The organism is Pseudomonas sp. DSP3-2-3 (assembly GCF_049898225.1).
In the GTDB taxonomy this organism is placed as follows: Bacteria; Pseudomonadota; Gammaproteobacteria; order Pseudomonadales; family Pseudomonadaceae; genus Aquipseudomonas.
The window spans coordinates 113607-228949 of record NZ_JAFCXH010000005.1 but is presented as its reverse complement, the minus strand read 5'-3'; the positions used below and the strand labels follow the sequence as shown (position 1 = coordinate 228949).

Genomic DNA, 115343 nt, shown 5'->3' with positions numbered 1-115343 from the left:
CCTGGTATGCGTTGATCCTGGAAAACCAGGAAGACCTGGCGCTGATCATGACTGCTGAACAAGGCAAGCCGTTGAGCGAATCCCGTGGCGAAATCGGCTACGGCGCCAGCTTCGTCAAATGGTTCGCCGAAGAAGCCCGACGCATTTACGGTGACACCATTCCTGCGCCCACCGTCGACCGCCGCATCGTGGTCCTCAAGCAACCGATTGGCGTGGTGGCGGCCATCACGCCGTGGAATTTCCCCAATGCCATGATCACCCGCAAATGCGCCCCGGCGTTGGCAGCGGGCTGTACCGTGTTGGTCAAACCCTCGGAAATGACCCCGTTGTCAGCCCTTGCCCTTGCCGTGCTGGCTGAACGGGCGGGCATCCCGGCCGGTGTGTTCAGCGTATTGACCGGCATGCCGGCCGGTGTCGGTGGCGAGATGACCAGCAACCCGGCGGTGCGCAAACTGTCGTTCACCGGTTCGACCAAGGTCGGCAAGCTGCTCATGAGCCAATGCGCCAGCACTATGAAGCGCCTGAGCCTGGAACTGGGCGGCAACGCGCCGTTTATCGTGTTCGACGACGCCGATCTGGATCTGGCGATTGCCGGGGTCATGGTCAGCAAGTTCCGCAACGCCGGACAAACCTGCGTTTGCGCCAACCGCATTCTGGTGCAGGACGGCATTTACGACCGTTTTGCCGAGCGCTTGAGTCAGGCGGTCGCGCAACTGAAAGTCGGCGACGGACTGGCCGAAGGCGTGACCATCGGCCCGTTGATCAATGCTGCGGCGGTAGACAAAGTCGGCCATCACATTGGTGACGCGCTGGAGAAAGGCGCGAGCATCGCCATCGGCGGCCTGCCACAAGGCAATGGCTTGTACGTGCAGCCAACCGTATTGCTCGACGCCACGCCAGACATGTTGCTCGCCAGCGAAGAAACCTTCGGCCCGGTGGCCCCGCTGTTCCGTTTCAAGGACGAAGCCCAAGCGCTGGCCATGGCCAACGCCACGCCATACGGGCTGGGCGCGTATTACTTCACCCAGGACATCCGCCGCGCCTTCCGGGTCGGCGAGCGTCTGGAGTTCGGCATGGTCGGGCTCAACACCGGCATCATCTCCATGGAAGTCGCGCCCTTCGGCGGCATGAAGCAATCCGGCACTGGCCGTGAAGGTTCCAAGTACGGCCTGGATGAGTTCCTTGAGGTCAAGGCCTGGCACATCGGCGGCCTGGGCTGAATACATCTGCTTGAACGTTGCCGGGCAGCAGGTCCTGCTTGCCCGGCGCATCAGAACGGCACGAACACACGCTGCGACTGTGTTCACATGGCAAGCAGATACGCCGACAGCTTCGGTGCCCTGCAAAGGAGAATGCTTCATGAATTTCACTGAAGGTTTTGAATCGGTCAGCGTCAATCAGGTCTGCAAGGACTACGGCAGCCTCAAGGCCTTGAACAATGTCAGTCTCAAGGTCGAGGCTGGCGAGTTCATGTCGCTGCTCGGTCCATCGGGCTCGGGCAAGACCACGTTGCTGAGCATTCTCGGCGGCTTCATTCGCGTCACTTCCGGAAGCATTTTTTTCGGCGAGCGCGACGTCACCCTGATGCCGCCACACAAGCGCGAAATCGGCGTGGTGTTCCAGAACTACGCGCTGTTCCCGCACATGACCGTCGGCGAAAACGTCGCCTTCCCGTTGCGCGCTCGTGGCGAAAGCGCCAGCAAGAGCCGTGACCGGGTCAAACAGGCATTGGCGACGGTTGAATTGTCCGGCTACGAAGAGCGCTCGATTGCCGCGCTCTCCGGTGGCCAGCGCCAGCGCGTCGCCCTGGCGCGGGCGATTGTCTTCGAACCCAAACTGATCCTCATGGATGAACCCCTTTCGGCGCTGGACAAACAGCTGCGCGAGACCATGCAGATCGAACTGCGCGCCCTGCACAAACGCCTCGGCGCGACCATGATCTACGTGACCCACGATCAGCGCGAAGCCCTGACCATGAGCGACCGCATCGCAATCATGCGCGGCGGCCAGCTGGTGCAGGTCGATACGCCGCGCCGCCTGCACGATCATCCCAGCGATGACTTCGTCGCCAGTTTCATCGGCGAAAGCACCCTCGTGCCGCTGCAACGCAGCGCCGGCAATGGCCTGACCCTGGGCAGCACGCCACTGCGCACCACGCGCCCGGTTCCGGCCTCCGGCGACCTGTTCCTGGCGTTGCAATCGGAGAAACTCATGCTCGACAGCGATGCTGCCGGACCCGAGTGGAACCGCCTGCGCGGGCGGATTTCCGACATCGTGTTCCAGGGCGAAAGCCTCAAGGTGTTCGTCGATCTGGAAGGCGGCCCGACCGTCAGCCTGCGCCAACCCAGCCACCATGAAGGCAACCTCAGCCTGCCGCCGATTGGCGCGCTGATGTCCATGCGTCTGCACCCGGAAGACACCATCGTGGTGCCGAGGGCGGTGGTTTAGCGGCAAAACCTGTTGGAGCGACCGGGGTGGCGATCCACCTTGCCCGCGAATCGGTATCCCAGTCGAAATAATTGTCGACTGAGCTGACGCCTTCGCGGGCAAGCCTCGCTCCAACGGTGTAATCCGCCAACAGCGAAATATTTCGTAACCCCCCTGCAAAACAGTCGATCACAGCACTGCCAACGCCAAGTTCAGCGCTTGTCACCCGCGACCAATCCTTATCCTGAGCACATCACTTGCCGAGCCCGGCGCACACGGAGATCGAGATGAATTCTGCACTGACTGAAAACCAACGCCTGCTTGCCCTGCGCGAACAGCACATTCCGCGCGGTATCGTCACCGCCCATCCGGTGGTCGCCGCCCGTGCCCAAGGCGCGGAACTGTGGGACGTGGACGGCAAGCGTTACCTGGATTTCGTCGGCGGCATCGGCGTGCTCAACGTCGGTCATAGCCATCCGCGCGTAGTAGAAGCGGTGCGCAGCCAGGTCGGGGAAATTTCCCACGCAAGCTTTCAGGTCGTTGCCTACGAAACCTATATCGAAGTGGCTGCGCGCCTCAACGCCATGATCGGCGGCGACGAGCATTACAAAAGCGTGCTGTTCACCTCTGGCGCAGAGGCAGTCGAGAATGCGATCAAGATCGCCCGGGGCTACACCAATCGCACCGGGGTGATTTCCTTTCGCGGCGGCTTCCACGGCCGCACTTTGCTGGGCGTGACACTGACCGGCATGAGCCAGCCGTACAAACAGAATTTCGGGCCCTTCCCCGCCGAGATCTATCACGCAACGTACCCAAACGCCTATCGCGGCATCAGCAGCGACGACGCCCTGGCGGAACTCGATGAACTGTTCGCCACTGACGTTGCGCCCGACCGTGTTGCAGCGATCCTCATCGAGCCGGTGCAAGGCGACGGCGGGTTTCTTGCCGCGCCAAAGGAGTTTCTGCAAGCCCTGCGTGAGCGCTGCACGAAGCACGGCATCGTATTGATCCTCGATGAAATCCAGACCGGATTTGGCCGTACCGGCACGATGTTTGGCTTCCAGCATGCCGACATCAAACCCGATCTGGTGACTGTCGCGAAAAGCCTGGCGGGCGGCATGCCGTTGTCGGGGGTGGTCGGGCGCGCAGAGATCATGGACGCGCCCACTCCGGGCGGTCTGGGCGGCACTTATGGGGGTAACGCCGTAGCCTGCGCGGCGGCACTCGCCGTCATGAAAATCTTTGAAGAAGAAGACCTGCTGGCCAAGGGTGAAGCCCTCGGCGCCCAGCTGCACGACGGCTTGCTGGCCTTGCAGAAACGCTATCCACGAATCGGCAACGTACGCGGCCTGGGTTTCATGCAGGCCATCGAAATGGTTGCCGACGACGCCCGCCAAAGCCCTGACGCGGCCCTGGCACAAACCGTCATCGACCACGCCCGCGATGCCGGCCTGCTGGTGATCAAGTGCGGCGTGCATCGCAACGTGGTGCGCTTCCTCGCGCCATTGGTAACCAGCCCGGCACAAGTGGCAGAAGCCTTGCAGATGCTCGACAGCGCAATGGCCGCCGCCAGCGCCTGACCAGCAGTTCGCCCGACCTGAACGTCGGGCGTTTTGAACGTGAAGGACCGCCACGAATCACTCAGGAGCGAACCATGAAAGTCACCCAATACCAGGCGTTGGGCTTTTCCTTCGGCACCCTGGTTGATCGGGAACGGGGCATCCTCGAAGGCCTGCGACCCTTGGCAGTGCAAAGCTTGACCACCACCAGCGACGACCAGCTGCTGGTGGCTTATCGACACATGGCCGACGAACTGGCGGCCAGTGGTTCGGATATCAGCCCGAGTGCTTTTCAGGGGCAGTTGTACCAGCGTCTGGCGCATCAATTGCATGTCATTCCCGGCTGGGACGAGAGTGTTGCGTTTAGTAGCTCCTCCGCCCAATGGCCGATTTTTGAAGACGCGCCGGGAGCCTTGCAGTACCTGAGCAAGTTCTACCGGTTGATACTCATCGCCCCACCCCACGGCATTGATGTGGGCTCGCTGCTACGCCGTTTGCCGGTGGCTTTCGATGCGATCATCGAGCCCCAGAGCGATGACTGGCACGCCAGCCTGGACACCGCGCTGCAAAGGCTGGGACTTGAACGCACGCAAATGTTACCGGTGCGCAGTACTGAAACAGATGACCCGTGGAACGAACGTGTGGATTTTCCGATATGCACCTTGCGCCGCGATCATGGCCAGCCCTGGAACAACTCACCGCAGGCGCTGGACGGCAAACGCTGTGAATACGCCAGCCTTGCCGACCTGATCCATGCGCATCAGAAGGCTTTGCACGCCTGAAGCCACGGCCCCAGATTCGACATTGCGAGAACTGAACTATGGACGCTGCAACCAAGCTGGATCGTATCGACATCAACATCCTGGTCCAACTGCAAAAAGACGGGCGCATGACCAATGTCAGCCTCGCCGAAGCCGTGGGCCTGTCCCCCAGTCCTTGCCTGCAACGTGTCAAACGTCTTGAGTCGGCCGGTTACATCAGCGGTTACGAAGCCCACGTCAATCTGGCCAAATTCGCCAACTCGGTGACCGTCTTCACCGAAGTTACCCTCTCCGATCACAAGCGCTCCGACTTCGTGAAATTCGAGTCGAGCATCCGCAATATCGACGAAGTGCTGGAATGCCACCTGATCAGCGGCGGCTACGATTATCTGGTGCGCTTCCTGTGCAGCAGCATTCAGCATTATCAGGAACTGATGGAGTCGATCCTCGACAAGAACATCGGCATCGAGAAGTACTTCAGCTACATCGTGATCAAGTCGCCGGTGATCAAAAGTACCGTGCCGTTGCGGAGTCTGGTCAGAGCGGTTTAAGTATCTGACCAATGAAAACTCGTGGGACCGGATTTATCCGGGAAGAGGCCCGTTCATTCACTGCATTTCGTCGTCAGAAATGCCGCCTTCCCGGATAAATCCGGTCCCACATGGTCCCTCCTACAGTTTCACCCCAAAATGCAATACACCTTGCGCACGGTCTCTTCGCTGCTCCACGCATTGGTCGCTCCCGCAGGTACCACCACGATCTCCCCCGCTTTGACACGATTGGCATGCCCGCGCTCCGACGTCAGGGTGACGCTGCCTTCCAGGATGTACATCAATTCGCTGTAACCCGGTTCGACCTGTTTACGGGCATACGGCTCGCACTGCCAAACGCCGATGCGCAAGTTGGAGGCGCTGAACGCCTCAGCGCTCCAGGCTTGCGGCGCCGGGGTCAGCAGCACGTTGGCCGCTGGAGGATTGCAACTCTGCAAGGTCGATAACAGATCGATTTTCACCGGGCGCGTCGGCATGTCGTTGCCCGCTGCCAAGCCTGGAAACGCCATGAACACCCGACGCAACAAACCCCGATGCTGCCAGCGAACCTTGACCCCGCGCGGCACCACAAAGCAATCGCCAGGCTTGAGTTCAAGGTCAAAACCGTCACCGCGCAGGGTCAGCTCTCCCGCTTCGACGATACCCAGTTCGGCCCAGGGGAAATCCTCGATCAGCAGATTGGCGCCAACACTGACGCTTTCGCCCACGGCATAGCCTTGCGCCGAATCGTGATAATGCACGGTCCGGCCAGCGGCCAGGGGATCGTTGTGCAGAGCAAAAGCAGCGCGGGGCAACTGACGGCGGGTATGGGGAATCGGGTAATGCAAAATCTCGGGCATGGGATTGGGCTCGCCGCGGCTCATCGGCCGATGATGTCCAGAAATTGCTGCCAGCCGGCCGCCAGACGAACGCCCGGCGCGCGGAAAGCATGCAATGGAATAGGGTTGAAATGATCGCCGGCCAATAAGCCCAACTCGACTTTTTCGCCAGCCGTCATGGCTGCCAGTTGCTTGCCCATCCAGGTCGACATGGCCACGCCGCCGCCGTTGTAACCGATGGCGTAGAAGCTGCGCTCGTCGAGCTGACCGGCATGGGGCAGATAATCCAGGGTCATGGCCACCAGACCCGACCAGCGATAAGCAATCTTCTGCTCGCGCAGTGTGGGAAAAACCACGCCCATGCTGCGCTGCAAATCGTTGAAGGCGCTGTCCGAATCACCTTTGCCAAAGGCACCGCGGCCGCCGAAAATCAGCCGATCACCGATGACCCGAAACCAGCGCAGCATGCGTTTGGTGTCGCCGCACACCTGACCGCCCGGCATGATGCCCGTGAGGATATGCGCCGGCAGCGGTTCGGTGGCGATGATCGCGCTGCGAAACGGAATCAACCGACGATGCAGGGTGTCGGTGGCCTTGGTCTGATCCGAGTAACCGTTGGTGGCGTAGATCACCTGTTTGGCGATGACCCGGCCTTGAGGCGTCTGCACGACAACGTGCTCGCCTTCCCTGCGTACCTGTTGCGCCGGGCTGTTAATGTAGAGCTTGACCCCGCGATCATGCAGGCTCTGGGCGATGCCTCGGGCGTAGTTCAGCGGATGGATGCCGCCCGCCTTGGGCGTCAGCAGTCCACCGCTAAAGATCGTCGAGCCAGTCATTTCCCGGACTTGTTCGGCGCTGATCATCACCGACGAACTGCCGCCGGTTTCGCGCTTGATCCAGTTCGCAGTGGACTCAAGACCGACCAACGCGTGGGCATTGTGCGCCGCAGCAATGTGCCCGCCCATGTGCAACTGCGCATGGGCAAGCCCGAGGCTGTCGACCATTTCCACCAGACTGTCCACAGCGGCATAACCGGTGTGATACATCTGCAGTGCCGTGTCACGACCAAAGCGCTGCATCAGGGTCGAGAAGCCGACGCGAAATTTCGGCGAAACCACCCCGCCGTTGCGCCCGCTGGCGCCCCAGGCCAGGGTATTGGCCTCGACGATCAGCGGCTCGCGCCCGCTGAGCGCGATGTGGTGCGCCGCGCTCAAGCCGGTGTAACCCGCGCCGATGATCACCACGTCACAACGCCGCTCACCCTCCAGGGATTGCAGCGCGGGTGCGGGTTGGGCGGTAGCCGCCCACAAACTGTCAGGAGTCATCGCCGGCCTCATGTCATGGAATGCAATTCGTTGAAGCGAAGCTTGCCCGCGAAGAACGATAACGCGGTGGATCTAGCCCCTCGCAGTGCCCGGTTCGCGGGCAAGGTGGATCGCCACCCCGGTCGCTCCAACAGATCCGGTGCTTTGCCGTTAACCCAACTCTTTCTCGACCGCATCGGCCAGTTGCGCCAGGGACGTGAAGTGGTAGTGCGGTTTGGTGTGCTCGGACTCCAGCGTGCCGCCGGAACCTTTCTGGGCGAAGCGCCGTTCGATCCAGCAGGTCTGATAACCCAGACGCATGGCCACGCCGATATCGTGGTACTGGCTCTGGGCAACGTGAAGAATGTTTTCGAACAGAATGCCTTGCGTCGCGAGCACGCCACGGGTGTAGGCGAAGAATTGCGGATCAGGCTTTTCGAAACGTACGTCATCGACCGTGACACGCACATCGAAGGGTTCTTCCAGGGTCTTGGCCATGTAGTCCAGTGCCCAGATCCGCGAGTTGGTAGTAGCGACCAGCTTGAAGTGCTTGTGCAGACGCTTAAGGGCTTCGACCGAATCCGGGAACGCCGGGAAGTTTTTCACTGCCAGGCTCAGGCCCTTGGCGTATTCGTCGTTATCCGGCAGACCGAGTTTGGCCGCCATCAAGTGGTAGCAACGCTCCAGATCGTCCGGCCACCAGCCCGAATCCGGGTTGGCGCGGGCTTCGCGATAGGCCTTGAGGAGATCGTCATCGCTGCACGCCTTACCCGCATCGCCTGCGACTTCACGCACATGGTTCAGGATTCCGGCTTCGAAATCGATCAGGGTACCGACGACGTCGAACGTCAGGGCTTTGAACTGCTTGAATGACATAAGGCGCTCCGCAAGATAGGTCATGAGGGTGAAGCTGTCTGGGGTCAATTATCGACCCCGCTCTCTCATGAAATATTCTGTTTTGACCTGACCTCAGGGCATAACCTACTGTTTTTTTACTCCTCGCGGCACACCTGCCCTCAATCGGCAAAATCGACCTTCGCTGCCAGCCCGAGATGCGGGTACAGCGCATCGATTTTAACGAGGTCTTCGCGCATTTCTTCGGCAATCCAGTCGCGGACATTTTCCACCACCGGGCGCACTGGACGGTTGCTGGGCGACACCAGACAACAGCGTCGCGAGGCAACCCGCACCTGATCGGCAGCCGGCAATAATTCGCCCTTCACCAGGCAGTGGGAAACCACGTTCAACCAGCCCAGGGCAACGCCTTGCCCGAGCAAGGCCGCCTGCACCACCACTGCGTAATCGGAAAACACCAGGGCGTTGTCGCTGCGCCCGGGTGCCGCGAAATCCTCGGCCCAACTGCGGTCCTGGTTGTCCATATTGATCAGGGTCGGCGGACATTTCTTGTTGCTGCTGTTCACCACATTATTGAGGTACGAAGCGTTGCATACCGGCAGGGTAATTTCCGGGACAAGCAGTAAATCCGTGGCTTTTACACTGCCGGCGTCCAGGTAGCGCATGCCCAGATCGACATCCACCAACGGCCCGCCGATGCGCCCCGACATCAACTGGTAACGCATGTCCACGGTGGGAAAGCGTTCGTTGAAGCGGCTCATGCGCGGCATCAGCCAGTGGGTGGTGAACGCCGTGGAAACCGACAGCGTAACCGTTTCAATACCCGTGGCCCGGGACTCGATTTCACTGATCGCCGACTCGATGGTGCTGAAGCCTTCCTGCACCCGGCGGTACAAAATGCTGCCGCTTTCGGTCAGCCTGGCACCGCCGCGCACCCGCTCGAACAACTGCACGCCAAGGTGTTCCTCCAGCCGCGACAACATGCGGCTGACCGCAGGCTGGCTGACGCATAATTCATCCGCCGCCCGAGTGAAGCTGCCACAGCGCGCGGCGGCCTCGAAGACGAATAATGAGCTGGAACTGGGGAGCTTTCGGCGTAGATTAGACATGACCTGAGTTTATGCCTGGCACAACTATTAGTAAATTGCCGAAATGAAAAATACGGGCTTATTCTTGCGAGGAAACGGCCATGCTTCCGGCCTGAATAAACTCGCGTGCCACCCCTTTTCAATTCGTCTGCAGAAGAGCACTTCCCCATGCACAACGCGCTCAAGTTCTATATCGATGGTTGCTGGGTCGAACCGTACTCCAGCAGTCGTATGCCAGTGATCAACCCGGCCACCGAGCAACCGTTCAGCGAGATTGCCCTGGGCAACCAGGCTGACGTGGACGCCGCCGTGTCCGCTGCGAAACGCGCATTCCCGGCGTTCGCGCGCACCACGGTGGCAGAACGCAAAGAACTGCTTGAACAGATACTGGCTTCGTTCATGCAGCGCTATGACGACATTGCTGAAGCAATCATGCTTGAGGTCGGCGCACCCAAAAGTCTCGCCCACGACTGGCAAGCCGGTATCGGCAAGCGCCATCTGCAGGAGTTGCTGCGCAGTCTGGACGCCTTCACCTTTCAGAAAATGCGCGGCTCGACCCTGATCAATTTCGAGCCGGTGGGCGTGGTGGCGTTGATCACGCCGTGGAACTGGCCGATCAACCAGATCGTCTGCAAGGTCGCGCCAGCCTTGGCCGCGGGCTGCACCATGGTGCTCAAGCCCAGTGAAATCGCGCCACTGAACGCGCTGTTGTTTGCCGAAGTAATGCATGACGCAGGCGTGCCTGCCGGGGTGTTCAACTTGCTCAACGGTGACGGGCCTGCCGTGGGCGCGGCGCTGGCCGGTCACCCGGATGTCGACATGGTGTCCTTCACCGGCTCGACCCGCGCCGGGGTCGAAGTCGCCCGTCTCGCGGCGCCGACGGTCAAGCGCGTGCATCAGGAACTGGGCGGCAAGTCGGCCAACATCCTCCTTGATGATGCCGACCTGGAAACCGCCGTGACCGCCGGGGTCAATTCCTGCTTCGGCAACAGCGGTCAATCCTGCAATGCGCCGACCCGTATGTTGGTGCCAGCGGCTTTGCACGATCAGGCGGTAGAAATCGCGCGTCGCGCGGCCAGCGCTTGTCGTCTCGGCGCGCCGGAAGATCCGCAGACCACCATGGGCCCGGTGATCAGCGAACGGCAATACCAGGCCATTCAACGCATGATCGCCATTGGCATTGAAGAAGGCGCGCAGCTGGTCTGCGGCGGATTGGGACGCCCTGAACATCTCGATCAAGGTTACTACGTGCAACCGACGATCTTCGCCGGGGTTGCGCCGCACATGACTATTTCCCGAGACGAGATCTTCGGCCCGGTGCTGTGTATCCAGCCCTATGCCGACGAACAACAGGCAGTTGCCATGGCCAATGACAGCGTGTTCGGCCTCGCCGCCTATGTGCAATCGGCCAGCCTTGAGCGGGCACGAGCCATTGCCATGCAACTGCGGGCGGGCAGCGTTTCTATCAACCATCCGGCCTGGGACGCAGGCGCGCCGTTCGGTGGCTACAAACAGTCCGGCAACGGTCGCGAATATGCGGAATGGGGGCTGGAAGCGTTTCTTGAGGTCAAGGGCATCATCGGCTATCAGCCTTGAACTGACCGCCTTACAACACAAAAGACCGCCCTGATCAGGCGGTCTTTTGGTGTGCGCCGCTTGCCTCGGCCTTGATCAGATCGGCAATGCGTTCGGCGATCATGATGGTTGGCAGGTTGGTGTTGGCACAAGGAATGGCCGGCATCAATGACGCATCGCACACTCGCAGATTGCCGACGCCGATCACCCGGCCGTCACTCAGGGTTACCGCTGCCGGATCATCGCTACGGCCCATGCGACAGGTACCGGAGGGATGCCAGGTGCCGCCGACGTTCTTGCGCACGAATTCAGTCAGAACCACATCATCGGCCAAGAGCTTATCCAGCGTCACGCCCTGCGTAACCAGACCATGAATCAATGCCTTGCGCAGTGGACCGGCGATGTCCAGCAGCAGGCTCAAAATCCCGCGCTGCAGGGCATTGAACAGTCCCGGCATGGCGATTTTCGCCACCCGAGGCGAATAACTGGAGGGGAACACAACGCTGCGCACGCTGCCCATCGAAGGCGCTCGCAAGGTGTTGGCACCCAAGCGCAACGCCTGCTTGAGACGCTCCAGATCGCGCGGATCCGAGAGCATGTCGAAATTCACTTCAGGTTCGTCGTGAGGGTTGTTGGAGACCAGGCGCAGGCGCCCTCGGGAATAGGATTTATTGACCCAGAAGAACATCGTACCCAGCCGATAGCCCACTGAATGCCAGCCCGAGCGTGACAGGATCGCGCCATGCATGTCGCATTCAACGGTGTTATTCAGCCCGGACGAAAAGCGCACGATGGCCTGTTCGTGATGCTCATCCTTGAAGGGCGTGCGCCCGGCTTTTTCCAGCAATGCGCAGACGGCAATCGACGGATGCTCCATCAGATTGCCGCCAACACCCGGACGATCCACCACCAGGCGAATGCCCAGATTGAGCAGCTCATTAACCGGACCGATGCCGCTGCGCATCAGCACCGCCGGGCTGTGGATCGCCCCGGCGCAGACAATCACTTCGCGCGCTCGGACCTGCTCGGCAGCGCCGCCCTGCCGGAGCAGTCGCGCGCCCGTGGCTCGGCCGCCTTCGATCAGTACCCGGTCGACAATGGTATCGGTCAGCAAGGTCAGATTGCCGCGCTTACGCACTTCATCCGTCAGATAGCAGACCGATGTCGGAATGCGTTCGCCCTGTTCGCTGACACCAATGGCACCGGCATACACACCCTCCTCCCAATCGCCATTCTGATCCGCTTTGCGCGCCAGGCCGCGTTCGGCCAAGGCTTTGATCACCGCGTTGACGAAAGGTGACAACGCGGTTTCAGGCGTGCGCCGAATTCTGATGGGGCCTTGTGAACCGTGCAGCGGGCCGCCGAAATCGCAGTCTGTTTCCAGCTTGCGAAAATACGGCAGCACGCTCGGCCAGTTCCAGCCATCGGCGCCCAGTTGCTGCCATTCGTCATAGTCGGCCGGAGCACCACGATTGGTCATCAACGCATTGATTGCCGAACCGCCGCCGAGAATCCGCGCCTGCTCATAACGGCGCCCCGCCTGCGACTTGCCGCCCATTCTGGCGGCCAGCCGTTTCCAGATATTGCTGACATCCAGATAGGCCCGCCCCGGATAGCGACTGCGAATCGCCGCTGGCATGTCCCCGGCAGAAATGTCACGCCCGGCTTCCACCAGGCAGACCTTGTGGTCGGGGTTTTCCGAGAGCCGCGCGGCCAGCACACAACCCGCGCTGCCGCCGCCGAGAATCAGGTAATCGATCATGGGTTGCCCAGTCCCTTACTGAACGAACTGCAACCAGCGATCCTTGGCGGCAATGCCGGCCGCTGACGACCACCATTCTTCGGAAAGCAGCGCCTGCTTCGCCGCGTTCTCTGGCGAACTTGGCAGTTCCCTGGCGCGTTCAGCGGTGATCTTGCCGGTGCCAAACGCCGCCGGGTTACCCGGACCGTAGTCGATGTACAGCGGCAAATTGGCTTGCAGATCCGGGGAAACCGCTTCGTTGAGGAACGTCACCGCCGTCGCATAGTTGGGTGCGTTCTTAAGGATGCATAACTGAGTGTTCTGCAACAGACCGTCGTTGTAAGTGAAATCCACGTCGGTGTTGTCCTTGCGCACAGCGCTGGCGCGACCGTTCCAGATCATCAGCATGTCGACTTCGCCGTCATTGAGCAGCTGCGCCGACTGACCGCCGGAACTCCACCAAACGGCAATATCCGGCTTGATCTGTTGCAGGCGTTTATAGGCGCGGTCCACATCCAGCGGATAAAGCTTGTCGCGGGGCACGCCATCGGACAGCAAGGCGGCTTCGAGTGTGCCCATCGGGTCGTTGCGCAAGGCGCGGGTGCCGGGGAATTCCTTGACGTTCCAGAAATCGGCCCAGCTTTGCGGCACTTTTTTCAGGGTTTTCTTGTTGTAGCCGAGCACCGACGAATAGAACTCGTAGGCAACCGACCAGGGCGTGCGATAAGCCGCCGGCATGCCTTGGGCATTGGGCATCTTGCTCAGGTCCAGCGGCTCGATCAAACCTTCCTTGCCGCCGCGAATGCAGTTCGAGGTTGGTGTATCAATCACGTCCCACAGGGGCTTTTTCGCCTCGCCCTGGGCTTTGACCATTGGCCATGCGTCTGGAACGCTGTCCTGCTTGACGGTGATGTTCAGGCGCTTCGCAGCCGGATCAAGGATCGCCTTGGTCTGCGCCTCCTGATAGGAGCCGCCCTGGGAAACAAAGATAATCTCGGCCGCCATGGCGGGAATCGAGCAGGCTACCGACAGACACAACAGGGATAAGACTGAACCACGGGACAAGGTTTTCATGGCAAATCATCCTGAACGTAGATTAATTCGGCAGCTTCAAAAAACCTCGACTGAATCCTGGCAATGGCTTGCGTGCTCAGGTCTGATTTTTTTGTTTTACCGAGCGGGACGGCAGGACGTTACAAGACCGTGACGTACGCCGACAATGAACGATTAGTCAGACAGAGCATAACTTCAGGTTATAAACCAAAAACTGGACACGACATCATCTCGCTCCAACTGGGCAGGAATACGCGGCGCTTGCAGTGACTCAATCATGCACCCACCCCTCAAGTACAAACGCTCATATTTCGCTCGCCGCAAAGCAGGTTCTACCGTATCGGCGCGGCGAACGGCAAGCGCTTGGCCAATGCCTGGCCCAGGTATTGGGTAAACACCGAAATCCGCTGTGGCAAATGGCGACGTTGCTGGTAAACCGCGTAGATATCGCCATTGGGCGCCTGATGATCTTCCAGCACCGCTTGCAAGCGACCGCTTTCCAGATGCTCCTGAACGTCCCAGCGTGAACGCAGAATCAGTCCGTGACCCTCCAGCGCCAGGCCGACCGTGACCTCACCGTCGTTGCTCGACAAGGTTCCGCTGACCTTGTGCGCATGCTCGATGCCGTCTTTGCGAAAGCGCCAGATCGCATAGTCGCTGCCAAACTGACGCAGAACGATGCAGTTGTGCCGAGCCAGATCCGCCACCTGTTGCGGTGCGGGCATGCTGTCCAGATAGCGCGGCGCGGCGCAGAGAATGCGCGGATTTTCCAGCAGACGAATACCGATCAATCGCGAGTCAGGCGGCTCGCCCATGCCGACACCGATGTCGAACTGATCGTCCAGCAGGCTCACGGGCTGGCTGGTCAACTCCAGGGAAATCTCCAGCTCCGGATGCAGTCGGGCAAAACTCGACACCACGGGTGCCAGATGCCGACGGCCAAATCCCAGGGTGCCGTTGATACGCAAGCGTCCATGCAGCGTCGGCTGGCGGCTGCTCAGCGCGCTCTCCAGTTCTTCGAGCTGGCGCAGGATCGGTCGGCCGCCATCCAGATACAGCGTGCCCTCGGGCGTCAGCGACAAACGGCGGGTGGTGCGCTGCAGCAATTGCACGCCCAGGCGCTGCTCAAGCAGGCTCAGGCGCTTGCTTACCGCTGGCAACGACAAGCCCATGTGGCGCGCGACCTCCGTCAGGCTACCGCGAGTCGCCACCTGCTGAAAGAACGCCAGGTCGTCGATCATGCTCAAGGGATTGTTTCCTTAAATCTAAGAATGGCTTTCGTTCAAGGCCAATTATTAATCCACTAACACTGCATACACTGAGTCGCATCCACTGATCAATCCCCTGGAGACGAACACATGAGCAAGTCCCACTACAAAATTGCAGTGATCCCCGGCGACGGTATTGGCAAGGAAGTGATGCCTGAAGGCGTCCGCGTGCTGGATGTGGTCGCCAAGAACCACAATCTGCAGCTGCAATGGGATTGGTTCGATTTCGCCAGCGCCGATTACTACCTGGCCCACGGCAAGATGATGCCCGACGACTGGTTCGAGATTCTCAAGGGCTATGACGCAATTTATTTCGGTGCCGTGGGCTGGCCGGATGTAGTGCCGGATCATATTTCCCTGTGGGATTCGCTGTTGCAGTTCCGCCGCGAGTTCGATCAGTACGTCAACCTGCGCCCGTGCCGCCTGATGCCCGGCGTGAAGGCGCCGCTGGCCAATCGCAAGCCCGGCGACATCGATTTCTGGGTGGTGCGCGAGAACACCGAAGGCGAGTATTCCAGCGTTGGCGGCAAGATGTTCCCCGGTACCGAGCGGGAAATCGTCCTTCAGGAAACCGTAATGACCCGGATCGGCGTCGACCGTATCCTGAAGTTCGCCTACGAGCTGGCGCAGAGCCGGCCGAAAAAGCACCTGACCTCGGCCACCAAGTCCAACGGCATCGCCATCACCATGCCGTACTGGGATGAACGCGTCGTGGAAATGGGCAAGAAATACCCTGAGGTCAAGGTGGACAAGTACCACATTGATATCCTCACCGCGAACTTCGTCCTGCACCCGGACTGGTTCGATGTGGTGGTGGCCAGCAACCTGTTCGGCGACATCCTGTCCGACCTCGGTCCGGCCTGCACCGGTACGATTGGCATCGCGCCATCGGCCAATATCAACCCGGAACGCCATTTTCCGAGCCTGTTCGAACCGGTACACGGTTCCGCGCCCGACATCGCTGGCAAAGGCATCGCCAATCCCATCGGACAGATCTGGTGCGGCGCGATGATGCTGGAACATTTGGGCCACCCGCAAGCCGGTGCCGCTGTGTTGACCGCCATCGAGACCGTGCTGGCGATGGGGCCGGAAAACGCGCCACTGACTGCCGACATTGGCGGCACCGGCAATACCGAATCGCTGGGCAAGGCGATCGCGGCGGCCTGCGAACGCTGAAATAAAGCGCAATCTCCCGTTTGCCAAACGAGAAACGGGGGATTGTTGCGTTCGAATCAGGCATCTTCATGGCTCACTTCAGAGCTGTGAGAATCACCATGACCCTGCTGTTCAAGATCGATGATGCACGCGGCCAAGTCTGGAAATCCCTGTTCCAGCGCCATGCGCCAGACATCGACGTGCGCCTGGATTCCGACAGCGGCGATCCGGCGGATGTGCGCTACTTCGCCTCGTGGATCGCACCCAAGGCGCTGCACAGTACTTATCCCAACCTGGAAGTGGTGTTTGCCACCTCGGCGGGCGTCGATCAGTTCGACCTGAGCGAACTGCCGCCGCACATCGACGTGGTGCGCATGCTTGATCCCGGCATTGCCCAGGGCATCATCGAATACGCCTGTTTTGCAGTGTTGAGCCTGCACCGTGACATCCCGCTGTACCTCGACCAGCAACGCCAGCAGCAATGGCAAAACCGGCCGCTGGTGCCGGCCAGTCAACGGCGCGTTGGTGTGATGGGTCTGGGCAATCTGGGCGTGGCGGTGCTGCAAAGCCTGCAAGCGTTCGGCTTTACGCTGAGTGGCTGGGCGCGTTCCGCCAAAGCCATCGAAGGCGTGCAGTGCTTCGCCGGGCAGGAGCAACTCAAGCCGTTTCTCAATCAATGCGATGTACTGATCTGCCTGCTGCCGTTGACCGATGACACGCGGGGCATCATCAATGCCGAACTGCTGGCTGCCCTGCCCCAAGGCGCGAAGCTGATCAATCTGGGGCGCGGCGGGCATCTGGTGGAAGCCGATCTGCTCGACGCGCTGGCGTCAGGCCAGATCGACCGGGCGATTCTCGACGTGCTCAATGACGAGCCCCCGGCTGACGATCATCCTTACTGGCAACACGCGCGCATCTGGCTGACCCCGCATATTGGCGCCATGACGTCGCCAGAAACTGCCTTCGAAGTCCTGTTGGCAAATCTCCGCCGCCATCAGCGCGGGGAATTCATGCCGGGGACCATTGACCGTAGCGAGGGGTATTGAGCAACGCAGTCAGCGTCATACTTAAAACATCTCGAATCACAACTTTCTATATATTTTTAATTCCCGATTGCAAGCATTAGCCTTTAGAAACCGCGCGCTGTGATGAGCGGACGCGCGGCAATAATTCTAAAAATAAAGGCGACACGCCGGGAATAACAATGCACAAATCCCCTTCTGCTCTAGGTTTCACTACTGCTGTACTGGGTCTGTCTCTCGCCCTGCCGTCCATGGCCGAAGCAGACTTCCTGGAAGACAGCAAAGCCGAACTCGAACTGCGCAACTTCTATTTCAACAGTGATTACCGTCAGGACGGCGCGGCGCAGTCCAAGCGTGACGAGTGGGCCCAAGGCCTGATCCTCAAATACGAATCGGGTTTCACCGAAGGTCCGGTGGGTTTTGGCGTCGATGCCATGGGCTTGTTCGGCCTCAAGCTGGACTCCGGCCCGGATCGCCAGAACTCGGGCCTGCTGCCGGTAGGCGACGAGAAAGCCCCGGACAATTACGGCCGCAGCGGCGTGACCGGTAAAGCGCGGATTTCCAAGACCGTGCTGCGCGTCGGCACCTTGATCCCCAAACTGCCCACTGTGTTGCCCAACGACGGTCGCCTGCTGCCACAGACTTTTCGCGGCGCCCAAGTGACGTCCACCGACATCGACCGCATGACCCTCAACGCCGGACAGCTGACCAGCAATACCTTGCGCAACGTCAGCGGCCATGACGATATCGAGGTCGCGGCCAAAGGCGTCAAAGGTGCGGTGCCCAGCGATCAATTCAACTTCGCCAGCGCCAGCTACGCCTGGGACAAAACCCTCACCACCAGTTATCACTACGGCGGTCTTGAGAAAAACTACAAGCAACACATCTTCAATATCGTCCACACCTTGCCCATCGGCGAGTCGCAGTCGTTCAAGACTGACCTGCGCTACGCGGACTCCAGCAAGGACGGCAATACCAACATTGATAACCAGGCCCTCGGCGCGCGCTTCACCTATCGCATCAGCGGGCATTCCTTCGGCGCGGCCTGGCAGAGCATGAAAGGTGAAACCGGATTCCCACACCTGGATGGCACCGATTCGTACCTCGTCAACTACGTGATGATCTCCCCGGACTTCGCCAACCCCGACGAAAAATCCTGGCAGGCACGTTATGACTTCGACTTCGCCAGCGTCGGCATCCCCGGTCTGACCTTCATGACCCGCTACCTCAAGGGCGACAACTTTGCCCGCACCAAAACCCTGGAAGGCACCGAGTGGGAGCGCAATACCGATATCAGCTACGCCTTCCAGAGCTCGCCGTTGAAGAACCTTGAAGTGACGTGGCGTAACGGCAGCTATCGCAGCAACGGCACCGGCAGCGACATCGACCAGAACCGCTTCATTGTCAGTTACACGCTGCCGCTGCTGTGACCCCAATCAATCGCTAACACGCCTTGGAATTCCCGGCATTCGTCGGGAACGGAGACCTGAATGAACACCAAGAAAACCCTGATCCACCTGGCTGTCGCCTATGTATTGAGCACCAGCTACGGTGCCTATGCTGCGAACACCGCCGATGTCCCTTGCAGCACCACCGAACAATGCGCCGCCCAGGCAAAAAAAATCGGTGCCTCGGTGGAAAAATCCCAAGTCAAGGGCGACAAATCCGAAAGCCAGTTTTCCTGGCTGAACCGGATCAACAAAGCTTCAATCGTGATGCTCACCGAAGAAGGTATCGTCAAGCCGGAGATGGGTCGCAAGATTGCCGGTGGCGTGCGCTTCGCTATCGATCAGGCCGACAAACCCGGCGGCAAGCAACCCAGCGATGTGTTACAGCTTGAACAGATCATGACCGACAAGATCGGCCCTGAAGCGTCACTGATTCACTCCGGCCGCAGCCGCCAGGACATGCTCGCCACTTACCGCCTGGCGAAGTTGCGCTTTCAGGTGCTGGCGTATGCCGATGCGTTGAACTCGACCCGTCAGCGCGTGCTGGACCTGGCGGCAAAAAACGTCGACACCCTGGTCCCGGCGTACACCAACGGTGTGCAGGCCATGCCCATCAGTTACGCGCACTATCTGCTGGCGTTTGAAGCCGCTTTCGACCGCGACGGCCAACGCATCCGCGAGCTGTACACCCGTCTGAATCAGAGCCCGATGGGCACGGCGGTGCTGGCGAACTCCGCTTACCCGCTGAACCGTGAACGCCTGGCGCAGCTGCTCGGCTTTGATAGCGTGCGGGAAAACTCCCTGGATTCCAGCCAGGTCTCGACCTACGACATTCCTCTGGAAGCGGCGAACATTGCGTCGTCCTCGGCGATTCGTGTCGGCGCGATTATCGGTGACATCCACACCCAATATCACCAGATCCGCCCTTGGCTGCTGCTTGATGAAGGTTCGACCTACACCAGCAGCGCCATGCCGCAGAAGCGCAATCCCGGCCTGTTGATGCGTGCCCGGGAATCCGCTTCGGATGTGGTCGGCCTCGCGCAAACCGTGACCTTGCGCGCGCACAACGTCACCACCGGCATGACCGACTACAAATTCGCCTTCGATTCCCTGGGGCTGTTCGCTTCGACCAAGGACATGTTCGACGGCATGAACAGCGTGCTGGACGCCTTGCAGGTCAATCCGCAACGGGCGCTGGAAGAGCTTGAATCGGAATGGACCACTTCCATGGAACTGGCCGACACCCTGGAACGCCAGCACAAGGTGCCCTTCCGCATCGGCCACAGTTTTGCGTCGCTGATCGTCACCGAGGCGCGGGACAACGGCACGACGCCCAAGACCTTCCCGTTTGCCGATGCACAGAAGCTCTACACAAAAGCCGCTGACAAATACAGCTGGATGCCTAACACGCTGCCTCTGGACGAAGCCGCGTTCCGCGCTGCACTATCGCCGGAAAACATGGTCAAGACCCGCAAAGGCACGGGCGGTCCGCAACCGCAGGAAGTGCAACGCATGCTCACCGAAGCGCGTAAAACGTTGTCTGCGGATCAAGGCTGGTTGCAGGAACGCCGCCAGAAAATCACCCAGGCCGACGGCGATCTGGACCGCGCGTTCGAGAAGCTGCTGGATTCGAAGGGCTGACATAGCGCTGTCGCCCAGCAGACACCGAACACGTGGGACCGGATTTATCCGGGAAGGCGGCATTGCTGACGACGAAATGCAGTGAATGAACCGGCCTCTTCCCGGATAAATCCGGTCCCACAGGGATTGCATCGACTGAACTGATGCCTTCGCGGGCAAGCCTCGCTCAAACGGGGATGTATCAGAAACTTCCCAACGCTTGCCGCAACGCCACCCGATCAATCGACCGTTGCCAGCGGCAGATGACCAGGCACGCAACGCAGTTGCCCAGCACATTGGTCAGGGATCGACATTTCATCAAGCGCTCAACCCCGAGCAACAGACCCACGCTTTCCAGAGGAATGACATGCAGCATATTCAAGGTGGCAATCAGGGTAAAAAACGCCGAGCCCGCGACGCTGGTCGAACCCAATGACGTCAGCATGCACATCAGCAGCACACCGATCAATTGCATGCTGCTCAGCTCCACGCCTGCCAGATGGGCGAGAAACATCACCGAGGTAGTGAGGTAAATATTTGACCCGCTCAAGTTAAAGGTATACCCGGTGGTCAACACCAAACGCACAACTTGACGATCACACCCCAACTTCTCCAGTTTGCTGATCAAACCTGGAATTGCCGCCACTGATGCGCCCGTAAACGTCACCAGCAACAACTCTTCCTTGATATAAGCGGTCAGCCGCCACAAACTTATCCCGACCATACGGGCAATACTGGCCAGAATAAAAACCACCAACAGCGCACACGCCAGATACATGACCACGACAAACTTTAACAGCGGAAGAATTGACTCAACCCCGTATTTGCCCACGGTAAATGCCATGGCACCGAATGCAGCGGCCGGGGCAAACTTCAGGATCAGGCGCAATACTCGAAATAACAGGTTGATCGCGACTTCCAGACGAGCCTGCAAAACTTCCCCCAGCCGTCCGACTCGGGGTAACAGCAATCCCGAAATCACCGCCAACAGCATGACCTGAAACACCAGATTCTGCGACAACGCCCAGTAAATACTGGACCAAACCTCGCCCACGGAGAACTCATCGAAAAGCTCTATCGTCGATGTGGCGGGACTGCCAAGTGCGACCGCCGCTTCGACAAGACCCTTGGGAAAGATCTGCACTGTCGACGCATCCATCTCGAATAACAGCGCTGTGGTCATCCCCAATAACAGGGAAACAATCGACATCACCTGAAAATAAACAAATACCTTGCGTACCAGCCGCACATGTTTGCCTTGCTGATGCAGACTCGCCACCCCGGAACACACCAGCAGGAACATAATGAAAGGCATCAGCAGACCGATCAATTTCACGAAACCGTCGCTCAGCGGTTTCATGTAGACGGCCAGATCCGGACGCAGCAATCCCAACAGGACGCCACAACTAATGGCGAGCAGGATTTGCAGGGTTGCATTCTTTAGAAGCTTGACAGGCATCGAGGCTCCGCCACAAATAATATTATTGTTATTGTCGCAATGACTCGGCTTCAGCCATAGTAGCCACGCGTGTAGTCAACCTCGCCATAATCTGTTTTTGGCCGGCCCGCAATAATAAGTCTTGGAACAGGATATACCAACATGGAACTTCGACATCTGCGTTATTTCGTCATGGTGGCCGAAGAACGACATTTCACCCGTGCCGCAGCGCGCCTGAATATGCAGCAACCGCCCCTGAGCCAGCAGATCCGCGCGCTGGAACAGGAACTGGGGTTTGAGCTGTTCAAACGCCATCCCAAGGGCGTCGACCTGACGGCGGGCGGTTTGGTATTCCTTGCGGAGGCCCGGGATATCCTGACCCGTGTCGAACAAGGGGCGCTCAAGGCATCACGGGTTGCCAACGGCATCGAAGGCACGCTGATCGTCGGCTTCACCAGTTCCGCCGCCACGCACCCGCTGATCCCGCAAATCATCCGCGCCTACCGAGAGCGCTATCCCGGCGTCGAAGTGGCGTTGAAGGAAGGCAGTGCCCGGGAAATGACTGAAGAAGCCATCGAAGGCCGTCTCGATGTGGGCATCCTGCGCGCACCTGTAGGACAGCACCAGAGCATCCAGTTTCATCGCCTGCATAACGAAGAGATGCTGCTGACGCTACCAGTGCGCCACCCATTGCTCGCTCAGGTGGACGCGTCGACGCAGATGCCGGAAATTTCCATCAACGCACTCAGAGATGAAAAATTCATCCTGGTACGTCGTCCCGGCGCGCCGGGCATGTATGCGAATCTGATCAAGGCCTGTCAGAACGCCGGTTTCAACCCGCATATCGCTTTCGAGGTAGAGCGCATGCTGACCAACGTCAGCCTGGTGGCAGCGGGCGCCGGGGTGTCGATTGTCCCGGCCTCCATGAAGGACGTGCACCGGGAAAGCGTCGTGTACTGCCGGATTCTCGACGCCCGCCCGCGCCTGCTCGCGCCGCTGACGCTGGTATGTCGCACCTTCAACCCGCCCGCGCCCTTGGAAAATTTCATTCTGCTGGCGCGCAAGCTGAGTACGGCCTATCGCAAGGGATAAGCGCAAGCGTTGAGCGTCAGCGCAGCACCGAACTCAGGAACTGCCGGGTGCGCTCTTCCCGTGGCGCAGAGAAAATCTGCTCCGGCGGACCTTGCTCGATGATGCGCCCGCTGTCGAAGAACACCACCCGGTCCGCCACTTCCCGCGCGAAGCCCATTTCGTGGGTGACGACGATCATGGTCATGCCTTCCCTGGCCAACCCCTTCATGACGTTGAGGACATCGCCGACGGTCTCCGGGTCCAGCGCGGAAGTGGGCTCGTCGAACAGCAACAGGCGCGGGCGCATTGCCAAGGCACGCACAATCGCCACGCGTTGCTGCTGACCGCCGGACAGCTCCGACGGATAACCGTTGGCCTTGTGGCGCAAGCCGACGCGATCCAACAGCAGCAACGCACTTTCCCGGGCCTCGGCCTTGGACATCCGCTTGAGCTTGACCGGCGCCAGGGTCATGTTGGCCAGCACGGTCATGTGCGGGAACAGCGTGTAGTCCTGAAAGACCATGCCAACTTCTTCGCGCAATTTCGCCAGCGCCTTGCGGTCTCCGGCCTGGGTCGCCGCGCCGCCATCGATCACTACGGTGCCGCCTGATGGCTCTTCCAGGCTGTTGAGGCAGCGAATAAAGGTCGACTTGCCCGAGCCGCTCGGCCCGATGACCACCACCACTTCGCCCTCCTCCACATCGAGGTCGACGCCCTTGACCACTTCATGGTCGCCAAAGCGTTTGCGCAAATCCCGCACGGTCAGCATTGCGCTCATAGGCCGGCCTGAAGGCGCGTCGCGGCTTGCAAACGATCATCCGCGGCGGCAAACCGGTCGCGACGCGCCTGGTTGGCCTGGCGTTCAAGGGCAATCCGCGCGTCGGCCTTGTCCAGGCTCGGCAACAGCGCAAGCAGCGACGGCCCGCCCGCCGAAGCACGAGACTGCACATTGGCGGCAGGATCCAGGCATTCACGAACCTTGTCGGCGGACAACTTCAGGGGATGTCCCAGTTGTTCAACCGCGCACATATCCACCATGGTGGTGTCGATCTGGTGCGCCGCAAGCCCGGCATCCATGGCCATGCGCACCGCTGCGCCGACGACGTGGTGGGCCTCGCGGAACGACAGGTCGGCTTCGCGCACGATGAGGTCGGCCAGCCCGGTCGCGGTGGAGAAATCTTCACCGGCGCGGCGCGCGGCCAATTGTGTGTTGGGCGTCGCCGTGCGCAGCACCAGATCCAGCAGTTTCAGGCAACGCTGCACTTCCTCGGCGGCTTCCCAGAAACCTCGGGTGCCCTCGCGATTGGCATCGCCGGTGTGGGAAAAGTTGCTGCCTTTGACGGTGATGCTCGCGCCCATCAACAGGCCGACGATATGCCCGGTGCGGCCTTTGAGGTATTCGAGCACCGTCGGGTTTTTCTTCTGCGGCATGATGCTGGAAGTCGCCGCAACGCTGTCCGGGAACTCGATGAGGCTGAATTCATGGGTGCTCCAGACAAAATAATCCTGGGCGACCCGACTCCAGAACACCGACAGCAGACTCAGGTGCGACAAGCTTTCCAGAATGAAATCCCGGGAACCCACCGCGTCCAGCGCGTTGTCCAGATAGCCGTCGAAACCCAGCAGCTCGGCGGTGCGCGCGCGGTCGATGGCGAACGGCGTGCCAGCGAATGCGGCGGCGCCCAGCGGGCTTTGGTTCATGGCGTCCAGGGTTTGCGTCAGGCGCTGGGTGTCGCGCTGCAAGGCTTGCTCCACCGCAGACAGGTAATAACCGTAAGTGATGGGTTGCGCCGGTTGTAGATGGGTGTAGCCCGGCATGACGATTTCGGCATACCGGTGGGCATTGCTCAGCGCGGTCTGGCGTACCTGATGCAGCAAATCCACCAGATTGAGCAGCACTTCCCGGCAACGCAGTCGGTCAAGGGTGGCAAGGATGTCGTTGCGGCTGCGCCCGGTGTGCAGGCGGCCGCCGATATCGGTGCCGATCTGCTCGATCAGGTGCGCTTCGTAGTTGAAATACGCATCTTCCCGGGACGGGTCCAGTGTCACCGCGTCAGGACCAGCGGCTTCCATGTCGAGCACGCCTTTGGCCAGCACGGCGGCATGTTCATGGCGAATCAGGCCCTGTTCGGCGAGCATCACAATGTGCGCCTTGTTGACGTTGCCCAGGCTTGAGAAGCCCTGGGCAAAGCCTTCCAGACGCGGCTGATAGATGTATTCGTTGACCTCTGGCGCGGTGGTTTCTTTCAAGCGACGACTGACTTTGGATTCCTGCATGATCAAACCTCTGAATGAGTTGGACGCGTCACCGGGCGACCCAGGCGACGTTCGAGATAACGACTGAGCCAGGTCAGCGCCGAACAGATAACGAAATACACCAGCAGCACCACGCCGTAGACCGTGAACGCCGGGCTGACGCCGGTCATCACCGTGGAGCGCTCGATAATGATTTGGCCGACCTTGAGAAACTCGCCGACACCCACCAGCGCACCCAACGAAGTGGCTTGCACGAGCATGGTCAGCAGGCCGGTGAAGGCTGGCAGAATCGCCCGCATCGATTGCGGCGCGATGATGTACAAATAGATGTGCCAAGGCCGCAGCCCCAGCGCCCAGGCACTTTTCCACTGGTGACGGGCTACCGATTCCAGCCCGCCGCGCACGATTTCGATGCCGTTGGCGCTGCCCCAAAGAGTCAGGCCAGTGACCACCGCTGCAAACGGGCTGAGGTCGAGGCCCAGCATCGGGGCGCCGAAGAAGATGAAGAACACGTTGACGATCAGCGGGATCGAGCGAAACAGCTCGACGTAGGCATGGATCGTCCAGCGCAACAGCGGGCTGCGCAGCGTCGCCAGCACGCCGAACACCGCCGAAATGACAGAGGTGAACAGCAGGATGACCAGCGCCAGGCGCAAGGTCATCCACAAGCCCTTGGAGATGAACCCCCAGTTTTCGATCACAAAATTCATGAGCAACTCACTGCCGGAAAGGACGTTGCAAATGCGCCGAGAGGCGGCTGGTCAACAACGCCAGAATCGCAACCAGCACCAGGTACATCACGCAGATCGCGCTGAACATCTCGATGGCGCGAAAATCCGTGGCGATGCGATCCACCGCCACAAACGTCAGCTCCGCCAGGCCGATGGCCTGCAGGTAGGACGAGTTCTTGATCAGCGAAATAGCCGTGTTGAGCACCGCTGGCAGACAGGTCCGAAAAGCAATCGGCAAGGCCACCAGATAGAAGTACTGGCTCGGTTTCAGGCACAACGCCTGGCTTGCTTCATGCAAACCGTGCTCTACCGTGGCCAGGCCGCCGCGAATGTTTTCCACCTGATAGGCCCCGGCCCACAGTGACAGGCACAACACGCCGGACCAGAACAGCGACAACTCCATGCCCACGGCGGGAAGTCCGTAGAAGATGAAGAACAGCTGCACCAGGATCGGCGTATTGCGGATCAGCTCCACGTACGCCACCACCAGATGGGAAAGCACCGGCACCTTCAGAACGCGCATCGCGCCACCGAAAATGCCGATCAGCAGCGAGCAGGCAATGGCGATCAGCGACACGCGCAGGGTCATCAAGACGCCGTCGAGCAGCGCTGGCCATTGCGCGACCAGGTAGTTGAAATCGAAGTCCATAGCGTCGCCCGATCAGATTTTTTCAGCAGGTTTGGCTTGCTCGAACACGCTCAGGTAATAGCTGCGGATGTTCTCCGGCACGTATTGCACGACCCAGCCACGGAACATCTTTTCTTCATGCATGCGGGCAATTGCTGCGCTCAGATAGTCGCGCCATTGCTCATCGTTCTTACGCACGCCGATGGCGGCATCGGAGATCTGGAAGGGCTCACCGAGCAGCCGGGCATTGGCGTCATTGGCCGTCACCACGACCAGCGTCGCCGCATCGTGGGTGTAAGCGTCGGCACGGCCCTGGCGGAAGGTCTGCAAGGCATCGGCGGCGCTGTTCATGCGCAGGGTCTTGACGCTGGGCATGTGGTCTTCAAACCACTTGGCCTGCACCGAGCCTTTGAGGGTTGCCAGGGTCTTGCCGTCCAGGTCGGCGATCTTCTTGATCGGGCTGTCCTTGGCGACGATGACGTCACTCGCGCCCCAGCGATACGGCGTGGTGAAGTCGATTACCCGTTGACGCTCAGGGGTGACGCCCAAGGTGGCAATCAGGAAGTCCACTTTGCGCCCCAGCAACTGCGGCACGCGGTTTTCGGCGGTCACACAGGTGAAGGTGACTTTGTCTTTGGAACCCAACGCCCAGAGCGCGACGGTGCGTGACATCTCGACTTCGATGCCGGCGAATTCACCGTTGTTGTCCTGAAAACCATAAGGCGGTTGGTCACAGCGCACGCCGGCACGCAGCTGACCGGCTTCTTTGATTTCAGCGGGGACTGCGGGAAGCCCGGCGGCATGCACCTGCGCCAGCCCTGCCAGGGCCAGGGCCAGACAAGAGAGTGCCACTGCATTGCCAAGGAACTTGAGCGAAAACGACATAATGCCTCCTGGTGAATTAAGCATGAGGTCCACCCAGCGGCGGACTCATGTAACGGATTCAAGGGCAGAACTGAGAAGGTGGGGCCTGTGCAGACTGGGCCGATCTCTCTGGACGGCCTCGATGTCCAGAACAGTTATAAAGCCTCTGGCTCATGCCAACAAATGCCAATACAGTAGCCGTCCATACGCAATTGATATGGCCGACCATGAACTTCAAACAAGTCGAAACGTTTCGCGCGGTAATGCTCAGCGGTTCGATGACGGCAGCGGCCGAATCCCTGCACACCTCGCAGCCCAATGTCAGCCGTTTGATCGCACAACTGGAACGCAGCAGCGGTTTCAAACTGTTCGAGCGTGTGAGTGGACGCCTGTTGCCAACGGATGAGGGCGCAGCGCTGTTCGCCGATGTGGAGCGGGCCTTCATCGGTTTGCAAAGCATCGAGGACTCGGCGCAGAACATTCGCCGGGCGGGCACGGGAAAACTGCGCATCGCTTCAGTGCCGTCGTTGTCGCTGACGGTACTGCCCAGAGTCATCCAGCGTTTCCGCCAGCAAAATCCGGATGTGGCAATTTCGATTCATACCAGTGACTCGCCCACCGCCACGCACTGGACCGCCTCGCAGTACTGTGATCTTGGCCTGGCGTCCTACATTGGCGAAGAAACTCCGGGAGTGAACCCGACGCTGATTTGTGACGTACCGGGTATCTGCATCTTTCCCAAAGGGCACCGATTGGCGGCTCTGGAAACCATCGGCCCCGAGGATTTGCGCGACGAAGAGTTCGTCTCGTTGCTGCACAACGACGGCACGCGGGCACGCATCGACCGCGCGTTTGCCATGCCATTGGACCGCCGCAAGCTGAATCTGGAGACGCCCTTTGCCGCGACCATTTGTTCGCTGGTCGGCCTGGGCCAGGGTGTGAGTATCGTCAGCCCGATGGTAGCTCTGGAATACCGCCACATGGGCATCGAGATACGCCCTTTCCGCCCGCAGATCCGCTTCTCGACTTACTTACTGCTGCCAGCAGATCGTCCGCAAAGCCTGCTGTCACAGCGCTTCGGCGCGCTGATTACCGAAATGCTCACCGAGGCGGCCAAGGATTGGCAGTGAATGTTGATCCCGCTAGAGCGAGCGGGCCACGCTCCAATTCGCCCGCGAATCGGTATTCCAGTCGACCAAGCCGTTGCGTTAGATGAAGCTGTGAGCGTTTTGAAACGAGTGGCAGCAACAGCATTTTCAACGCGGCTAAGTTTGGTTTCGCCCTGACGGTCGAGTCCATTTTGTTTCGGCAAAATAGACGAAAACCATCTGCGCTGACGTCCGGCCCCCGCTTCGCGGCGGTTCCTTCGCTCCGGCATCGTGGTGGGGCGACGCGCCGACGGGCCATCCCTGGCCCAACGGCGCTCGCTCGGCATCCATGCCGAGCGCAACCCACCACGACACCTCCACTCAGCCTCCCGACGCGCGTTTGGCGTCGTCTGCAAGATCGCAGCACGGAAAAGCGAAGATCAAAAGCCGAAAATCGATTTCCCAGCTTAACCACGGTCCCGTTGGAGCGAGGCTTGCCCGCGAAGAACGATAACGCGGAGGGTCTGATTCACCGAGGTGCATCATTCGCGGGCAAGCCTCCAACGGATCTGGACGTACAGCCGATGCATTTGCGTCTACTGGAATGCCGTCTTCCCGGCTAAAGCCGGTCCCACTGTGGGACCGGCTTTAGCCGGGAAGGCGTCGGTTCAGACAATACGTCTGGCGCCTGGCGGTTGCCCCCGGACATAGAATCTCCAACGGACCCTATTTCAACCCAACCCCAACAGAAAGTCCTGCACGTAAGGCACCACCGAAATACCGGCGTGGGCGACGTTGGGCACGATGTCCTGTTGCACGCGGATATCGTGGGCTTGCAGGTTGCGGGCGAGCGTTGCGTTGCGCTCGACACGGGTGCTGCCCGCGTCGTTGATGCCTTCCTTGAACTGCACTGAACCTGGGGCGTAGTGAATCTCCCAGGTTTCCAGATCGGCTGCGCCCACCAACAATTGCACGTCCACTTCGCGCAGCGCAGGCAGGTTCAGGTTCTTGCCGAAGATTTTCTCGATGCCACCGGTGCCAACCCACCAGTCACGGCTGTCATCGATCAAGGTCACCGAGCCGGGCGCACCGATGGACACGGAGCGCAGGCGTTCCGGGTGCAGGTAGTAAAACCGATTGGCGAAGTGTCCGCCGCCGGAGTAACCAAACAGCGAAAAACGCTCGAAAGTTGTGTCCAGAACCTGCGCGACTTCGTCCACCATGGCCAGCAAAACCTGGTCATAACGAATATCGCCTTCGACCAGATACTTGAAGCCGTGGGGATTGCCGTCGCCCAGCGGTCCTACCGGAAACAGCGGCGCGAGGATCACGTATTTGTTGAAACGCCCGAACTCGGCAAAGGCATCACGGTACTCGACCATGGTGCGCCCGGTGCCATGCACGGCAACCAGCAAGCGGTGCTCTTGCGGGCATTGGTCGAAACTTTGCGGAACATAGAGGCAGTACGCGAATCGTGGGTCCATGCGGCAGGAAAAAATGGTCGTGGCGCCACGGTAATAAAGCTTGCGATGCCGTGCTTCCGGGGAGTCTTCAGGGTTGGCTAACATCATTAAACCTCGGCGTTTTGTGCCATTATTGGCAGCCATTATTGGCGAAGGGTCGGCGACTGAGTCGTGGCCCCCGCTGCATGAAATTTTTTCGCCCGGTATCAAGCTATGTGTGGACGTTTCCATTGAAGAAAACCGTTACTGATCGCAGCCAACTGGTGGTGCTGATCTCCAAAGACATCAACGCGGGCATCCTCCCGGCGGGCAGCTGGCTCAAACAGATTGATCTGGAGGAGCGCTACGGCAGCTCTCGCCTCGACGTGCGCCGGGCACTGGACCAGTTGGTGGTCAAGCGCATGGTCGAACATCTCCCCAATCGCGGTTACTACGTGCATACGCCGGACCTCGCGCAGGTCTCCGATGCCCGGGAGATACGCGTTGCGCTGGAATGCGCGGCGGTCAACCAGATGATCTTCAGCGACGCCGACCTGGAGCAGCTCGACGCCCTCGCCCAACGTTTCAACACGCTGGTGCAGGAAGGCACGCTGCTGGAACGCTACAACGCAAACCTGGACTTCCATCGCACCCTCTATGAGCTGTGCAGCAACCGGCAACTGATCGAATTCATTGAAGACATGCGCAGTCGACCACCGTCATCTCCCGGCGGGACCTGGCGTACCCATGTGCGGGCCGAGCAATCGAGCCAAGAGCATTTCCAGATGGTCGATGCCCTGCGCAACAACGACCGTGAACGACTCAAACAACTGATTGCCGCCCACATTCGTCAGATTCCGCTGGAGCAATGACCCTCAAGGCTTGACGCTGACGCCCCAAAGGCGCGGCTTCTGGCCGATCCACGAGTTGTAACCCTCGACTTTCTGGTTCAGCGCCATGATGTCCAGCCCGTTGTACATGACGATCATCGGCACCTGGTCGATGAAGCGCTCATGCAGCTGGTCGAACAGCGCCTGGCGCTTGCTCACGTCACCTTCCTTCAGTGATTGCGCCAGCAGGTCGATGGCGACCGGATCTTCCCAGCCTTTGCGGGGTTCCTTGTCCTTGTTGCCGGTGACCTGTTCAAAGCTCAGCGCCGGATCGAAACGCGCCGAATAGGTGAACGACATGGCCTGGTAGCGACCGGTCTGGTAACGCTCCAGTTGCGTGCCCCACTCCAGCACCTCAACCTGAACATTCATGCCGACGGCTTGCAGCATGGCCTGGGTAATGATCGCCAGGTCATAACTGGGCACCATCGAGCGGCGGTTGGCGACGATGGTCAGCGGCTGCCCGTGGTAGCCGGCCTGTTGCAAAAGCGCAGCGGCCTTTTGCGGGTCGTAGCTGAAACCGGCTTTTTCGGCGGCGCCGTAGTAACTAGACGCGACGCTGACGATGGAATTGTTGGCAACACCAAAGCCGTTGCTGGTGGTCGCCACCAGTTGATTGACGTCGATGGCCGCCGCAATCGCCTGGCGAATGCGTTTGTCCTTGAGCAGCGGATCGCGGGTCTGGAACATCAGCACGTTCATGGTGGCACTGGGCGATGTCGATACTTTCAGATTGGCGTGGCTCTTGATTTCCGGCAGATCGGTCTCGGTGACTTCGGCCATGTCCAGGTCGCCGGAAAACAGCGCGGCCTTGACGGTTGCCTGATCGGGAATGATGACGAAACGCACCTCGTCTGCCAGCGCCTGCTTGCCGCCGGTATAACCGTCACGGGGGCCGGGCAACGACTGATAGTTGGCGAATTTCGTCAGGCTGACGTACTGCCCGCGCTTCCACTCGCCCAACCGATACGGACCGGTGCCCACCGGTTTGACGAACTCACCCTGGGCATTGAGCGATGCCTTGCTCAAGACACCCGTGCCGCCGCAGTCGGTGCGCGCCAGGGTTGCGAGGAACATGCCGCTGGGCTTTTCCAGACGCATCACAACGGTGTGCTCGTCAGGCGCCTGGATGTCGATCACCTTGGTCAAGCCGCTGCCGTCGAACTCCGACAGGCAGCGCCATTGCGTCTTGGGGTCCATGTCGCGTTTCCAGCTCCACAGCACGTCGGCGGAGGTCAGCGTGTCGCCGTTATGAAAGGTCACGCCCCGGCGCAAGGTGAAGGTGTAACTCAGGCCGTCGGCAGAAACGTCGACTTTCTCGGCGAGCAACGGTTTGACTTCGCCTTTCTCGCCGTAGGCCACCAGCCCCTCGACCATATGCAGCACAACCTGATCGGTGCGGTCATCGCGATTGACGCCGGGATCCAGCCCGCGAACATCCGAGTTCAGCGCCAGACGCAACGGCTGGGCTTGCACGACACCGGCGCCGAGCATGGCGACCAGACCACAGGCCAGAGCCTTCTTCACAGAGCTTTTCATCAGCGATTCCTTGGTAAAACCAACACATTCGCGCCGTTGCCCAAGCCACGGCAGTCAGAAAAATCACAGGTTGATGCGGAAAACACCGGGTTCAGAGCCCGGCGCCGCTGCGCAACTGGTAACTGCCGTCGGGCAGACGCAGCAGCGGATTGGCGGCCGCCAGCAGACGGCGGGTAAACGGGTGCTGCGGGTGATCGAACACTTGCGCGATGCTGCCCACTTCCACCAGGCAACCGTGCTGCATGACCGCCACCCGATGCGCGATGCGCTCCACGGCGGCCAGGTCATGGGAAATGAACAGGCAGGCAAAGCCGTACTGCGCCTGCAAGCGCTCGAACAATTCGAGAATCTGTTTCTGAATGGTCATGTCCAGCGCCGAAATCGGCTCATCGGCGATGACCAGTTTCGGATGACGAACCAGCGCCCGACCAATCGCCACGCGCTGGCGTTGCCCGCCCGATAGCTGATGCGGAAAGCGCGTAGCGAATTGCTCGTCCAGACCAACGTCCTTGAGGATGATGCGCACCCGCTCGTCGCACTGCTCACGGCTCAGGCCCGGCACATGGCGCAACGGCTCGGCGAGAATGTCAGCGATTCTGGCGCGCGGGTCCAGCGAGGACACCGGGTCCTGAAAAATCATCTGGCATTGCAGGCGGTGCTCGCGATTGCCGCGCTTGAGAATGTCCACACCGTCAAAAAATATTTCCCCGGTGCTGGGTGTGATCAAGCCGACCACCGAGCGGCCCAAGGTGGTCTTGCCCGAACCGCTGGCGCCCACCAGCGCCACGGTTTCCCCGGCGGCAATCGTCAGGTTGACGCCATCCACCGCGCGCCTGGCTTCGGTGCGGCGCATGAATCGCTTGCGGCCAGGGTGATCGATGGTCACGTTGCGAATGTCCACCAGCGTCGAAGACATCGAAGGTGGCGCCAGTTCGCCCCGGGTCGGCAACGCCTCAAGCAACTGCCGCGTGTAGTCGGCCTTGGGCCCGAGCAGGATCTCCCGGGTCGGCCCGGTCTCCACCGCCTTGCCGTGGCGCATTACGACAACCTTGTGGGCATGACGGACCACCAGCGACAAATCGTGGCTGATGAACAGTACAGCGGTGCCGTATTCCCGGGTCAATTCCAGCATCAGTTCGATGACGTCGGCCTGAGCCAAGGTGTCCAGCGCCGTGGTGGGTTCGTCGGCAATCAACAAGGCAGGACGTAACAGCATCACCGAGGCGAGCATGATGCGCTGGCGCATGCCGCCGGAGAATTCATGAGGGAACGCGGTCAGGCAGCGCTCCGGGTCGTCGATACCGATCCGGCGCAGCATTTCCAGCGACCGGGCGCGAATGGTTTTCTCGTCCTGCTCGGTATGCAGGCGCAGGCCTTCGGCCATTTGCTGGCCGATAGTCAAGGTCGGATTGAGGGAAACCATGGGTTCCTGGAAGACCATGCCGATCCGCGCGCCGCGCACCCGACGCAGTTGCTCGTGATTGAGCGTGCACAGGTCAACGTCATCCAGCAGCAACTGCCCGAACGAAACCCGCATGGGCGGCGGCAGCAGGCCGATGACTGCGCGGGCCGCCATGGTCTTGCCGCTGCCGGATTCGCCCACCAGGGCGACGATCTCACCCGGCGCCATATCAAAGCTCAAGCGATCTACGGCAAGCGCGCCATCGACGCCGACCTGGATGCTCAGATTGCTGACGCGCAGCAATGGCTTCACGCTGATCATTAGCGGTTCATCCTTGGGTCGAGGCGATCACGCAATGCATCGCCAAAGAGGTTAATGCCGATCAAGGCGATGGCGATCATCAAGCCCGGGAAGAAGCCCAGCCATGGCGCAGTGGCCAAGTGCGGACGGCTGGCGGCAAGCATGTTGCCCCAGGTCGCCGCAGGTGGCGGCACGCCGAGGCCGAGAAAGCTCAGGGCGCTTTCCGAGAGAATCGCCCAGCCGAACATGCTGGTGGCCAGAACAATCAGCGGCGCCACGCAATTGGGCGCGATGTGCTTCCACATGGTGTACAGCTCGGAATTGCCGATGACCCGCGAAGCCTCGATGAACTCTCGCTCGCGCAATGACAGCACTGTGCTGCGCACCACCCGCACCACGGTCGGAATGTAGGCGATGCCCAGCGCCAGGACGATGCCGTACTGACTGGCGCCGACAATCGCCAGCAAGCCCAGCGCCAGGAGCATGCCGGGAAACGCCAGCAGCGCGTCGTTGACCATCATCAGCAAACGGTCAGTCCAGCCGCGCAGGTAACCGGCAAACAGGCCGAACAGCGTGCCGACGGTAATCGCCAGGGAAACGGTCAGCAGGCTGATCCACAAGCTGGTGCGGGCACCGATGATGATCCGGCTGAGCACGTCACGACCGAATTCGTCAGTGCCCAGCACATGCGCCCACGACGGTGGCTGAAAGCGATGAATCAGGTCCAGTTTCAATGGGTCGTAAGGGGTCCAGAACACGCCGATCAGGGCCATCGCCAGCAGCACTGCCACCAGCAGACCGCCGATCACGGCGTTGAAGGACGGTATGCGCAGCTTGCGTGTTGGCGCCGCAGCGGACACGGCTATCGGCAGCGACTCATTCAGCGTCTTCATACTTTCACCCGAGGATCGAACAGCGGATACATCAGGTCGACGACCAGATTGACCAGCACATAAACAAAGGTGATCAGCAGCAGACTGCCCTGCAGCACCGGATAGTCCCGGGCATAAATGGAGTCGACCATCAGCCGGCCGATGCCCGGAATGGTGAATACCGTTTCGATCACCGCGATACCGCCGAGCAAGTTGCCGAGAATCAGGCCGATCAGTGTCCAGGTTGGTGCGAAGGCGTTGCGCAGCGTGTGCCGCCAGAGCACCGCACGCTCCGACAAGCCTTTGGCCCTGGCATGGGCGATGTAATCCAGACGCAGCACTTCGATAGTGCTGGCCCTGGCCATGCGAATGATCACCCCGCTTTCATGCAGCACCAGCGTGGTGATCGGCAGAATCACGTAAGTCAGCGCCTTGCCGAAGTCTTCGCCAAACGGCACATAACCCACCACCGGCAGCCAGCCCAGCGTCAGGCCGAAGGCATACAGCAGCAACAGGCCCATCCAGAAACCGGGGATCGACAACAGCAAGGTAGCCGCCGTCACCAAGCCGAGATCCACCAGGCTGTTCTGCTTCCAGGCCGCAAGCATGCCCAATGGCACGGCAATTACTGCGGCGAGAAAAACGGCGCTCAGCACAATGGTCAGACTGACGCTGAAGCGCTCCAGCACCAGCGGCAATACCGCTTGCTGGCTGGTGATGGAATGCCCCAGATCACCGCTCAGCACCGCTTTGATCCAGATCAGGTACTGAATCCACATCGGCTGATCCAGCCCCAACGACTGCCGCAGCGCGCTCAGATTGGCCGGATCGGCCATATCGCCGAGCATCAGCAATGCCGGATCGCCGGGAATCAGGCGAATCATCGCGAACACGGCGATGGAAATCAGCAGCAGCGTCGGAACCGCCATGGCCAGACGCGCAATGATCAAACGAAGCATTTATCTTCCTCGGTACTGTACGGGCGGAAACGGATTTCTGTGGGAGCGAGCTTGCTCGCGAAGAACGTCAACGCGTGGGATCTGGCTCACCAAGGCGCCCGCTCGCTCAAACAGGAAAATAAAAACGCCTACCATACTGCGTAACGTGCGTAGTCCGACTCCATTTCCAGTTGGTACTTGCCGAAGAGACGACTGATTGCTGGCAGCGGTGCAATTTCCATGTAGCCGCTGGCCGGGCGCATGACGATCATCGCTACGGTTGCCGACAAATTATCTTCACCGCTGGAGCTTGGCCGCGGCGGACGGCACACGGCGAAGGGCGTGCCGAAGTCATCGAAGAAAGCGGTTTTCATGTGTTCCAGGGTCAGGTCGCCCTGGCGTTGACGGAGAACTTTCTCGACCCGGATGTCCCGATAAAAACTTTCCGGCGCGCCACCGATGCCGGTATTTTTCAACTTGACCTGCGCGACCGGGCTGCGCCAATGGTTGGCATGCACCAGCAAACCGTTGTCTTCAAACAACGGGAAGACTTCATCGGGCGCGCACTCGTAATTGATGCCGACCCCCCCGGCATGGCTGAGCATCATGTTATTGGAGCCGGACTTGGGCGTCACCGCCACGACCTTCATCGCCAAGGCGAAATGATTGGCTTCCAGCGCCTTGCGCCGAATCAATGGCAAGGGCACGCCCAAAGTCTGGTAATCGCGGTCGGATTCAAGGTTATTGCCGGTAATTGCGGTGCCGATGGAGTTGAGCCCCGCCCGGCCCAGGCCTCCGGCTTCGGTAAAGGTCAGCACATCCGGGCCGTCTTCGCGACGGATATGCAGGACCACGCCGGTTTCAGCGCACTCGGCGCGCCAGTCCCAGTTCTGCCCATGCAGTAACTCGTTGTGCAAAGTGGCGCCGGGCAAGATGATCGCCCCGGTGCAGCCATCCAGCTCGGGCTTGTCCAACATGCTGCGGCGACCCAGATGGATAATCTCGGTCCGTGCGTTGATCAGCACGATAGCCTCGAAATCCTGACCGCAACCCTGGGCAATGCCGCGCATTTCTTCCAGATACTGCGGTTCGAAAGCTTCTATGTTGGGCACGAACTGATTGACCAAGCGCCGAATACCCGCCCAGTCGTAACCCATGTCCAACAATTGCTGACTGTAGACTTCGATGCTGCGGGCAATGATCAGCGGACAGGCTTTGCCGTATTGCACGCCGCGTTCAAATGGCGTGCCGCTGATTTCGATGCAAGGGAACAGACGACTCATGTCACCACCTCAGTTGTTTGGCGGTTACCTGAGCAAGACCCGAGCCAAAAACCTAAAAACCCTGACAATATTGGCGCCAATTTCGGTTTTTAAAAAAACAAACCCTCGTTTCGCCTGCTTTTAGTGCGCAAACATGGAGGTTGGTTGGGTAGATGTTCCACAAACGTGCAGATAAGTGACAGGTCCAGATGTTGACCGATCAGGTCGTAGTACCTGATCGGCCAGGTTCAGTCAGCGCCTTTCTTCTCGAATGAATGGCTCACCCAAAGCACCCGGTTGGCTACCCGAACTGGCGACCGAGTCGCGCTGGCCCATGGCGACCCAGATCATCACCAACAGCGTGACCACGTAGGGTGTCATCAGCACAAAATATTGCGGCAAACGCACGCCGGTGGTTGCCAGCTGCGGGATCAAGGCTTCGATGCAGCCGAATAACACGGCTCCGGCCAGCGCGCGCCATGGCGACCAGCGCGCAAAGATCACCAGGGAAACGGCAATCCAGCCGCGCCCGCCGGTCATGTCGGCAATCCACATCTTGGTGCTGAGCACGGAGATGTAACCGCCCGCCAGACCGATCAACGCCGCACCGGCCATGATCGCCGCCAACCGATAACCCAGCACCGAAATACCGGCGGCGTCCGCAGCCTGGGGATTCTCCCCTACCGCACGCAAGCGCAGACCGTGGTTGCTGCGATTGAGGAACCAGACCACGACGATGAAGATGACCGGCGTGAGATAGACCAGAGGATTCTGCACGAACACCTTGCCGATCAGAGGCAGCTCGGAGAACGGCCAAAGCGGTATGGCCGCAAGCCCGGTTACCGGGTGGTTGGCCCACTCCAGCAAGGTGCCGAGCAATCCCGTCAAGCCCTGGCAGAAGAACACCAGCGCTAAACCTGCGATGACCTGATTGATGCGCATCACCAGCACCATCAGCGCGAACAGTAACGACACCACGCTGCCCGCCAGCATCGCCGCCAGCAACGAAATCAGTGGTGTACTGAAGCTCAGCTGCGCACCGATGGCCGCCAGCGCACCCACCAGCATCAAGCCCTCGGCACCCAGCGCCAGCACCCCTGCCCGTTCGGTAAGGATCAGACCCAAGGCTGCGAGGGCGAAAGGTACGGCGAAGTCGGGCGAGTTGCCCAACCAGTTGGCGATCATGTCCATCAGGATTCTCCGCCTTGAACAACCTGGATGCGCCGTATGCGATGGCGAATGAAAAAATCTGACGAGGCGACGCAGATCACCAGAATGGCCTGGATCAGCTGCACCATGGAAAACGGTATCTGGTAGAACACCTGCAAACTGCGACCGGCCACGAACAGCATCGCCACCAGCAAGGCGACGATGGTCGCCGCCAGCGGATTGTTGCGTGCCAGGAACGCGACGAGAATTCCGGAAAAACCGTAGCCTTGATAGAACGCCTGAGTCAGCCGCCCTTCCTGCCCCGCAGTGACGATAAAACCGGCAATGCCCGCCAACGCGCCGGATAAAAGCACCGTGCCGATGATCATCTTGCGCACCGGCACGCCGACCGCGCTGGCCACGCGTGGGTTGGCATCAACGAAGCGCAGGTACAGGCCGGCGCGGGAAATGCCGATGAACCACAGAGCAAACAAGGTGACCAACCCGGCCAGCAGGATCGCCGCGTTGTAGCCGTCGAACAGATCCGGCAAACGCTCGAAGCTGCGAAACGCCGGTGAATACGGAAAATTATCGCGGGGATCTTTCCAACTGCCGTAAAGCAGATGCAGGAGAAAATTGGCGGCGATGTAATTGAGCATCAGCGTCAAGATGATCTCGTTGACCTTGAGGCGCAGCTTGAGCAGCACCGGTGCCAGCGTCCACAGCACCCCGCAGATCATCGCGGCAGCCAGCATCAACGGCAGGCGAATGGCCGGTGGACCGACTTCGAACAACGAGATAGCGGTTGCGCCGATGCCGCCCCAGATCATCTGGCCTTCCAGGCCGAGATTCCAGAACCGTGCACGAAACGCCATACAGCCTGCCAACCCGACCAGAATCATCGGCGCCGCCTGAAACAATACCGATTTGAAGTTCTGCGGATCGAGCACCGTCAGTACCACGAACTCGTTGAGCAGTTCTTCGGCGGGCACCCCGGCGCCGACCAGAATCGCTGCCGAAATCCCCAGGCCGATCACCAGCGCCAGCGCGATGATCAGCGCCTGCCAATACCAGGCCAGTTGCTGACGAATTTCCAGAGCATATCGCCGCGCCAATAAAGGCTGGCGGCGTGGCCTTGAGGATGGCGTGGAATGCAAAATAGCTTCAGGAATAACGTCAGTCATGACTCACCATGGCCTTGCCAATCGCCTGGCGATTCGCAGGACGCTCGAATTCCGCGACGATACGGCCGCTGTTCATGACGCCAATGCGGTCGGCCAGGGCCAACACTTCATCAAGGTCTTCGCTGATCACCAACACCGCTGCGCCAGCGTCGCGGGCCGCGCGCAAGCGAGCGTGTACCGCCGCCGTGGCGCGCGCATCCAGACCGCGACTCGGGCTATGCACCAACACCAATTGCGGATCGCGGCTGAATTCCCTGGCGATCACCAGTTTTTGCGCGTTGCCGCCGGAGAGTAATGCGGCTTTCTGTTGCAGCGAACGCACGCCCTGTACATCGAAAGCGCTGATCGCCTCAGCTGCGTCCTGCTCCAGTCGCTTGCCACGCAGGCGCAGGAATGAGCCGTAGCGACCGCTGTGAATCTGGCCGATGCCGAAGTTTTCTGCCACCGACAGCGAACCGGCCAGCGCCGCACCGTAACGGTCCGCGGGAATCGACGCGATGCGCAAGTCGCGACGGCGCTCGGGCGAGGCCAGGCGCAAGTCGCCAAAACCTTGCAGGAGCATTTCGCCCTGGGTCGGCTGCGGCAAGCCCATCAAGGCGTTAGCCAGTTCGCTTTGACCATTGCCGCCCACGCCCGCGATGCCGTAAATCTGTCCAGCGTGCAGGGTCATGTTGATGCCCGCCAAAGGGCCTTGCCCGGCCACTGAACTGAGGTTTTTCACGATCAAGCGCGGCTCACCCGCAGCCGCCATCGGGTATTCCTGGGTCGGCGCGGATTCGCCCACTGTCAGGCGCACCAATTGCTCGACGCTGACACTGCCCGGATCCAGAGTCTCCACGGTACGCCCGCCGCGCATCACCGTGACCCGGTCAGCGTAACGTTTGACGTCGGACATCTTGTGGGTCACGAGAATCACCGCCGCGCCTTGCCGGGCAAACGACTGCACCGTGCTCAACAGGCCTTCGGCTTCCTTATCAGTGAGAACCGCTGTCGGCTCATCGAGAATCAGGATGCGCGCCCCGGCCAGCAGCACCTTGAGGATTTCCACCCGCTGCTGCTCGGCAATCGACAAGGTTTCGATGGTCTGCCGTGGATCAATGGCAAAGCCCAGTTCCTGGGCCTTGGCGCTGATTTGCTGCTCCAGTGTTTGCAGGCGTTGGGTGTAGCTGCCCGGCGCAGGCGGCAGGCCGAGCAAAATATTCTGGGCAACCGTGAACGGCCGCACCAGCTTGAAATGTTGATGCACCATGCCAATCCGGTGACGGCTGGCGTCCTTGGGACCGTTGAGCCGCACCGGGTTGTCATCGATGAACAGCGATCCACTCTCTGGCGCGTACAACCCCACAGCAATATTCATCAGCGACGACTTGCCGGCACCGTTTTCCCCCAGCAGCGCATGCACTTCGCCCCATTTGGCGGTGAAGTGCGCATCGCTGAGGGCCTTGAAGCCGTCAAACGTCTTGCTGATACCGGTGAGTTGGATCGCGTTCGCCTGGCTCATTGCTGGGAAGTCACCCCTTTGACGAACCAGTCCATTTTCCACAGATCGGCATCAGACAGAACGGCGCCGGCAGCAATACGCTCCTTGCCGTCACGGTCGCTCATCGGGCCGCTGTAAATAATCTTCTCGCCATTCATCAAGGCTTCCCGGGCCAGCTCGATTTTCTTCTTGTTCTCTGCCGAGACGTGCTCGCCAGCGGTCAGGGTAATGTCCGTGCCGCCCTGTTCCATGGACAACAGCGCGCCATTGGGATTGGGCACCCAATTGCCGGCCATGACTTTCTTCAGCTCAGGCGCGAGGAAACGATCCCAGACCCAGGCCGAGGAACACACTGTCGCTTTGGGCGCGAATTCGCTCAGGTCGCGATGGTGGCCGGTGCCGAGTACGCCGCGCTCCTGGGCGACAATCTGCGGCGTCGGGCTGTCGACGTGCTGGCCGATGACATCAGCGCCGTTGTCGATCAGCGCCATGGCGGCGGCGCGTTCCTTGACCGGATCGTTCCAGGCACCGGTGTAGATCACGTTGACCGTGGCATTGGGATTAATCTGTTGCGCGCCCAATTCAAACGCATTGACCGTCCAGTTCACCTGGCCAAAGGGGTTGGCCGCGACGAAACCGAGCTTGCCGGTTTTCGAGGCAGCGCCAGCGGCCATGCCGCACAAGTATTGGCTTTCGTAGGTGCGACCGTAGAACGATTCCAGGTTCGGCGCATTGGTGGTGCCGGAGCCGTTGAGGAAGGCGACTTTCGGGTATTTTTTCGCCAGTTCCAGGAAGGTGTCGGAATAGCCGAAAGCGGTGCCGATAATCACATTCGCCCCGCGGGAAATCAGGCGATCTACCACCGGGGTAATTGCTGCGGCGTTTTCCGGCACGCTTTCGACGTACTGAATTTTGGTGCCCAGCTCTTTCTCCAGCTTGACCCGCGACTCATCGAACGCCTGCGTCCAGCCGCCGTCATTGCGCGGGCTGATGTACACCATGGCGATTTTTGCCGGCTTTTCCAGGGTTAACCCTTCAGCCATGGCGCCATTCGCCAAGCCGAGCAATACCGCCGCACCCAAGGTGTGCTTGAGAAATCTGTTGAGCATTTTGATCTTCCTGATGAGTGGCAAGCGAAAGGCAGTAAGCGACTTCAAAGCATGAAATTGATGCGAAACACATTCTGTTCGGGGTCGAGCAGCACCGCCTGATACCAGTTGTAGTAGGTCAGGTACGGCGACTTGATCAGGGTCGCGCCGCTGGCCAGCGCCAGCGGTACTAGCCGATCGACTTCGGTTTGTTCGGACACGTCGATATTGAGCAGAAACTTCACGCCGCTGCTCCCGGCGTACTCGCCAAGGTCGAGCAGTTCGTAAGCCTCAGGCGCGTTAAAACCGATGCAGGATTTGCCGGTGTCCAGGCCACGAAAAATCGGTGAGCGGATCGCTTCGATTTCGCTGAAGCCGAACAGCGCGGAATAGAAGCCACTCAGGGCCACGATGTCGCGGGCAAATACATTGACGTAGGAAAGGTTGTTCATCAGGCCACCTTGCTGCCGCCAAAGGTGGTCTGCTTGACGAATTTCGACAGCAGATGATCGCCGGAAGTAACCGGCGCGTGGCATGCTTGCTGACCTTCGGCGAGGCAGCCGGGCAGGCATTCGATCAAGGCGTCGTAATTGGGCTGATGGAAGAAGACGAGGGACTGGCGGCGATTGTCAGATTCACTGTCAGCGGGCGGATTGACCACGCGGTGCAAGGTGGAGATCCAGCGGTCGTTGGTCCACAGCATCATCAAATCGCCGATATTGACCACGAAACCGTCCTCGACATACGGCACGTCGACCCACTCGCCCAACTGATTACGCACCTGCAAACCACCCAGTGCGCTGTCCGGACGCACGATGGTCATGCTGCCGTAATCGGTGTGCGCGCTGGCGCGCATCTGCCCGGCTTCCACCTCGGCCTTGATGTCCGGATAGCTCAAGGTGCGGAACATGCTGATGTGGCGGTCAATGCGGTCGTCGAAGAAGTGCTCGTCCAGATCCAGCGCCAAAGCAAACAAACGCATCATCGAGCACGCCAGCTCGCTCATGGCGGCAAAATATTCGCGATAGGCATCCTGAAAACCCGGCAACAGGCGCTCCGGCGGCCAGACATTGGGCGCAAAGTGCGAGCCGGCAACTGCGTTGTGATAGTAGTCCTCGTCCGGCACATCGCTGGGGCCGATGGAGAACGACTCCTTCAAATCTCCCGGCGCGCTTTCTTCCAGCGAATAAGACAGGCTTTCCTCGGCCACTGCGCTGTAACCGCGCACCATCTCCGGGCTGGGCCGATCAACCTTGCGCTTCTCATCCAGCGGTAGATCGAAGAACTGGCGAGTCAGCGCGGATACACGTTGCACCAATTTGGCGGGGATCTGGTGATGAGTGATTACCAGGAACCCAATGTCCCGACAGGCCTGATTGACGGCTTTGGCGACGGCGGCCTTGCCTGCAGCGCTGCCGGAAAAATACGGTGCAAGATCGATAATGGGGACGGATTGCAAGGTCATGCGACTAACGCCTCTCGCGACACTACATTGAAGATGCACCGGTTGCCCGGCCTGAATGTGCGAGGGAGAAAAGCAGTAACTGTGCCAGTCTTTAAATAGCCTTTATTTTCAACTAGTTAGCTATTTCAGGCAAATAAATCAGATCAAATGGTCCGAAGCAGAGCACTTGGTTTGTGCGCGATGGCACGAAAAGCGGGCATGGGGGTTGATTTGGGTCATTGATTAACCCGGTCCCACAGGATTGCATCGACTGAACTGATGCCTTCGCGGGCAAGCTTCGCTCCAACGGATCCTGCTTCATTTCGAATGGCATGCGTTGCACCCACAATCTCAAAAACGGTGCGATCTGGTGGGACCGGATTTATCCGGGAAGGCGTAGGTTCAGTCAGCGAAATAGTTGGAGCCTGTCCCGGCCTCTTCCCGGATAAATCCGGTCCCACAGGATTGCATCGACTGAACTGATGCCTTCGCGGGCAAGCCTCCAACGAATCCTGCTTCATTTCGAATGGTAGGCGTTGCACCCACAATCTCAAAAACGGCGCGATCTGGTGGGACCGGATTTATCCGGGAAGGCGTCGCTTCAGTCAGCGAAATAGTTGGAGTCTGTCCTGGCCTCTTCCCGGATAAATCCGGTCCCACAGGGATTGCATCGACTGAACTGATGCCTTCGCGGGCAAGCTTCGCTCCAACGGATCCTGCTTCATTTCGAATGGCATGCGTCGCACCCACAATCTCAAAAACGGCGCGATCTGGTGGGACCGGATTTATCCGGGAAGGCGTCGGTTCAGTCAGCGAAATAGTTGGAGTCTGTCCTGGCCTCTTCCCGGATAAATCCGGTCCCACAGGGATTGCATCGACTGAACTGATGCCTTCGCAGGCAAGCCTCCAACGGATCCTGCTTCAATTCGAATGGTAGGCGTTGCACCCACAATCTCAAAAACGGTGCGATCTGGTGGGACCGGATTTATCCGGGAAGGCGTCGGTTCAGTCAGCGAAATAGTTGGAGCCTGTCCCGGCCTCTTCCCGGATAAATCCGGTCCCACAGGGATCGCGTCGGCTGAACTGATGCCTTCGCGGGCAAGCTTCGCTCCAACCAATCCTGCTTCATTTCGAATGGCATGCGTCGCACCCACAATCTCAAAAACGGCGCGATCTGGTGGGACCGGATTTATCCGGGAAGGCGTCGGTTCAGTCAGCGAAATAGTTGGAGTCTGTCCTGGCCTCTTCCCGGATAAATCCGGTCCCACAGGGATTGCATCGACTGAACTGATGCCTTCGCAGGCAAGCCTTGCTCCAACCAATCCTGCTTCATTTCGAATGGTATGGGTTGCACCCACAATCTCAAAAACGGCGCGATCTGGTGGGACCGGATTTATCCGGGAAGGCGTCGGTTCAGTCAGCGAAATAGTTGGAGGCTGTCCCGGCCTCTTCCCGGATAAATCCGGTCCCACAGGGATTGCATCGACTGAACTGATGCCTTTCTACTTCAGCGCGAGACTCAGCCCTTGCGAGGCCTGATCCCGTTCAGAATCAGGCCTTGCAGATTCTCCAGGGTCTGGGCGAAGAACGCCGGGTCTTCCAGGGTATTGCCGGTCACTGCGCTGATCTGCCGGGCAAAATCTGCATAGTGCTGGGTGGTCGCCCACAGGGAAAAAATCAGATGGTGCGGCTCGATGGGCGCCAGCTTGCCCGCATCGATCCAGCCCTGAATCACCGCCACCTTGGCTTCGACGATATCGCGTAACGGCTGCTCAAGCTCGGCGAGCATCAGCGGAGCACCCTGAATGATTTCCAGGCAGAACAACCGGGATTCGGCCGGGTGATCACGGGACAATTCCAGTTTGACCCGTATGTAGTCGCTGATCGCCTGAATCGGGTCCTGTTCGACACTGAATCCGCGCAGCGGTTTGAGCCAGACATCCAGTAGCTGGCGCAGCACGCTGGTGTACAGCTCTTCTTTACTGCTGAAGTAATAAAGCAGGTTGGTCTTGGACACGTCGGCCATGCTCGCGACCTGATCCAGACTGGTGCCATGCAGGCCAAACCGGGAAAAAATCTCCAGCGCCGCTTCGAGAATCGCCGTGCGCTTGCCTTCAACAAGACGCGTGCGACGGTTCAACGTGGAAGCGCTGGCGGCCCGGGTGCCTTTGTCCTTCGCGACAGATTTGGCTTTGGCCGCCGCGACCTTGGGCTTGACCACGCGCGTGCGTTTGAGGGAGTTGGGCGGCGCAGCGGGAGTTTCGTTATTCACGTTTACGACCGATTCGATAGTGCGTAGCGCGCACTTTACCAACCTTTGACGGCAATCGCCTTGTGCGGGCTTCGTGGGAGCGACTTCATTCGCGAATAGCATCTTGCTTCGACACTTTTTTTGCGCCTGCACCACCGCTTTCCCGGATAAATCCGGTCCCACCGTCTGGAGTGCGTATCGCATTCGGCGTTTCTGCCCCATCGCCGTGCGCCGCGCACAAACCAAGTGCTCTAACCTGGACCAAATGGTCTGAAATTTACTCAGTTATTTACCAAGTCATTGTTTTAAATACACTAATAAAATCTGGCCTGCTTCATGCAAAAGCTCTTGCGTACCGTGTTACCCACTCGCTGGGCAACGCAATCATCATTCGCATGCAAGAGGCCTTCTCATGGATATTGGAATCTTCATTCCCATCGGCAACAACGGCTGGCTCATTTCAAGCAATGCGCCGCAGTACATGCCGACCTTTGAGTTGAACAAGGAAATCGTGCAGAAGGCCGAGCATTACGGCTTCGAGTTTGCGCTGTCGATGATCAAGCTGCGCGGTTTTGGCGGCAAGACCGAGTTCTGGGAACACAACATGGAGTCGTTCACGCTGATGGCCGGGCTCGCCGCCGTCACCCGCCGAATTCATCTGTTCGCAACGGTTGCCACGCTGACCATTCCGCCGGCCATCGTCGCGCGCATGGCGTCAACCATCGATTCGATTTCCGGCGGCCGCTTCGGCGTCAATCTGGTGACTGGCTGGCAAAAGCCGGAGTACGAGCAAATGGGCATGTGGCCGGGGGACGAATTCTTCTCGACCCGTTATGAATATCTCGCCGAGTACGCGCAGGTGTTGCGTGATTTGTGGAGCACCGGGCACAGCGACCTCAAAGGCAAGTATTTCACCATGAACGACTGCCGGGTCAGCCCCAAACCCCAGGCTGACATGAAGCTCATCTGCGCCGGGCAAAGTGACGCCGGCATGGCGTTTTCCTCGCAATACGCCGACTACAACTTCTGCTTCGGCAAGGGCGTAAACACGCCAATGGCCTATGCGCCGACTGCCGCGAAGCTGATCGAAGCCAACAAAAAAACCGGCCGCAATGTCACGTCCTGTCCGCTGTTCATGATCATCGCCGATGACACCGACGAAGCCGCCCGTGCCCGCTGGGAGCACATCAAGGCTGGCGCCGACGAAGAAGCCATTGCATGGCTCAGCGAAAAAGGCGCGGCGGACAAGAGCCCCGGTTCGAACATGCGGCAGATGGCCGATCCGACTTCTGCGGTGAACATCAACATGGGCACCCTGGTCGGCTCGTGGGCCAGTGTGGCGCGGATGCTCGATGAAGTCGCGACGGTGCCTGGCACCCAGGGCGTGATGCTGACCTTCGACGATTTCGTGAAGGGTGTCGAAGACTTCGGGCAAAAAATCCAGCCGCTGATGACCAGCCGCCAACACATCAACCCACTGCAGGAATCCGCCTGATGAATGCACCCGCGCGCACTTCCGGTTATCTGCTGCCGGAATCCACACTGCCGGCACGGCAACTGCCGGCACGTCCTGAAGCGCTGAGCATGAAGGCCAGCGAGACCGCACTGATCGTGGTCGACATGCAAAACGCCTATTCGACGCTGGGCGGTTATCTGGACCTGGCCGGTTTCGATGTCAGCAGCACCGGGCCGGTCATCGCCAATATTCAGAAAGCGCTGACGACTGCCCGCGCCGCCGGGATGCCGGTGATTTTCTTTCAGAACGGCTGGGACCCGGATTACGTCGAAGCCGGTGGCCCCGGCTCGCCCAACTGGCATAAATCCAACGCGCTGAAAACCATGCGCAAGCGCCCTGAACTGCAAGGCAAGTTGCTCGCCAAAGGTGGCTGGGATTATCAACTGGTGGATGAACTCCAGCCGCAGCCCGGCGACATTGTGGTGCCGAAAACCCGCTACAGCGGTTTCTTCAATACCAACTTCGACAGCCTGTTGCGCAGTCGCGGCATCCGCAACCTGGTGTTCACCGGCATTGCCACCAACGTCTGCGTCGAATCAACCCTGCGCGATGGCTTTTTCCTCGAATACTTCGGCGTGGTGCTGGCGGATGCGACCCATCAGGCCGGTCCAGAGTTTGCCCAGCAGGCTGCACTGTTCAACATCGAAACCTTCTTTGGCTGGGTGTCCAGCGTCGAAGATTTCTGCACCACCTTCAGCACCCAAACCGCTGCGACCTGAGGAGCTTCATCATGCCCAAGAAATCCATCATCCCCACCGGCACCAGCAAACCTATTGCGCCCTTCGTGCCCGGTTCCATGGCGGATGGCGTGCTGTATGTGTCCGGCACATTGCCCTTCGACAAGGACAACAACGTCGTCCATGTCGGTGATGCAACGGCGCAAACCCGCCATGTTCTGGAAACCATCAAAAGTGTGATCGAAACCGCTGGCGGCACGATGGATGACGTGACCTTCAACATGATCATGATTCGCGACTGGGCGGATTACGCCAAGGTCAACGAAGTGTATGCCGAATACTTCGCCGGGGAAAAACCTGCGCGTTATTGCATCCAGTGCGGCCTGGTGAAACCCGAAGCCTTGATCGAAATTGCCAGCATTGCGCACATCGGCTGAACCCATAACGAAGCGGACGCACGAGCGTCCGCGCTGGAGTCTTGCATGCACTACGAAATACTCGGCTGCCAGGCAGCGGACGCACCGACGTTGGTGTTGAGCTCCGGTCTGGGTGGTTCAGCACGTTTCTGGGCGCCGCAGCTGCCGGTGCTCATTGAGCAAAACCGCGTCGTGGTCTACGACCAGGCGGGAACCGGGCGCAGTCCGGCCAGCCTTGCCGAGGACTACTCGATTGCGAGCATGGCCGGTGAGTTGCTGGACATGCTCGATGAACTGGACATCCAGCATTGCCATTTCATTGGCCATGCGCTGGGCGGACTGGTCGGGCTGGAGCTGGCCCTGCAACGCCCGCAATTGCTCCAGAGCATGGTGCTGATCAACGCCTGGAGCAGCCCCAACCCCCACAGCGAGCGCTGTTTCGCAATCCGCAAAAACCTCCTGCGCGATACCGGCCCGGCAGCTTACGTTCAGGCCCAGGCGCTGTTTTTGTACCCTGCCGACTGGATCGCCGCGCACAGCGCACAACTGGCCGAAGACGAGGCCCACGCCCTGGCGCACTTCCCGCAAACCGATAACCTGCTGCGGCGCATCGCAGCCCTGCAAGCCTTCGACATTGAAGATCGTCTGGCGCAGATCAACACGCCGACACTGCTGATCGCCAATCGCGACGATATGCTCGTGCCGTGGCAACGCTCGCAGCATCTGGCGGACAAGCTGTCCGGAGCGCGTCTGGCATTGCTCGACTACGGGGGTCACGCCTCCAGTGTCAGCGACGTCGAACCCTTCAATCGTTTACTTGTTGAGTATCTGGCTGGTCAGGCCCGAGCGGAGACACTGATATGCAAATAGCCGAATTCCCCGTTGTCGCGCCAACGACCACACCAGCGCCGATTGCCCAGCAGGATTTTCGCGACGCCATGGCTGGCCTGGCCGCAGCCGTCAACGTCATCACCACTGATGGCCCCCATGGCCGTTTCGGTTTTACCGCCACAGCGGTGTGCAGCGTGACGGATTCGCCGCCTACCCTGCTGGTTTGCCTGAATCGCTCGGCGTCGGTGCATCCGGCCCTTACCGCTCATGCAACGCTCTGCATCAATACCCTGACCAGCGAACAGCGCGACCTGTCCAATCTATTCGGTGGCAAGACGCCCATGGCCGAACGCTTCGCCGCCGCACAATGGTCTGAATGGGTAACCGGCGCGCCGGTTCTGGATGGCGCGGCGGCGTCTTTTGATTGCCGGGTCAGCCAGACCGTCAGCGTTGGAACTCATGACATTCTATTCTGCGAAGTGTTGGCACTGCGTCGGCAGAAGGACGCAGCGGCACTGGTGTATTTCGACCGAAACTATCACGGTTTGCCTAATGTGCAGTCGTCGGCGAACTGAGAAAACCACTCAAATGAATGGCACGAATCAGCAAGCAAATTCAGACGAATGACCAGTGGCAAGCGAAAATAACATCGTATTGCCACCTTTTTATCGTGCAACTTTCTGCAACATGCCGATCATCGGAAGTCGCGAATTTTCCCAACTACGAGGACTCCATCTATCGACTACATCAACAACAGAGGGATGCAGACATGCATCATTCCAGACATTACCGGATCGACTATTTATTACACGGCAAGTATAAGAGCTTCTATGTCTGCGCCCCGGCAATGGACAACGCGTCAGCCTGGAACTGGGCTGCCGTGGATGCTGGATTTGGCCAGATACCCAAATACCGGATGGACAAAGTCCCCGTTATAAGTAAACCCAAAGCCGAGCAATTCGGCTTGAGTGATGTGCAGTGGACAGAGTCATGAGCTTTATTTAAAAGTTCCTCTTCGTTCAATGCACGAGCGCTCTCAAACGGGCCTCCAGCGCTGTTTCGAAGAACAAATGCAAGTTGTCAATATCACTGTGACTCATCGTTCCCGCAGCCTCCAGGCCTAGCACAAACCCATCGGCACGTGCGCCAGACTTTACCGCCTGGATCATTGAATTCGCTTGTTCTATCTGTTTGAGCAGGCGCATTACCTGGCGTTTGACGGGTTCGGTGAGGATCAGTGTCTCGATGTTCATCTCTATCTGCGTCTCGTTAATCATTTGAATAAGGACACGCTGTCAGACAACGCCGCCCGGTGCCATTGATTACGAAATAGCACTTCGTAGAAAGTTTGCCTGATCTTTACTCAGGCGGACGAACGGCGACCCGAAAAGCCCCGGCGTGTACCGAGGCTACCTGTTCTGATCGGGATTATTGGCGCTCCGCTCGCTGCACCCTTGCCTGATAGGCGGGCAAGGAGGCCGCATAGGCCAAGGCCTCCTGTCGAGTACCAAACGAGCCTAACCGATCATCCTTGGTACAGACTTTCCACGGGCCGTTATTAACGCTGATGACTTGATAACCATTGATTTGCATCTTCGAGAGCATGGGCGTGCTCATACAGTTACCTCCATTTCAGTTAAAGAGAAAGGGAATGCCTGCCTACCTTACACCTCGGCGAAGGCGATCCGCGTGCCTTACGTCGCGTCACCCTCAACCCCCGTAATCCCGGCAGCAAGCTGCCTCGCACAATCACGTCCAGCAGATTTGACCTGTGACCCGTGCAGAAAGATTTGCACGTTCAATATTATGGTATACCATCAGACGCAATACACACCAACAACCCTGTCTGGGAGCCACTCATGAGTTTCGAAATTCGCAAAATCGTCAGCTACGCCGAGGAAACATTTATCGAAGGCGGCAAAGCCACCGACAAACCGGTGACCATGATCGGCCTTGCCGTGGTGATCAAAAACCCGTGGCTGGGCCGTGGTTTCGTTGAAGACCTGAAGCCGGAAATCCGCGCCAGTTGTTCGCAGCTGGGCGAGTTGATGGTCCAGCGCCTGACCGATGCCATCGGTGGTGCCGACAAAATCGAAGCCTATGGCAAAGCAGCAGTCGTCGGTGCCGATGGCGAGATCGAACATGCTTCGGCGGTGATCCATACCTTACGCTTTGGCAATCATTACCGCGAAGCGGTCAAGGCCAAGAGCTACCTGAGTTTTACCAACAAGCGCGGCGGTCCCGGCACCTCGATTCAGATCCCGATGATGCACAAGGATGACGAAGGTCTGCGCTCGCACTACGTCACCCTGGAAATGAAGATCGAAGACGCGCCACGCGCCGATGAAATCGTCGTGGTGCTCGGGGCTGCCAACGGTGGGCGTCTGCATCCACGGATCGGCAATCGCTATATCGATCTGGAAGAACTGGCCGCCGAGAAAGCCCAGTAAGGCTCTCCGGTAAGACTCATAGTGCAGGAGCGATCCATGATTCGGCTCACCGCTGAACGCACCCCCGCCGGCACCAGTTACCTGGCGACCGGCCAAGGCCATCCCGTGGTGTTGATCCATGGCGTTGGTTTGAACAAAGAGATGTGGGGCGGCCAGGTCGTAGGTCTGGCTCCGCACTATCAGGTCATCGCCTACGACATGCTCGGCCATGGCGCCAGTCCGCGCCCGGCAGCCGACACGCAATTGCGCGGTTATGCCGAACAGCTGGAAGAATTGCTCGAGCATCTGGGCCTGGCGCAAGCCACAGTCATCGGTTTCTCCATGGGCGGGCTGGTCGCCCGGGCTTTTGCCTTGCACTTTCCGCAGCGCATGTCCGGCATGGTGATTCTCAACAGCGTGTTCAACCGCTCTGCCGAGCAACGTGCCAGCGTCATTGCCCGTACCAGCCAGGCCGCCGAGTACGGGCCGGACGCCAACGCGGCCGAAGCTTTATCGCGCTGGTTCAGCCGTGAATATCAGGCGGCCAACCCGGCGCAGATCGCGGCCATCCGCCAGGTATTGGCAGATAACGATCCGCAAGGCTATCTGACGACATACACCTTGTTCGCTACCCAGGACATGTACCGCGCCGATGACCTGAATCGTATTCAAGTGCCGACCCTGATCGCCACCGGCGAACTGGATCCCGGCTCCACCCCGGAAATGGCGCGGCAACTGGCCTCGCATATTCCGGGGGCGCAAGTGGCGATACTCCCCGAACAGAGGCATATGATGCCGGTGGAGTCGCCGCGTCTGGTCAACCAGGTATTGCTGGAGTTTCTGACCAAGGCTGACGTAAACAATCAGGCAAAGGGGATCGTTGCATGACGCTCGCGCGCTTTCAGATGTGTATTGATGGGCAATGGGTCGACGCCCTCTCCGGCAAGACATTCCAGAGCCTCAACCCGGCGCTGGCCCAACCCTGGGCCGAGTTGCCCGACGCCGACGAAGCCGATGTGGACCGTGCCGTGCAGGCCGCGCAGCGGGCGTTCGACAACCCGGTCTGGCGCAAACTGACCGCCACGGCGCGGGGCAAGTTGCTGCGCCGGCTCGGTGACCTGATCGCCGAAAACAAGGAACAGCTGGCTCAGCTCGAAAGCCGCGATAACGGCAAGCTGATTCGCGAGACCCGCGGCCAGGTCAGCTATCTGCCCGAATTCTTTCATTACACCGCAGGCCTGGCGGACAAGCTCGAAGGCGGCACCCTGCCGCTGGACAAGCCCGACCTGTTTGCCTACACGGTGCACGAACCCATGGGCGTGGTGGCCGGGATCATTCCCTGGAACAGCCCGCTTTATCTGACCGCCATCAAACTCGCGCCAGCGCTGGCCGCTGGCAACACCATTGTCCTCAAGCCTTCGGAGCATGCATCGGCCACCGTGCTGGAACTGGCGCGCCTGGCCCTTGAGGCAGGATTCCCTCCGGGTGTGGTCAACGTCGTGACCGGTTATGGCCCAAGTACCGGCGCGGCCCTGACCCGTCACCCGCTGGTGCGCAAGATCGCCTTTACTGGCGGCGCGGCCACTGCCCGGCATGTGGTGCGCAGTAGCGCCGAAAACTTCGCCAAATTGTCGTTGGAACTGGGCGGTAAATCGCCAAACATTATCTTCGCCGACGCCGATCTGGACAGCGCCATCAATGGCGCGATTGCCGGGATCTACGCCGCGTCCGGGCAGAGCTGCGTATCCGGCTCGCGATTGTTGGTGCAAGACGAAATCTATGACGAGTTCGTTGATCGCCTGGTGGCGCGCGCCAAACGCATCCGCATTGGCAATCCTCAGGAAGACGCCAGCGAGATGGGACCAATGGCCACCGGGCAACAACTGGCGGTGGTCGAAGGCCTGGTTGCCGATGCGCTGGCCGAAGGTGCGCGCCTGCGCACTGGCGGCAAACGACCGCAAATGGACACTGAAGGCTGGTACTACGAACCGACGCTGTTCGAGTGCGACCGCAACTCGATGAAGATCATGCAGGAAGAAGTGTTCGGCCCGGTGGCTTCGGTGATTCGTTTCAAGGACGAAGCAGAGGCCCTGGCCATCGCCAATGACTCGCAATTCGGCCTTGCCGCAGGCATCTGGACCCGTGACCTGGGCCGCGCCCATCGCCTGGCCCGGGATGTTCGCTCCGGAATCATCTGGGTCAATACCTATCGCGCAGTGTCCGCCATGGCCCCTATCGGCGGCTTCAAGAACAGCGGCTACGGGCGCGAAAGCGGCATCGATTCGGTGCTGGCCTATACCGAGCTGAAAACGGTGTGGATCAACCTGTCGGCAGAGCCAATGCCGGATCCGTTTGTGATGCGTTGAAATCACTAAAGGGAACTGTGGGTCTGTGGGAGCAAGCTTGCTTGCGAAGACAACGCTCAGGTCCAACAGATCTTCCGGTAGTAACAACCTTCGCGAGCAAGCTCGCTCCCACAAACAGCATCTCAACTCAGATCAACCAAATAGTGCATTTGATTAATGAGGCCCCGAAATGATCGAACCTGGTATTTACAAAGAAGTCATGGGCTCGTTTCCGTCCGGCGTCACGGTGGTCACCACCCTGGATGCCGAGGGCGGGATCGTCGGTATCACCGCCAGCGCGTTCAGTGCCCTGTCCATCGAGCCGGCGCTGGTCCTGTTCTGCCCCAACTACGCATCGGACACTTACCCGATCCTGCGCGACAGCAAACAGTTCGCCATTCACCTGCTGTCCGCCGACCAGACCGCCGAAGCCTATGCGTTCGCCAGCAAGGGCAAGGAAAAGGCCAAGGGCATCGAATGGCATTTGAGCGAACTGGGCAATCCACTGCTGGGCAAGGCCACGGCGATCATCGAATGCGAGCTGTGGCGCGAATACGATGGCGGCGATCACGCGATCATCGTCGGTGCGGTGCGCAATCTGATCCTGCCGGAAACCCCGGCCACGCCGATGATTTATCACCGGGGCAAGCTGGGTCCGCTGCCGGTCCTGGTCTGACGGGCATCGATCGCGCAGTGAAGTCCGGCTCGGTTGCAGTCAGCGTGTCGCTTGCGCAGGCCCGCGTGATAAACTCGGCGCTGTTTTTTGCCTGTGCCATCGGGAGTTTTTCCGATTCATGGCCATGCACCAGACTTGCAGAGCATAAAGGCTCTTTTCGCTTCACCCATGACAGTCACAATCAGAGCGGGACTCCATGAAACGCCTTCCACTCGACGACAGCTTCAAGGTCAATCGCAACCCTATTACCCTGCGCGAAATCGTGCTCGACAAGCTGCGTAGCGCCATCATGAATTTCCAGCTGCTGCCCGGCGACCGCCTGGTGGAGCGCGATCTGTGCGAGCGCCTGGGCGTAAGTCGCACTTCGGTCCGCGAAGCGCTGCGCCATCTGGAATCCGAGGGCCTGGTGGAGTTCGCCGACGCCAAAGGGCCGCGGGTGGCAATCATCACTCTGGAAGATGCCTGCGATATCTACGAGCTGCGCTGTGTGCTCGAAGGCCTGATCGTGCAGTTGTTTACCCTGCGCGCCAAGGCCAAGAATATCCGGGCGCTGGAAAAAGCCCTCGAAGAAAACCGCAAGGCGCTCAACGAAGGTGAACTGCAACAGGTCATCGACTCGGTACAGAGCTTCTACGACGTGCTGCTCGAAGGTTCGGGCAACCATGTCGCCGCCACTCAATTGCGCCAGTTGCAGGCACGTATCAGTTACCTGCGGGCGACCTCCGTGTCCCAGGAAAACCGCCGCAGCGCCAGTAACGCAGAGATGGAACGCATCGTCGCAGCGATCAAGAGCGGTGATCCGCTGGCCGCGCACCAGGCGTCGGTGGATCACGTGCGCAGCGCCGCCAAAGTGGCGCTGGATTACCTCAAGCTCAAGCAGAACGATGGCAGCAAGGTTCGGGAAATCGTCGAGCCGGTGGCCCTCAAAGAACCGCGCATAGGCCGCTGAAATGACCGCCCCGCGCTTCTGTCCGCAGTGTGGTGGCGCTGACCTCGCTCAGCGCATTCCAGCGGGTGACACACACTCGCGATTGATCTGCGGCAGTTGCGCGTACGTTCATTACGTCAATCCGAAGATCATTGCCGGCTGCATCATCGAGCAGGACGGCAAGTATCTTCTGTGTCAGCGCGCCATACCGCCGCGTCCCGGCACCTGGACGCTGCCGGCAGGTTTCATGGAAAGCGGCGAAACCACCGAACAGGCCGCACTGCGTGAAGTCTGGGAAGAAACCGGGGTCCGCGCCGAAATCGTTTCGCCCTACTCGATCTTCAGCGTGCCGCGCATCAGCGAGGTGTACATCGTATTCCGCGCCCTCGCTCTTGAGATCACCGGCCAGTTCGGCCCGGAAACCCTCGCCTGCCGCTTCTTCGCCCCGGAAGACATTCCGTGGGACAGCATCTATTACCCGGCCATCCGGCAGATCCTCGAGCGCTACATCGAAGAACGCCAGACCGGCTCATACGGGATTTACGTGGGTAATGACGATACGGGCAAGGTGCATTTCATTCGCTGAACTGCGCGGCCACTGAGTGAACCTGGTGGGAGCGAGCTTGCTCGCGAAGGGGCAAGTTCGGCCGACCCATTTTCTCAGCTTTATTTAACAGCTTCGCGAGCAAGCTCGCTCCCACAAGAGCCGCCTCTCAAACCCCTTCCACAATCACAATCTCGGCCGTCGACGCGCCCTGGCGATAGCTCAGCGCATCCTGATACTCCGCCGAGCGGTAACAGGCCAGCGCCTGTTCATACGAATCGAATTCGATCACCACGGTGCGCTGCGGCGTTGCCTTACCTTCCACGGCCTCGCTACGCCCTCCTCTGGCCAGAAACCTGCCGCCATACAGCTGGAACGCGGCCGGGGCGCGCTGGGTATAGCCGCAATATTGCTCCGGATCGTTCACGTCCACCTGCGCAATCCAATAAGCCTTCATCTTCACCTCCGCCCTTGAAAAATATCTGTCGCTTATGATTTATCTGTCTTATGGTATACCACAAATAAACAGCAACACGACAGCCGGAGCCAGCCATGCCCTTCAACCGAATCGAAGAAATCATAGAGGATTACCGTCAGGGCAAGATGGTCCTGCTGGTGGATGACGAAGACCGGGAGAACGAAGGCGATCTGCTGCTCGCGGCGGACTGTTGCGATGCCCAGGCGATCAGCTTCATGGCTCGCGAGGCGCGTGGCCTGATTTGCCTGACCCTGACCGACGAGCATTGCCAGCGTCTGGGCCTGGAACAAATGGTGCCCAGCAATGGCAGCGTGTTCGCCACGGCTTTTACGGTGTCCATCGAAGCGGCCAGCGGCGTTAGCACCGGTATTTCCGCTGCCGACCGGGCCCGGACGGTCGCCGCTGCGGTGGCCAGCGGTGCCTGCGCCGACGATCTGGTGCAACCGGGGCATATCTTCCCGTTGCGCGCCCGGGAAGGTGGCGTGCTGACCCGCGCCGGGCATACCGAAGCCGGTTGTGACCTGGCGCGGCTGGCCGGTTTCACGCCCGCTTCGGTAATCGTCGAGGTCATGAACGACGACGGCACCATGGCCCGACGCCCGGATCTGGAAACCTTCGCCGCCCGACACGGCATCAAGATCGGCACCATCGCCGACCTGATTCACTACCGCTTGAGCACCGAACACACGGTTGTGCGCATCGGCGAACGGGAATTGCCGACGGTACACGGCACCTTCCGTCTGATCAGTTACGAGGACCGCATCGAAGGTGGCGTCCATATGGCAATGGTCATGGGCGATATCAAACGCGACCAGCCCACGCTGGTGCGAGTACACGTCATCGATCCGTTGCGGGATCTGGTGGGTGCCGAATACACCGGCCCCAGCAACTGGACGCTCTGGGCTGCGCTGCAAAAGGTCGCAGAGGTCGGCACTGGCGTGGTCGTGGTGCTGGCCAATCACGAGTCATCCCAGGCGCTGCTCGAACGTATCCCGCAATTGACCCAGCCACCCCGGCAGTTCAGCCGTTCGCAATCGCGGATTTACTCGGAGGTCGGCACCGGGGCGCAAATCCTGCAAGACGTTGGCGTCGGCAAACTGCGTCACATGGGCGCCCCGCTGAAATACGCAGGCTTGACTGGCTTCGATCTGGAAGTGGTGGAGACCCTGCCTTTCCCGGGATGAAAATCGCTAAAAACCTGTTTTTTTCGGGAATTTTTCTGTTTTACAGGCTGTTTTTCAAGCCGCCGACAACGCGCTGAAAGCCGTGCCACAAGGGCGTTTTTCCCAATATACAAAGGGTCTAAAGGCATTCACGGAGCATAAATTCAGTGATCTTTGACGCCTAAACCCTTGCAGAAAGTTTGGAATACCATAATATGATATTCCGTAGACCGAAATAACAGTCAGGCGCGCTCCAGCACAGGAGACAGCACAAACAACAGCCCCTGACACGGTCGCCCGTACAAAGGCCCAATGGACCTACTGCTCCCGATAAGCGGGCAACAACAGCCCGCTCAAAACACAACAAATGAGGGCGTACAAAATGGTGTTGAGTAAACGTGCAATTGCAGTCCTGGCGGCGAGTGTGTTGTCCGTATCAGGCGCCGCAGCGATGGCGGCCGAGAGCCTGAACTTCGTCAGTTGGGGCGGTTCGACGCAGGACGCCCAGAAGCAGGCCTGGGCGGCGCCTTTCAGCAAATCCAGCGGCATTGCGGTGGTGCAGGACGGGCCGACCGACTACGGCAAACTCAAGGCGATGGTTGAAAGCGGTAACGTGCAGTGGGACGTAGTGGACGTCGAAGCTGACTTCGCCCTGCGCGCCGCCAGCGAAGGGTTGCTGGAACCACTGGACTTCAACGTCATCAAGAAGGATCGCCTTGACCCGCGCTTCGTCTCCGAAAGCGGCGTGGGTTCGTTCTTCTTCTCCTTCGTGCTCGGCTACAACGAAGGCAAGACCGGCAAAAACAAGCCTGAAGACTGGGCGGCCCTGTTCGACACCAAAACCTTCCCTGGCAAACGCGCGCTGTACAAATGGCCAAGCCCTGGCGTACTGGAACTGGCGCTGCTGGCCGATGGCGTAGCCGCCGACAAGCTTTACCCGCTGGATCTGGATCGCGCCTTCAAGAAACTCGACACCATCAAGAAAGACATCGTCTGGTGGGGCGGCGGCGCACAATCCCAGCAGTTGCTGGCTTCCGGTGAAGTTTCCATGGGCCAGTTCTGGAATGGCCGAGTCTTCGCGGTGCAGCAGGATGGCGCGCCAGTGGGCGTGAGCTGGAAGCAGAACCTGGTCATGTCGGACTTCCTGGTGGTGCCAAAAGGCGCCAAGAACAAGGACGCAGCCATGAAGTTCATCGCCGAGGCCACCGCTGCCAAGGGCCAGGCCGACTTCTCCAACCTGACCGCCTATGCTCCGGTGAACCTGGACAGCGTGCAGCGTCTCGATTCGACACTGGCACCTAACCTGCCAACGGCGTACGCCAAGGACCAAATCACTCTCGACTTCGCGTACTGGGCCAAGAACGGTTCGGCCATCGCGACACGGTGGAACGAATGGCTGGTCAAATAAAAATGACGGCCGTCACGGCCCGTCAATCCAACCCGGCCGGTGGTGCGTCCAGCACCGCCGGCGCGGTACCGAGCCAGGCGGTGACAACGAAGCAGTCCGCTTCCTTGTCGCAGCGCTGGCGCGGCAGCCGCAATCTGCTCCCGGCCTTGATTTTTCTGGGTCTGTTCTTCTTCGCGCCGCTGATCGGGCTGTTGCTGCGCGGCGTGCTGGAGCCGACACCCGGCCTGGGCAACTACGAACAACTGTTCGCCAACTCCGCCTATTCCCGCGTGTTGTTCAATACCTTTTCGGTGGCCGGACTGGTCACGCTGTTTAGCCTGCTGCTGGGTTTCCCGCTGGCCTGGGCAATCACGCTGGTGCCACGCGGCTGGGGCCGCTGGATGTTGAACATCGTGCTGCTGTCGATGTGGACCAGCCTGTTGGCGCGCACCTATTCCTGGCTGGTGCTGCTGCAGGCTTCCGGGGTGATCAACAAAGCGCTGATGGCCATGGGTCTGATCGATCAGCCGCTGGAAATGGTGCACAACCTGACCGGCGTGGTGATCGGCATGAGTTACATCATGATTCCGTTCATCGTGCTGCCGTTGCAGGCAACCATGCAGGCGATTGATCCGATGGTATTGCAGGCCGGGTCGATCTGCGGCGCGAGTCCCTGGACCAACTTCTTCAAGGTGTTTTTGCCGCTGTGTCGGCCAGGGCTGTTTTCCGGCGGGTTGATGGTCTTCGTCATGTCTCTTGGTTATTACGTGACCCCGGCATTGCTCGGTGGCGCGCAGGACATGATGCTGCCGGAGTTCATCGTGCAGCAGGTGCAATCGTTCCTCAACTGGGGTCTGGCCAGCGCCGCTGCGGCACTGCTGATCGTGATCACCCTGGTGCTGTTTTACTTCTACCTGAAGCTCCAGCCGGAATCCCCGGTCGGCGCCAGCAACGCGAGGTAAGCCGACATGCTCCTGACTCCCAATGCCATGAGCCCGGGATTGCGCTTCGGGCTGTACCTGACCACGGCCCTGATCGCGCTGTTCCTGATCCTGCCCATCGTGTTTATCGTGCTGCTGTCGTTCGGTTCGTCGCAGTGGCTGGTATTTCCACCGCCGGGCTGGACGCTAAAGTGGTATCAGCAATTCTTCTCCAACCCGGAATGGATGGCCGCCGCGTTCGCCAGCCTGAAAGTCGCGGTGCTGACCACCATCTGCGCCGTCGCCCTCGGCCTGCCAACCGCCTTTGCCCTGGTGCGTGGGCGTTTTCCGGGTCGCGATCTGCTGTACGGCATCTTTACCCTGCCGATGATCGTGCCGCTGGTAATCATCGCGGTGGCGGTCTACGCGCTGTTCCTCAAGCTGGGTTACACCGGCACGCTGTTTTCATTCGTGGTCAGCCACGTGATCGTCGCCCTGCCCTTTACCATCATCTCGATCATCAACTCGCTGAAGCTGTTCGATCAGTCCATCGAAGACGCTGCGGTGATCTGCGGCGCATCGCGCATCCAGGCCATCGTCAAAGTGACTTTCCCCGGCATCCGTCCCGGCATGGTCGCCGGTGCCCTGTTCGCGTTTCTGGTCTCGTGGGATGAAGTGGTCCTCAGCGTGATGATGGCCAGCCCGAATCTGCAAACCCTACCTGTCAAAATGTGGACCACCCTGCGTCAGGACCTGACCCCCGTGATCGCCGTCGCCTCGACGCTGCTTATCGGTCTGTCAGTCATGGTCATGGTGATCGCAGCGACGCTGCGTCGACGCAACGAAGCGAGGAGTACGTCATGAGTGCGGTGATAAAAGAAGCCGGCCAGCAGGATCAGAAAACCCTGGTCAGCCTGTGCAACCTGAACAAGCATTACGGCGATTTTGCTGCCGTGGACAACATCTCGCTGGATATTCAGGACGGTGAATTCCTCACCTTCCTGGGCTCCAGCGGCTCGGGCAAAAGCACCACGCTGTCGATGCTGGCCGGGTTCGAAACGCCCAGCTCCGGGGAGATTCTGGTCAGCGGCAAGTCACTGGTCAACGTGCCGCCCCACAAGCGCGACATCGGCATGGTGTTCCAGCGCTACTCGCTGTTCCCGCATCTGTCCGTGCGCGACAACATCGCCTTCCCGCTGGCGATTCGCAAAATGGCCAGCGCCGAACGGGAAAAACGCGTGGACGCGATGCTCAAGCTGGTCCAGCTCGAACAGTTCGCCCATCGTCGCCCTTCACAGCTTTCCGGTGGCCAGCAGCAGCGCGTGGCCATTGCCCGGGCGCTGGTTTACGAGCCGCGCATTCTGTTGATGGATGAACCCCTCGGCGCGCTGGACAAGAAACTGCGCGAAGAATTGCAGGACGAACTGCGTCAGCTGCACCGCAGACTGGGCATCACCATTGTCTACGTGACCCACGACCAGGAAGAAGCCATGCGTCTGTCCCAGCGCATTGCGATCTTCAGCCACGGCAAGATCGTCGGTCTGGGCACCGGCTATGATTTGTATCAGAACCCGCCAAATGCCTTCGTCGCCTCGTTCCTGGGCAACTCCAACTTCCTCAAGCTCAAGGCCCAGGGCAATGCGGCCGGTAGTTTCGAAGGCCAGCCATTGTCGATTCGGCTGACCGCCAACCTGCAAACCGGTCAGGATGTATTGCTGATGATCCGCCCGGAAAAAGCCCAGGCGTTGAGCCTCGAACAGGCCGCCAGCGAACCCTTGCTGAGTGGCTGGAACGAAGTCACCGCCAGCGTCACCGAAGTGCTGTTCCTGGGCGAAAGCCAGACCTGCTCGGTGGTCACCGCCAGCGGCACGGCGATGACCGTCAAGGCGCTGTCCGCCACCGGCATGCCGATGAAACCGGGCGACAAGGTTCGCGTGCGCTGGGCCGCTGGTGATGCCTGCGTATATACCGAATGGGCCGAAAGCGATTTGAACAAGGTTGCTGGCGCCCACTGACCCTTGGTGTGTCGGCGATGCCCTCCATTGGAGGGCATCGTCGTTTTCAGCAAACCAAACGTCGCGTAAAAAGCACTTGCAACACCGGTATTACGGTATACCATAAACCAACAAACACGTTACTCATTACCAGAATGCAGCCAAGACCCGCACGCAGAGGAAACGAACATGATCGACGCAAATGCCTACAAGAATGTCATGGGCTCGTTCCCGTCCGGCGTGACGGTGATTACCACACTCAATGACCAAGGCGAAGTGGTCGGCCTGACCGCCAGCGCCTTCAGTTCGTTGTCCATGGATCCGCCGCTGGTGCTGTTCTGCCCCAATTACAGCTCGGACTCGTATCCGACCCTGATCAAGAACAAGCGCTTCGCAATCCATTTCCTGTCCGGCACCCAGCAAAGCGAAGCCTATGCCTTCGCGCGCAAGGGCAAGGACAAGGCCGCCGGCATCCAATGGACCCTGAGTGAACTGGGCAACCCGTTGCTCGCCAATGCCACGGCCATCATCGAGTGCGAACTGTGGCGCGAATATGAAGGCGGCGACCACGCAATCATGGTCGGCGCGGTGAAAAACCTGATCGTACCGGAGCTCCCAAACAGCCCGATGGTGTATTGCCGAGGCAAGATGGGCGCGTTGCCCGCTCTGGTTTGAGCCAGCGCAGCCCGGGCAATCCCGAAGGCGGCTTATTCATTCGCAAAACAAAAAATTCGAGGGGAAGCGTCATGAAATTTTCGTTGTTCGTGCACATGGAACGCTGGGATGAGCAAGTCAGCCATCGGCAGCTGTTTGAAGACCTGACCGAGCTGACGCTCATGGCCGAAGCCGGGGACTTCAGCACCGTGTGGATCGGCGAACACCACGCCATGGAATACACCATTTCCCCAAGCCCGATGCCCTTGCTGGCGTATCTGGCGGCAAAAACCACCAGGATCCATCTCGGCGCCGGCACCATCATCGCGCCGTTCTGGCACCCGCTGCGGGTGGCGGGCGAATGTGCCCTGCTGGATGTGATCAGCAATGGCCGTATGGAAGTCGGTCTGGCGCGTGGCGCCTATCAAGTGGAATTCGACCGCATGGCGGGCGGCATGCCTGCTTCTTCCGGTGGCCAGGCGCTACGGGAAATGGTCCCGGTGGTGCGCGCGCTGTGGCAAGGCGACTATGCCCATGACGGCGATATCTGGAAATTCCCCACCTCCACCAGCGTGCCAAAACCGATCAAGACGCCGCCGATGTGGATCGCCGCTCGCGACCCGGATTCCCACAACTTTGCCGTCGCCAATGGCTGCAATGTCATGGTCACGCCGTTGATGAAGGGCGACGAAGAAGTCGTCGATCTGAAGAACAAATTCGAAGCGGCTCTGGCCAACAATCCGGATGTCCCGCGCCCGCAGCTTATGGTGTTGCGCCACACCCACGTGCACGCAGTCGATGATCCCGAAGGCTGGAAGGTCGGCGCAACGGCGATCTCGAAGTTCTATCGCACCTTCGATGCCTGGTTCGGCAACAAACAGACGCCGGTCAACGGCTTCCTCGCACCAAGCCCGGAAGAAAAGTTCAAGGAACGTCCGGAGTTCGAGCTGGAGAACATCCGCAAGAACACCATGATCGGCACCCCGGAACAAATCATCGCCCGCATCAAGTACTACCAGGAACTGGGCGTCGACGAATTCAGCTTCTGGTGCGACAACAGCCTGCCCCATGCCGAGAAGAAAAAGTCTCTGAAGCTGTTTATCGAGCACGTGGTGCCAGCGTTTAGTTGACCTCAAACGCAAAACAAAACGCCAGGCTGATGCCTGGCGTTTTTTATTCACTTTGCTTCAGCGGCTATTTGTTCAATGGTTGTAGGCCCGCTCATTATGCTCGGCCAGGTCCAGCCCCATCTCTTCCACCGACTCATGAGCGCGCAGGCCGACGATCGCGTTGACCACTTTGAGGATGATCCAGCTGACCACGAAGCAATACACCGTCGTCATCAACACGCCTTTGATTTGCGCCACGACCTGGCTGCCCATGGTCACGCCGTCGACCAGACCGCCCAACGCCGGCACGCAGAACACGCCAGTCAGCACCGCGCCAATCATGCCGCCGATGCCGTGTAGCCCGAACACGTCGAGGCTGTCGTCATAACCGAAACGCTGCTTGAGGACGGTCACGCTCAGGTAGCAGAACACCCCGCAGAGCAGGCCAATCGCAAGCGCGCCGCCGACACCGACGTAAGCACATGCGGGTGTAATCCCCACCAGACCGGCCAACGCGCCGCTGGCCAGACCCAACGCACTCGGCTTGCCGACCTTGAACCACTCGGTGAACATCCAGCCCAGAATCCCGGCGCAGGCACCCAGTTGCGTGTTGAGCATGACAATCCCTGACAAGCCACTCAGACCGCCGCCCGAGCCGATATTGAACCCAAACCAGCCGACCCAGAGCATCGCTGCGCCAACCATGGTCAGGCTCAGGTTGTGCGCTGGCATCGGCGTGTTCTGATAACCCTTGCGCTTGCCGAGGATCAGACACGCCGCCAATGCCGCAACGCCTGCGTTGATATGTACCGCCGTGCCACCGGCGAAATCCAGCACGCCCCAGTTGTGCATCAACGCGCCCGCGCCGCCCCAGACCATATGCGCGACCGGCGCGTAGACCAGGGTGAACCACAAAGCCATAAACAGCAGCGCGGCGGAGAATTTCATCCGCTCGGCGAAGGCACCGGCTATCAGCGCAGGGGTAATGATCGCGAAGGTCATCTGGAAGGTCACGTACACACCTTCAGGAATATCGCCCACCAGGCTCTCGGCCGTCATGCCGGACAAGAACGCCCGACTCAACCCGCCGACAAAACTGTTGAAGCTCACCTCACCTTCAAGCATGTTGGTGGTGTCCACGACCATGCTGTAGCCATAAATCACCCACAACACGCCCACCAGACCGGCCACGCCGAAACACTGGGTGAACAACGACAGCATGTTCTTGGCCCGCACCAGACCGCCATAAAACAAGGCAAGACCAGGCAGACACATGAACAACACCAGCACAGCGGCGGTGATCATCCAGGCGGTGCTGCCGGTATTGAGCGTTGGTGCATCGGCCGCATGGGCCAACGGGCTGATGAGACTCACAGCCAGTAAAGCAAGAAGGGATTTGCCAGGTAGACGGTTAACCATTTTCGAAGCTCCTGCAAATGAATGGAAAGTATCTGGCAGTGAGCAAAGTAAAGTGTGGCAACGGGCCTTTGTGGCCTCTTTGAATTCAACGCAAACTCGCTCCTGCGGATCAAAATCCGACGCGAGACCAACAGTGGATTGCACCGTGTCGGCCCGCATGCAGGATCTGTAGGACCGGTTTTAGCCGGTCCTACGGGGTGTGTGATGAGAATCAAGACGGTATCTACGGTTCTTGAGCGATCAGTAACCCGTAACCGCCCCCGGAATCCACGAAGTGCCCGCCAACGGCACCCGCGCCATGGCTGCCGACTCGACCGTCAGCGCCACCAGATCCTCCGGATCAAGGTTGTGCAGGTGCGACTTGCCGCAGGCGCGGGCCATGGTTTGCGCTTCCAGCACCAGCACGCGCAGGTAATTGGCCAGACGACGTCCGCCCTCCACTGGATCCAGACGCCTGGACAGCTCCGGATCCTGGGTGGTGATGCCCGCCGGATCGCGGCCGTTCTGCCAGTCGTCGTAGAAACCCGCCGCCGAACCGATTTTTTTCAGTTCTTCATCCAGACGCGGATGGTTGTCGCCCAGCGCGATCAATGCCGCCGTGCCGATAGCCACTGCGTCGGCACCCAGCGCCATGGCCTTGGCCACGTCGGCACCGTTGCGAATGCCGCCGGAAACGATCAGCTGAACCTTGCGGTGCATGCCCATCTCTTGCAGGGCCTGAACGGCTTGCGGGATGGAGCAAAGAATCGGCAGGCCGACGTGCTCGATGAACACTTCCTGAGTCGCAGCTGTGCCACCTTGCATGCCGTCGAGCACGATCACGTCAGCACCCGCCTTCACGGCCAGTTTGACGTCGTAATACGGGCGACTGGCGCCGATTTTCACGTAGATAGGCTTTTCCCAATCGGTGATTTCGCGGATCTCGGCAATCTTGATCGCCAGATCGTCCGGACCCGTCCAGTCCGGGTGCCGACAGGCGGAACGCTGATCGACACCAATCGGCAACGTACGCATGCCGGCCACACGCTCGGTGACTTTCATGCCTAGCAACATGCCGCCGCCCCCCGGTTTGGCGCCCTGCCCCAGGACGATTTCAATGGCATCGGCCTTGCGCAAGTCGTCCGGGTTCATGCCGTAACGCGACGGCAGGTATTGATAAACCAGATGCTGCGACTGGCCGCGCTCTTCCGGAGTCATACCGCCATCGCCGGTGGTGGTGCTGGTTCCGGCGATGGTTGCGCCACGGCCCAGTGCTTCCTTGGCGTTGGCCGACAGCGCGCCGAAGCTCATGCCGGCGATGGTCACCGGGATCTTCAAATGCAGCGGCTTCTTGGCAAATCGGTTGCCGAGGATCACGTCGGTGCCACATTTCTCACGGTAGCCTTCCAGCGGATAACGCGACACGCTGGCGCCGAGCAGCAGCAAGTCATCGAAATGCGGCAGCTTGCGCTTGGTGCCGCCGCCGCGAATGTCATAGATCCCGGTTTCGGCGGCACGCTGAATTTCCTGAATGGTCAGGCGGTCGAACGTGGCCGACTCGCGTAGAACCGGAGCTGCTGCTTTTGGACTTGTAGGGTCGGACATGGTGGTTCTCCTGGATCAGTACGCGGAGGCGTTATCGACTTTGAAGTTGTACAACTGACGGGCCGAACCGTAGCGCTTGAAATCAGCTGCCTGATGCTCGAACCCGGCGCGATTGAGCAGCTCTTGCAGCTCTTCCAGATGCTCGGTACGCATCTCTTTCTCGACGCAGTCCGAGCCCAGAGATTCCACCGCGCCCTTCACGTAGATGTGGGTTTCGTACAGTGAGTCGCCCAGTGCATCGCCGGCGTCGCCGCAAACTACCAGCCGTCCGGCCTGCCCCATGAAGCAGCTCATGTGACCGATGCTGCCGCCGACCACGATGTCGATACCTTTCATGGAAATTCCGCAGCGCGCCCCGGCGTCACCTTCGATGACCAGCAAACCGCCGTGGGCCGTGGCACCGGCAGCCTGGGACGCGCTGCCTTTGACGCGCACGTAGCCGGACATCATGTTTTCGGCGCAACCGACGCCGACGTTGCCGTGCACGGTGATCGACGCTTTCTGGTTCATGCCCGCGCAGTAGTAACCGGCGTGGCCCTGGATATCGATGGACACCGCTTCGTTGACGCCGACCGCAAGGTTGTGCGCGCCGTTGGAATGGGTCACGACCCACTCGCGGTCCTGGACATTGTTGACTTGATCGTGCAGCGCCTGATTCAGCTCACGCACGGTGGAGGTGGAAAGATCGATAGTTTTCATGTGTGCGTTCCTTAAGCCGACTCGCGTTCCCAGATGTACATGGTGGCCGGAGCCGGTTCCCAGACCCTGGCGTTTTCGATGCCCGGCAGGCTCGACAGCGCCTGATACTCCGAAGCCATGGCCACGTAATCGTCGGTTTCGGCGAGGATCGCCGGCTTGCAGGCAATCGGATCGCGGATCACCGCGAAGCCATTGCGGGTGCCGATGGCGAAGGTGAAGAAGCCGTCCAGCGCTTCCAGCGAGCTGTCCAGCGCGGTCTTCAGCGAGTCGCCCTGTTGCAGACGCCAGGCCAGGTAACCGGCGGCGACTTCGGTGTCATTGTCGGTATCGAAATTGATGCCTTCGCGGCGCAGTTCCTGACGCAGACGGAAGTGATTGGACAGCGAACCGTTATGCACCAGGCACAGGTCGGCACCGGTGGAAAAAGGGTGGCTGCCTTCCATGGTCACGGCGCTTTCGGTGGCCATGCGGGTGTGGCCGATGATGTGGCTGCCCTTCATATTGGCCAGGCCGAAACGCTCGGAGATTTCCCGTGGCAAGCCCATGCCCTTGAGGATTTCAATGCTCTTGCCAGCGCTCATGATTCGCACGCTTGGCGCCAGCTCGGCCAATGCCGCGCGCACCACGGCTTCTTCAGCCTTGATCTTCAGCACGATGGCGCTGGCGTTCTGGAACCAGTCCAGGGATGCACCGAGACGACCTTCCAGTTCGCCGACCAGCGCCTGGAAATCGTAGTCGTCGGTGGTGGCCTGCAAGGTCAACTTGATCCAGCCATCAACCACTTCATCGCCATAAATGGCAAAACCGGCGCTGTCCGGGCCACGATCGGTCATGGCTTCGAGCATCGGTTCAAACAACTTGCCGAGCTGGGATTCCAGCTTGGGGTTTTTCAGATATAAGCCAACGATTCCGCACATAGCCTCACCTTGTTCGGGAGCGGTTAGCTGCAAGCGTTGAGCTGCAAGCCGACCGGGTTGATAAATAAGTTTTCGTATTCGCCGCAGCCCGTTTCTGCTTGCAGCTTGTGGCTTGTGGCTTGTGGCTTGTGGCTTGTGGCTTAAAGCTTGTGGCTAGAAAAACTCGGTATAGCGTTTGATTTCCCAATCACTCACATGGCGGCTGTATTCCACCCACTCCATGCGCTTTAGCTTGATGAATTCACCGACGATTTCCGGGCCCATGACTTCGGCGAACAGCGGGTCGGCTTCCAGCGCATCGCAGGCTTCTTTCAGCGATTGCGGCAAGGTGCCGATGCCGCGTGCGGCGATTTCTTCGAGGCTCAGGCTGTAGAGGTTTTCGTTGCAGATCTGCTCGGGTTCCAGCTGACGGTCGATGCCGTCCAGCCCGGCGGCGATGATCGCGGCGCTGACCAGATACGGGTTGCAACCGGCATCCGGCAGGCGAAATTCCAGACGGCCGTACGGCACACGGACCATGGCCGAACGGTTGTTGGCGCCGAAGGCAATAAAGGCTGGCGCCCAGGTCGCGCCGGACAACGAGTTGCCTACCACCAGACGCTTGTAGGAGTTGACGGTCGGCGCGGCGAAGGCACACAGCGCCGGACCATGAGCGAGCAGACCGGCGGCGAAGTGATAGGCCATTTTCGACAGGCCCATGCCGTTCCTGTCGCTGGCATCGAAAAACAGGTTCTTGCTTTCAGCACTGGCGATGGACAGGTGAAAGTGCATGCCGTTGCCAGCCCGTTTCGGGTCCGGCTTGGGCATGAACGAGCAGATCATGCCCATGTCATTGGCGATTTCGCCGGCAGCCATGCGGAAGAAGGTGAAACGGTCCGCCGATTCCATGGCGTCGCTGTAGGTGTAATTGATCTCGAACTGGCCGTTGGCGTCTTCGTGGTCAATCTGATAGATCTCGAAACCCACCAGTTGCAGGGCTTCGGTGAGCCGCTCCAGAAACGCTCGGGAACGCGACAGGCCTTTGTAGTCGTAGCACGGCTTGTCGAGGTTATCGCTGGCATCTACCAGTTGCAGCTTGCCGGCTTCGTCCCGGCGCATGAGGTTGAACTCGGGTTCCAGGCCGGTGTTCAGCGTCCAGCCCTTGTCTTTCAGGCGTTGGACTTGTTGTTGCAGCACGTAACGGCTGTCATAAGGATGCGGCTTGCCATCCACATGACCGATGCACACCACCCGACCGTAGCCCGGCTGCCACGGTACTGGCGTCAGGGTCGACAGATCGCCCTTGGCCATGAAGTCCGGACCATGCGGCTCCATGCCCATGCCGCAAATGGCGAAACCGGCGAAACCCGCACCGGCTTCAGCCACGGCTTCAAGACCGCAGATCGGCACCGACTTGGTTTTCGCGGCGCCATGGATATCGACGAATTGCGCCAGCACGTATTTGATCCCGTGTTCCTCGATCAAGCGCTGTGTTTCTGGTGGCAACATGCGAATTCACTCCTCGCCAATGGCAAGCGTTGTAGATAAGGATCGCTTTCCAACCGCCTTCTCTCGACATCATATTCCGAGAAGGAAAGTTAGTTTCCCTTGAGGAATGCAAAGCCCTTGCCACTTTGGTATGCCAAGAGACAAATGGAGCGACCGCGGGAATTTCTGCTGTATATATGGGAAACTTGTTTTCCCCGTGGGAATAACCAGACGGCCGAGAATTCACGAGCCGGGCAATCCGCACATTCCTGGTGCGAAATAAAAATTAATGAACGGAAAGCGTGCAGACCTGATGAACATGCCGAACGAACCCGAACCCAAGTTGAAACTTGAGCAGTACCTGGGCATTCAGATCAAGCGCCAGCGACAGGCGCAGGAATTGAAACTGGCCGACGTGGCGCGGATCGCCGGCATCAGCCAGGGCATGCTGAGCAAGATCGAGAACGCCCAAGTGTCCACCAGCCTGGATAACCTGAGCCGTCTGTGTGATGTGCTGGGCATGCCCATGTCCAAGCTGTTCGCCCAGTACGACCAGAAAGGCAGCAGCGCCTTGCTGGTCAAGGCCGATGAAGGGCTGGAAGTGGTGCGGCGCGGGACCGAGAAGGGTCACACCTATCATTTGCTCAACCACACGCGCGGGCCGAAGAAGAGTTTCGAGGCGTACATGGTGACCATGGATGACGCCAGCGAAGAGTTCCCGACTTTCTCGCATCCCGGCACCGAGTTCCTGCACCTGTTGGAGGGTGAACTGGTGTATCGGCATGGCAATCAGCTATACCGCATGCAAGCCGGCGACAGCCTGACCTTCGACGGCGATATTCCGCATGGTCCCGAGGAGCTGGTCAAGGTACCGATTCGGTTGTTGTCGATCATGAATTACGGGGCGCAGGGGGAGTAAGGCAAGCCTCCGGTATCTCTATACTTTTCCTAATGGGATTTTTGGGTACATATCCGTTGTAGGCGTCAATGCGGCTTATGGTTGCGCCCTTACGGCGCGTCACTTTCGAAGAGCGCGAAAAGTAACCAAAGCGCTCTTGCCCCACCACTTGTTCCCTCGCTTTGGCTCGGGGGTTAGACTTGTGGGAGCGAGCTTGCTCGCGAAAAATGTCTGGGCATCGCGTTCCTCCAGACAGCACGCGATATTGTTGACGTCCTTCGCGAGCAAGCTCGCTCCCACTGGTTCGACGCCGCTCTGGCTCTGGCTTTTGATCTTAATAAAAATCCCCAAGGAAAGGTGTGTAGATACCAAGACTGATCGCGCGAAAACGCCCCCCTACATCCTCATAAAAATTTCCTGACAGTTAAAAAACTTTCCAAAACCTCTAGACGCACGAATTCCTTTCGCCTATAAAACGGCATCGTGAATATTTAATTCCTACAGGGAATTTTTATACACCAAAGAAAACCAGTTTCACCCATGAATTTTTCGCCCTGCGCCGAGCTGCCGCCATTCTTTCGAGGGAAAGCCATGCAACACGAAAAGAACCATTTCATTCTCAAGATCAGCTGCCCGGCCACTTCCGGCATCGTTGCCGCCGTCACGTCCTATCTGGCGAACAACAGCTGCTACATCGGTGAAATGGCGCAGTTCGACGACGAATTCAGCGGCAAATTCTTTATGCGCGCGGTGTTCCGCTTCAACGACGGCCATGAAGGCAACATCGCGCAGCTCAAGGCCGGTTTTGATGACGTTGCCAGCGCGTTTGCCATGCAATGGGAATTGCACGACACCCGCGAACCGATGCGCGTGCTGCTGATGGTCAGCAAGTTCGACCATTGCCTGACCGATCTGCTGTATCGCTACCACAAGGGCGAGATGGACATGACCATCACCGCCATCGTCTCCAACCACCTCGAACTGCGGCACATGGCCGAGCGCGAAGGCATCCGTTTTATCTATCTGCCGGTGACCAAAGACACCAAAGCCGCCCAGGAAGCCGAGCTGATGAAGGTGGTGGACGACACCCGTACCGAACTGGTGGTGCTGGCCCGCTACATGCAGATCCTGTCCGATGACCTGTGCAAGCAGCTTTCGGGCCGGGCGATCAATATTCACCATTCGTTCCTGCCGGGTTTCAAGGGCGCCAAACCTTATCACCAGGCGTACGAACGAGGCGTGAAGCTGATCGGCGCCACCGCCCATTACGTCACCAGCGACCTGGACGAAGGTCCGATCATCGAGCAGGAAGTGCAGCGCGTCGATCACGCCTATCTGCCCGCCGATCTGGTTGCCATGGGGCGTGATACCGAAACCGTGGCGCTGTCCAAGGCGGTCAAATACCACCTGGAACATCGCGTTTTCCTCAACAAGGACAGGACGGTGATTTTCCGGTGAATACGACTAAATTGATCGACGGCAAAGCCGCAGCAGCCCGGATTCTGACTCAGGTGAAGGAAGACGTAGCGACTCTGAAACGCGATGGCATCGAGCCGGCGCTGGCGGTGATTCTGCTGGGTGAAGATCCGGCCAGTCAGGTCTACGTGCGCAACAAGATCCTGCGCGCCGAAGAGGCCGGCATTCGCTCCCTGGAATTCCGCCTGAGTGCTGACACCTCCCAGGCGCAGCTGCTCAACGTGATTGCCGAGCTCAACGCCGACCCCGGCGTCAACGGCATCCTCTTGCAGCTGCCATTACCGACGCACATTGAAGAAGCCCGCGCCTTGCAGGCCATTGATCCGCGCAAGGACGTCGACGGTTTCCACAGCGAAAACGTCGGCGGGCTGAGTCAGGGCCGCGACGTGCTGACGCCCTGCACGCCTAGCGGCTGCATGTATCTGTTGCGCGAAGCCTGCGGCGAGCTGAGCGGCAAGCACGCCGTGGTCATCGGCCGTTCCAATATCGTCGGCAAACCCATGGCCGCCCTGCTGCTTCAGGCTCACTGCTCGGTAACGGTGGTGCATTCACGCAGCACCGATGCCAAGGCGCTGTGTCAGCTGGCCGACATTGTGATTGCCGCAGTCGGCAAGCCACGCTTGATCGACGCCAGCTGGCTCAAACCCGGGGCAGTGGTGATCGACGTCGGCATCAGCCGCATCGACGAGCACGGCCGCAGTCGGCTGGTGGGCGATGTGGATTTTGACAGCGCCCTGCCCCAGGTCTCGGCCATTACTCCGGTGCCCGGCGGCGTTGGCCCGATGACCATCGCCTTCCTGATGAAAAACACGGTCACCGCTGCCTTGCAGCAGGCCCAAGCGCAACGCAGCCAATCGGAGGCCGTATGCCTTTCAATCTATTGAAATACGGGCTCAGCTCGGAATACCCGGTAGACGTCGACCTGCCGCCGCCCAAGGAACTCAAATCGTCCTATGACGTGGTGATCATCGGCGGCGGCGGTCATGGCCTGGCTACGGCTTACTACCTGTCCAGGTACCACGGCATCACCAATATTGCGGTGCTGGAAAAAGGTTATCTGGGCGGCGGCAATACGGCGCGCAACACGGCGGTGATCCGCTCCAACTACCTGACCAGCGAAGGCGTGAAGTTCTACGCCGAATCGGTGCGCATGTTCGAAGGGCTCTCCAACGAATTCGACTTCAACATCATGTACTCGCACCGAGGCCAACTGACCCTGGCCCACACCGACGCGACGGTACGTTCGTTCCGCCAGCGCGCTGAAGTGAACAAGCATTTCGGCGGCCGCACCGAGATGATCGACCGTCAGCAGATTCGCGAGCTGGTGCCTTCATTGAATCTTGATCCGGGCCACATTCCGGTACTCGCAGGGCTTTGGCATATCGATGGCGCCACTGCACGTCATGATGCCGTGGCCTGGGGTTACGCCAGGCAAGCGGCCAAGCGTGGCGTTGAAATCCATCAGCTCACGGAGGTCCAGGAGCTGATCATCGAAAACGGCACCATCACCGCCGTCAAAACCAATCGCGGCACCATCCAATGCGGTTGCGCGGTGCAGGCCGTCGCGGGCATGAGTTCGCAACTGATGAAGAAAGCCGGGATTCGTTCGCCGATCCAGACCTTCCCGCTGCAAGCCATGGTCACTCAGCCGTTCAAGCCGTTCCTCGATCCGCTGGTAAGTTCGTCCGCCCTGCACTGCTACGTGCAGCAGACCAGTCGCGGCGAAGTGGTGTTCGGCGGTGGTTCCGATCCGTACCCGCTGTTCAACACCCGTTCCACCCTGGATTTGAAGGAGAGCCTGCTGGCCCACGCCATCGAGATGTTCCCGTTCCTGGCCAACGCCAAGTTGATGCGCCAGTGGGCCGGGATCACCGACATGACCCCGGATTACAGCCCGATCATGGGCCTTTCACCGGTGAAAAAATATTACCTGGACGCGGGTTGGGGCACCTGGGGCTTCAAAGCCACGCCGATTTGCGGCAAAACCATGGCCGAACTGGTCGCCAGTGGCGGCAAGACTCCGGAGCTGATCAAGCCGTTCGGCCTGGAGCGTTTTTCGACCTTCCAGCAAGTCAATGAAATGGGCGCCACTGCGGCCAGCCATTAACGGAGAGCGGATATGAAAGTCATGAATTGCCCGCTCAACGGGCCGCGCAACATCACTGAGTTCACCTATGGCGGCGAATTCAAAGCCATGCCGGACCCGGCCACCTGCACCGACGGCGAATGGGCCGATTACGTGTTCAATTGCGAGGACACCCTGGGTGTGGTCCGCGAATGGTGGATGCATACGCCCTCCAGCTATTGGTTTCTGGTGGAACGCCACACCGGCAGCGACGAAATCCTGCGCACCTTCGACCCTAAGGAAGTCTTCACCTCGCGGGTCGATTTTGCTTTCGCACCCGCCGCCCCGACCAAGGAGATCGCCCGATGAGCACGCTCAACCGCCTGCCCGCGCCCATGGGTTTGCTGATCGATCGCAATCAGCCGCTGAGTTTCAGCTTCGACAATCAGCAATATCAGGGCTTCGAAGGCGACAGCATCGCCAGCGCCTTGCTCGCCAACGGGCGATTTCTGTTGTCCCGCTCGTTCAAATACCACCGGCCACGCGGTCCGCTGACCATGGCCGGGCAAGACGCCAATACCCTGATCCAGTTGCCCCACGAGCCCAATGTGCTGGCCGATTCATTTGCGCTGCAAGAAGGTTTGCAAGCCAGCGGCCAGAACTTCAACGGTTCGCTGGACAACGACAAAGATGCCTATCTGGGCAAGTTTTCCAAATTCATGCCAGTGGGCTTCTATTACCGTTCGTTCTACAAACCCAAGGGGATGTGGAAAGTCTGGGAGCCGATCATCCGCAAGAAAGCCGGACTGGGCGTGCTCGACCTGAAATTCCAGCCCGAGTATTACGACAAGGCATACCTGTTCACCGATCTGGCAATCATCGGCACCGGGCCTGCTGGCTTGCAGGCCGCACTGACCGCTGCCAACGCCGGCGCCAAGGTGCTGCTGATCGAGCAACAACCGATTCTGGGCGGCTCGCTGACCTACGCGCGCTTTGATATCGAAGGCCAACGCGGCGAAAATCTGCGTCGCGAATTGGTGGACGCCGTTGAAGGCCACGCCAACATTCGCGTGCTCAGGCAAGCCACCTGCAACGCCTGGTTCACTGACAACTATCTGCCGGTGATTCAGGGCAAGCGCATGTACAAGGTGCGCGCGACTCAGTGCCTGATCACCAGTGGCTCCTTCGACCAACCGGTAATCTTCCGCAACAACGATTTGCCCGGCGTGATGCTGACCAGCGCCGCCCAGCGTTTGATGAAACTGTATGCCGTCAAGCCCGGCCAACGCGCCGTGGTCCTGACCGGCAATGACGACGGTTATCTGGCCGCGCTGGATCTGCATGAGCAAGGCGTAGAAATGGCGGCGTTGGTGGATATGCGCGCCAATCCAGCTGATCGTGCGTTGCTGCTGGCGGTGGAGCAGCGTGGTATTACTTGCCATCTGGGCTGCACCGTTTACGAGGCGCTGCATGAAAAAGGCATGCGCCATGTCAGTGGCGTGGACCTGCGCAAGATCACCGGTCAGGGCCAGGTCGCTGGCAGCGGCTTGATTCTGGACTGCGATTTGCTGTGCATGTCCGGCGGTTACATGCCGGTCTACCAATTGTTGTGTCAGGCGGGCGGCAAACTCAGCTATGACGACCAGCAAGCCGAATTCACGATCAGCGGCTTGCCGAACAACTTGAGCGTTGCCGGCTCAGCTCACGGCTACCACGCGCTGGATAATGTATTGGCCGATGCGATTCACGCCGCTGCCGATATTGTCACGGCGCTGAACCTGGAGCTGAATGCCAGGCCGTTACCGATGCGTCCCGAGGCCCAGGTCAACTTCCCGTGGCCGATTTTCCCACACCCCAAAGGCAAGGATTTCGTCGATTTTGACGAAGACCTGCAAGTACGCGACATCATCAACGCCACTAAAATCGGCTATCGCGACATCCAGCTGGTCAAGCGTTACTCGACTGTGGGCATGGGCCCATCACAAGGCCGACACTCGGCGTTGCCGACGGCGCGCCTGGTGGCGTCCTCGACCCAGCGCAGCATCAGCGAAACCGGCGTCACCACCGCCCGCCCGCCTTTCGAGGCGGAAAAACTGGCCCACGTTGCCGGTCGAGCGTTCGATCCTTACCGCCAGACGCCGATGCACAAGCGTCATATAGAAGCTGGCGCAAAAATGATGCCCGCAGGTATCTGGCAGCGCCCGGCGTACTACGGCAAAGCCAATGAGCGGGATAAATGCATGCAGGCCGAAGCGCTGCATGTGCGCAACAAGGTCGGCATCATCGACGTCTCGACCCTGGGCGGCCTGGATGTACGCGGCCCGGACGCTGCCGAGCTGCTCAATCGCATGTACACCTTCGCCTTCCTCAAGCAGCCGATTGGCCGCTCGCGTTACGCGCTGATGACCAACGAACATGGCGTGGTCATCGATGACGGCGTGTGCGCGCGCTTTGCCGAGAATCACTTCTACGTCACCGCCACCACCAGCGGCGTGGATCGCATTTATCAGCAGATGCTCAAGTGGAACGCGCAATGGCGCCTCGACGTGGACATTGCCAATGTCACGGCGGCGATTTCGGCCGTGAACGTGGCCGGTCCCGATTCGCGCAAAGTGCTGGAGCAGGTCTGCACCGACCTCGACTTGTCAGCCGAAGCCTTTCCGTATCTGGGCGTGCGTTCGGGCACCGTTGCCGGGATCAAGGCGCGGCTGCTGCGGGTAGGTTTTGTCGGTGAACTGGGCTATGAAATTCACGTCCCGGCGCGTCACGCGCTACGACTCTGGGATGCCCTGACCGAAGCCGGCAAGGCATTCGACATGCGTCCGTTCGGCGTAGAAACCCAGCGCCTGCTGCGCCTGGAAAAAGGCCACGTGATCATCAGCCAGGACACCGACGGCATGACCCATCCCGCCGAAATCGACATGGGCTGGGCAGTCAGCCGAACCAAGCCGTTCTTTGTCGGCCGCCGCTCGGTGGACATCCTCGAAGCGCAACCGATGAAACGCAAACTGGTGGGTTTCACCCTGCCCAAAAGCAGCCCGCAACCTCTGGAAGGCCATCTGGTGCTCAAGGGTCCGGACATCAGCGGCAACGTCACGTCCTGCGAATATTCGCAAACCCTGGGCAAGATCATCGGCATGGCTTACGCCGCTTTCGACCAGAGCCAGCCGGGCCAGCAGATTCCGATTCGCGTCGAAGATGGCGTGATCGTCCAGGCCACGGTGGTGCAATTGCCTTTCTTCGACCCTGAAACCAAACGCCAGGAGCTCTGAGCCATGTCCAGCCTGCAAGCCGAACGTTACATCGGGCTCAGCCCGCTTCAACCCTGCGCCTTGATCGATTTGACCGACGTTCCGCGCGTGGGCTTTCGTGGCCAGCAGAGCGCTGAATACCTCAGCGCACGGGGTTTCTTCCTGCCGGATGCGCCGAACCGGGCCGTAGCCCAGGCCGACGGCAGCCATGTGGCGCGATTGTCCCAGACCGAATACCTGATCCTGGGCAGCCTTGAGGATCGCGGCCAACGCGTTGCCGACGAAGAAGCGCGCTGGGAACTGGATCACAGCGCCAACTACCTGCTGCCTCGCCAGGACAGCCATGCCTGGCTGCAACTGAGCGGGCTGCACGTGTCCGAGGCCATGGCCAAGCTCTGCGGCGTCGACCTGCGCCCGCCAGCCTTCGCCCCAGGCGCCGTGGCGCAGACGTCGGCAGCGCGGATCAATGTGATCGTGATCAACCTGGGATCGGCAGAACTGCCGGCGTTTCAGATTCTCTGCGACCGCACTTCCCTCGGCTACTTCAAGGGCGCGCTGCTGGATGCCATGGGCGAGTTTGATGGCAAGTTGCTGGAGCTGGATGTGGCGTAAACACGGATAAATCATTCGTTGGAGCGAGCATTTCAATTCAATGGTGGGTTGCTCGCGAACAATAATTGGAATCACTCATGCTCGAAACCACGGAAAAAGACACCGACTACAGCGTCCCGGCCCTGGCCCGGGGCTTGAGTGTGTTGGGCATGTTCAATGCCCGGACCCGCACCTTGAGCATCAATGAAATCGCCGAACGTCTGGGCGTCAGCACCTCGGCGGTTTACCGGATTCTGTATACCCTGACCAACATGGGTTACCTGAACAAACTCAATAGCCACTATGAACTGGGGGCGCGAGTGATCAGCGATGGCTTCAGTTATCTGGCCAGTCGCGACATCGTCGAAGTGACGATGCCGCACCTGAACCAACTGCGCGATCACACTTCGCTGTCCTGTCACCTGAGCATTCGTGAGCAGACTGACAGCCTGTATCTGTTCCGCGCCTTCGCTGCGCAACGGCTGTCGGTGAATATTCCTGTCGGTACTCGCATTGCCTGCCACTGCACCGCCATGGGCCGCATGTTGTTGACCGCCCTGGACGAAACCGCGCTGGCCCAGCTCTATCAGCATGTGCGCCTGGATGACTACCCGGCTCCCGCGCCGCGCACCTTGCCGGAACTGCAAAGCCTGATCGCCGCTGACCGCAATCGCGGCTGGGTGCTGCACCGCTCCGATTACTCGACCGCGATTGCCACGTCGGTCAAGGATCATAACGGTCAGGTGGTGGCGGCCATCAACCTTTCCGGCCCCGATGCGGTGATGGACCCGGAAGGCGCGCAAGACCACTTCCAGCGGCTATTGCTCGAATGCCGGGCGCGAATCAGCCGTGAACTAGGTTATCCGGGCTGACGCGAACAGGCATCTCATGTCTGCCAGCGACCTGTTTCGCGACCACCCCTCAAGTCCCCCGGAACGACGCCGATAGCGGTATACCATAATACTTATTTCGCGTTATTTGCGTGCCTGCACGATCAACACCAGCGGTACTGGGGTTTTAGGTCAGCAGCTCTCTGGAGTTCGGATGAATATCAAACAGAAACTGACCTGGGCGTTCGCCGTCATCGCTTGCTTGCCGATTGTGGTGGTCGCCAGCATTGTCATCGTCAACCTGCGCAACGATGCGGCAGATGGTTTCGTCGACAGCAGCGGCCGGGAAATCCGCCAGGTTGCCAATGCCATGCAGCTGTTTTTCGACGGGATCAGCCAGAACGTCGAGTACCTGGCCGCCAATCCGTTGCTGACTAGTGCGGGTAATGGCCTCAAAAGCTTCATGACTCCCGATCAGCAAAATGCGCCAGAGTCTGAAACGGACAAGAGCATCATTGCCCTGTTCAATCGCTTGGGAATCAGCCACCCCGCTTACTCGTACATTTCCTACGGCCTGGCCAACGGCAGTTACGTGCCATGGCCGGAAGGTCAGAAGTTCGGTGACTACGACCCACGCGTGCGCCCTTGGTACAAGGCAGCGCTGGCCACGCCTGGCAAGGTGGTGCGCAGCGATGCCTACTATTGGGCAGCTGACGACGCGGTCATGGTCAATACCGGACGCACCATTACCAATGCGCTGGGCAACCCCGGTGGCGTAGTCGGCATTGACGTGACGCTCAAGCAGCTGACCAGCATCGTCAAGCAGATCAAACTTGGCGAAAGCGGCTACCTGATGCTCCTGGAAAAGAGCGGCAACATTCTGGTCGACCCTCGCAAGCCCGAGCACAACTTCAAGAAAATCGCTGAACTCGGTGCTGGCTACGCTGAATTGGCGAAAGTCAGCAGCGGGCTGGTGGAAGTTGAGCTGGATGGCGAGCGCTACATGGCCAACGTGTTTCCTTCAGAGCAACTGGGCTGGAACTTCATTGGCTTGATCAAACAGGATGAAGTCATGAGTTCGGCCACGCGCCTGACCTGGCTGATTGCGGTAATCGCGGCGGTACTGGCGGTGATTTTCGCCCTGGTCGGCGCCAGTTTCGCCTCGCTGATCGTGCGTCCGATTCGCAGTGTGGCCAGCGGCCTCGAAGGCATTGCCCAAGGTGAAGGCGATCTGACCAAAAGCCTGACGGTGCGCGGCAATGACGAAACGGCGCAGCTCGCCAACTGGTTCAATCAGTTCCTGACCGCCATTCGCAGCCTGATCCAGCATATCGGTCTGGCGGCGAGCAAGATTCTCGACACCTCAACCAGCTCCACCCGTGTGTCACAGGACATGGCCGAAGCGGCCGACCGACAACGTGAGGCAGTGGATATGGTATCCACCGCATTCCACGAAATGGTCGCCACCGCCAACGAAGTCGCCCGCTCTTGCAGCCAGGCCGCCGATTCGGCCGACAGCGGCCAGCGTCAGGCGCGCGAAGGTCAACGGCAGATCGACGATGCGGTCAGCAGCGTCGATCAACTGAGCGCGGAATTGTCCCAATCGGCCACCGCCATGGTGCAGCTGGAAAAAGACAGCAACGCCATCCAGTCGATCCTTGACACCATTCGCTCCATCGCCGAGCAAACCAACCTGCTGGCGCTCAACGCCGCCATCGAAGCCGCTCGCGCTGGCGAGCAAGGTCGAGGCTTCGCGGTGGTGGCTGATGAAGTGCGCGCCCTCGCCAAGCGCACTGCCGACTCCACGGCCGAAATCGACAACCTGCTGGGCACGCTGGCCCGGCGCACGTCTTCGGTGACTCAGCAGATGCACGCCAGCCTTAGCGTGTCCCAGCAATCGGTGGAAAAAATCGGCCAGGCGCGCAACAGCTTCGGGCAGATTCGCGAATCGGTGGACGTGATCCGCGACATGAACACCCAGATCGCCACTGCCGCCGAAGAACAGCACCATGTGGCCGAAGAGATCAACCGGCACATCAGCCAGATCCATGGCGATGCGCAGTTGGTTGCCGATCTGGCCGAAGCAGCCCGCAACGACTCGAAAAGCCTGGCTGTGCTGTCCAGCGAGCTGGATGCGCTGGTCAAGCGTTTCCGCACCTGATGCGTTGCGGCAGATTGAAGTCATTGACTTCGATCTGCCGCAACATCCGGTAACATCTGGTCGGATTTATTACTGAAAATCGTTCTTGATAGAGACGTTATAATATAACGAATCTATCAGGAACGTCCGACATGCCTCCCCGCAAAATGGTCTCATTCGCAGGCCTCGCTTTTGGTCTCATGGCCGATGTCAGCTTCGCCGATGAAACACCGCAAACCTTCGAGCTGGACGCCATAACCGTCAATGCCGACAGCGCTTACGAGTTGGCTACAGGCCCGGTCAGCGGCTATCGCGCAACCCGCTCGGCCAGCGCCACAAAAACCGATACCGCGATTAAAGATATCCCGCAGTCCATCAGCGTGATCCCCGCTCGCGTGTTGCAGGACCTGGGCAGCAACAACGTCGAGCGGGCCCTGGACTACGCCGGCGGCGTGTCGAAGCAAAACAACTTCGGCGGCTTGACGCTGTATGAATACAGCATCCGCGGCTTCACCACGTCCGAGTTCTACAAGGATGGTTTCAGCGCCAACCGTGGCTACCCGAGCACGCCGGACGCGGCCAATGTCGAGCGCATCGAAGTGCTCAAAGGCCCGGCCGCCAGCCTTTACGGGCGTGGCGATCCCGGCGGCACCGTGAACATTGTCAGCAAAAAGCCGCAGGCCGAGGCCTTCACCGCCCTGCAAACCAGCGCCGGAAGCTGGGATCGCTATCGCACCGCGCTGGACGTCAACGCCCCGCTCAATGACGAGAAAACCCTGCTGTCCCGGGTCAATCTGGCCGTTGAAGACAACAACAGCTTCCGCGATCACGTAGAGAGCAAACGGGTTTTTGTCGCGCCAACTTTCAGCTGGCAGCTGGACCCGGACACGCAGCTGTCGCTGGAAACCGAGTTCGTCCGCCACAGTTCGACCTTCGACCGGGGCATCGTTGCGCCCGACAACACATGGAGCGGCGTTTCCCGTCGCAGCTTCTTCGGCGAGCCCAACGACGGCGATATCGACAACGACAACAACATGATTCAGGCCGCACTGGAGCAGCGCCTCAATGACGTCTGGTCGCTGCGTCTGGCCAGTCATTACAAACAGGGCGAGCTGTCCGGTTTTGCCTCGGAAAATCGCCCGCTGAGCGCTGATGGTCATACCTTGTCCCGACGTTATCGCGAGCGGGACATGAACTGGCACGACAGCATCACGCAACTGGAGCTGCGCGGGCTGGTTGACGTCGGCAGTTGGCAACATCAGCTGTTGATCGGCACCGAATACGAAAACTACCGCAAGAACGAACGCGTAACCGCCATCGCCGGCAGCCCGTATGCCATCGATATCTATCAGCCGGTTTACGGCCAGCCCAAGCCCAATGGCGTGCGCTCGGGCACCGATTTTTACGAGCATGTCGAAAGCCAGGCGCTGAACCTGCAGGATCAGATCGTCTTTACCGAGCGCCTGCGCGGCATGGTTGGCGCGCGCTTCGAGCACTTCGACCAGCAGATCGACGATTTCACAAAAAACGCCACCAGCCAGCAGCGCCACGATGAACTCACCTACCGTGCCGGCCTGCTTTATCAACTCACCCCTAAACTGGGCGTGTTCGCTAACGCCTCTACGTCATTCAAACCCAACAACGGGCTGGATGCGGCAGGCAAGACGTTCAAGCCTGAAGAAGGCGTCGGCTACGAACTCGGTATCAAAACCGCATGGTTTGACGAGCGCCTGAGCGCCACCCTCGCCGCCTTTCATATCGAGAAAGAAAACGTCCTGGCGCTGGACCCGGCCAGCGACAGCAGCCGGGCCATGGGCAAGGCGCGCAGCCAGGGGGTCGATCTGCAATTCAACGGTCAGCTGAGCGAGGCGATTCGAGTCATTGGCGCGTTTGCCTGGATCGACGCCGAGGTGACCAAGGGCGATGCGACGATCCCCGCTGGCAGCCGGATTCTCGGCGTGGCCAGACGCAGCGGCAGCCTGCTCGGCGTCTACGAGTTTCAGAACGGCGCATTCAAAGGCTCGGATCTGGGCGCAGCATTGACTTATGTCGGCGACCGTTCAGGCGAATCAGGCGGCAATTTCGAATTGCCGGCGTACCACACCGTCGACCTGCTCGCGCATTACAAGGCCAGCGATAACGTCACCGTCGGCCTGAACCTCAACAACCTGTTCGACGAAAAATACTACGAGCGCTCCTACAGCAATTACTGGGTCAGCCCCGGTGAGCCGCGCAATTTGACTGTCAGCCTTTCCCTCAGCCTCTGATCCTGTAAGGAATCACCCATGCCCTACGCAAAAATAATCCTGACCCTGAGCCTGTTCGGCGCCTTATCCCTCAATCAGGCGCAGGCCCACGGTTTGTGGACCGAAGAACGGCGCGGCAATATTGAAGTGGTTTACGGCCATGGCGCGGAGGACAGCGCGTTCAAGGCGCAAAAAGTCAGCGGTGCCTGGGCCTATGACCGGAACGGCAAGATGATTCCGGTCACCGTCGAGCGCCTGGTGGACCATGCGCGCCTGCAACCGCTGAGCCGACCGGCCATCGTTGCCGTGGCGCTGGATAACGGTATGTGGTCACAGACCGCCGACAAGAAATGGGTCAATCAAGGCCGCAGCAAAGTGCCCGGTGCCGTCAGCGCATTGCAGACTTTCAAGTACAGCCTGGCCATTTACGAACCCGGAGCGAAGCTGCCTGCCCTTGAACGCCTCAAGCTGGTCATCGTTCCGCAAGTCGATCCGTTGCGTGTTGGGCCGGGCCAGCCGTTGCCGGTCAAAGTCCTGCTCAACGGCAAGCCCATCGCGGGAATCAAGCTGATTGGCGACTATCGCAGCCAGCCCGATGTGCTCAGCGCTGAAACGGACGCTGAAGGCCGCGCCTCAGTGTTGGTGCGTAACGAAGGCTTGAACATCATTGCCGCGCAAACCGTGGTGCCGGTGAGAGACAACGCCGACATCGACGAACAAGGCCTCTTCACATCGCTGACCTTCCTGGGCGAGGCGCACCACGAGTAAACGCACGACAATCCGTTGGAGCGGGCAAGCTTCGCTTGTATGGACGAAGCGATTTCCCTGTGGGAGAGGACTTGTCCTCGATGGCGGCAGTTTCAGCACCGCCTGTGGGTCAGGCGGATCAGGGTCGTCTGGGCTGGTTTTCGAGGACAAGTCCTCTCCCAAAAAAAACCGTCAACCACACGGACAGGCATTCCGAATATAGAATCCCCGACAGGATTGCTAGAAATACTTCAACCAGACGATATCCTTGCGCCGCGCCTTGAAGCTGGCGAAGGCGCGTACGGCGGGGAATAACCCGACCGCCAGCAATACCGAACACAACCACACGGCGCCAACCGAATCAAAGCCGAAGTAATCGCCCTTGTTGGCGCCCCAGATTGCCGTGGCGATCAGGTACAGAATCTTCAGCACATACAGGTGCAGCAAGTAAAAGAACATCGGCGCGGCACCGAACACCAGCAACGGCTTCATCCAGCCGCGCCCGGCGGCACGTTCGAACCAGACCAGCAGCAACAGACCAAGCCCCAGCGTCAGGCTGAGAAATACCAGCGATGGCGGGTATTTGGTGATGTTGAAAAAGCTCATCAGCGTTTGCACGCCGGTCTCGCCGTTGACCCAAGGCTTCTCGCCATAACCATTGATCAGACGCAGCACGAAGAACAGCGCAAGAGCGCCCAATCCGCAGGCGACCAGTTTGCGCTGGCGCTGGCCCGCATCGGCACCCGACGCAAACCACGGTCCAGCGGCGTAACCCAGGGCAATTACCCCGATCCACGGCAGAACCGGGTAGGACGTGCGCAGTCGCAGGCCTTCGAACGGTTGCAGCCAGCCGCGATCATGCAGAATCGCCCAAGGCACATACATTGCCGAATCCTTGCCGAAGTGCAGGGAATCCAGCAGGTTATGCCCGGCAATGATTACCAGTCCCAACGTCACCAGCGCCCAGCGCGGCAAGACGATAAGGACCGCCAGCGCGACCATGCTCAGGCCAATCGCCCAGATGACCTGCAGATAAATCGAGGTCGGCGGAAACTGGAAGGTCCAGGCGAAATTCACCAGGGTGAACTCCAGCACAATCAGGAACAGACCGCGCTTGAACAGGAAGCCGGAAACCCCGGCCTTGTCATGCCGCTCGCCATACAAGAATGCCGACAAGCCGGTGAGGAAAATGAACAGCGGCGCGCATAGATGCGCCAATGTTCGACTCAGGAACAAGTCCGGCGGAGTGCTGGTCACGTCCATCGGGTCGGAAACCTGCAGATGCAGGAGGAAGGTTTCCCGCACGTGATCGAGCAGCATGAACAGGATAATCAGGCCACGCAATGCATCGATGGACTGCAGGCGCGTGGACACCAACGGCTTCGGGATAGGGATCGTCATGGAGCACTCAGGGTCAGGGGATTCATTGCAGCGCCAGCTGGCGGATATCAATAAGACGAAGCGCTGCACGCGATCTTAAGGAAAGACCGATGAATGTTATGTTATATCAATAACATTGACAATGAATCCCCAGGAACCTGGCACCATTGTGTGGGAGCGAGCTTGCTCGCGAATCAGGCGCCTCGGTGCACCAGACAAACCGCGTCATCGTTCTTCGCGGGCAAGCCTCCAACGAGATAGCTGCTGATGCAACCCGATTCAAAAGCCAGCAACTTATTGGCGAGGCATTGGGCCTGCGTAATCCGCAATATCGATTCGTGAACAAGTTCGCTCCGACAGTCCCGGTGTGGGCTCAGTCATTACTGCGCAACCCGCTAAGCAACTCCTCCCGGCATTTGAGCAGTGTAATTTCGATGTTTTCCCGGGCCTGTCTGATTCGCCAGGCCGGTCCTACCACATCAATCGAGTAGTAACCCTGCGGCGTTTGCAGGCTTACCGCGACCGAGGCCACGCCAAGGGTGTGTTCTTCGTTGCCAAAGGCGACGCCGTTGCTGCGCACCTGCTCCAGCTGTTTGAGCAATTCCGGCAAGGTCAGGGTGTTGGGGGTCAGGGGCTTGATTTTTCGCCCGAGCAGCTTGATCACCGCGTCATCGTCCATCGTCGCCAGCAGTGTTTTGCCACCGCCGGTGCCATAAATATTCAAAAAGCCCCCCGGTACCGGGGAAACCCGCAGCGTCTGGCTCGACACCACCGTGTGCAGAATCAACAGCTCCGCTCCGGTAGCGCTGGCCAGCAACGTGGTTTCCCCGGTTTCAGCAGCGAGCGCTTCCAGATACGGCCGGGATCGCTGGACGATATCCACATGGCTGTGGGAAGCCAGACGCATCAAGGCAGGACCGAGGCAAACCCCGCCGCGACCATGAACTTCCAGCAACTCTTCCAGGGCCAGGGCATCCACCAGACGCTGGACAGTCGAGCGGGGCAAACCGCAACGCTTGGCGATTTCTCCCAGGCTCAAGCCCGCCGGCTCCCCTTCCAGACTGCGAAGAATGGCTGCCGCCCGGGAAATGACCTGCACCCCACCGCGATCTGTATCTGAAATTGTCATTATGCGCCTTGCCTTATGTACCACTGGTTGGTACGGTGTACCACATTGTAGGTTTAACTCATATTACCTTAGCAGGATTTTACGTGTCAGCGCCTTCCTCTCCTCCGGTTCCTGCGCCTTTTACCACTCGCCTCGCCCTGGGCCTGGTGGGCGTGCTGATTGCTGCGCTCACGTCCGGCATCAACGATCGGGTCACTGAAATATCCCTGGCCGATATTCTCGGCGTTTATGGCTTGGGCCACGATCAAGGCACCTGGGTCAGTTCGGTCTACGCCGCCGCCGAAGTATCGGCCATGCTGATTGCGCCCTGGTTCGCGGTGACGTTTTCCCTGCGGCGCTTCGCCATCGTCGCGACGTTCGCCTTTACCTTGTTCGGCGCGATCATCCCCTTCGCGCCCAACCTGGAAAGCCTCGTCAGTCTGCGCGTGCTGCAAGGACTCGCAGGCGGTGCTTTGCCGCCATTGCTGATGACCGCCGCCCTGCGATTTCTGCCCTGGCACATCAAGCTTTACGGCCTGTCAGCCTATGCGCTGACCGCCACTTTCGGCCCCAATCTGGCGATGCCGCTGGCGGCTTTATGGGCAGAAGGCGCCGACTGGCGCATGGTGTTCTGGCAAATCATCCCCAGCGGATTGCTCGGCGCGGCCTTGATCGCCTATGGCTTGCCCCAGGACCCGCTGCGTCTGGAGCGTTTCCGTCAGGCGGACTGGCGCGGCATGTTGCTGGGTGTGGCGGGTATTACGATGCTGGTGATTGCCTTGACCCAGGGCGAGCGTCTGGACTGGTTGAACTCATCACTGATCACGACCCTGCTCCTCGGCGCGGCCATTTGCATTCCGCTGTTTCTGCTCAACGAATGGTTTCATCCGCTGCCGCTGTTCAAACTGCAGCTGCTGGAACGTCGCAACTTCGCTTACGGGCTGATTACGCTGGTCCTGTTTTTATTCGTCGCCATGGCCGGCAGCGGCATTCCCGCCTCGTACCTGACGCAGATCCAGGGCTACCGACCGCTGCAAACCATGCCGACGGCGCTGATCATTGCGCTTCCGCAACTGGTGATAGCGCCGCTGGTGGCGCTGATCATCAATCGCAACTGGGTCGATTCGCGCTATGTGATCGCCGCCGGACTGGTGCTGCTGACCGCTGCCTGTCTTGGCGGTTCGTTGATTACCAGCGAGTGGATTCGCGACGACTTTTTCCTGCTGCAGATCCTGCACACCATTGGCCAGCCCCTGGTCGTGGTGCCGTTGCTGATGAATGCCACCAGCGTGATTCAACCCATGGAAGGTCCGTTCGCCTCCGCGATGGTCAATACGATGCGCGGGTTAGCGTCGGTGATGGCGGCCTGCGCACTGGAAAACTTCGTTACTCATCGCGAGCACTTTCATTCCAATGTCCTGCTCGACGGCGTTGCTTCGCGAGTGCAAAGCCTTGACCCGATGCAGACCGCGCAAGCCACCTCGGCCCTGGCGCGACAGGTCCGCGAACAAGCCTACGTATTGAGTTTCAGCGATGCCTTCCTGGCAGTGCTGGCGGTCATCGGCATGCTGCTGGTGATCATGCTGATTCTTCCCAAACGCGCCTATCCACCGCAACCTCCGGTACCGACATGAAACAGCATAGAACCGCCCTCTCTCTGATCGGCATCACGATCGTCGTCTGCGTGGCGTATGTCGGCTATCGCCTGTTAAGCGGCGGGACCGTCCAGCACACCGACGATGCCTATATCCGCGCTGACTCGGTGCTGGTGTCGCCGCGCCTTTCCGGGCAGATCGTCAAGGTTGCCGTCGAAGACAACCAGCTCGTCAAGGCCGGCCAGTTGCTGGCCGAGATCGACAGCGCCGATCTGCTGGCTGCCCAGGCATCGGCGACTGCCAATGTTCAAGCGGCCTCGGCGCAGATCCTCAATCTCAAGGCCAGTATCGAGCGCCAGGCAGCGGTCATTGATCAAGCCGCCGCAACCACCCGCGCAACGTCGGCATCGCTGAAGTTCGCCCAGGAAAATGCCCGACGCTACCTGAACCTGTCCAATGCCGGCGCGGGCACGCAACAGGAACGGCAAAAAGCCGACGCCGAATTGCTCGGCTGGCAAGCGGCTCGCGATCGGGATGAAGCCTCCCGCGTGGCCGCATCGAAAAGCCTGGACGTGCTCAAGGCGCAACTCGAAGTTGCCAGGGCCGCTTTGGCCAAGGATCAGGCGGCGTTGCAGCAGGCGCAGCTGAATTTGTCCTACACCCGGATCACCGCGCCACAGGACGGCATGGTCGGCCAGCGCTCGGTACGGGTCGGCGCCTATGTTTCCCAAGGGCAGGCATTGATGGCCATCGTGCCGTTGCAAGACGCGTTCGTGGTCGCCAACTTTCGCGAAACCCAGCTCGCCCACATGCTGCCGCAGCAGAAGGTCGAGCTGAGCGTTGACAGCTATCCCGATCATGCTTTCACCGGCTACATCGACAGTATCGCCCCGGCCACCGGCCAGTCGTTCTCGTTGATTGCCCCGGATAACGCCACCGGCAACTTCACCAAAGTCACCCAGCGCCTGCCGGTAAAAATCCGCTTCGACGCCAACCAGCCGGACCTGGACAAGTTGCGCATCGGCATGTCGGTGATCGCCCGAATCGACACGGCGCAGGAGCACTGAGATGAAACACAGTCTGCTGTTTCTGGCGATGTTGAGCCTCGGCGCTTGCAGCGTTGGGCCGGACTTTCAGCGCCCCGAGGCTCAGTTGCCGACAACCTGGCAAGCGTCGCCGCACTCCGGCGCAGCGCCAGGCAGCCCCGCTGACAGCCAGTGGTGGCAGCAGTTGGGCGACGCGCAGCTCACCTCGCTGGTGGAGCGTGCCGCGAAGGCCAATCTTGATGTGCGCGGGGCGAGTAATCGTCTTGAGCAGAGCCGCGTGATGCGCCAGGTTACCGGCAGCGAGCAACTGCCTGGCGTCAGCGCCAATGGCAGCTATCGTCGCGCGCGCAACAGCGCCGCTGGCCTGAATGATCCATCCGGGCAAGAGGGCCAGGCGCCGTTCGAGCTGTGGAGCAGCACACTGGACGCCAGCTGGGAAATCGATCTGTGGGGCCATGTGCGGCGCAACATCGAAGCCGCTGATGCCGAAATCCAGCTGACGCAGGCCCAGCGGGACGGTGTGTTGCTGAGCATCGCCGCCGAAACCGCCACCGACTACATCCGCTTGCGCGGCGTGCAGGCAAAACTCGGCGTGGCTCGGCAAAACCTGGAAATCGCCCAGCAAAGTCGCCAGCTGACTCAAGCTCGTTTCGAAAATGGCGTCACCACCAACCTCGATACATCCAATGCCGCCGCGCAAGTCGCGACGATTCAGGCGGTAATCCCGGCCTTGGGTGCCGAGCAGGACCGCTTGATCAATGCACTGAGTTACCTGCTCGCCGAGCCGCCGCGCGCGCTGCATGCCGAATTGATCGAGCCGAAAAGCATTCCCCACCCTGCCCCGGACGTTCCGTTGGGACTGCCTTCGGAACTGGCGCAGCGCCGCCCGGACATCCAGCAGAGCGAAGCTGCCTTGCACCGCGCCACAGCTGCGATTGGCGTGGCGCAGGCCGACTTCTATCCACGGGTCAGCCTCGGTGCGAGCCTGGGTTCGCAAGCACTGGATGGCCCGGATCTGGGGGCCTGGAACTCGCGCCAATGGTCGTTCGGCCCAAGCCTGTACCTGCCGATTTTCCAGGGCGGTCGCCTGACCGGCACCCTGGAACTGCGCAAACAGCAGGAACAGCAAGCCGCCATCGACTATCAACGCGTGGTGCTGGGTGCCTGGCATGAGGTGGATAACGCGGTGACCGACTACGCAGCCGAGAAGCAACGGCACATCGCGTTGCGCGAAGCCGTCAGCCAGAACAACATCGCCCTGAGCACCGCCCGGGACCGCTACACCCAGGGCGCGGCAGACTTTATCAACGTGCTGGGCGTGCAACGCGCGCTGCTGGATACCGAAAGCGCCCTGGTAGACAGCGCCACCGCCGCAGCCATCGACCGGGTCAGGTTGTATCGGGCGTTGGCCGGGGGTTGGCCGCGGGGCTGAGGCACACGATATCGGCCCGTTGGAGCGAGGCTTGCCCGCGAAGGCAATCGTGAAATAGTACGGTGATTGCAAAAAAAAACAGGCTGCCCTCATGCCAAAGGATCAGCCTGTAAAAACGCAGTGTTCTGTGTAGCTGTTCAAGCCATCACTTGGCCGTTATCACCGACAATTTAGTGATGCCTGCCCGCTCAATCGAGGCCATGGCCCGCGCCACTTCGCCGTAATTCACGCCGTCGTCGGCCTGCAACTGCACGCGTACGTCGGGGTTCTTGGCCTTGGCGCTGGCGAGGTTGATCTCCAGCAGATTGGGCTGGATTTCATCCTTGTTGATGAACAGCTTGCCCTGCCCGTCGATGCTCACCACCAGCGGGTCTTTCTGTTCGACCGGCGCGACCGACTCGGTCTTGGGCAGGTTGATCGGTATCGAGTTGGTCAACAGCGGTGCGGTGACGATGAACACCACCAGCAGCACCAGCATCACGTCTACCAGCGGCGTAACGTTGATCTCGCTCAGCACTTCATCGCTGTCCTGGGTGGAAAAGGCCATATCAGGACGCCTCCTTCACTTTCTGCCCGGCAACGGCTGCGCCAGACTTGTTCAACACCGGATGCAGCAGCACGCGGAACGCATTTTTCTGCGCCAGGCTGTAGAAGTCGTGGGCGAAGTCATCGAGGTCGGCAGCGGTCAGTTTCAGGCGGCGCAGGAAGTAGTTGTAAACCAGCACCGCCGGCACAGCGACGGCGATCCCCACGCCAGTGGCGACCAGTGCGGCACCAATGGGACCGGCCACGGTTTCCAGGCTCGCCGAACCCGCCGCGCTGATGCCCTTGAGCGCCGACATGATGCCCCACACCGTACCGAACAGACCGATAAACGGTGAGGTGCTGCCGATACTGGCAAGGATCGCCAGACCGGTTTCCAGCGAGCGGCGCTCCCGCACGATCTGTTGGCGCAAGGCGCGCTCCAGGCGGTCCTGATGATTGATCGCCTGGCTCAGATCGGCGGCGTGCGCACCATCCGGCACCTGAATCGCGGCGTAACCGGCCAAGGCTACGCGGGCGGCGGCACCAGGCTGTTCGTGAGCCAGTTGCGCAGCGGAATCCAGGCTCGATGCGGCCCAGAATTGCTTGTGGAATTTACGATCCTGAACTTTCAGGCGGGTGAATTGCACGCCCTTGAGCAGGGCCAGGCCCCAGGTGGCGACGGAGAAAATCACCAGCAGCCAGATGACCGCGTGCTCGATGGATTCGAAGGGGGAAGCAAGTAGGTTCATGGCGAAACTCTCTCTGAACAAGGCATGTGTGGTGTAGCGATGCGCCTTTGGTTCAGGTAGCTCGCGAATTCAAACGAATAAGGGATCTAGCGGATCTTGAAATCGATGGGCACGCTGACCCAACCGTCCTGGGCGACGTCACCCTGCTTGGCCGGCACAAAACTCCAGCGTTTCACGGCGGCCAGTGCTGCGTCGTCGAGTTGATCGCGTCCGCTGCTTTTCTGAATCTGGATTTCGCCGGGTTTGCCGCTGGCCAATACATGCACTCGCAACAACACCGTGCCTTCCCAGCCGCGCCGCATGGCCAGCGCCGGATATTCCGGGGCCGGGTTTTTCAGGTAACCGGCGCTGGCCGAAGCCGGCGTCACCGGTTTTGGAGCGGGTGGTGCCGGAGGCGCTGGCGCGGCCACCGGTTGTGGCGGTGCGACCGGAACGGGCGGTTGCTCGACAGGTTTGGCGACCGGCTTGGGCACAGGTTTGACCACTGGCTTGGGCTTGGGAAGCGGCTTGGGCGGCGGAGGTTTCACGGCCAGTTCGTCCTCGACTGGCGGTGGCGGCTCCTCAACCACCGGCTGCACGATGGGCTCGGGCGGTGGCGGCGGCGTTTCCACCACTGGGGGTGCCGGCTGGGAAAACTCGATGGTCATCAGCGGGATTTCCGGCGGAACCACGGGCAGCACCGCTGGCGGATGCTGGTTGACCCAGTAAATCACCGCGCCGTGCAGCACAATGGCGAATACCCCGAGCAACACCGCTTCGCGTCGGCTCAGGATCCGTTTCGGCGTGGTGTGCAGGCGTGACAGCGCCAACGGCCCACGATAGATCCGTCCCAGATCGAGCAGCGCGCCACCCGGTGCCGGACGCCACAGCGCTTCATGCGCATTGGCGGTTTGGACATTGCCCATCATTAACTCCTGCAAGTCCTGGAATGAGTTTCACGACACGGCGCAAAGCGAATGGCTCTACGACGGCGCTTGGGGTGAATAATCCACGAGACACGTTATCTCTTAAAAGAATATTTTCGACGATGGTTATGCGGTAATCGCATAAAACGTTTTCGCTTGGATGGATTTGCGGGAGCGAATTCATTCGCGAAAGCACGCGTCTGGCGTCACGAAGCGTGTGCCTGAGTCGACCCCTTCCCGGATAAATCCGGTCCCACTATGCGACCGCCTCATCACGTACTCTCCCGCTCGATCACTTCACACTTGAGCAGATTCATACGCTGCAACTCACCTTCCAGCTCGACCACCTCAAGGCTTTGCAGCAGTCGGGTCGCGGCCAGTACGCCGATCTCCAACGCTGGGGGTTTGATAGTGCTCAGGCTCGGCATGAGCATTTCGGCAAAGGCGTAGTCACCGAAACCCAGCACTGCACAATCCTGAGGAATGCGCAGACCGGCGCGCTGTCCCGCCAGCAACCCGCCAGCCGCGAGATTGTCGTTGGCAAATACGATGGCATCGGGCTTTTCGGCTCGACTCATCAGCTCGTGCATGGCCTGTTTGCCGGCTTCGAACGGTGCGCGATTCGTGTCCGGCGCAAACAGGATCGGCGTCAGACCCAGCTCGATCAACGCAGCGGCGCAGCCGTCACGGCGTTCAAGGGCGCTGAAGTCACCGGCGGCGCTGTTCTGCACGAACGCGATACGTCGATAGCCTTTGCCGTGCAGATACCGCGCAGCCGAGACGCCCACGTCGAAGTGGGAAAAGCCGATCTGCATCGGCGCGCGATCAGGCTGGTAATCCCAGGTTTCAATCAACGGAATATCCGCAGCGGCGAGCATTTTCTCCGTCGCCGGGCTATGGAAATGGCTGGTCACCACCAAAGCCGCAGGCGACCAGCCAAGGAACGCGCGCACCGCGTTTTCTTCCTGTTCGACCGAGAAGTAACTGGACGCCAGCAGCAATTGATAACCATACCGACTGAGGGTGTCGCTAAAACCCTGGATGGTGTCGGCGAAGATCGGCCCAGAGATATTCGGCACCACCATGCCAACGATCCGACCACGGGCCGACGCCAGCCCCCCGGCTACCAGATTCGGCACATAACCCAATTCCGCGACAGCGACAGCGATCTTTTCCCGCTGATCCTCCGACACCTGATCGGGCTGATTGAAGTAGCGCGAGACCGTCATCATCGACACGCCAACGTGGCGGGCGACGGCATCGAGCGTGACCCGTCCGGCATTGCGCCGCTTGCGTGGCGAAGGCTTGCGATCATCCAAGGGAGTGTGCTCCGACCTTACAAAAAGGAATATGGGACTGACTTTTCAGTATTTGACGACATATCAATCTCACACCGATAATTGCGATGTTAGCGCTAACCAAGTGTTTATGTCAGCTACTCGCTTGAGCGAATGCCGCCGCAACACCACAGCACATCATCAGGCGCAGTGGACGCAGAGCCACGGCAGCCGGGGCATTTTCGAGCGAGCACCGACATGCAATACACCTTTGGGGAACGCAACACACCGACACGCCTGACGCAAGCCATCGCCGCCGCAGTGGCATTGACCAGTCTGCCGACGTTGGCAGCAAATGAAACCACGGGCGAAGCGGCAACCTTGCAAGCCGTCACCGTCACCGCAACCCGCCGCGAAGAATCGCTGCAAAAGGTTCCCGTGGCGGTATCGGTCATTGACGGCGAACAGCTGGAGCGCGATAACCGCAACGGCGTTTCCAGCATCGTCCAGCAAGTGCCGAGCCTGAACTTCCGCACCGGCGCGTCGAACAAGGACACGTCGCTGTTCATTCGCGGCGTCGGCACCATTTCCACCTCACCGGGTGTTGAACCCACGGTGGCGACCGTCGTGGACGGCGTGGTGTACGCCCGTCCCGGTCAGGCAACCCTGGACCTGATGGAGCTGGAACGCATTGAAGTGCTGCGCGGGCCGCAAGGCACGTTGTTCGGCAAAAACGCCTCGGCCGGCGTACTCAATGTGATCAGCCAGGCACCGACCGCTGAAACCCACGGTTACATCGATCAGTCGTACTACAGCGGCAACGAAAGCCGCACCCGCTTCGGCATCGGTGGCAGCCTGATTCCTGACACTTTGAAAGCCTCGCTGACCACCTTGTTCGGCAGCTACGACGGCAACGTCGACAACAAGGCCAACGGCCAGGAAGTCAATGGTTACAACCGCAAAGGCGCGCGGGGCAAGCTGGAGTTCACCCCGAACGACGACATCAAGCTGACCGTCATCGCCGACTACATGCAGGCCCACGATGACGCACCCAACGGCGTGATCAGCAAATCCCTGACTCCGGCGTTCGCAGGTGCACTTGCACCGGTGCGGGCCAGCAGTGACAACCGCGACATTCAGAGCGATTACCGCAGTCACGTGGACGATATCAACAAGGGTTTGTCCGCCCAGCTCGACTGGAGCCTGGGCGATTACACCCTGACATCGATCACCGCGTGGCGCGGCTGGAACAACACACAGTGGCAGGATGGCGACCGCCTGGCGACGATAAGTGCCGCGCTCCCCGGCACCGAAGACAAGGGCGAACTGGACTTCAATCAATACTCGCAGGAACTGCGTCTGGCATCGCCAAAAGGACGGTTCCTCGAATACGTTGGCGGTCTGTTTTACATGCACGGCAAGGACGAAGAAACCTATCGTCGCGCGCTGGTCGCACCGACCTCAACCAACGTCGGCGTCGCCGATTACAGCACCACCAGTGACAGCTATTCGGTGTTCGGCGAAACCACGCTGAACTTCACCGAACGCTTTCGCGGTATTGCCGGTTTGCGCTGGACCTACGACGAGCTGGAATACGATCACCGCCGCGTGTCCACATCGGCAACCACGGTCAGCGGCATTCAGCCAGCGACCAGCAGTTCCGGGGCAGTGGATGAAGACGGCTGGTCCGGCCGCCTGGGCGTGCAATACGACCTGACCGACAGCGTCATGACTTACCTCACCTATTCACGAGGCTACAAAGGCCCGGCCTATAACGTGTTCTTCAACATGCAACCCCGGGATACTGACGCCCTCAAACCGGAGACCTCCAACACCTGGGAACTGGGCGTCAAGGCGACGAGCTGGAACAACCGCCTGACCACCAATGTCGCGGTGTTCCATAGCGATTACGACAATTATCAGGCGAACTTCTTCGACACGGTTGCAGGCCAGGTAGTGACGCGGCTGATCAATGCCGGCAGTGTCAGCACTGAAGGCGTCGAAGCGGATTTCGCTCTGCAAGCCACACAGAATCTGAAATTCTCCGGGGCCGTTGCCTACACCAAGGCGCGCATTGACACCTTTGCCTGCCCGGTAGGCGCTGCGGCTTCCTGCAATGTCGATGGCAAGACCCTGCCCTACTCGCCAGACTGGAAGAGCTACGTGCGTGCCGATTACAGCATCCCGCTGGATAACGGCCTCGACATCGAACTGGGTACTGACTACAGCTGGCAAAGCGAAGTGCAGTACGACATCAGCCAGAACCCGGACACTAAACAAGGCGCCTACGGCATCTGGAACGCCAGCGTCGGCCTGGCCGACTACAACAATGGCTGGCGCGTTGCGCTGCTGGCGAAAAACCTCGCCGACAAGTCTTACTCGCCGATGCTGGCGAGCGGCAGCGGCTACATCTACCGCGCCGTACCCCGTGATGACGAACGCTACTTCGGCGTGCAGTTGCGTAAGGATTTCTAAACCGTCACCAGAGATCCTGTAGGAACCGAGCTTGCTCGCGATGGGCGCGGCTCGGTCAATGATTTTGCAAGGAGCCAGCGATGACCAAAACACCCCGCCAACTCAAACTCGGCGCATTCCTGATGGCGACAGGTCATCACGTTGCCGCCTGGCGCCACCCGGATGTTCCGGCCGATGCCAGTCTGGATTTCAAGCATTACAAACATCTGGCACAGGTGGCGGAAGCCGCGAAATTCGACGCGCTGTTTGTCGCCGACAGCGTCGCCGCGCCCACCGGAGCAATGGCCAGCCATATGGCCCGCTCCGATCATTTCGAGCCGTTGACCTTGATGTCGGCCTTGAGCGCCGTGACCGAGCACATCGGCCTGATCTGCACGGCGACCACCAGTTACAACGAGCCTTACCACGTGGCCCGCAAATTCGCCTCGCTGGATCATCTGTCCGGCGGGCGTGCGGGCTGGAATCTGGTGACCTCCGATGCCGCCGCCGAGGCGCAGAACTTCGGTCGCGACGAGCACATTGGCCACAGCGACCGCTACAGCCGCGCCCGGGAATTTCACCAGGTGGTGACCGGTTTGTGGGACAGCTGGGAGGACGATGCGTTTATCCGTAACAAGGCCAGCGGCCAATACTACGACCCGGCGAAGCTGCATGTGCTTGATCATCAGGGTGAACATTTTCGGGTCAAGGGCCCGCTGAACGTCGCGCGTTCACCGCAAGGGCAACCGGTGGTGGTTCAGGCCGGTTCTTCCGAAACCGGCCGCGAACTGGCAGCGGAAACTGCCGAAGTGGTATTCACAGCACAGACTTCACTGGCAACCGCCCAGGCGTTCTACGCCGACCTCAAAGGACGCATGCAGCGTTTCGGCCGGGACCCCGAGGCCGTGAAAATCATGCCGGGGGTGTTCGTGGTGGTGGGTGACAGCGCAGCCCTGGCCCAGGAAAAATTCGAGGAGTTTCAGGCACTGGTGAAACCGCAAGTTGGCGTCGCGCTATTGGGGCGTATGCTGGGTAACTTCGATCTGTCCGGTTACCCACTCGATGAACCACTGCCGCCCTTGCCACTGACCGAAAGTGGTCAGCAAAGCCGCCAGACGCTGCTGACCCAGTTGTCGAAAAATGAGAACCTCAGCCTCGCCCAGCTGGGACGGCGGATTGCCGGAGGCCGAGGTCATCACAGTCTGATCGGCACTGCGAGCCAGATCGCCGATGAGCTGCAAGCCTGGTTCGAACAACGGGCCGCTGACGGATTCAACGTACTGGTGCCGCATCTGCCGGGCGGCCTTGAGGATTTTGCCCGCCACGTTGTTCCCGAACTTCAGCGCCGTGGACTGTTCCGACATGAATACAGCGGCAGCACCTTGCGGGAAAACCTGGGTTTGCAACGACCGCCACATCGCTACCACCCGCAGCCGTCCAACCTGACTCAAGGAGACAAGTCATGACTTACATCGCAGCGGAAAATCGTTACGACATCATTCCGTACCGCCGCACCGGTCGCAGTGGCCTGGTCCTGCCCGCCCTGTCGCTGGGCTTGTGGCACAACTTTGGCGACAGCACGCCCACCGACACGCAACGCGCCATGTTGCGCACGGCGTTCGATCTGGGCATCAATCACTTCGACCTCGCCAACAACTATGGCCCGCCGTATGGCAGCGCCGAGGTCAATTTCGGGCGTTTGTTGCGAGAAGATTTCGCCCGATATCGCGACGAGCTGATCATCTCCACCAAAGCCGGTTGGGACATGTGGCCGGGGCCTTATGGTCAGGGCGGCGGTTCGCGCAAGTACGTGCTGGCCAGCCTCGATCAAAGCCTGCAACGCATGGACCTGGACTACGTGGATATCTTTTATTCACATCGATTCGACCCGCATACGCCGCTGGAAGAAACCGCCAGCGCACTGGCCACGGCGGTGCAGCAAGGCAAGGCGTTGTATATCGGTCTGTCGTCCTATTCCGGCAGCAAAACCCGAGAGATGGCGGCGCTGCTCAAAGAATGGAAAGTACCGCTGTTGATCCATCAACCGGCCTACAACCTGCTCAATCGCTGGATCGAAAAAGACTTGCTGGACGCCACCGAAGAACTCGGCGCGGGCGTGATCGCCTTCACCGCGCTGGCCCAGGGCTTACTCACCGACAAATACCTGAACGGCATTCCCGAGAACGCGCGGATCAATCGTCCCGGCGGTGGCTCGTTGCAGGCGGCACATTTGTCGGAGGAAAACCTTGAGCACGTGCTGGCGCTGAATGACATCGCCAAGCGACGCGGCCAGAGCCTGGCGCAAATGGCCCTGGCCTGGACCCTGCGCGACCCGCGCGTGACCTCGGCGTTGATTGGTGCGAGTCGGCCGGAACAGATCGTCGAGAACGTCGAGGCATTGAAAAATCTCGATTTCAGCCCGCAAGAACTGGCCGAGATCGACCGGTTTGCGGTGGAAGGCGGCATCAACCTCTGGGAAAAACCGTCTTCGGCTGAATGAGGCTGGGAACGAACCCAGTGGGACCGGATTTATCCGGGAAGGCGGCATTTCTGACAACGAAAATACAGTGAATGAACCGGCCTCTTCCCGGATAAATCCGGTCCCACGACGATCCTCATCAATACATAGTTAAATAAAGAGAACAGATGAAACCCATCACCCTATTTTTTGCCGCCTTGATCGGCCTGGCAGCGGCAAACTGCGCCCTGGCCGCCGACCCGCAAACCCTGCGCATCGGCTATCAGAAAGGCTCCATCGCTTTGGTGCTGGCCAAGGAACACGGCCTGCTGGAGAAACGCTTCGCCAGCACTCAGGTGCAATGGATCGAATTTCCGGCCGGCCCGCAAATGCTAGAAGCACTGAATATCGGCGCCCTGGATGTCGGTTCCACCGGGGATATTCCGCCGTTGTTCGCACAGGCCGCCGGGGCAGATCTGGTGTATATCGGCGCCGAACCGGCCAAACCGGCGGCAGAAACCATCCTCGTGCGCCAGGACAGCCCGTTGCACAGCGTTGCAGAGCTGAAAGGCAAGAAGGTCGCCTTTCAGAAAGGCTCAAGCTCCCACAACGTGCTGCTGCGGGCGCTGAACAAGGCTGGCCTGAGCTACAAAGACATTCAGCCGGTCTACCTCACCCCGGCTGACGCCCGCGCCGCTTTCGAGCAAGGCAGCGTCGACGCCTGGGCGATCTGGGATCCTTACGCGTCGCTGGCCCTGAGCGAAGGTCACACGCGGTTGCTGGCCGACGGCGCAGGCCTCGGGCTGTCCGGACCGGTGTACACGGCGCGGCGCGACTACGCCAACAATAACGCGCATTTTATCCACGCGCTGCTGGCCGAGCTGACCGAAGCGGAAGCTCTGACGCGCACCCAGCGTGAACCCAGCCTGCAACTGCTAACCCGCTCCATGGGCTTGCCCGAGGCGGTTATCGCCCGCTACGTCGATAACCGCCCGCCTTCGCCGATCCTGCCCATCGATGAAAAAATCATTGCTGCGCAGCAAGCCACAGCCGATCTGTTCTATCAGAACAAGCTGCTGCCCAAGCAGATCGACATCAGCAAGGCGGTATGGAACAAGCCGGAATAACGGGCCAGACCGGCTGTTGCACGCCGGAATGAGTCAGCAGATTCGCTCATAAGCTAATGCGAATAAGTTATTTATTTACAATTTCTTAGATCATTTAGTCTCTGTTTCAGCCAGTCCTCGGCCCGCCTGATTCGGAGCTTCATGATGAAACTGCACTTTTCTACTCGCCTTCTGGTGGTCCTGTCATTGACTGGCGCTTCATATCTGGCTCAGGCGGCGGACTTCACGGTCGCCTACCAGACTACGGTCGACCCGGCCAAAGTCGCCCAGGCCGACAACGCTTATGAAAAAGCCACTGACTCAAAAATTGCCTGGCGCAAGTTCGAGAATGGCGCGGATGTGATTACCGCCATTGCGTCGGGCGACGTGCAAATTGGCTACCTCGGCTCCAGCCCGCTGACCGCCGCTGCAACCCGCAAGCTGCCGGTTGAAACCTTTTTGATCGCGACCCAGATCGGCGCTGCTGAAGCGTTGGTCGCTCGCAACGGTTCGGGGATCAATGCGCCACAAGACCTGATCGGCAAGAAAATCGCCGTGCCATTCGTTTCGACCGGTCATTACAGCCTGCTGGCAGCGCTCAAGTATTGGAAGATCGATCCGGCGAAAGTCACCATTCTCAACCTCGCACCGCCCGCGATTGCCGCCGCCTGGAAACGTGGCGATATCGACGCGACCTACGTCTGGGACCCAGCCTTGGGCGTCGCCAAGGAAACCGGCAAAGTGCTGATCACCTCCGGCGAACTGGCCAAAGTCGGCGCACCGACGTTCGACGCCTGGATCGTGCGCAAGGATTTCGCCGACAAGCACCCGGAAATCGTCAAGGCCTTCGCCAAGGTCACGCTGGACGCCTACGCCAGTTACCGCAAAGACCCGGCCGCCTGGCTGGCGAACAGCAGTAACGTCGACAAGGTCGTGAATCTGTCCGGTGCCAAGGCTGCGGATGTGCCCGCGCTGCTGCAAGGCAATGTGTATCCACTGGCTGCAGATCAAGCCGCACTGCTCGGCGCGCCGACCATTGAAGCGGTGACCAAAACTGCGGTGTTCCTCAAGGAACAAGGCAAGGTCGACGCGGTATTGGCCGACTACGCCCCCTACGTCAGCGCCAAATTCGTCACCCAGTAAGCCAAGCCATTACAGGAGAATCAACGATGGCCTTGCTCAAACTGGAGCGTATCAGCGCACAGTATCCCGGTGCGACCGAGCCGGTGCTGGCGGACATTTCCCTGAGTCTGGGGCCGCAACAGTTGCTGGTAGCGCTCGGCCCTTCGGGCAGCGGCAAGACCTCGTTGCTCAACCTGATCGCCGGTTTCGTCAGCCCCAGCGCCGGCCAGATCACGCTGGACGGCGTTGCGGTCAACGGCCCGAGCGCCGAACGCGGCGTGGTCTTTCAGGACGATGCGTTGTTGCCCTGGCAAGACGTGCTGACCAACGTTGCCTTCGGCCTGGAGCTGGCGGGCGTGCCGCGCACCGAGCGCGAAGCGAAGGCGCGGGAAATGCTGGCGTTGGTCGATCTTGCCGGGTTTGACCAGCGGCGCATCTGGCAGCTGTCCGGCGGCCAGAAACAACGCGTCGGACTGGCGCGGGCATTGGCGGCGGATCCTCGGGTTCTGCTGATGGATGAACCTTTCGGCGCGCTGGACGCCTTCACCCGGGAACAGATGCAGGAGTTGCTGCTGCAAGTCTGGCAACGTACCGCCAAACCCGTGTTCCTGATTACCCACGACATCGAAGAAGCGGTGTTCCTCGCCACCGACCTGATCCTGCTGGCGCCCAACCCCGGACACATCGCCGAGCGCCTGCACCTGGATTTCGGCCAGCGGTATGCGGCGGGCGAATCGGCGCGGGCGATCAAATCCGATCCGCGCTTTATCGACACCCGCGAACATGTGCTGGCCAGTGTGTTCTCCCAACGGGGCATCACTCGGGAGCAACGCACATGAAGAGCTATGAATTGAGCAACCCTGCCCGCAAAGCTGCCGAGCCCGCTGGCGCTGCTCTGCCCTGGCAACTGAGCACCCGCTCGATCAGCGTGCTGACCTTGATCGCGTTGCTGACTGCCTGGTGGGCCGCCACTGCGGGTCAATGGATCGACCCATTGTTTCTGCCGCCGCCTTCCGCCGTGCTGGAAAAAGGCTGGCTGCTGATGACCAAAGGCTACATGGACTCGACGCTCTGGCAGCACTTGGGTGCCAGCCTGCAACGCATCGGCCTGGCATTGGTGATTGCGGTTTTGACGGCGATTCCGGTCGGCATCGCTATCGGCCATAACCGCATCGCCCGAGGGATTTTCGACCCGTTGATCGAGTTCTACCGACCGATTCCGCCCCTCGCCTATCTGCCCTTGATCGTGATCTGGTGCGGCATTGGCGAGTTTTCCAAAGTGTTGCTGATTTACCTGGCGATCTTCGCCCCTATTGCGATTTCCACCGCCACCGGCGTCCGCACCGTGGACCCGACCAAACTGCGCGCCGCGCAATCCCTTGGGGCGACGCGCTGGCAACTGATTCGCCACGTCATCCTGCCCAGCGCGCTGCCGGAAATCCTCACCGGTGTGCGAATCGGCCTGGGTGTTGGCTGGTCGACGCTGGTGGCAGCCGAACTGATCGCCGCCACCAGCGGGCTGGGCTTCATGGTGCAATCGGCGGCGCAATTTCTAGTCACTGATGTGGTGGTGCTGGGCATCCTGGTCATCGCCCTGATCGCCTTCGCCATGGAAATGGGCCTGCGCGCCCTGCAACGCAAGCTGGTGCCGTGGCATGGGCAGAGTCATTGATTGCAACGGGCGATCAGGCGAATCCACCTCTGAATTGAAACGCTATTCAACCGTGGGACCGGATTCATCCGGGAAGAGGCCGGCACTCGCGCCCAATTTCGCTGGGCAGAACGACGCCTTCCCGGATAAATCCGGTCCCACACAGAAAATCTGAGTTCCAACTATGACCCTGCACATCTCCCCCATCACCCCGGCCCTCGGCGCGCAGATCAGTGGCGTCGACCTGAGCCAGGAACTGAGCACCGACCAGCGCAACGCCATCGAGCAGGCATTGCTTGATCATCAGGTGTTGTTCTTCCGCGATCAGCCGCTGACGCCACGGCAGCATGCGGCCTTTGCCGCCCGATTCGGCGAGCTGCATATTCATCCGATTTACCCGAATGTGCCGGAACAGCCCGAAGTGTTGATCCTCGACACAGCGGTAACTGACGTGCGCGACAACGCCGTCTGGCACACCGACGTGACGTTCCTGCCGACTCCGGCGCTGGGCGCGGTGCTCAGCGCCCGACAGTTGCCGGACTATGGCGGCGATACCTTGTGGGCCAGCGGCATCGCGGCTTACGAAGCGCTGTCCAAACCGTTGCAGACGCTGTTGCAGGGTTTGACCGCGACTCATGATTTCACGCGCTCCTTCCCGCTGGAGCGCTTCGGCACCAACGCTGAGGACATCGCGCGCTGGGAGGCCACGCGCCGCCAATATCCGCCGCTTTCCCATCCGGTGATTCGCACGCATCCGGTCAGCGGGCGCAAATCGCTGTTCGTCAACGAAGGCTTCACCACCCGCATCAACGAACTGAGCGACACGGAAAGCACCGCAATCCTGGCGCTGCTGTTCAGCCACGCCACGCGCCCGGAATTTACCTTGCGCTGGTGCTGGCAGGTCAATGACATAGCGTTCTGGGACAACCGTGTGACCCAGCATTACGCGGTGGACGACTACCGCCCGCAGCGGCGAGTCATGCATCGCGCGACTATTCTGGGCGATGTCCCGATCTGAACAGACTCAGATCGACACCTGACACCCCACTGCAATCGCACCCGCCAAAGAATCCTTCTCTTGATCAATGACGAGAACCGCATGCAATTGTCCCCCACAGTGGAAGTACAACAGCGCTCCAGACCCACCGCCGCCAGCGCTCGACGATTGAAATCCGTGTTGCGCCTGGATGACTTCGAAGCCGCTGCTGAAAAACATCTGCCGCGGCCCATCTTTGGCTATGTGGCGGGCGCGGCCGAAGACAATCAGTCGCTGGCCTGGAACCGCGAGGCGTTCAAGGACTATGCGTTCGTTACCCGCTCGCTGGTGGACATTTCCCGACGCAGCCAGACCACGGAGCTGTTTGGCCAGTCGTTCAGCTCGCCCTTCGGTATCGCACCGATGGGCATCAGCGCGCTGTATGCCTATCGCGGCGACCTGATCCTGACCCAGGCCGCCGCCGCAGCGAACATCCCGATGATCATGAGCGGATCGTCCTTGATCCCGCTTGAGGACGTCGTCAAAGCCAATCCGCAGGCCTGGTTCCAGGCTTATCTGCCGGGCGACGAGGCGAATATCATCGCGCTGGTGCAGCGTGCGCAAACGGCGGGTTTCAAAACCCTGGTGATTACCGTCGACACACCGGTCCAGGCCAATCGCGAGAACAACGTGCGCGCCGGTTTCTCCACGCCGTTGCGGCCCGGTATTCGGCTGGCCTGGGATGGCATCACCCATCCGAAATGGCTGTTCGGCACGTTCCTGAAGACACTGCTCAAGCACGGCATGCCGCATTTCGAGAACAACTACGCACACCGTGGCCCGCCGATCATGTCCTCGACCGTTGGCCGGACCTTTGCCAATCGCGGCCATCTGAGCTGGGCGCATCTGCAGCTGGTTCGCAGCCTTTGGCCGGGCACGCTGGTGATCAAGGGGATTCTGCATAAAGACGATGCGATCAAAGCCTGCGAGCACGGCGCCGACGGGATCATCGTCTCCAACCATGGCGGCCGACAACTGGACGGCGCGGTCGCCCCGCTGCATGTCTTGCCCGGCATCGTGAAGGCCTGCCCGAATATTCCGGTGATGCTCGACAGCGGCGTCCGGCGCGGCACCGATGTGCTCAAGGCACTGGCGCTGGGCGCACGCTTTGTCTTTGTTGGTCGTCCGTTCGCCTTTGCCGGTGCCGTGGCCGGCCAGGAAGGGATTGCCCACGCCATTGACCTGCTCGCCAACGAAGTGTCTCGGGACATGGCCATGCTTGGCGTGTGCTCTGTAGCCGAGGTGGGCCCGGCGCAGCTGCTGCGCAAACCGCAATCGGGCTTCGCTGCACTATAAACGACGATCATAAAATGCGGATTTTTTATAATTACCTTAGAAGATAATAGAATTTCACACCAAGCCCTCATGTCCATATGTTGTAGCCATGGATTCGGACGCTCAGGTTTTTCATCGTCCGGACGCTGCCTTGAACCCCATTCATGAACCTGTAAGGAACGTTCTTCATGACCATCGAATTCATCGGCTACATCGCTACCCAACCGGGATCGGAGATTCACCCGCGCAGCGGCCCGACCATCCAGCCCGAATATGTCGCCAAGGTTGCCAAGGCTCACGAAGACGCCGGTTTCGACCGTGCGTTGGTGGCTTACCACTCCAATAGTCCGGACAGCGCATTTGTTGCGGCACATGCCTCCAGCGTCACCACCAAACTCAAGTTTCTGATCGCCCACCGTCCCGGCTTCATCTCGCCGACCGTGGCTGCCCGGCAGTTCGCGACCCTGGACGTATTCAACGGCGGCCGCACCGCGATTCACATCATTACCGGCGGCGATGACAAAGAACTGCGTGCCGACGGCAGTCACATCGGCAAGGACGAACGTTACGCGCGTACTGATGAATATCTGGGCATCGTGCGTCAGGAATGGACCAGCGAAAAACCTTTCGATCATCAAGGCGAGTACTACCAGTTCGAAGGCGCGCATTCGCTGGTGAAATCTCCGCAACAGCCGCATATCCCGGTGTATTTCGGCGGTTCATCGCCTGCCGCCATCGCCGTGGCCGGCAAGCATGCCGACGTGTATGCGCTGTGGGGCGAGACTTACGATCAGGTGCGTTCGGTCGTCAAGCAAGTGCGTGATGAGGCGGCCAAACACGGGCGTACCGTGCGTTTCAGCCTGTCGCTGCGGCCGATCCTGGCCGACACCGAAGAACAAGCCTGGGCCCGTGCCGACAGCATTTTGCAGAAAGCCACGGCCATCGCGCAGGCCAATGGTTTCGTGCGCCGCGAACCGCCCAACGAAGGCTCACGCCGCCTGCTCGCTGCCGCCGCGCAAGGCTCGCGTCTGGACAAACGCCTGTGGACCGGCATCGCTGGCCTGCTGGGTGCGCAAGGTAACTCGACTTCCCTGGTGGGCACGCCGGAACAAGTGGCCGAGGCTTTGCTCGACTATTACGACCTGGGCATCACCACCTTCCTGATTCGTGGTTTTGACCCACTGGACGACGCCATAGACTATGGCAAGAAACTCATCCCGCTGACCCGCGAACTGGTTGCTCAGCGCGAGCGCGAGGCGCAAGAACGGGTGGCTTGATCACAGCACAAACAAAAAGAGCGGCTAAGGCCGCTCTCTTTATTTGTAAATAGAGGTTCGTTGGAGATTCTCTGATCAGAGATAGCTGGCTATCCGGCGCAAGGGCTTTTGTGGGAGAGGACTTGTCCTCGAAAGCCCGCCCAGACGACCCTGATCCGCCTGCCCCACATGCAGCGCTGCATAACGGCCATCGAGGACAAGTCCTCTCCCACAGAGAAATGGCCTAACCCTGGATTGTGCTGTCGCCCTCCAACCGCCGGGGCTCAGAGCTTGGCAATTGACACTTCAGTGGATTTGACGAAGGCAATGACTTCGCTGCCGATCTTCAATTCAAGGTCATGCACGGAACGGGTGGTGATGACCGAAGTGACGATGCCCGACGCGGTTTGCACGTCGATTTCCGAAACCACCTGGCCTTCGACGATGGCGCTGATGACACCTTTGAACTGGTTGCGAACGTTGATTGCCTTGATGGTCATGTGATTCTTCCTTCGGGAATTGACTGGATGTTGCACATAAGGTGCGCGAGCTCATCGACATCTACAAGGAATGAATAACTATGTTTTTATTCCTAAAATGCATATATAAATTTGTTAGGCAATCCGCCGAGTGTTCACCCAGCAACAGCAGCGCAACAGATTGCCTCACCAGCACACAGCTCACCCCCGCCCATCGGCTGCTCGCTCGTTGAAACCGTTGCCCTCCAGCATGTGGCACAGAGCCTGCATTATTCCATTTATGCAGGCAATGCAGCTACTCACTGCGAATTTCCGAATAAGAAAACAACGTTATCGCCCTTGCCTGGCTTGCATCCACGAGAGAACCATCCGATGAAAAATCCCATTCGATTTCCGTTCCCCGGCGCCCGCTACCTGTTGAGTGCCTGCGCGCTTGCCATCGGCTTGCAATCCTGGGCTCTGGCAGCCGAAAGCACGCCCGCTGAGGTCCATCTCGATTACGCCTATTACTCGCCAGTGAGTCTGGTGCTCAAGCACTTCGGCTGGCTGGAGCAGGCATTGCCGCAAACCAGGGTTGGCTGGGTATTGAGTCAGGGCAGCAACCGCTCGCTGGAATACCTGAACAGTGGCGGCGTCGACTTTGCTTCGTCAGCAAGCCTGGCCGCAGTGTTGAACCGCGCCAACGGCAGCCCGATCAAGTCGGTGTATGTCTACAGTCGCGCGGAATGGACCGCTTTGGTGGTCCGCAAGGATTCGCCGTACAAAACCGTGGCCGATCTGAAGGGCAAGAAAATCGCCGCCACCAAGGGCACCGATCCTTACCTGTTTACCCTGCGCAGCCTGCAAAAGGCCGGCTTGAGCAAGGATGACGTCGAGCTAGTGCACCTGCAGCATCCGGATGGCCGCACTGCGCTGGAAAAAGGCGATGTCGACGCCTGGGCCGGGCTTGATCCGCATATGGCCGCGAGTCAGGTGCAGGCCGGTTCGCGCTTGCTGTATCGCAACACCGACTTCAACAGCTATGGCGTGGTCAGCGTCACCGAGAAATATGCCCAGGAGCACCCGAAAACTATCGAGACCGTATTGAGCGCCTACGAAAAGGCCCGGGAATGGTCGGTCAAGCATCCCGATGAACTGGCACAGTTGCTCGCCACCGAATCAGGGCTGCTGCTGGTCACTCATGACGTTGATGAAGCGTTGTACCTGAGTGATCGCGTGCTGGTGATGGGCAATCGGCCGAGCAGCATCCGCGAGGAATTGCCGGTCGATTTGCCCCATCCACGGGACCGCCGCGACCCGCTGCTGGCAAGCCTGAAAGCCGCCGCGCTGACCCAGTTGCAGCATGCACATGTGATTTGAAACCGAATCCCGTTGGAGCGAGCGGGCGGCGTTCCGACTTGCCCGCGAACCAGGCGCCTCAGTGGTCCAGATCCACCGCGCTATCGTTTTTCGCGGGCAAGCCTCGCTCCAAAAAAAATCCATTTGCAACCTTACCTCTAACCCACACCCGAGTACGCCATGTCCAGACCCATCCAGAAAAGTCGCTCCATTCTTCGCCGGCCGCTGTTGGCCGGTCTTGCCGTTGCCGTGGCCTGGTCGTTGATGTTGCCCGCCCAGGCTCAGGAAACCCTGCGCATCGGTTATCAAAAATCATCGACGCTGATTACCATTCTGAAGACCCAGGGCACGCTGGAAAAAACCCTGGCCAAGGAAAATATCGCCGTGAGCTGGCATGAGTTCCCGAGTGGTTTGCCACTGCTGGAATCCCTGAATATCGGCAACGTCGACATCAGCGCCGACGTAGCCGATACCGTGCCGATCTTCGCCCAGGCAGCGCAGGCCAAACTGACGTACTTCGCTGAAGAAACCCCGTCGCCTTCCGCCCAGGCGATTGTCGTGCACAAGGATTCGCCGCTGCAGCAGCTCGCAGACCTCAAAGGCAAGAAAGTCGCGGTGACCAAGGCTGCTGGCAGCCACTATCTGCTGATTGCCGCGCTGCAAAAGGCTGGCTTGAAATTCTCCGATATCCAGCCGGCGTACCTGACACCCGCCGATGGCCGCGCAGCTTTCGAGAACAACAAGGTTGATGCCTGGGTGACCTGGGAACCCTTCCTGACCAGCGTGCAGCGTCAATTACCGACGCGCACGCTGGCTGATGGCAAGGGCCTGGCGACGTACAAGCGCTATTACTTGACCAGCACCAGTTACGCCAAAGCGCATCCGCAAGTACTGAAACTGGTCTATGCGCAACTGCAACAAGCCGGTAGTTGGGTGAAGAATAATCCACATGATGCGGCACAGTTGCTCGGCCCGCTGTGGGGCAATCTGGATGCAGAAACCGTAGAGATCGCCAACCAGCATCGCAGCTACGATGTGCAACCGGTCAAGGCCGGGCAACTGGGCGAGCAACAGAAAATCGCCGACGCATTCTTTGCCGCCGGCCTGCTGCCCAAGGCAGTTGATGCAAAGGATGTGGAGATCTGGAGGCCTTGATTAAAGGTGTATGACGTTCTGGCGCAGCCGCTCACCCGACTGCGCCGTAGTGAATCAGCGAACGCTGGCAAACCGGCGCGGGTGCTCCTGAACAGGCTGCGCGGTTTCAACCGCATGGCTGGCGCCGTGATCAACCCCACGGAAAAGCCAGCGGGGTGGCGGGGAAAGCGTCGACCCGATGGTTTTGCAGACATCGATGTCTTCCTGAAAATACGCGGGCCAGACCCATAAACGATTGGCTGCGAAAAGCCCCGGTTACTCCTTGTAAGAAGTGTCGGTGCGCTCAAGCTCGCGAATCAGCGCGTTCCAGTGCCGGGCAACACCCGGCCCGTGGCCATTGGAAAATACTTTGGCTTGCTCTTCGACCTTGGCGACGACTTCGGCAGGTGGATAGATCAGTTCAGCGTTGCCGGCAGACTGTGCGGCGATTTGAATGTTGCAGGCGTATTCCAGGCGATGCAGTTGCTGAAACGCGTGTTCGACGCTGACCCCGCCGGTCAGCAGGCCATGGTTACGCAGGATCATCACGCTCTTGTCGCCCAGATCCGCCACCAGTCGCTCGCGCTCATCCAGGTCCAGCGCCACGCCTTCATAGCCGTGATAAGCAATGCGCCCGGAGAAACCCAGCGAGTGCTGGGAAATCGGCAACAACCCGCCCTTCTGTGCAGAAACCGCGATGCCATCGCGAGTGTGGGTATGCAGAACAGCGACCAGATCGTGACGTGCGGCGTGAATCGCGCTGTGGATGACGTAGCCGGCGTAGTTGATGCCCAGGCCGGTGGGATCGTCGACGATGGTGCCGTCGATATCGACCTTGACCAGATTCGAGGCGCTGATTTCATCGAACAGCAGACCGAAGGCGTTGATCAGGAAATGCTCTTCGGCGCCGGGCACGCGTGCGGAAAAGTGCGTGTAGATATGGTCGGTCCAGCGCTTTTGCGCCGCCAGGCGATAGGCCGCCGCCAGCTTGACACGCACCTCCCACTCTTCCGGCGTGACGCGCTCACGCACGCTCCCGGAACCCGTAACGTTAGGTTGGACAGGTAATGCGCTGACGTTGCTCATGGCTTGGCTCCAAAGGGTCAAAGACGTATTGAAGTAGCCTAAGCGCATAAGAAAACATTTAAAAAGTACATTTTAATCTAAGCTAATTATAAAATTTGTTTATTGAGCATTTTAACGTCAAATGCATTTTCGTTATAACCTAATCATTAAAAAATAGCATATTAACTAGAATCATTATGCTTATATGTTTTCATCGTCGGCATCATCCATAACCGGCCTCACTCCCGCACCACCAGACTTCCCTACCCGACCCCTCTCCAGGCGGAGGTTAACCATCAACAACAAAGAGAGGTTCCATCGCCATGTCCGCAGCCCTCGAAAAGCCCGCTCAGCCAAAGCATGATCACCCAGCCACACCACTGCAGATTGTCCGCTCGCTGCAGGTCAATCGCCTGGAGCCTACCATCGGCGCGGAAATTTCCGGTGTCGATTTGCGCCAGCCGATTACAGCAGCGCAACGCGATGAAATCCGCGCGCTGCTGTTGGAACACAAAGTGATTTTCTTCCGCGATCAGGACATCGATTCGGCGCAGCAAATCGCCTTCGCGCGAGAGTTCGGCGAACTGTATGTGCATCCCACCACGCAGCAGAACGACACCAGTAAACCCTTCGCCCACCTGATTGAAGCCAAGGATGCGCGCCAGCTGTATGGCCCCAACACCACCGGTCGTTGGCACACCGATACCAGCTGGCTGTTGAAGCCGACGTTCGGCGCGATTCTGCGCGCAGTGGATTTGCCGCCAGTGGGCGGCGATACCGTCTGGGCAGATGCCGGGGCGGTGTATCGCGCCTTGCCGGAGGCCTTGCGTGAGGAAATCGACACGCTGCAAGTGGTCCACGACTTCAAGAAATCCCTCGATGCCGTGGGCTATCACTACCCGATCCTCGCCCATCCGCTGGTGCGCACGCATCCGGAAACCGGGGAAGACAGCCTGTTCATCAACTTCTCGCAGAACCCGTCGATCATCGGTTGGGAGCCCGCGCGCAGCAAGCAGTTGATCGAGCGCCTGCATCAGGAATTCAACAAGCCGGAACATCAGGTGCGCTTCAAGTGGCGCCCGCACTCCATCGCCTTCTGGGACAACCGCGCCACCCTGCACTACCCGGTCTACAACTACGGCGACTACCCGCGCCGCATGGAACGGGTGCTGATTGCCGACGACGACATTCCCCACCGCGTGCGACGTACGGCTCAGGGCTGAACACACAACCATCCAGATTGATGTGAACCCGTTGGGGCGAGCGAGCGGCGTTCCGACTTGCCAGCGAAGGCGATGTAGCCGGCCTCTTCGCGGGCAAGCCTCGCTCCAACGGTCTCAGTGCGCGAAAGCGGCAGTACCAGGGTTTTTCAAGGAAGCGGTAGACATGCAAAACATCAAACCCCGAAAGAACAACGAGTACATGGCCTACGCAGCGCTGAGCCTGCTCGCCAGCAGCATTCAGGTGCAGGCCGCAAACAGTGAAAGCAAGCCCAGCGACGACCAGACACTGAACACCGTGGTGGTTACCGGCAATCGCGGCGGTCAGGCGCGGACCGTGGCCGACAGTCCTTCGCCCATTGATGTGATCAGCGCCGAGCAACTGCAGGCCAGTGGCAAGGTGGGCCTCAAGGAATTGCTGGCGCGTTTGCTGCCATCGTTCAACCTGCCGGCCATCAACGGCGGCGGCACTTCATGGTCGGTGCGCGGCGTGACCATGCGCGGATTGTCCGGGGATCAGGTGCTGGTGCTGGTCAACGGCAAGCGCCGCCACAACACCGCGCTGATCAATAATCTGGCGCGGATTGGCACGGCGGCGGTGCCGGTCAACCTCGATCTGATCCCGGTTTCTGCTGTGGACCATATCGAGGTGCTGCGCGACGGCGCGTCAGCCCAATACGGTTCGGACGCCATCGCCGGGGTGATCAATATCATCCTCAAGGAAAGTGACAACGGCGGCAGCGCGCAAACCAGCTTCGGCCGCTATGGCAGCGGCGACGGCGACACCACTCACCAGACCTTCAACTACGGCTTGCCGCTGCCCAACGACGGCTTCCTCAATCTGGCGCTGGACAGCAAGGTGCAGGAACCCTTCAGCCGCTCCGGCAGCGCCACCGGCAATTTGTATGGCTTAGCCGGCAGACCTGACAGCCGTGACCAGACCGTCAATCGCCACGGCTGGAACCCGAGTTACGGATTGGGCCGCGAGAAGGTCACCAATGGCAGCTATAACCTGGAAATCCCGCTACAGGACGACCTGAAGTTCTATTCGTTCTCGACCTTCAGCCACATGGAAACCACCAAAGTCACCGGCAATTACCGGCCCAACGAAATCACCTCGCTGGCGGGCGATCCGGCCACGCCGTACCCGGACGGTATCCACGCGCAACGCCGCAACCGCACCAAGGATTTCCAGATTGCCGGTGGCTTCAAAGGTGAAGTGGGCGGCTGGAATTATGATGCAAGTTCCACCTGGGGCGAGGACGACTCGACGCTCAATGCAAACAACACGATCAATCCGTCATGGGGGCCGACCAGCCCTACCTCGTTCAACCTGGCGTCGCAGATCTTCGATCAGTGGACCAACAACCTGGACTTCAATCGTAGTTTCGACATCGGCATGAAAAACCCGCTGCAAGCGGCGTTCGGCTTCGAGCACCGCTTCGAGCGCTTTGAAATCGAAGCCGGGGATTACGCCAGCTATACACCGGGCAATTACGTCCTGCCCAGCGGCCCGTTTGCCGGCCAGACTCCGTTGCCGGGATTGGCCTCCTATAACGGCACCAGCACCGCCGATGCCGGCAGCATCAGCCGCAACAACGTCGCCAGTTATTTTGACCTGGGCCTGGACGTGACGGACAAATGGTACGTGGGCGTGGCCGGTCGCTACGAGCATTACACCCAGGACATCGGCAGCACCTGGAGCGGCAAGTTCTCGACGCGCTATGAAATCCTGCCCGGCCTGGCCTTGCGCGGCACGGTCAACAACGGTTTTCGCGCGCCGTCGCTGGCGCAGACTATCTATGCCTCCTCAACCTTCACCTCGGCGGGCGTGGTCAACGGTCAGCAAGTCTCGGTGCCGGTCAAGGTGCTGCCGGTAGACAGCGCCGAAGCCAAGGCCTTGGGCGCAGAACAGCTGAAGCCGGAAAAATCCCTCAACTACAGCTTCGGCGTGACCTTCGAACCCACCGACAATTATCGCCTGACCACGGATTTCTATCAGATCGCAATTCGCGACCGCATTGTTTCCACCAGCCTGCTGGGTGGCAGCGCGGTGTCGCAAATCCTTGCCGCCAACGGCCTGTCGCCCTCGCTGTACGCGCAGTACTACACCAACGCCGTGGACACCCGCACCCGTGGCGTCGATGTGGTCAACGAGTTCCGGCAGAACCTCGGCAAATACGGCCAGGTGCGCTGGAGCGCGGCCTACAACTGGAACCAGACCAAGATCGAGAAACTGCAGGCCAACCCGGCCGCACTCACCGGCCTCGGCTCGCAATACCAGCTGTTTGATCGACGCCTGCAAAAGGACCTGACCGTCGCCACGCCGCAATCGAAACTGATTCTGGCCTCCAGCTGGAAGGTCGTCGACTACGACCTGAATCTGGCTGTGACCCGTTTCGGCAGCTACACCGAAGGCGACAACAATCCGGTCAACGATCGCACCTATTCGGCGAAATGGATCACCGATCTGGACGTCGCCTACGCCCTGACCAAAAGCCTGACCCTGGCCCTGGGCGCGAACAACCTGTTCAACGTCTACCCGGACAAGAAAGGCATCAGCGATTGGGGCGGCGCTTACAAATACGGCCAGTTCTCGCCGTTCGGTTTCGGCGGTTCTTATTACTACACACGTCTGGCCTACAACTTCTAATCACAGGAATTCCCATGAGCGAATCACTGAACCAATTGCTGGCCAATCTGCACAGCGAACGCCTGACCAACTGGGCGCCAGACGCCTTGCAGGTCAATATCGACCAACGCCAGACGCTGGTGAATGCCGCAAAGCATGCGCGCTTCGTGCGGATTGGCGATCAGGCACCGGATTTCCAGCTGCAGAACGTTGAAGGCGGGACCTTCAGCCGCGATCAGCTCACCGCTTACGGCGCGGCCGTGCTGATTTTCTTCCGCTTCGCCGGTTGCCCGGCCTGCAACATTGCCCTGCCCTATTACCAGCGCCAGCTGTTCCCCAAACTGCAGGCCCTCGGCGTGCCGTTGGTTGCCGTGAGCCCGCAAGTTCCAGAGCGCCTTATCGAGATCAAGCAGCGGCATGGTCTGGAGTTTGAAGTCGCCACGGATACCGACAATGTGCTCGCTCGGCAGCTGGGGATTCTCTACAGCTTCGACGAAGCCTCGCGCGCCGCCTCGTTAAGCAAAGGTAACGGGATCGGCGAAGTCACCGGGACTGGCACCTGGGAATTACCACAGCCGACGGTGGTAGTGGTCGACGGCCACGGACAAGTGATCTTTGCCGATGTCAGCCCGGACTGGCTGGTACGCACCGAGGCCGAACCGATCCTGCAAGCCGTGGCGAATGTGCTGGATGATCGCGCGGTGCAGTTGGCGGTTTGATCGCGCTGATATGAAAGGCATTTTTTGTGGGAGCGTTCGGAGGTCACGACGGCCGCGAAGCAGTGTGTCAGGCAAACCGCCATCGCAGCCTCGCAGAGCTCGGAAGCTCCCACAGAGATTGTCAGAGTGGTCAGTAACCCCTTTGAAAATCCACCTCTTGCGTCAACGGATCGTCCTGATGGAAGCGGCGCAGGTTGTCGACGAACTGTTCGATGATGTTGCCCCACAGATCGCTCGTCGCCGGGGAAACGTGGGGTGACAATCTGATTTGCGGATGGGCGTAGAACGGGTGATCCGCCGGAGTGGGTTCGATCTGGCTGACATCCAGAGTCGCACTGGCAATCAGCCCCTGGTCCAGCGCAGCGATCAGCGCGGGTTCGTCGAGCAGGCTGCCACGGGCAATGTTGATCAGGTGCAGGCCG

Annotated in this window: 104 protein-coding genes and 1 pseudogene (2 of these 105 cut by a window edge); 62 read left to right on the top strand and 43 right to left on the bottom strand. The window is 59.8% G+C overall.

Annotation, left to right across the window (positions count from 1 at the left end; all coding sequences use genetic code 11):
• From ACP7E4_RS08395 to ACP7E4_RS08375, 5 genes are all read left to right on the top strand, one after another.
• Window positions 1-1220, top strand: the 3' portion of a protein-coding gene (locus ACP7E4_RS08395) for an NAD-dependent succinate-semialdehyde dehydrogenase (RefSeq protein WP_426118133.1). It extends 241 nt beyond the left edge of the window; only the last 1220 of its 1461 coding nucleotides appear in the window; its start codon lies beyond the left edge, outside the window; its stop codon occupies window positions 1218-1220.
• A gap of 139 nt (window positions 1221-1359) precedes the next feature.
• Entirely contained in the window at window positions 1360-2448 is a 1089-nt protein-coding gene (locus ACP7E4_RS08390; protein WP_426118134.1) for an ABC transporter ATP-binding protein, read from the top strand.
• A 266-nt stretch (window positions 2449-2714) separates the two neighbouring features.
• On the top strand, window positions 2715-4007 hold the full coding sequence (gene gabT, locus ACP7E4_RS08385; protein ID WP_426118135.1) for a 4-aminobutyrate--2-oxoglutarate transaminase: 1293 nt from the start codon (window positions 2715-2717) through the stop codon (window positions 4005-4007).
• Between the two features lie 74 nt (window positions 4008-4081).
• A complete protein-coding gene (locus ACP7E4_RS08380; protein ID WP_426118136.1) occupies window positions 4082-4768 on the top strand; it encodes a hypothetical protein in 687 nt (228 codons plus the stop codon).
• Window positions 4769-4806: 38 nt separating this feature from the next.
• Entirely contained in the window at window positions 4807-5298 is a 492-nt protein-coding gene (locus tag ACP7E4_RS08375) for an Lrp/AsnC family transcriptional regulator (RefSeq protein WP_020289696.1), read from the top strand.
• Between the two features lie 128 nt (window positions 5299-5426).
• Here ACP7E4_RS08375 and ACP7E4_RS08370 read toward each other — a convergent pair whose 3' ends face one another.
• From ACP7E4_RS08370 to ACP7E4_RS08355, 4 genes are all read right to left on the bottom strand, one after another.
• Window positions 5427-6137 (bottom strand): cupin domain-containing protein, encoded by a 711-nt coding sequence (locus tag ACP7E4_RS08370; protein WP_426118137.1) that lies wholly within the window; start codon window positions 6135-6137, stop codon window positions 5427-5429.
• Between the two features lie 20 nt (window positions 6138-6157).
• A complete protein-coding gene (locus ACP7E4_RS08365; protein WP_426118138.1) occupies window positions 6158-7441 on the bottom strand; it encodes an NAD(P)/FAD-dependent oxidoreductase in 1284 nt (427 codons plus the stop codon).
• Window positions 7442-7591: 150 nt separating this feature from the next.
• Complete coding sequence (locus ACP7E4_RS08360; RefSeq protein WP_020289693.1) at window positions 7592-8296, bottom strand: HAD-IA family hydrolase; 705 nt, start codon at window positions 8294-8296, stop codon at window positions 7592-7594.
• Window positions 8297-8436: 140 nt separating this feature from the next.
• A complete protein-coding gene (locus ACP7E4_RS08355) occupies window positions 8437-9384 on the bottom strand; it encodes a LysR family transcriptional regulator (RefSeq protein WP_426118139.1) in 948 nt (315 codons plus the stop codon).
• Window positions 9385-9531: 147 nt separating this feature from the next.
• On the opposite strand from ACP7E4_RS08355, the gene ACP7E4_RS08350 reads away from it, so the two are divergent.
• The gene (locus tag ACP7E4_RS08350; RefSeq protein WP_426118140.1) at window positions 9532-10959 is read left to right on the top strand and encodes an aldehyde dehydrogenase family protein; all 1428 of its coding nucleotides are present in this window, start codon (window positions 9532-9534) and stop codon (window positions 10957-10959) included.
• Between the two features lie 34 nt (window positions 10960-10993).
• Here ACP7E4_RS08350 and ACP7E4_RS08345 read toward each other — a convergent pair whose 3' ends face one another.
• The 3 genes from ACP7E4_RS08345 to ACP7E4_RS08335 form a co-directional block, all read right to left on the bottom strand.
• On the bottom strand, window positions 10994-12700 hold the full coding sequence (locus tag ACP7E4_RS08345) for a GMC family oxidoreductase (RefSeq protein ID WP_426118141.1): 1707 nt from the start codon (window positions 12698-12700) through the stop codon (window positions 10994-10996).
• Between the two features lie 15 nt (window positions 12701-12715).
• On the bottom strand, window positions 12716-13753 hold the full coding sequence (locus ACP7E4_RS08340; protein ID WP_426118142.1) for an ABC transporter substrate-binding protein: 1038 nt from the start codon (window positions 13751-13753) through the stop codon (window positions 12716-12718).
• Window positions 13754-14064: 311 nt separating this feature from the next.
• Window positions 14065-14979: a LysR substrate-binding domain-containing protein gene (locus ACP7E4_RS08335; RefSeq protein ID WP_426118143.1), complete on the bottom strand. Its 915-nt coding sequence runs from the start codon at window positions 14977-14979 to the stop codon at window positions 14065-14067.
• Window positions 14980-15090: 111 nt separating this feature from the next.
• Here ACP7E4_RS08335 and ACP7E4_RS08330 point away from each other — a divergent pair, with 111 nt between their 5' ends.
• The 4 genes from ACP7E4_RS08330 (at window position 15091) to ACP7E4_RS08315 (ending at window position 20266) form a co-directional block, all read left to right on the top strand.
• Window positions 15091-16176: a tartrate dehydrogenase gene (locus ACP7E4_RS08330; protein WP_426118144.1), complete on the top strand. Its 1086-nt coding sequence runs from the start codon at window positions 15091-15093 to the stop codon at window positions 16174-16176.
• Between the two features lie 98 nt (window positions 16177-16274).
• Entirely contained in the window at window positions 16275-17201 is a 927-nt protein-coding gene (locus tag ACP7E4_RS08325; protein WP_426118156.1) for a 2-hydroxyacid dehydrogenase, read from the top strand.
• A gap of 158 nt (window positions 17202-17359) precedes the next feature.
• The gene (locus ACP7E4_RS08320; RefSeq protein WP_426118145.1) at window positions 17360-18607 is read left to right on the top strand and encodes an OprD family porin; all 1248 of its coding nucleotides are present in this window, start codon (window positions 17360-17362) and stop codon (window positions 18605-18607) included.
• A gap of 60 nt (window positions 18608-18667) precedes the next feature.
• Complete coding sequence (locus ACP7E4_RS08315) at window positions 18668-20266, top strand: argininosuccinate lyase (protein WP_426118146.1); 1599 nt, start codon at window positions 18668-18670, stop codon at window positions 20264-20266.
• Between the two features lie 181 nt (window positions 20267-20447).
• Here the strand turns inward: ACP7E4_RS08315 and ACP7E4_RS08310 are convergent, their stop codons facing one another.
• On the bottom strand, window positions 20448-21704 hold the full coding sequence (locus tag ACP7E4_RS08310; RefSeq protein WP_426118147.1) for a cation:dicarboxylate symporter family transporter: 1257 nt from the start codon (window positions 21702-21704) through the stop codon (window positions 20448-20450).
• A gap of 141 nt (window positions 21705-21845) precedes the next feature.
• Here ACP7E4_RS08310 and ACP7E4_RS08305 point away from each other — a divergent pair, with 141 nt between their 5' ends.
• Window positions 21846-22775: a LysR substrate-binding domain-containing protein gene (locus tag ACP7E4_RS08305; protein WP_426118148.1), complete on the top strand. Its 930-nt coding sequence runs from the start codon at window positions 21846-21848 to the stop codon at window positions 22773-22775.
• Window positions 22776-22791: 16 nt separating this feature from the next.
• Here ACP7E4_RS08305 and ACP7E4_RS08300 read toward each other — a convergent pair whose 3' ends face one another.
• From ACP7E4_RS08300 to ACP7E4_RS08280, 5 genes are read right to left on the bottom strand one after another with little or no spacing between them, the layout of a single operon-like run.
• On the bottom strand, window positions 22792-23532 hold the full coding sequence (locus ACP7E4_RS08300; RefSeq protein WP_426118149.1) for an amino acid ABC transporter ATP-binding protein: 741 nt from the start codon (window positions 23530-23532) through the stop codon (window positions 22792-22794).
• Window positions 23529-25031, bottom strand: a complete 1503-nt coding sequence (argH, locus tag ACP7E4_RS08295) for an argininosuccinate lyase (RefSeq protein ID WP_426118150.1) — start codon at window positions 25029-25031, stop codon at window positions 23529-23531. The genes ACP7E4_RS08300 and argH overlap by 4 nt, the downstream gene beginning before the upstream one ends.
• Window positions 25032-25033: 2 nt before the next feature.
• Window positions 25034-25720: an amino acid ABC transporter permease gene (locus ACP7E4_RS08290; protein WP_426118151.1), complete on the bottom strand. Its 687-nt coding sequence runs from the start codon at window positions 25718-25720 to the stop codon at window positions 25034-25036.
• Window positions 25721-25727: 7 nt separating this feature from the next.
• Window positions 25728-26390 (bottom strand): amino acid ABC transporter permease, encoded by a 663-nt coding sequence (locus ACP7E4_RS08285; protein WP_426118152.1) that lies wholly within the window; start codon window positions 26388-26390, stop codon window positions 25728-25730.
• 12 nt (window positions 26391-26402) lie between these two features.
• Window positions 26403-27254, bottom strand: coding sequence for a transporter substrate-binding domain-containing protein (locus ACP7E4_RS08280; RefSeq protein WP_426118153.1), 852 nt, complete (start codon window positions 27252-27254; stop codon window positions 26403-26405).
• 206 nt (window positions 27255-27460) lie between these two features.
• Between ACP7E4_RS08280 and ACP7E4_RS08275 the strand changes: the two genes are divergently transcribed.
• Window positions 27461-28363, top strand: a complete 903-nt coding sequence (locus ACP7E4_RS08275) for a LysR substrate-binding domain-containing protein (RefSeq protein WP_426118154.1) — start codon at window positions 27461-27463, stop codon at window positions 28361-28363.
• Between the two features lie 689 nt (window positions 28364-29052).
• Here ACP7E4_RS08275 and ACP7E4_RS08270 read toward each other — a convergent pair.
• On the bottom strand, window positions 29053-29889 hold the full coding sequence (locus tag ACP7E4_RS08270) for an alpha/beta fold hydrolase (RefSeq protein WP_426114996.1): 837 nt from the start codon (window positions 29887-29889) through the stop codon (window positions 29053-29055).
• 80 nt (window positions 29890-29969) lie between these two features.
• Here ACP7E4_RS08270 and ACP7E4_RS08265 point away from each other — a divergent pair, with 80 nt between their 5' ends.
• Window positions 29970-30635 carry a GntR family transcriptional regulator gene (locus tag ACP7E4_RS08265; RefSeq protein WP_426114998.1) on the top strand — a complete coding sequence of 222 codons (666 nt, stop codon included), beginning with the start codon at window positions 29970-29972 and terminating at the stop codon, window positions 30633-30635.
• 3 nt (window positions 30636-30638) lie between these two features.
• Here the strand turns inward: ACP7E4_RS08265 and ACP7E4_RS08260 are convergent, their stop codons facing one another.
• The 12 genes from ACP7E4_RS08260 to rutR form a co-directional block, all read right to left on the bottom strand.
• Window positions 30639-32192 carry an ABC transporter substrate-binding protein gene (locus ACP7E4_RS08260; protein WP_426115000.1) on the bottom strand — a complete coding sequence of 518 codons (1554 nt, stop codon included), beginning with the start codon at window positions 32190-32192 and terminating at the stop codon, window positions 30639-30641.
• A 91-nt stretch (window positions 32193-32283) separates the two neighbouring features.
• Complete coding sequence (locus ACP7E4_RS08255; protein WP_426115002.1) at window positions 32284-33915, bottom strand: dipeptide ABC transporter ATP-binding protein; 1632 nt, start codon at window positions 33913-33915, stop codon at window positions 32284-32286.
• On the bottom strand, window positions 33915-34787 hold the full coding sequence (locus tag ACP7E4_RS08250; RefSeq protein WP_426115004.1) for an ABC transporter permease: 873 nt from the start codon (window positions 34785-34787) through the stop codon (window positions 33915-33917). The genes ACP7E4_RS08255 and ACP7E4_RS08250 overlap by 1 nt, the downstream gene beginning before the upstream one ends.
• Complete coding sequence (locus ACP7E4_RS08245; protein WP_426115006.1) at window positions 34784-35725, bottom strand: ABC transporter permease; 942 nt, start codon at window positions 35723-35725, stop codon at window positions 34784-34786. Before ACP7E4_RS08245 ends, ACP7E4_RS08250 begins: the two co-directional genes overlap by 4 nt.
• Window positions 35726-35853: 128 nt before the next feature.
• The gene (locus ACP7E4_RS08240) at window positions 35854-36987 is read right to left on the bottom strand and encodes a C45 family autoproteolytic acyltransferase/hydolase (protein ID WP_426115008.1); all 1134 of its coding nucleotides are present in this window, start codon (window positions 36985-36987) and stop codon (window positions 35854-35856) included.
• Window positions 36988-37218: 231 nt separating this feature from the next.
• Window positions 37219-38157: an ABC transporter permease gene (locus ACP7E4_RS08235; protein WP_426115009.1), complete on the bottom strand. Its 939-nt coding sequence runs from the start codon at window positions 38155-38157 to the stop codon at window positions 37219-37221.
• Window positions 38157-39299, bottom strand: coding sequence for an ABC transporter permease (locus ACP7E4_RS08230; protein ID WP_426115010.1), 1143 nt, complete (start codon window positions 39297-39299; stop codon window positions 38157-38159). Before ACP7E4_RS08230 ends, ACP7E4_RS08235 begins: the two co-directional genes overlap by 1 nt.
• Window positions 39292-40800 carry an ABC transporter ATP-binding protein gene (locus tag ACP7E4_RS08225; RefSeq protein WP_426115012.1) on the bottom strand — a complete coding sequence of 503 codons (1509 nt, stop codon included), beginning with the start codon at window positions 40798-40800 and terminating at the stop codon, window positions 39292-39294. Before ACP7E4_RS08225 ends, ACP7E4_RS08230 begins: the two co-directional genes overlap by 8 nt.
• Window positions 40797-41888 carry a BMP family ABC transporter substrate-binding protein gene (locus ACP7E4_RS08220; RefSeq protein ID WP_426115014.1) on the bottom strand — a complete coding sequence of 364 codons (1092 nt, stop codon included), beginning with the start codon at window positions 41886-41888 and terminating at the stop codon, window positions 40797-40799. Before ACP7E4_RS08220 ends, ACP7E4_RS08225 begins: the two co-directional genes overlap by 4 nt.
• Window positions 41889-41932: 44 nt before the next feature.
• A complete protein-coding gene (locus ACP7E4_RS08215) occupies window positions 41933-42319 on the bottom strand; it encodes a glyoxalase (RefSeq protein WP_426115016.1) in 387 nt (128 codons plus the stop codon).
• The gene (locus tag ACP7E4_RS08210; protein WP_426115018.1) at window positions 42319-43332 is read right to left on the bottom strand and encodes an isopenicillin N synthase family dioxygenase; all 1014 of its coding nucleotides are present in this window, start codon (window positions 43330-43332) and stop codon (window positions 42319-42321) included. The genes ACP7E4_RS08215 and ACP7E4_RS08210 overlap by 1 nt, the downstream gene beginning before the upstream one ends.
• A gap of 1498 nt (window positions 43333-44830) precedes the next feature.
• Window positions 44831-45583 (bottom strand): HTH-type transcriptional regulator RutR, encoded by a 753-nt coding sequence (rutR, locus tag ACP7E4_RS08205; protein ID WP_426115020.1) that lies wholly within the window; start codon window positions 45581-45583, stop codon window positions 44831-44833.
• A 391-nt stretch (window positions 45584-45974) separates the two neighbouring features.
• Here rutR and rutA point away from each other — a divergent pair, with 391 nt between their 5' ends.
• From rutA to ACP7E4_RS08175, 6 genes are all read left to right on the top strand, one after another.
• The gene (rutA, locus tag ACP7E4_RS08200) at window positions 45975-47057 is read left to right on the top strand and encodes a pyrimidine utilization protein A (RefSeq protein WP_426115022.1); all 1083 of its coding nucleotides are present in this window, start codon (window positions 45975-45977) and stop codon (window positions 47055-47057) included.
• The gene (gene rutB, locus ACP7E4_RS08195; RefSeq protein ID WP_426115024.1) at window positions 47057-47797 is read left to right on the top strand and encodes a pyrimidine utilization protein B; all 741 of its coding nucleotides are present in this window, start codon (window positions 47057-47059) and stop codon (window positions 47795-47797) included. The genes rutA and rutB overlap by 1 nt, the downstream gene beginning before the upstream one ends.
• Window positions 47798-47808: 11 nt before the next feature.
• Complete coding sequence (gene rutC, locus ACP7E4_RS08190) at window positions 47809-48192, top strand: pyrimidine utilization protein C (RefSeq protein WP_426115026.1); 384 nt, start codon at window positions 47809-47811, stop codon at window positions 48190-48192.
• A 45-nt stretch (window positions 48193-48237) separates the two neighbouring features.
• The gene (gene rutD / locus ACP7E4_RS08185) at window positions 48238-49041 is read left to right on the top strand and encodes a pyrimidine utilization protein D (protein ID WP_426115028.1); all 804 of its coding nucleotides are present in this window, start codon (window positions 48238-48240) and stop codon (window positions 49039-49041) included.
• Window positions 49032-49577: an NADH-dependent FMN reductase RutF gene (gene rutF / locus ACP7E4_RS08180; RefSeq protein ID WP_426115030.1), complete on the top strand. Its 546-nt coding sequence runs from the start codon at window positions 49032-49034 to the stop codon at window positions 49575-49577. Before rutD ends, rutF begins: the two co-directional genes overlap by 10 nt.
• Before the next feature lie 194 nt (window positions 49578-49771).
• Window positions 49772-49996 carry a DUF6555 family protein gene (locus ACP7E4_RS08175; protein ID WP_020292631.1) on the top strand — a complete coding sequence of 75 codons (225 nt, stop codon included), beginning with the start codon at window positions 49772-49774 and terminating at the stop codon, window positions 49994-49996.
• A 25-nt stretch (window positions 49997-50021) separates the two neighbouring features.
• Here the strand turns inward: ACP7E4_RS08175 and ACP7E4_RS08170 are convergent, their stop codons facing one another.
• The gene (locus ACP7E4_RS08170; protein WP_426115032.1) at window positions 50022-50255 is read right to left on the bottom strand and encodes a hypothetical protein; all 234 of its coding nucleotides are present in this window, start codon (window positions 50253-50255) and stop codon (window positions 50022-50024) included.
• A gap of 175 nt (window positions 50256-50430) precedes the next feature.
• On the bottom strand, window positions 50431-50619 hold the full coding sequence (locus tag ACP7E4_RS08165; protein WP_426115034.1) for a DUF2188 domain-containing protein: 189 nt from the start codon (window positions 50617-50619) through the stop codon (window positions 50431-50433).
• Between the two features lie 242 nt (window positions 50620-50861).
• Here ACP7E4_RS08165 and ACP7E4_RS08160 point away from each other — a divergent pair, with 242 nt between their 5' ends.
• The 6 genes from ACP7E4_RS08160 (at window position 50862) to ACP7E4_RS08135 (ending at window position 55966) form a co-directional block, all read left to right on the top strand.
• Window positions 50862-51452: an amino acid synthesis family protein gene (locus tag ACP7E4_RS08160; RefSeq protein WP_426115036.1), complete on the top strand. Its 591-nt coding sequence runs from the start codon at window positions 50862-50864 to the stop codon at window positions 51450-51452.
• A 36-nt stretch (window positions 51453-51488) separates the two neighbouring features.
• Window positions 51489-52319, top strand: coding sequence for an alpha/beta fold hydrolase (locus ACP7E4_RS08155; RefSeq protein WP_426115038.1), 831 nt, complete (start codon window positions 51489-51491; stop codon window positions 52317-52319).
• Window positions 52316-53797: an aldehyde dehydrogenase gene (locus ACP7E4_RS08150; protein WP_426115040.1), complete on the top strand. Its 1482-nt coding sequence runs from the start codon at window positions 52316-52318 to the stop codon at window positions 53795-53797. Before ACP7E4_RS08155 ends, ACP7E4_RS08150 begins: the two co-directional genes overlap by 4 nt.
• A 169-nt stretch (window positions 53798-53966) precedes the next feature.
• Window positions 53967-54452, top strand: a complete 486-nt coding sequence (locus ACP7E4_RS08145; RefSeq protein WP_426115042.1) for a flavin reductase family protein — start codon at window positions 53967-53969, stop codon at window positions 54450-54452.
• 196 nt (window positions 54453-54648) lie between these two features.
• Window positions 54649-55401, top strand: a complete 753-nt coding sequence (locus tag ACP7E4_RS08140) for a GntR family transcriptional regulator (RefSeq protein WP_426115044.1) — start codon at window positions 54649-54651, stop codon at window positions 55399-55401.
• 1 nt (window position 55402) lies between these two features.
• Complete coding sequence (locus tag ACP7E4_RS08135) at window positions 55403-55966, top strand: NUDIX hydrolase (RefSeq protein ID WP_426115046.1); 564 nt, start codon at window positions 55403-55405, stop codon at window positions 55964-55966.
• Between the two features lie 127 nt (window positions 55967-56093).
• Here the strand turns inward: ACP7E4_RS08135 and ACP7E4_RS08130 are convergent, their stop codons facing one another.
• Window positions 56094-56381, bottom strand: a complete 288-nt coding sequence (locus tag ACP7E4_RS08130) for a DUF1330 domain-containing protein (protein WP_426115048.1) — start codon at window positions 56379-56381, stop codon at window positions 56094-56096.
• 95 nt (window positions 56382-56476) lie between these two features.
• On the opposite strand from ACP7E4_RS08130, the gene ribBA reads away from it, so the two are divergent.
• From ribBA to ACP7E4_RS08095, 7 genes are all read left to right on the top strand, one after another.
• Entirely contained in the window at window positions 56477-57586 is a 1110-nt protein-coding gene (gene ribBA, locus ACP7E4_RS08125) for a bifunctional 3,4-dihydroxy-2-butanone-4-phosphate synthase/GTP cyclohydrolase II (RefSeq protein ID WP_426115051.1), read from the top strand.
• A 361-nt stretch (window positions 57587-57947) separates the two neighbouring features.
• Window positions 57948-58973, top strand: coding sequence for an ABC transporter substrate-binding protein (locus tag ACP7E4_RS08120; RefSeq protein ID WP_426115054.1), 1026 nt, complete (start codon window positions 57948-57950; stop codon window positions 58971-58973).
• Window positions 58958-59914 carry an ABC transporter permease gene (locus tag ACP7E4_RS08115; protein WP_426115057.1) on the top strand — a complete coding sequence of 319 codons (957 nt, stop codon included), beginning with the start codon at window positions 58958-58960 and terminating at the stop codon, window positions 59912-59914. The genes ACP7E4_RS08120 and ACP7E4_RS08115 overlap by 16 nt, the downstream gene beginning before the upstream one ends.
• A gap of 6 nt (window positions 59915-59920) precedes the next feature.
• Window positions 59921-60736, top strand: a complete 816-nt coding sequence (locus tag ACP7E4_RS08110; RefSeq protein WP_331149442.1) for an ABC transporter permease — start codon at window positions 59921-59923, stop codon at window positions 60734-60736.
• A complete protein-coding gene (locus ACP7E4_RS08105) occupies window positions 60733-61887 on the top strand; it encodes an ABC transporter ATP-binding protein (protein WP_426115061.1) in 1155 nt (384 codons plus the stop codon). The genes ACP7E4_RS08110 and ACP7E4_RS08105 overlap by 4 nt, the downstream gene beginning before the upstream one ends.
• A gap of 168 nt (window positions 61888-62055) precedes the next feature.
• Window positions 62056-62541, top strand: coding sequence for a flavin reductase family protein (locus ACP7E4_RS08100; RefSeq protein WP_426115063.1), 486 nt, complete (start codon window positions 62056-62058; stop codon window positions 62539-62541).
• Window positions 62542-62612: 71 nt separating this feature from the next.
• The gene (locus ACP7E4_RS08095; protein ID WP_426115065.1) at window positions 62613-63650 is read left to right on the top strand and encodes an LLM class flavin-dependent oxidoreductase; all 1038 of its coding nucleotides are present in this window, start codon (window positions 62613-62615) and stop codon (window positions 63648-63650) included.
• Window positions 63651-63722: 72 nt separating this feature from the next.
• On the opposite strand, the gene ACP7E4_RS08090 is transcribed toward ACP7E4_RS08095, so the two are convergent.
• From ACP7E4_RS08090 to glnT, 5 genes are all read right to left on the bottom strand, one after another.
• Window positions 63723-65048, bottom strand: a complete 1326-nt coding sequence (locus ACP7E4_RS08090; protein ID WP_426115067.1) for an ammonium transporter — start codon at window positions 65046-65048, stop codon at window positions 63723-63725.
• 240 nt (window positions 65049-65288) lie between these two features.
• Window positions 65289-66632: an FMN-binding glutamate synthase family protein gene (locus tag ACP7E4_RS08085; protein ID WP_426115069.1), complete on the bottom strand. Its 1344-nt coding sequence runs from the start codon at window positions 66630-66632 to the stop codon at window positions 65289-65291.
• A 15-nt stretch (window positions 66633-66647) separates the two neighbouring features.
• The gene (locus tag ACP7E4_RS08080) at window positions 66648-67331 is read right to left on the bottom strand and encodes a protein glxC (RefSeq protein WP_426115071.1); all 684 of its coding nucleotides are present in this window, start codon (window positions 67329-67331) and stop codon (window positions 66648-66650) included.
• 11 nt (window positions 67332-67342) lie between these two features.
• Window positions 67343-68248 carry a class II glutamine amidotransferase gene (locus ACP7E4_RS08075; RefSeq protein WP_426115073.1) on the bottom strand — a complete coding sequence of 302 codons (906 nt, stop codon included), beginning with the start codon at window positions 68246-68248 and terminating at the stop codon, window positions 67343-67345.
• A 153-nt stretch (window positions 68249-68401) separates the two neighbouring features.
• Window positions 68402-69736, bottom strand: a complete 1335-nt coding sequence (glnT, locus tag ACP7E4_RS08070) for a type III glutamate--ammonia ligase (protein ID WP_426115075.1) — start codon at window positions 69734-69736, stop codon at window positions 68402-68404.
• Between the two features lie 292 nt (window positions 69737-70028).
• Here glnT and ACP7E4_RS08065 point away from each other — a divergent pair, with 292 nt between their 5' ends.
• From ACP7E4_RS08065 to ACP7E4_RS08010, 12 genes and pseudogenes are all read left to right on the top strand, one after another.
• The gene (locus tag ACP7E4_RS08065; protein WP_020291089.1) at window positions 70029-70634 is read left to right on the top strand and encodes a helix-turn-helix domain-containing protein; all 606 of its coding nucleotides are present in this window, start codon (window positions 70029-70031) and stop codon (window positions 70632-70634) included.
• 570 nt (window positions 70635-71204) lie between these two features.
• On the top strand, window positions 71205-72071 hold the full coding sequence (gene purU / locus ACP7E4_RS08060; protein WP_426115077.1) for a formyltetrahydrofolate deformylase: 867 nt from the start codon (window positions 71205-71207) through the stop codon (window positions 72069-72071).
• On the top strand, window positions 72068-72973 hold the full coding sequence (folD, locus tag ACP7E4_RS08055) for a bifunctional methylenetetrahydrofolate dehydrogenase/methenyltetrahydrofolate cyclohydrolase FolD (protein ID WP_426115079.1): 906 nt from the start codon (window positions 72068-72070) through the stop codon (window positions 72971-72973). The genes purU and folD overlap by 4 nt, the downstream gene beginning before the upstream one ends.
• Window positions 72955-74196 (top strand): FAD-dependent oxidoreductase, encoded by a 1242-nt coding sequence (locus ACP7E4_RS08050; protein WP_426115081.1) that lies wholly within the window; start codon window positions 72955-72957, stop codon window positions 74194-74196. The genes folD and ACP7E4_RS08050 overlap by 19 nt, the downstream gene beginning before the upstream one ends.
• Window positions 74197-74208: 12 nt before the next feature.
• On the top strand, window positions 74209-74523 hold the full coding sequence (locus ACP7E4_RS08045; protein ID WP_426115083.1) for a sarcosine oxidase subunit delta: 315 nt from the start codon (window positions 74209-74211) through the stop codon (window positions 74521-74523).
• The gene (locus tag ACP7E4_RS08040) at window positions 74520-77426 is read left to right on the top strand and encodes a 2Fe-2S iron-sulfur cluster-binding protein (RefSeq protein ID WP_426115085.1); all 2907 of its coding nucleotides are present in this window, start codon (window positions 74520-74522) and stop codon (window positions 77424-77426) included. Before ACP7E4_RS08045 ends, ACP7E4_RS08040 begins: the two co-directional genes overlap by 4 nt.
• A 3-nt stretch (window positions 77427-77429) precedes the next feature.
• Complete coding sequence (locus ACP7E4_RS08035) at window positions 77430-78017, top strand: sarcosine oxidase subunit gamma (RefSeq protein ID WP_426115087.1); 588 nt, start codon at window positions 77430-77432, stop codon at window positions 78015-78017.
• A 77-nt stretch (window positions 78018-78094) separates the two neighbouring features.
• A complete protein-coding gene (locus ACP7E4_RS08030) occupies window positions 78095-78868 on the top strand; it encodes an IclR family transcriptional regulator (RefSeq protein ID WP_426115089.1) in 774 nt (257 codons plus the stop codon).
• Window positions 78869-79040: 172 nt separating this feature from the next.
• Window positions 79041-80129 (top strand): annotated as a pseudogene (locus ACP7E4_RS08025) (HAMP domain-containing protein); the annotation flags it as partial.
• A gap of 90 nt (window positions 80130-80219) precedes the next feature.
• Window positions 80220-80987: a methyl-accepting chemotaxis protein gene (locus ACP7E4_RS08020; RefSeq protein ID WP_426224885.1), complete on the top strand. Its 768-nt coding sequence runs from the start codon at window positions 80220-80222 to the stop codon at window positions 80985-80987.
• Window positions 80988-81118: 131 nt separating this feature from the next.
• On the top strand, window positions 81119-83233 hold the full coding sequence (locus tag ACP7E4_RS08015) for a TonB-dependent siderophore receptor (RefSeq protein ID WP_426115091.1): 2115 nt from the start codon (window positions 81119-81121) through the stop codon (window positions 83231-83233).
• A gap of 18 nt (window positions 83234-83251) precedes the next feature.
• Window positions 83252-83980 carry a DUF4198 domain-containing protein gene (locus ACP7E4_RS08010; protein ID WP_426115093.1) on the top strand — a complete coding sequence of 243 codons (729 nt, stop codon included), beginning with the start codon at window positions 83252-83254 and terminating at the stop codon, window positions 83978-83980.
• Window positions 83981-84199: 219 nt separating this feature from the next.
• Here the strand turns inward: ACP7E4_RS08010 and ACP7E4_RS08005 are convergent, their stop codons facing one another.
• Both ACP7E4_RS08005 and ACP7E4_RS08000 read right to left on the bottom strand, forming a co-directional pair.
• Window positions 84200-85360 (bottom strand): DUF1624 domain-containing protein, encoded by a 1161-nt coding sequence (locus tag ACP7E4_RS08005; RefSeq protein WP_426115095.1) that lies wholly within the window; start codon window positions 85358-85360, stop codon window positions 84200-84202.
• Window positions 85361-85712: 352 nt separating this feature from the next.
• On the bottom strand, window positions 85713-86468 hold the full coding sequence (locus ACP7E4_RS08000; protein ID WP_426115097.1) for an IclR family transcriptional regulator: 756 nt from the start codon (window positions 86466-86468) through the stop codon (window positions 85713-85715).
• An 83-nt stretch (window positions 86469-86551) separates the two neighbouring features.
• Here ACP7E4_RS08000 and ACP7E4_RS07995 point away from each other — a divergent pair, with 83 nt between their 5' ends.
• The 3 genes from ACP7E4_RS07995 to ACP7E4_RS07985 are packed head-to-tail and all read left to right on the top strand — an operon-like array spanning window position 86552 to window position 90520.
• Window positions 86552-88081, top strand: coding sequence for an MFS transporter (locus tag ACP7E4_RS07995; protein ID WP_426115099.1), 1530 nt, complete (start codon window positions 86552-86554; stop codon window positions 88079-88081).
• The gene (locus ACP7E4_RS07990) at window positions 88078-89109 is read left to right on the top strand and encodes an HlyD family secretion protein (protein WP_426115101.1); all 1032 of its coding nucleotides are present in this window, start codon (window positions 88078-88080) and stop codon (window positions 89107-89109) included. The genes ACP7E4_RS07995 and ACP7E4_RS07990 overlap by 4 nt, the downstream gene beginning before the upstream one ends.
• A gap of 1 nt (window position 89110) precedes the next feature.
• The gene (locus ACP7E4_RS07985) at window positions 89111-90520 is read left to right on the top strand and encodes an efflux transporter outer membrane subunit (protein WP_426115103.1); all 1410 of its coding nucleotides are present in this window, start codon (window positions 89111-89113) and stop codon (window positions 90518-90520) included.
• Window positions 90521-90665: 145 nt separating this feature from the next.
• Here the strand turns inward: ACP7E4_RS07985 and ACP7E4_RS07980 are convergent, their stop codons facing one another.
• The 4 genes from ACP7E4_RS07980 to ACP7E4_RS07965 all read right to left on the bottom strand — a co-directional run bounded on the left by ACP7E4_RS07980 (window position 90666) and on the right by ACP7E4_RS07965 (window position 94018).
• Window positions 90666-91067, bottom strand: coding sequence for an ExbD/TolR family protein (locus tag ACP7E4_RS07980; protein ID WP_020290320.1), 402 nt, complete (start codon window positions 91065-91067; stop codon window positions 90666-90668).
• 1 nt (window position 91068) lies between these two features.
• Complete coding sequence (locus tag ACP7E4_RS07975) at window positions 91069-91794, bottom strand: MotA/TolQ/ExbB proton channel family protein (protein ID WP_426115105.1); 726 nt, start codon at window positions 91792-91794, stop codon at window positions 91069-91071.
• 86 nt (window positions 91795-91880) lie between these two features.
• On the bottom strand, window positions 91881-92699 hold the full coding sequence (locus tag ACP7E4_RS07970) for an energy transducer TonB (protein ID WP_426115107.1): 819 nt from the start codon (window positions 92697-92699) through the stop codon (window positions 91881-91883).
• 272 nt (window positions 92700-92971) lie between these two features.
• Window positions 92972-94018 carry a LacI family DNA-binding transcriptional regulator gene (locus ACP7E4_RS07965; RefSeq protein ID WP_426115109.1) on the bottom strand — a complete coding sequence of 349 codons (1047 nt, stop codon included), beginning with the start codon at window positions 94016-94018 and terminating at the stop codon, window positions 92972-92974.
• Window positions 94019-94234: 216 nt separating this feature from the next.
• Here ACP7E4_RS07965 and ACP7E4_RS07960 point away from each other — a divergent pair, with 216 nt between their 5' ends.
• The 10 genes from ACP7E4_RS07960 to ACP7E4_RS07915 all read left to right on the top strand — a co-directional run bounded on the left by ACP7E4_RS07960 (window position 94235) and on the right by ACP7E4_RS07915 (window position 106355).
• A complete protein-coding gene (locus ACP7E4_RS07960) occupies window positions 94235-96451 on the top strand; it encodes a TonB-dependent receptor (protein ID WP_426115111.1) in 2217 nt (738 codons plus the stop codon).
• An 80-nt stretch (window positions 96452-96531) separates the two neighbouring features.
• Entirely contained in the window at window positions 96532-97896 is a 1365-nt protein-coding gene (locus tag ACP7E4_RS07955; RefSeq protein ID WP_426115113.1) for an LLM class flavin-dependent oxidoreductase, read from the top strand.
• A complete protein-coding gene (mgrA, locus tag ACP7E4_RS07950) occupies window positions 97893-98930 on the top strand; it encodes an L-glyceraldehyde 3-phosphate reductase (protein WP_426115115.1) in 1038 nt (345 codons plus the stop codon). Before ACP7E4_RS07955 ends, mgrA begins: the two co-directional genes overlap by 4 nt.
• A 146-nt stretch (window positions 98931-99076) precedes the next feature.
• Window positions 99077-100015, top strand: a complete 939-nt coding sequence (locus ACP7E4_RS07945; protein ID WP_426115117.1) for a sulfonate ABC transporter substrate-binding protein — start codon at window positions 99077-99079, stop codon at window positions 100013-100015.
• Window positions 100016-100159: 144 nt separating this feature from the next.
• Window positions 100160-101137, top strand: coding sequence for a taurine ABC transporter substrate-binding protein (gene tauA / locus ACP7E4_RS07940; RefSeq protein WP_426115119.1), 978 nt, complete (start codon window positions 100160-100162; stop codon window positions 101135-101137).
• Window positions 101138-101163: 26 nt separating this feature from the next.
• Window positions 101164-101955, top strand: a complete 792-nt coding sequence (gene tauB / locus ACP7E4_RS07935; protein WP_426115121.1) for a taurine ABC transporter ATP-binding subunit — start codon at window positions 101164-101166, stop codon at window positions 101953-101955.
• Window positions 101952-102788, top strand: coding sequence for a taurine ABC transporter permease TauC (gene tauC / locus ACP7E4_RS07930; protein ID WP_426115123.1), 837 nt, complete (start codon window positions 101952-101954; stop codon window positions 102786-102788). The genes tauB and tauC overlap by 4 nt, the downstream gene beginning before the upstream one ends.
• A gap of 163 nt (window positions 102789-102951) precedes the next feature.
• A complete protein-coding gene (gene tauD, locus ACP7E4_RS07925; protein ID WP_426115125.1) occupies window positions 102952-103785 on the top strand; it encodes a taurine dioxygenase in 834 nt (277 codons plus the stop codon).
• A gap of 81 nt (window positions 103786-103866) precedes the next feature.
• Window positions 103867-105099: an alpha-hydroxy acid oxidase gene (locus tag ACP7E4_RS07920; RefSeq protein ID WP_426115127.1), complete on the top strand. Its 1233-nt coding sequence runs from the start codon at window positions 103867-103869 to the stop codon at window positions 105097-105099.
• 167 nt (window positions 105100-105266) lie between these two features.
• A complete protein-coding gene (locus ACP7E4_RS07915; RefSeq protein WP_426115129.1) occupies window positions 105267-106355 on the top strand; it encodes an LLM class flavin-dependent oxidoreductase in 1089 nt (362 codons plus the stop codon).
• Between the two features lie 263 nt (window positions 106356-106618).
• On the opposite strand, the gene ACP7E4_RS07910 is transcribed toward ACP7E4_RS07915, so the two are convergent.
• Complete coding sequence (locus tag ACP7E4_RS07910) at window positions 106619-106834, bottom strand: TOBE domain-containing protein (protein ID WP_020290311.1); 216 nt, start codon at window positions 106832-106834, stop codon at window positions 106619-106621.
• A gap of 351 nt (window positions 106835-107185) precedes the next feature.
• On the opposite strand from ACP7E4_RS07910, the gene ACP7E4_RS07905 reads away from it, so the two are divergent.
• Complete coding sequence (locus tag ACP7E4_RS07905; protein ID WP_426115131.1) at window positions 107186-108172, top strand: aliphatic sulfonate ABC transporter substrate-binding protein; 987 nt, start codon at window positions 107186-107188, stop codon at window positions 108170-108172.
• 159 nt (window positions 108173-108331) lie between these two features.
• Window positions 108332-109306, top strand: a complete 975-nt coding sequence (locus tag ACP7E4_RS07900) for an aliphatic sulfonate ABC transporter substrate-binding protein (RefSeq protein WP_426115133.1) — start codon at window positions 108332-108334, stop codon at window positions 109304-109306.
• Between the two features lie 255 nt (window positions 109307-109561).
• Here ACP7E4_RS07900 and ACP7E4_RS07895 read toward each other — a convergent pair whose 3' ends face one another.
• Window positions 109562-110371, bottom strand: coding sequence for a class II aldolase/adducin family protein (locus ACP7E4_RS07895; RefSeq protein WP_426115135.1), 810 nt, complete (start codon window positions 110369-110371; stop codon window positions 109562-109564).
• A gap of 302 nt (window positions 110372-110673) precedes the next feature.
• On the opposite strand from ACP7E4_RS07895, the gene ACP7E4_RS07890 reads away from it, so the two are divergent.
• The 3 genes from ACP7E4_RS07890 to ACP7E4_RS07880 all read left to right on the top strand — a co-directional run bounded on the left by ACP7E4_RS07890 (window position 110674) and on the right by ACP7E4_RS07880 (window position 114921).
• On the top strand, window positions 110674-111573 hold the full coding sequence (locus ACP7E4_RS07890; RefSeq protein WP_426115137.1) for a TauD/TfdA dioxygenase family protein: 900 nt from the start codon (window positions 110674-110676) through the stop codon (window positions 111571-111573).
• Window positions 111574-111736: 163 nt separating this feature from the next.
• Window positions 111737-114223 (top strand): TonB-dependent receptor plug domain-containing protein, encoded by a 2487-nt coding sequence (locus tag ACP7E4_RS07885; protein ID WP_426115139.1) that lies wholly within the window; start codon window positions 111737-111739, stop codon window positions 114221-114223.
• 14 nt (window positions 114224-114237) lie between these two features.
• On the top strand, window positions 114238-114921 hold the full coding sequence (locus tag ACP7E4_RS07880) for a peroxiredoxin-like family protein (RefSeq protein ID WP_426115141.1): 684 nt from the start codon (window positions 114238-114240) through the stop codon (window positions 114919-114921).
• A 130-nt stretch (window positions 114922-115051) separates the two neighbouring features.
• On the opposite strand, the gene ACP7E4_RS07875 is transcribed toward ACP7E4_RS07880, so the two are convergent.
• On the bottom strand, window positions 115052-115343 hold the 3' end of the coding sequence (locus tag ACP7E4_RS07875) for a D-isomer specific 2-hydroxyacid dehydrogenase family protein (protein ID WP_426115143.1). Its footprint extends 659 nt past the window's final position; only the last 292 of its 951 coding nucleotides appear in the window; the start codon falls outside the window, past its right edge — the gene reads right to left on this strand; its stop codon occupies window positions 115052-115054.

Coding starts and splice junctions, on each gene's coding strand:
- ACP7E4_RS07880 (WP_426115141.1), top strand. CDS start 114,238: ATGAGCGAATCACTGAACCAATTGCTGGCCAATCTGCACAGCGAACGC.
- ACP7E4_RS08050 (WP_426115081.1), top strand. CDS start 72,955: ATGCCTTTCAATCTATTGAAATACGGGCTCAGCTCGGAATACCCGGTA.
- ACP7E4_RS08095 (WP_426115065.1), top strand. CDS start 62,613: ATGAAATTTTCGTTGTTCGTGCACATGGAACGCTGGGATGAGCAAGTC.
- ACP7E4_RS08000 (WP_426115097.1), bottom strand. CDS start 86,468: ATGACAATTTCAGATACAGATCGCGGTGGGGTGCAGGTCATTTCCCGG.
- ACP7E4_RS08140 (WP_426115044.1), top strand. CDS start 54,649: ATGAAACGCCTTCCACTCGACGACAGCTTCAAGGTCAATCGCAACCCT.
- ACP7E4_RS08105 (WP_426115061.1), top strand. CDS start 60,733: ATGAGTGCGGTGATAAAAGAAGCCGGCCAGCAGGATCAGAAAACCCTG.
- ACP7E4_RS07980 (WP_020290320.1), bottom strand. CDS start 91,067: ATGGCCTTTTCCACCCAGGACAGCGATGAAGTGCTGAGCGAGATCAAC.
- argH (WP_426118150.1), bottom strand. CDS start 25,031: ATGCAGGAATCCAAAGTCAGTCGTCGCTTGAAAGAAACCACCGCGCCA.
- rutA (WP_426115022.1), top strand. CDS start 45,975: ATGGATATTGGAATCTTCATTCCCATCGGCAACAACGGCTGGCTCATT.
- rutD (WP_426115028.1), top strand. CDS start 48,238: ATGCACTACGAAATACTCGGCTGCCAGGCAGCGGACGCACCGACGTTG.
- ACP7E4_RS08220 (WP_426115014.1), bottom strand. CDS start 41,888: ATGCTCAACAGATTTCTCAAGCACACCTTGGGTGCGGCGGTATTGCTC.
- rutC (WP_426115026.1), top strand. CDS start 47,809: ATGCCCAAGAAATCCATCATCCCCACCGGCACCAGCAAACCTATTGCG.
- ACP7E4_RS08015 (WP_426115091.1), top strand. CDS start 81,119: ATGCCTCCCCGCAAAATGGTCTCATTCGCAGGCCTCGCTTTTGGTCTC.
- ACP7E4_RS08080 (WP_426115071.1), bottom strand. CDS start 67,331: ATGAAAACTATCGATCTTTCCACCTCCACCGTGCGTGAGCTGAATCAG.
- ACP7E4_RS08040 (WP_426115085.1), top strand. CDS start 74,520: ATGAGCACGCTCAACCGCCTGCCCGCGCCCATGGGTTTGCTGATCGAT.
- ACP7E4_RS08375 (WP_020289696.1), top strand. CDS start 4,807: ATGGACGCTGCAACCAAGCTGGATCGTATCGACATCAACATCCTGGTC.
- ACP7E4_RS08215 (WP_426115016.1), bottom strand. CDS start 42,319: ATGAACAACCTTTCCTACGTCAATGTATTTGCCCGCGACATCGTGGCC.
- rutB (WP_426115024.1), top strand. CDS start 47,057: ATGAATGCACCCGCGCGCACTTCCGGTTATCTGCTGCCGGAATCCACA.
- ACP7E4_RS08085 (WP_426115069.1), bottom strand. CDS start 66,632: ATGTCCGACCCTACAAGTCCAAAAGCAGCAGCTCCGGTTCTACGCGAG.
- ACP7E4_RS08340 (WP_426118142.1), bottom strand. CDS start 13,753: ATGAAAACCTTGTCCCGTGGTTCAGTCTTATCCCTGTTGTGTCTGTCG.
- ACP7E4_RS08255 (WP_426115002.1), bottom strand. CDS start 33,915: ATGATCAGCGTGAAGCCATTGCTGCGCGTCAGCAATCTGAGCATCCAG.
- ACP7E4_RS08245 (WP_426115006.1), bottom strand. CDS start 35,725: ATGCTTCGTTTGATCATTGCGCGTCTGGCCATGGCGGTTCCGACGCTG.
- ACP7E4_RS08285 (WP_426118152.1), bottom strand. CDS start 26,390: ATGGACTTCGATTTCAACTACCTGGTCGCGCAATGGCCAGCGCTGCTC.
- ACP7E4_RS07990 (WP_426115101.1), top strand. CDS start 88,078: ATGAAACAGCATAGAACCGCCCTCTCTCTGATCGGCATCACGATCGTC.
- tauB (WP_426115121.1), top strand. CDS start 101,164: ATGGCCTTGCTCAAACTGGAGCGTATCAGCGCACAGTATCCCGGTGCG.
- ACP7E4_RS08115 (WP_426115057.1), top strand. CDS start 58,958: ATGGCTGGTCAAATAAAAATGACGGCCGTCACGGCCCGTCAATCCAAC.
- ACP7E4_RS08345 (WP_426118141.1), bottom strand. CDS start 12,700: ATGATCGATTACCTGATTCTCGGCGGCGGCAGCGCGGGTTGTGTGCTG.
- ACP7E4_RS08275 (WP_426118154.1), top strand. CDS start 27,461: ATGAACTTCAAACAAGTCGAAACGTTTCGCGCGGTAATGCTCAGCGGT.
- ACP7E4_RS08135 (WP_426115046.1), top strand. CDS start 55,403: ATGACCGCCCCGCGCTTCTGTCCGCAGTGTGGTGGCGCTGACCTCGCT.
- ACP7E4_RS08090 (WP_426115067.1), bottom strand. CDS start 65,048: ATGGTTAACCGTCTACCTGGCAAATCCCTTCTTGCTTTACTGGCTGTG.
- ACP7E4_RS07905 (WP_426115131.1), top strand. CDS start 107,186: ATGAAAAATCCCATTCGATTTCCGTTCCCCGGCGCCCGCTACCTGTTG.
- ACP7E4_RS07985 (WP_426115103.1), top strand. CDS start 89,111: ATGAAACACAGTCTGCTGTTTCTGGCGATGTTGAGCCTCGGCGCTTGC.
- ACP7E4_RS08390 (WP_426118134.1), top strand. CDS start 1,360: ATGAATTTCACTGAAGGTTTTGAATCGGTCAGCGTCAATCAGGTCTGC.
- ACP7E4_RS08175 (WP_020292631.1), top strand. CDS start 49,772: ATGCATCATTCCAGACATTACCGGATCGACTATTTATTACACGGCAAG.
- ACP7E4_RS08365 (WP_426118138.1), bottom strand. CDS start 7,441: ATGACTCCTGACAGTTTGTGGGCGGCTACCGCCCAACCCGCACCCGCG.
- ACP7E4_RS07910 (WP_020290311.1), bottom strand. CDS start 106,834: ATGACCATCAAGGCAATCAACGTTCGCAACCAGTTCAAAGGTGTCATC.
- mgrA (WP_426115115.1), top strand. CDS start 97,893: ATGACTTACATCGCAGCGGAAAATCGTTACGACATCATTCCGTACCGC.
- ACP7E4_RS07895 (WP_426115135.1), bottom strand. CDS start 110,371: ATGAGCAACGTCAGCGCATTACCTGTCCAACCTAACGTTACGGGTTCC.
- ACP7E4_RS08145 (WP_426115042.1), top strand. CDS start 53,967: ATGATCGAACCTGGTATTTACAAAGAAGTCATGGGCTCGTTTCCGTCC.
- ACP7E4_RS08165 (WP_426115034.1), bottom strand. CDS start 50,619: ATGAGCACGCCCATGCTCTCGAAGATGCAAATCAATGGTTATCAAGTC.
- ACP7E4_RS08300 (WP_426118149.1), bottom strand. CDS start 23,532: ATGAGCGCAATGCTGACCGTGCGGGATTTGCGCAAACGCTTTGGCGAC.
- ACP7E4_RS08350 (WP_426118140.1), top strand. CDS start 9,532: ATGCACAACGCGCTCAAGTTCTATATCGATGGTTGCTGGGTCGAACCG.
- ACP7E4_RS08330 (WP_426118144.1), top strand. CDS start 15,091: ATGAGCAAGTCCCACTACAAAATTGCAGTGATCCCCGGCGACGGTATT.
- ACP7E4_RS07945 (WP_426115117.1), top strand. CDS start 99,077: ATGAAACCCATCACCCTATTTTTTGCCGCCTTGATCGGCCTGGCAGCG.
- ACP7E4_RS08065 (WP_020291089.1), top strand. CDS start 70,029: ATGAACATGCCGAACGAACCCGAACCCAAGTTGAAACTTGAGCAGTAC.
- ACP7E4_RS08290 (WP_426118151.1), bottom strand. CDS start 25,720: ATGAATTTTGTGATCGAAAACTGGGGGTTCATCTCCAAGGGCTTGTGG.
- ACP7E4_RS07955 (WP_426115113.1), top strand. CDS start 96,532: ATGACCAAAACACCCCGCCAACTCAAACTCGGCGCATTCCTGATGGCG.
- ACP7E4_RS08380 (WP_426118136.1), top strand. CDS start 4,082: ATGAAAGTCACCCAATACCAGGCGTTGGGCTTTTCCTTCGGCACCCTG.
- ACP7E4_RS07960 (WP_426115111.1), top strand. CDS start 94,235: ATGCAATACACCTTTGGGGAACGCAACACACCGACACGCCTGACGCAA.
- ACP7E4_RS08155 (WP_426115038.1), top strand. CDS start 51,489: ATGATTCGGCTCACCGCTGAACGCACCCCCGCCGGCACCAGTTACCTG.
- ACP7E4_RS08240 (WP_426115008.1), bottom strand. CDS start 36,987: ATGAGTCGTCTGTTCCCTTGCATCGAAATCAGCGGCACGCCATTTGAA.
- ACP7E4_RS08075 (WP_426115073.1), bottom strand. CDS start 68,248: ATGTGCGGAATCGTTGGCTTATATCTGAAAAACCCCAAGCTGGAATCC.
- rutF (WP_426115030.1), top strand. CDS start 49,032: ATGCAAATAGCCGAATTCCCCGTTGTCGCGCCAACGACCACACCAGCG.
- ACP7E4_RS08100 (WP_426115063.1), top strand. CDS start 62,056: ATGATCGACGCAAATGCCTACAAGAATGTCATGGGCTCGTTCCCGTCC.
- ACP7E4_RS08360 (WP_020289693.1), bottom strand. CDS start 8,296: ATGTCATTCAAGCAGTTCAAAGCCCTGACGTTCGACGTCGTCGGTACC.
- ACP7E4_RS08270 (WP_426114996.1), bottom strand. CDS start 29,889: ATGTTAGCCAACCCTGAAGACTCCCCGGAAGCACGGCATCGCAAGCTT.
- ACP7E4_RS08235 (WP_426115009.1), bottom strand. CDS start 38,157: ATGGACATGATCGCCAACTGGTTGGGCAACTCGCCCGACTTCGCCGTA.
- gabT (WP_426118135.1), top strand. CDS start 2,715: ATGAATTCTGCACTGACTGAAAACCAACGCCTGCTTGCCCTGCGCGAA.
- ACP7E4_RS08170 (WP_426115032.1), bottom strand. CDS start 50,255: ATGAACATCGAGACACTGATCCTCACCGAACCCGTCAAACGCCAGGTA.
- ACP7E4_RS08030 (WP_426115089.1), top strand. CDS start 78,095: ATGCTCGAAACCACGGAAAAAGACACCGACTACAGCGTCCCGGCCCTG.
- ACP7E4_RS07920 (WP_426115127.1), top strand. CDS start 103,867: ATGCAATTGTCCCCCACAGTGGAAGTACAACAGCGCTCCAGACCCACC.
- ACP7E4_RS08320 (WP_426118145.1), top strand. CDS start 17,360: ATGCACAAATCCCCTTCTGCTCTAGGTTTCACTACTGCTGTACTGGGT.
- ribBA (WP_426115051.1), top strand. CDS start 56,477: ATGCCCTTCAACCGAATCGAAGAAATCATAGAGGATTACCGTCAGGGC.
- ACP7E4_RS08355 (WP_426118139.1), bottom strand. CDS start 9,384: ATGTCTAATCTACGCCGAAAGCTCCCCAGTTCCAGCTCATTATTCGTC.
- purU (WP_426115077.1), top strand. CDS start 71,205: ATGCAACACGAAAAGAACCATTTCATTCTCAAGATCAGCTGCCCGGCC.
- ACP7E4_RS08265 (WP_426114998.1), top strand. CDS start 29,970: ATGAAATTTTTTCGCCCGGTATCAAGCTATGTGTGGACGTTTCCATTG.
- ACP7E4_RS07915 (WP_426115129.1), top strand. CDS start 105,267: ATGACCATCGAATTCATCGGCTACATCGCTACCCAACCGGGATCGGAG.
- ACP7E4_RS08210 (WP_426115018.1), bottom strand. CDS start 43,332: ATGACCTTGCAATCCGTCCCCATTATCGATCTTGCACCGTATTTTTCC.
- ACP7E4_RS08150 (WP_426115040.1), top strand. CDS start 52,316: ATGACGCTCGCGCGCTTTCAGATGTGTATTGATGGGCAATGGGTCGAC.
- ACP7E4_RS08120 (WP_426115054.1), top strand. CDS start 57,948: ATGGTGTTGAGTAAACGTGCAATTGCAGTCCTGGCGGCGAGTGTGTTG.
- ACP7E4_RS07890 (WP_426115137.1), top strand. CDS start 110,674: ATGTCCGCAGCCCTCGAAAAGCCCGCTCAGCCAAAGCATGATCACCCA.
- ACP7E4_RS08305 (WP_426118148.1), top strand. CDS start 21,846: ATGGAACTTCGACATCTGCGTTATTTCGTCATGGTGGCCGAAGAACGA.
- tauC (WP_426115123.1), top strand. CDS start 101,952: ATGAAGAGCTATGAATTGAGCAACCCTGCCCGCAAAGCTGCCGAGCCC.
- ACP7E4_RS08325 (WP_426118156.1), top strand. CDS start 16,275: ATGACCCTGCTGTTCAAGATCGATGATGCACGCGGCCAAGTCTGGAAA.
- ACP7E4_RS07975 (WP_426115105.1), bottom strand. CDS start 91,794: ATGAACCTACTTGCTTCCCCCTTCGAATCCATCGAGCACGCGGTCATC.
- ACP7E4_RS08370 (WP_426118137.1), bottom strand. CDS start 6,137: ATGCCCGAGATTTTGCATTACCCGATTCCCCATACCCGCCGTCAGTTG.
- ACP7E4_RS07885 (WP_426115139.1), top strand. CDS start 111,737: ATGCAAAACATCAAACCCCGAAAGAACAACGAGTACATGGCCTACGCA.
- ACP7E4_RS08160 (WP_426115036.1), top strand. CDS start 50,862: ATGAGTTTCGAAATTCGCAAAATCGTCAGCTACGCCGAGGAAACATTT.
- ACP7E4_RS08230 (WP_426115010.1), bottom strand. CDS start 39,299: ATGACTGACGTTATTCCTGAAGCTATTTTGCATTCCACGCCATCCTCA.
- ACP7E4_RS08010 (WP_426115093.1), top strand. CDS start 83,252: ATGCCCTACGCAAAAATAATCCTGACCCTGAGCCTGTTCGGCGCCTTA.
- ACP7E4_RS08110 (WP_331149442.1), top strand. CDS start 59,921: ATGCTCCTGACTCCCAATGCCATGAGCCCGGGATTGCGCTTCGGGCTG.
- ACP7E4_RS08035 (WP_426115087.1), top strand. CDS start 77,430: ATGTCCAGCCTGCAAGCCGAACGTTACATCGGGCTCAGCCCGCTTCAA.
- ACP7E4_RS08280 (WP_426118153.1), bottom strand. CDS start 27,254: ATGTCGTTTTCGCTCAAGTTCCTTGGCAATGCAGTGGCACTCTCTTGT.
- ACP7E4_RS08005 (WP_426115095.1), bottom strand. CDS start 85,360: ATGACGATCCCTATCCCGAAGCCGTTGGTGTCCACGCGCCTGCAGTCC.
- ACP7E4_RS08130 (WP_426115048.1), bottom strand. CDS start 56,381: ATGAAGGCTTATTGGATTGCGCAGGTGGACGTGAACGATCCGGAGCAA.
- ACP7E4_RS08260 (WP_426115000.1), bottom strand. CDS start 32,192: ATGAAAAGCTCTGTGAAGAAGGCTCTGGCCTGTGGTCTGGTCGCCATG.
- ACP7E4_RS08250 (WP_426115004.1), bottom strand. CDS start 34,787: ATGAAGACGCTGAATGAGTCGCTGCCGATAGCCGTGTCCGCTGCGGCG.
- glnT (WP_426115075.1), bottom strand. CDS start 69,736: ATGTTGCCACCAGAAACACAGCGCTTGATCGAGGAACACGGGATCAAA.
- ACP7E4_RS08020 (WP_426224885.1), top strand. CDS start 80,220: ATGGCCGAAGCGGCCGACCGACAACGTGAGGCAGTGGATATGGTATCC.
- ACP7E4_RS08045 (WP_426115083.1), top strand. CDS start 74,209: ATGAAAGTCATGAATTGCCCGCTCAACGGGCCGCGCAACATCACTGAG.
- ACP7E4_RS08315 (WP_426118146.1), top strand. CDS start 18,668: ATGAACACCAAGAAAACCCTGATCCACCTGGCTGTCGCCTATGTATTG.
- ACP7E4_RS08225 (WP_426115012.1), bottom strand. CDS start 40,800: ATGAGCCAGGCGAACGCGATCCAACTCACCGGTATCAGCAAGACGTTT.
- tauD (WP_426115125.1), top strand. CDS start 102,952: ATGACCCTGCACATCTCCCCCATCACCCCGGCCCTCGGCGCGCAGATC.
- ACP7E4_RS07900 (WP_426115133.1), top strand. CDS start 108,332: ATGTCCAGACCCATCCAGAAAAGTCGCTCCATTCTTCGCCGGCCGCTG.
- tauA (WP_426115119.1), top strand. CDS start 100,160: ATGAAACTGCACTTTTCTACTCGCCTTCTGGTGGTCCTGTCATTGACT.
- ACP7E4_RS07970 (WP_426115107.1), bottom strand. CDS start 92,699: ATGGGCAATGTCCAAACCGCCAATGCGCATGAAGCGCTGTGGCGTCCG.
- ACP7E4_RS08310 (WP_426118147.1), bottom strand. CDS start 21,704: ATGCCTGTCAAGCTTCTAAAGAATGCAACCCTGCAAATCCTGCTCGCC.